93 protein-coding genes, 1 tRNA gene and 1 riboswitch (2 of these 95 cut by a window edge) are annotated in these 115,343 nt (G+C 39.1%); of the genes, 41 read left to right on the forward strand and 53 right to left on the reverse strand.

The window, feature by feature from the left end; all coding sequences use genetic code 11:
* Positions 1–582: the 3' portion of a glycoside hydrolase family 125 protein gene (locus tag GD597_RS09965; protein ID WP_171607701.1), read on the forward strand. It extends 840 nt beyond the left edge of the window; only the last 582 of its 1,422 coding nucleotides appear in the window; its start codon lies off the left edge, out of view; its stop codon occupies positions 580–582.
* Positions 583–684: 102 nt separating this feature from the next.
* On the opposite strand, the gene GD597_RS09970 is transcribed toward GD597_RS09965, so the two are convergent.
* Positions 685–1,359 carry a beta/alpha barrel domain-containing protein gene (locus tag GD597_RS09970; RefSeq protein WP_171607702.1) on the reverse strand — a complete coding sequence of 225 codons (675 nt, stop codon included), beginning with the start codon at positions 1,357–1,359 and terminating at the stop codon, positions 685–687.
* A complete protein-coding gene (locus GD597_RS09975; RefSeq protein WP_235954255.1) occupies positions 1,346–2,398 on the reverse strand; it encodes a sugar kinase in 1,053 nt (350 codons plus the stop codon). The genes GD597_RS09970 and GD597_RS09975 overlap by 14 nt, the downstream gene beginning before the upstream one ends.
* 372 nt (positions 2,399–2,770) lie before the next feature.
* Between GD597_RS09975 and GD597_RS09980 the strand changes: the two genes are divergently transcribed.
* From GD597_RS09980 to GD597_RS10000, 5 genes are all read left to right on the forward strand, one after another.
* Positions 2,771–3,715, forward strand: coding sequence for a formylglycine-generating enzyme family protein (locus tag GD597_RS09980; protein ID WP_171607703.1), 945 nt, complete (start codon positions 2,771–2,773; stop codon positions 3,713–3,715).
* Between the two features lie 45 nt (positions 3,716–3,760).
* Positions 3,761–5,098: a Gfo/Idh/MocA family protein gene (locus tag GD597_RS09985; RefSeq protein ID WP_171607704.1), complete on the forward strand. Its 1,338-nt coding sequence runs from the start codon at positions 3,761–3,763 to the stop codon at positions 5,096–5,098.
* Between the two features lie 267 nt (positions 5,099–5,365).
* On the forward strand, positions 5,366–7,099 hold the full coding sequence (locus GD597_RS09990; protein WP_171607705.1) for an amidohydrolase: 1,734 nt from the start codon (positions 5,366–5,368) through the stop codon (positions 7,097–7,099).
* 183 nt (positions 7,100–7,282) lie between these two features.
* Complete coding sequence (locus GD597_RS09995) at positions 7,283–8,602, forward strand: aspartate kinase (RefSeq protein WP_171607706.1); 1,320 nt, start codon at positions 7,283–7,285, stop codon at positions 8,600–8,602.
* A 250-nt stretch (positions 8,603–8,852) separates the two neighbouring features.
* Positions 8,853–9,857 (forward strand): glycosyltransferase family 2 protein, encoded by a 1,005-nt coding sequence (locus GD597_RS10000; RefSeq protein ID WP_171607707.1) that lies wholly within the window; start codon positions 8,853–8,855, stop codon positions 9,855–9,857.
* Between the two features lie 91 nt (positions 9,858–9,948).
* Here the strand turns inward: GD597_RS10000 and GD597_RS10005 are convergent, their stop codons facing one another.
* Positions 9,949–11,334, reverse strand: a complete 1,386-nt coding sequence (locus GD597_RS10005; protein WP_171607708.1) for a phenylacetate--CoA ligase family protein — start codon at positions 11,332–11,334, stop codon at positions 9,949–9,951.
* 112 nt (positions 11,335–11,446) lie between these two features.
* Between GD597_RS10005 and GD597_RS10010 the strand changes: the two genes are divergently transcribed.
* The gene (locus GD597_RS10010) at positions 11,447–11,623 is read left to right on the forward strand and encodes a DUF6728 family protein (RefSeq protein ID WP_171607709.1); all 177 of its coding nucleotides are present in this window, start codon (positions 11,447–11,449) and stop codon (positions 11,621–11,623) included.
* 120 nt (positions 11,624–11,743) lie between these two features.
* Here GD597_RS10010 and GD597_RS10015 read toward each other — a convergent pair whose 3' ends face one another.
* The 4 genes from GD597_RS10015 to proS all read right to left on the reverse strand — a co-directional run bounded on the left by GD597_RS10015 (position 11,744) and on the right by proS (position 15,993).
* On the reverse strand, positions 11,744–13,360 hold the full coding sequence (locus tag GD597_RS10015) for a L,D-transpeptidase family protein (RefSeq protein WP_171607710.1): 1,617 nt from the start codon (positions 13,358–13,360) through the stop codon (positions 11,744–11,746).
* 131 nt (positions 13,361–13,491) lie between these two features.
* On the reverse strand, positions 13,492–13,692 hold the full coding sequence (locus tag GD597_RS10020) for a hypothetical protein (RefSeq protein WP_171607711.1): 201 nt from the start codon (positions 13,690–13,692) through the stop codon (positions 13,492–13,494).
* Positions 13,693–13,999: 307 nt separating this feature from the next.
* Positions 14,000–14,470: a DUF2752 domain-containing protein gene (locus tag GD597_RS22200; RefSeq protein ID WP_171607712.1), complete on the reverse strand. Its 471-nt coding sequence runs from the start codon at positions 14,468–14,470 to the stop codon at positions 14,000–14,002.
* Positions 14,471–14,517: 47 nt separating this feature from the next.
* Positions 14,518–15,993 carry a proline--tRNA ligase gene (proS, locus tag GD597_RS10030; protein WP_171607713.1) on the reverse strand — a complete coding sequence of 492 codons (1,476 nt, stop codon included), beginning with the start codon at positions 15,991–15,993 and terminating at the stop codon, positions 14,518–14,520.
* Positions 15,994–16,252: 259 nt separating this feature from the next.
* Here proS and GD597_RS10035 point away from each other — a divergent pair, with 259 nt between their 5' ends.
* A complete protein-coding gene (locus GD597_RS10035) occupies positions 16,253–16,915 on the forward strand; it encodes a hypothetical protein (RefSeq protein ID WP_171607714.1) in 663 nt (220 codons plus the stop codon).
* Positions 16,916–16,996: 81 nt separating this feature from the next.
* A complete protein-coding gene (locus GD597_RS10040) occupies positions 16,997–18,529 on the forward strand; it encodes an OmpP1/FadL family transporter (protein ID WP_171607715.1) in 1,533 nt (510 codons plus the stop codon).
* A 91-nt stretch (positions 18,530–18,620) separates the two neighbouring features.
* On the opposite strand, the gene GD597_RS10045 is transcribed toward GD597_RS10040, so the two are convergent.
* Positions 18,621–19,223, reverse strand: a complete 603-nt coding sequence (locus tag GD597_RS10045; protein WP_171607716.1) for a hypothetical protein — start codon at positions 19,221–19,223, stop codon at positions 18,621–18,623.
* Between the two features lie 354 nt (positions 19,224–19,577).
* Between GD597_RS10045 and GD597_RS10050 the strand changes: the two genes are divergently transcribed.
* Positions 19,578–19,946 (forward strand): hypothetical protein, encoded by a 369-nt coding sequence (locus GD597_RS10050; RefSeq protein ID WP_171607717.1) that lies wholly within the window; start codon positions 19,578–19,580, stop codon positions 19,944–19,946.
* A 136-nt stretch (positions 19,947–20,082) separates the two neighbouring features.
* Here the strand turns inward: GD597_RS10050 and GD597_RS10055 are convergent, their stop codons facing one another.
* Both GD597_RS10055 and GD597_RS10060 read right to left on the reverse strand, forming a co-directional pair.
* Complete coding sequence (locus GD597_RS10055; RefSeq protein ID WP_171607718.1) at positions 20,083–21,672, reverse strand: S41 family peptidase; 1,590 nt, start codon at positions 21,670–21,672, stop codon at positions 20,083–20,085.
* A gap of 365 nt (positions 21,673–22,037) precedes the next feature.
* On the reverse strand, positions 22,038–24,422 hold the full coding sequence (locus GD597_RS10060; RefSeq protein ID WP_171607719.1) for a TonB-dependent receptor: 2,385 nt from the start codon (positions 24,420–24,422) through the stop codon (positions 22,038–22,040).
* 65 nt (positions 24,423–24,487) lie between these two features.
* Positions 24,488–24,588: riboswitch (TPP riboswitch) on the reverse strand.
* 203 nt (positions 24,589–24,791) lie between these two features.
* Here GD597_RS10060 and GD597_RS10065 point away from each other — a divergent pair.
* The 4 genes from GD597_RS10065 to der all read left to right on the forward strand — a co-directional run bounded on the left by GD597_RS10065 (position 24,792) and on the right by der (position 28,068).
* Positions 24,792–25,514, forward strand: a complete 723-nt coding sequence (locus GD597_RS10065; RefSeq protein WP_171607720.1) for a head GIN domain-containing protein — start codon at positions 24,792–24,794, stop codon at positions 25,512–25,514.
* Between the two features lie 59 nt (positions 25,515–25,573).
* Positions 25,574–25,645 (forward strand) — tRNA-Met (locus GD597_RS10070).
* 157 nt (positions 25,646–25,802) lie between these two features.
* Positions 25,803–26,672, forward strand: a complete 870-nt coding sequence (gene era / locus GD597_RS10075) for a GTPase Era (RefSeq protein ID WP_171607721.1) — start codon at positions 25,803–25,805, stop codon at positions 26,670–26,672.
* 76 nt (positions 26,673–26,748) lie between these two features.
* Complete coding sequence (der, locus tag GD597_RS10080) at positions 26,749–28,068, forward strand: ribosome biogenesis GTPase Der (RefSeq protein WP_171607722.1); 1,320 nt, start codon at positions 26,749–26,751, stop codon at positions 28,066–28,068.
* 200 nt (positions 28,069–28,268) lie between these two features.
* On the opposite strand, the gene GD597_RS10085 is transcribed toward der, so the two are convergent.
* The 3 genes from GD597_RS10085 to GD597_RS10095 form a co-directional block, all read right to left on the reverse strand.
* Entirely contained in the window at positions 28,269–29,021 is a 753-nt protein-coding gene (locus tag GD597_RS10085) for a L,D-transpeptidase family protein (RefSeq protein WP_235954256.1), read from the reverse strand.
* Positions 29,022–29,166: 145 nt separating this feature from the next.
* Positions 29,167–30,297, reverse strand: a complete 1,131-nt coding sequence (gene hppD / locus GD597_RS10090) for a 4-hydroxyphenylpyruvate dioxygenase (RefSeq protein ID WP_171607723.1) — start codon at positions 30,295–30,297, stop codon at positions 29,167–29,169.
* A 210-nt stretch (positions 30,298–30,507) separates the two neighbouring features.
* On the reverse strand, positions 30,508–30,684 hold the full coding sequence (locus GD597_RS10095; RefSeq protein WP_171607724.1) for a hypothetical protein: 177 nt from the start codon (positions 30,682–30,684) through the stop codon (positions 30,508–30,510).
* On the opposite strand from GD597_RS10095, the gene GD597_RS10100 reads away from it, so the two are divergent.
* From GD597_RS10100 to GD597_RS10130, 7 genes are all read left to right on the forward strand, one after another.
* Complete coding sequence (locus GD597_RS10100) at positions 30,671–31,789, forward strand: 5-(carboxyamino)imidazole ribonucleotide synthase (RefSeq protein WP_171607725.1); 1,119 nt, start codon at positions 30,671–30,673, stop codon at positions 31,787–31,789. The two genes, GD597_RS10095 and GD597_RS10100, sit on opposite strands and share 14 nt — an antisense overlap.
* Before the next feature lie 37 nt (positions 31,790–31,826).
* On the forward strand, positions 31,827–32,357 hold the full coding sequence (gene purE / locus GD597_RS10105) for a 5-(carboxyamino)imidazole ribonucleotide mutase (protein ID WP_171607726.1): 531 nt from the start codon (positions 31,827–31,829) through the stop codon (positions 32,355–32,357).
* Positions 32,358–32,590: 233 nt separating this feature from the next.
* Complete coding sequence (locus tag GD597_RS10110; RefSeq protein WP_171607727.1) at positions 32,591–33,232, forward strand: peptidylprolyl isomerase; 642 nt, start codon at positions 32,591–32,593, stop codon at positions 33,230–33,232.
* Between the two features lie 232 nt (positions 33,233–33,464).
* Entirely contained in the window at positions 33,465–34,616 is a 1,152-nt protein-coding gene (locus GD597_RS10115) for a choice-of-anchor V domain-containing protein (protein ID WP_171607728.1), read from the forward strand.
* 315 nt (positions 34,617–34,931) lie between these two features.
* The gene (locus tag GD597_RS10120) at positions 34,932–35,798 is read left to right on the forward strand and encodes a choice-of-anchor V domain-containing protein (RefSeq protein WP_171607729.1); all 867 of its coding nucleotides are present in this window, start codon (positions 34,932–34,934) and stop codon (positions 35,796–35,798) included.
* Positions 35,799–36,157: 359 nt separating this feature from the next.
* Positions 36,158–37,069 carry a sugar phosphate isomerase/epimerase family protein gene (locus GD597_RS10125; protein ID WP_216368557.1) on the forward strand — a complete coding sequence of 304 codons (912 nt, stop codon included), beginning with the start codon at positions 36,158–36,160 and terminating at the stop codon, positions 37,067–37,069.
* Positions 37,070–37,372: 303 nt separating this feature from the next.
* The gene (locus tag GD597_RS10130; RefSeq protein WP_171607730.1) at positions 37,373–38,623 is read left to right on the forward strand and encodes an alkaline phosphatase family protein; all 1,251 of its coding nucleotides are present in this window, start codon (positions 37,373–37,375) and stop codon (positions 38,621–38,623) included.
* A gap of 66 nt (positions 38,624–38,689) precedes the next feature.
* Here GD597_RS10130 and GD597_RS10135 read toward each other — a convergent pair whose 3' ends face one another.
* The 3 genes from GD597_RS10135 to GD597_RS10145 all read right to left on the reverse strand — a co-directional run bounded on the left by GD597_RS10135 (position 38,690) and on the right by GD597_RS10145 (position 42,706).
* Positions 38,690–40,501 carry a serine hydrolase gene (locus GD597_RS10135; protein WP_171607731.1) on the reverse strand — a complete coding sequence of 604 codons (1,812 nt, stop codon included), beginning with the start codon at positions 40,499–40,501 and terminating at the stop codon, positions 38,690–38,692.
* Between the two features lie 191 nt (positions 40,502–40,692).
* Positions 40,693–41,346, reverse strand: a complete 654-nt coding sequence (locus GD597_RS10140) for a M15 family metallopeptidase (RefSeq protein WP_171607732.1) — start codon at positions 41,344–41,346, stop codon at positions 40,693–40,695.
* A 124-nt stretch (positions 41,347–41,470) separates the two neighbouring features.
* Positions 41,471–42,706, reverse strand: coding sequence for a trans-sulfuration enzyme family protein (locus GD597_RS10145; protein WP_171607733.1), 1,236 nt, complete (start codon positions 42,704–42,706; stop codon positions 41,471–41,473).
* 375 nt (positions 42,707–43,081) lie between these two features.
* Here GD597_RS10145 and GD597_RS10150 point away from each other — a divergent pair, with 375 nt between their 5' ends.
* Positions 43,082–44,626: an AAA family ATPase gene (locus GD597_RS10150; protein ID WP_171607734.1), complete on the forward strand. Its 1,545-nt coding sequence runs from the start codon at positions 43,082–43,084 to the stop codon at positions 44,624–44,626.
* Positions 44,627–44,929: 303 nt separating this feature from the next.
* Here GD597_RS10150 and GD597_RS10155 read toward each other — a convergent pair whose 3' ends face one another.
* Both GD597_RS10155 and murB read right to left on the reverse strand, forming a co-directional pair.
* Positions 44,930–45,790, reverse strand: a complete 861-nt coding sequence (locus GD597_RS10155; RefSeq protein WP_171607735.1) for a hypothetical protein — start codon at positions 45,788–45,790, stop codon at positions 44,930–44,932.
* 56 nt (positions 45,791–45,846) lie between these two features.
* Entirely contained in the window at positions 45,847–46,863 is a 1,017-nt protein-coding gene (murB, locus tag GD597_RS10160) for a UDP-N-acetylmuramate dehydrogenase (RefSeq protein ID WP_171607736.1), read from the reverse strand.
* Positions 46,864–46,881: 18 nt separating this feature from the next.
* Here murB and GD597_RS10165 point away from each other — a divergent pair, with 18 nt between their 5' ends.
* From GD597_RS10165 to GD597_RS10175, 3 genes are all read left to right on the forward strand, one after another.
* Entirely contained in the window at positions 46,882–47,544 is a 663-nt protein-coding gene (locus GD597_RS10165) for an NAD(P)H-binding protein (protein ID WP_171607737.1), read from the forward strand.
* Between the two features lie 385 nt (positions 47,545–47,929).
* Positions 47,930–50,431 (forward strand): cation-translocating P-type ATPase, encoded by a 2,502-nt coding sequence (locus GD597_RS10170; protein WP_171607738.1) that lies wholly within the window; start codon positions 47,930–47,932, stop codon positions 50,429–50,431.
* A 239-nt stretch (positions 50,432–50,670) separates the two neighbouring features.
* Positions 50,671–51,504 carry a metallophosphoesterase family protein gene (locus GD597_RS10175; protein ID WP_171607739.1) on the forward strand — a complete coding sequence of 278 codons (834 nt, stop codon included), beginning with the start codon at positions 50,671–50,673 and terminating at the stop codon, positions 51,502–51,504.
* 142 nt (positions 51,505–51,646) lie between these two features.
* Here the strand turns inward: GD597_RS10175 and GD597_RS10180 are convergent, their stop codons facing one another.
* Positions 51,647–52,558, reverse strand: a complete 912-nt coding sequence (locus GD597_RS10180) for a prohibitin family protein (protein ID WP_171607740.1) — start codon at positions 52,556–52,558, stop codon at positions 51,647–51,649.
* 186 nt (positions 52,559–52,744) lie between these two features.
* On the opposite strand from GD597_RS10180, the gene GD597_RS10185 reads away from it, so the two are divergent.
* Positions 52,745–53,320, forward strand: coding sequence for a 1-acyl-sn-glycerol-3-phosphate acyltransferase (locus GD597_RS10185; protein WP_171607741.1), 576 nt, complete (start codon positions 52,745–52,747; stop codon positions 53,318–53,320).
* 3 nt (positions 53,321–53,323) lie between these two features.
* On the opposite strand, the gene GD597_RS10190 is transcribed toward GD597_RS10185, so the two are convergent.
* From GD597_RS10190 to GD597_RS10200, 3 genes are all read right to left on the reverse strand, one after another.
* Positions 53,324–54,118, reverse strand: coding sequence for an NIPSNAP family protein (locus GD597_RS10190; RefSeq protein ID WP_171607742.1), 795 nt, complete (start codon positions 54,116–54,118; stop codon positions 53,324–53,326).
* Between the two features lie 181 nt (positions 54,119–54,299).
* The gene (locus GD597_RS10195; protein WP_171607743.1) at positions 54,300–54,932 is read right to left on the reverse strand and encodes a hypothetical protein; all 633 of its coding nucleotides are present in this window, start codon (positions 54,930–54,932) and stop codon (positions 54,300–54,302) included.
* A gap of 165 nt (positions 54,933–55,097) precedes the next feature.
* Positions 55,098–56,336: a cation:proton antiporter gene (locus GD597_RS10200; RefSeq protein ID WP_171607744.1), complete on the reverse strand. Its 1,239-nt coding sequence runs from the start codon at positions 56,334–56,336 to the stop codon at positions 55,098–55,100.
* 256 nt (positions 56,337–56,592) lie between these two features.
* Here GD597_RS10200 and GD597_RS10205 point away from each other — a divergent pair, with 256 nt between their 5' ends.
* Entirely contained in the window at positions 56,593–56,745 is a 153-nt protein-coding gene (locus GD597_RS10205) for a hypothetical protein (RefSeq protein WP_171607745.1), read from the forward strand.
* A gap of 261 nt (positions 56,746–57,006) precedes the next feature.
* Here the strand turns inward: GD597_RS10205 and lnt are convergent, their stop codons facing one another.
* The 21 genes from lnt to GD597_RS10310 form a co-directional block, all read right to left on the reverse strand.
* The gene (gene lnt / locus GD597_RS10210) at positions 57,007–58,524 is read right to left on the reverse strand and encodes an apolipoprotein N-acyltransferase (RefSeq protein ID WP_171607746.1); all 1,518 of its coding nucleotides are present in this window, start codon (positions 58,522–58,524) and stop codon (positions 57,007–57,009) included.
* 143 nt (positions 58,525–58,667) lie between these two features.
* Positions 58,668–59,795 carry a T9SS type A sorting domain-containing protein gene (locus GD597_RS10215; protein WP_171607747.1) on the reverse strand — a complete coding sequence of 376 codons (1,128 nt, stop codon included), beginning with the start codon at positions 59,793–59,795 and terminating at the stop codon, positions 58,668–58,670.
* 126 nt (positions 59,796–59,921) lie between these two features.
* Complete coding sequence (locus GD597_RS10220; protein WP_171607748.1) at positions 59,922–60,806, reverse strand: SMP-30/gluconolactonase/LRE family protein; 885 nt, start codon at positions 60,804–60,806, stop codon at positions 59,922–59,924.
* 122 nt (positions 60,807–60,928) lie between these two features.
* Positions 60,929–62,149: an enolase C-terminal domain-like protein gene (locus GD597_RS10225; protein WP_171607749.1), complete on the reverse strand. Its 1,221-nt coding sequence runs from the start codon at positions 62,147–62,149 to the stop codon at positions 60,929–60,931.
* A 73-nt stretch (positions 62,150–62,222) separates the two neighbouring features.
* The gene (locus tag GD597_RS10230) at positions 62,223–62,981 is read right to left on the reverse strand and encodes a glucose 1-dehydrogenase (protein WP_171607750.1); all 759 of its coding nucleotides are present in this window, start codon (positions 62,979–62,981) and stop codon (positions 62,223–62,225) included.
* Positions 62,974–64,032 carry a hypothetical protein gene (locus GD597_RS10235; protein ID WP_171607751.1) on the reverse strand — a complete coding sequence of 353 codons (1,059 nt, stop codon included), beginning with the start codon at positions 64,030–64,032 and terminating at the stop codon, positions 62,974–62,976. Before GD597_RS10235 ends, GD597_RS10230 begins: the two co-directional genes overlap by 8 nt.
* 101 nt (positions 64,033–64,133) lie before the next feature.
* Complete coding sequence (locus GD597_RS10240) at positions 64,134–65,348, reverse strand: DUF4185 domain-containing protein (protein ID WP_171607752.1); 1,215 nt, start codon at positions 65,346–65,348, stop codon at positions 64,134–64,136.
* 152 nt (positions 65,349–65,500) lie between these two features.
* A complete protein-coding gene (locus GD597_RS10245) occupies positions 65,501–66,982 on the reverse strand; it encodes a sialate O-acetylesterase (protein WP_171607753.1) in 1,482 nt (493 codons plus the stop codon).
* Complete coding sequence (locus GD597_RS10250; protein ID WP_171607754.1) at positions 66,982–68,217, reverse strand: DUF4185 domain-containing protein; 1,236 nt, start codon at positions 68,215–68,217, stop codon at positions 66,982–66,984. Before GD597_RS10250 ends, GD597_RS10245 begins: the two co-directional genes overlap by 1 nt.
* A gap of 28 nt (positions 68,218–68,245) precedes the next feature.
* Positions 68,246–69,448 (reverse strand): DUF4185 domain-containing protein, encoded by a 1,203-nt coding sequence (locus GD597_RS10255; RefSeq protein ID WP_171607755.1) that lies wholly within the window; start codon positions 69,446–69,448, stop codon positions 68,246–68,248.
* A 49-nt stretch (positions 69,449–69,497) separates the two neighbouring features.
* On the reverse strand, positions 69,498–70,295 hold the full coding sequence (locus GD597_RS10260; RefSeq protein WP_171607756.1) for a lipocalin-like domain-containing protein: 798 nt from the start codon (positions 70,293–70,295) through the stop codon (positions 69,498–69,500).
* Positions 70,296–70,454: 159 nt separating this feature from the next.
* Entirely contained in the window at positions 70,455–71,834 is a 1,380-nt protein-coding gene (locus GD597_RS10265) for a sugar porter family MFS transporter (RefSeq protein WP_216368558.1), read from the reverse strand.
* Between the two features lie 5 nt (positions 71,835–71,839).
* Positions 71,840–73,615 carry a class I mannose-6-phosphate isomerase gene (locus GD597_RS10270; RefSeq protein ID WP_171607758.1) on the reverse strand — a complete coding sequence of 592 codons (1,776 nt, stop codon included), beginning with the start codon at positions 73,613–73,615 and terminating at the stop codon, positions 71,840–71,842.
* 14 nt (positions 73,616–73,629) lie between these two features.
* On the reverse strand, positions 73,630–74,574 hold the full coding sequence (locus GD597_RS10275) for an ROK family protein (protein ID WP_216368559.1): 945 nt from the start codon (positions 74,572–74,574) through the stop codon (positions 73,630–73,632).
* A 204-nt stretch (positions 74,575–74,778) separates the two neighbouring features.
* Positions 74,779–76,260: a RagB/SusD family nutrient uptake outer membrane protein gene (locus tag GD597_RS10280; protein ID WP_171607759.1), complete on the reverse strand. Its 1,482-nt coding sequence runs from the start codon at positions 76,258–76,260 to the stop codon at positions 74,779–74,781.
* Between the two features lie 14 nt (positions 76,261–76,274).
* Complete coding sequence (locus GD597_RS10285) at positions 76,275–79,385, reverse strand: SusC/RagA family TonB-linked outer membrane protein (protein ID WP_171607760.1); 3,111 nt, start codon at positions 79,383–79,385, stop codon at positions 76,275–76,277.
* A gap of 213 nt (positions 79,386–79,598) precedes the next feature.
* Entirely contained in the window at positions 79,599–80,339 is a 741-nt protein-coding gene (locus tag GD597_RS10290; protein ID WP_171607761.1) for a GntR family transcriptional regulator, read from the reverse strand.
* 331 nt (positions 80,340–80,670) lie between these two features.
* Positions 80,671–81,783 (reverse strand): sensor histidine kinase, encoded by a 1,113-nt coding sequence (locus GD597_RS10295; RefSeq protein WP_171607762.1) that lies wholly within the window; start codon positions 81,781–81,783, stop codon positions 80,671–80,673.
* Between the two features lie 4 nt (positions 81,784–81,787).
* Entirely contained in the window at positions 81,788–83,974 is a 2,187-nt protein-coding gene (locus tag GD597_RS10300; RefSeq protein WP_171607763.1) for a sensor histidine kinase, read from the reverse strand.
* Between the two features lie 43 nt (positions 83,975–84,017).
* On the reverse strand, positions 84,018–84,659 hold the full coding sequence (locus GD597_RS10305; protein WP_171607764.1) for a methyltransferase family protein: 642 nt from the start codon (positions 84,657–84,659) through the stop codon (positions 84,018–84,020).
* Positions 84,656–85,405, reverse strand: a complete 750-nt coding sequence (locus GD597_RS10310) for a hypothetical protein (RefSeq protein ID WP_171607765.1) — start codon at positions 85,403–85,405, stop codon at positions 84,656–84,658. The genes GD597_RS10305 and GD597_RS10310 overlap by 4 nt, the downstream gene beginning before the upstream one ends.
* Positions 85,406–85,552: 147 nt before the next feature.
* Between GD597_RS10310 and GD597_RS10315 the strand changes: the two genes are divergently transcribed.
* Both GD597_RS10315 and trxA read left to right on the forward strand, forming a co-directional pair.
* Positions 85,553–86,008 carry a response regulator gene (locus GD597_RS10315; RefSeq protein WP_171607766.1) on the forward strand — a complete coding sequence of 152 codons (456 nt, stop codon included), beginning with the start codon at positions 85,553–85,555 and terminating at the stop codon, positions 86,006–86,008.
* Between the two features lie 151 nt (positions 86,009–86,159).
* Positions 86,160–86,477, forward strand: coding sequence for a thioredoxin (gene trxA, locus GD597_RS10320; RefSeq protein WP_171607767.1), 318 nt, complete (start codon positions 86,160–86,162; stop codon positions 86,475–86,477).
* Between the two features lie 289 nt (positions 86,478–86,766).
* On the opposite strand, the gene GD597_RS10325 is transcribed toward trxA, so the two are convergent.
* Positions 86,767–88,173 (reverse strand): sulfatase-like hydrolase/transferase, encoded by a 1,407-nt coding sequence (locus GD597_RS10325; protein ID WP_171607768.1) that lies wholly within the window; start codon positions 88,171–88,173, stop codon positions 86,767–86,769.
* 245 nt (positions 88,174–88,418) lie between these two features.
* Between GD597_RS10325 and GD597_RS10330 the strand changes: the two genes are divergently transcribed.
* From GD597_RS10330 to GD597_RS10350, 5 genes are all read left to right on the forward strand, one after another.
* Positions 88,419–89,681 (forward strand): NupC/NupG family nucleoside CNT transporter, encoded by a 1,263-nt coding sequence (locus tag GD597_RS10330; protein ID WP_171607769.1) that lies wholly within the window; start codon positions 88,419–88,421, stop codon positions 89,679–89,681.
* A gap of 279 nt (positions 89,682–89,960) precedes the next feature.
* Entirely contained in the window at positions 89,961–91,139 is a 1,179-nt protein-coding gene (mqnE, locus tag GD597_RS10335) for an aminofutalosine synthase MqnE (protein WP_235954257.1), read from the forward strand.
* A 205-nt stretch (positions 91,140–91,344) separates the two neighbouring features.
* Complete coding sequence (locus tag GD597_RS10340; RefSeq protein ID WP_171607770.1) at positions 91,345–91,521, forward strand: hypothetical protein; 177 nt, start codon at positions 91,345–91,347, stop codon at positions 91,519–91,521.
* A 281-nt stretch (positions 91,522–91,802) separates the two neighbouring features.
* A complete protein-coding gene (locus GD597_RS10345; protein WP_171607771.1) occupies positions 91,803–92,681 on the forward strand; it encodes an energy transducer TonB in 879 nt (292 codons plus the stop codon).
* 18 nt (positions 92,682–92,699) lie between these two features.
* Positions 92,700–94,004, forward strand: a complete 1,305-nt coding sequence (locus GD597_RS10350) for a bifunctional folylpolyglutamate synthase/dihydrofolate synthase (protein ID WP_171607772.1) — start codon at positions 92,700–92,702, stop codon at positions 94,002–94,004.
* A gap of 146 nt (positions 94,005–94,150) precedes the next feature.
* Here the strand turns inward: GD597_RS10350 and GD597_RS10355 are convergent, their stop codons facing one another.
* From GD597_RS10355 to GD597_RS10375, 5 genes are all read right to left on the reverse strand, one after another.
* Positions 94,151–95,440: an acetyl-CoA hydrolase/transferase family protein gene (locus tag GD597_RS10355; RefSeq protein WP_171607773.1), complete on the reverse strand. Its 1,290-nt coding sequence runs from the start codon at positions 95,438–95,440 to the stop codon at positions 94,151–94,153.
* 103 nt (positions 95,441–95,543) lie between these two features.
* On the reverse strand, positions 95,544–96,620 hold the full coding sequence (locus tag GD597_RS10360) for a dipeptidase (RefSeq protein WP_171607774.1): 1,077 nt from the start codon (positions 96,618–96,620) through the stop codon (positions 95,544–95,546).
* A 122-nt stretch (positions 96,621–96,742) separates the two neighbouring features.
* Positions 96,743–97,846 carry a D-TA family PLP-dependent enzyme gene (locus tag GD597_RS10365; protein ID WP_216368560.1) on the reverse strand — a complete coding sequence of 368 codons (1,104 nt, stop codon included), beginning with the start codon at positions 97,844–97,846 and terminating at the stop codon, positions 96,743–96,745.
* A gap of 141 nt (positions 97,847–97,987) precedes the next feature.
* Complete coding sequence (locus GD597_RS10370) at positions 97,988–98,449, reverse strand: RidA family protein (RefSeq protein ID WP_171607775.1); 462 nt, start codon at positions 98,447–98,449, stop codon at positions 97,988–97,990.
* A gap of 17 nt (positions 98,450–98,466) precedes the next feature.
* The gene (locus GD597_RS10375) at positions 98,467–99,780 is read right to left on the reverse strand and encodes a gluconate:H+ symporter (RefSeq protein WP_171607776.1); all 1,314 of its coding nucleotides are present in this window, start codon (positions 99,778–99,780) and stop codon (positions 98,467–98,469) included.
* Positions 99,781–99,938: 158 nt separating this feature from the next.
* Here GD597_RS10375 and GD597_RS10380 point away from each other — a divergent pair, with 158 nt between their 5' ends.
* The 3 genes from GD597_RS10380 (at position 99,939) to GD597_RS10390 (ending at position 102,713) form a co-directional block, all read left to right on the forward strand.
* A complete protein-coding gene (locus GD597_RS10380) occupies positions 99,939–100,874 on the forward strand; it encodes a hydrogen peroxide-inducible genes activator (protein WP_171607777.1) in 936 nt (311 codons plus the stop codon).
* Between the two features lie 411 nt (positions 100,875–101,285).
* Entirely contained in the window at positions 101,286–102,392 is a 1,107-nt protein-coding gene (locus GD597_RS10385; RefSeq protein WP_171607778.1) for a hypothetical protein, read from the forward strand.
* Positions 102,393–102,413: 21 nt separating this feature from the next.
* A complete protein-coding gene (locus GD597_RS10390) occupies positions 102,414–102,713 on the forward strand; it encodes a hypothetical protein (protein WP_171607779.1) in 300 nt (99 codons plus the stop codon).
* A 51-nt stretch (positions 102,714–102,764) separates the two neighbouring features.
* Here GD597_RS10390 and GD597_RS10395 read toward each other — a convergent pair whose 3' ends face one another.
* The 3 genes from GD597_RS10395 to GD597_RS10405 form a co-directional block, all read right to left on the reverse strand.
* Positions 102,765–103,874: a UDP-galactopyranose mutase gene (locus GD597_RS10395; RefSeq protein ID WP_171607780.1), complete on the reverse strand. Its 1,110-nt coding sequence runs from the start codon at positions 103,872–103,874 to the stop codon at positions 102,765–102,767.
* Between the two features lie 97 nt (positions 103,875–103,971).
* Positions 103,972–104,700 (reverse strand): sugar transferase, encoded by a 729-nt coding sequence (locus tag GD597_RS10400; RefSeq protein ID WP_171607781.1) that lies wholly within the window; start codon positions 104,698–104,700, stop codon positions 103,972–103,974.
* A gap of 437 nt (positions 104,701–105,137) precedes the next feature.
* Positions 105,138–105,749, reverse strand: a complete 612-nt coding sequence (locus GD597_RS10405; RefSeq protein WP_171607782.1) for a DUF3347 domain-containing protein — start codon at positions 105,747–105,749, stop codon at positions 105,138–105,140.
* A 342-nt stretch (positions 105,750–106,091) separates the two neighbouring features.
* On the opposite strand from GD597_RS10405, the gene GD597_RS10410 reads away from it, so the two are divergent.
* A complete protein-coding gene (locus tag GD597_RS10410) occupies positions 106,092–107,363 on the forward strand; it encodes a sterol desaturase family protein (protein ID WP_171607783.1) in 1,272 nt (423 codons plus the stop codon).
* A gap of 188 nt (positions 107,364–107,551) precedes the next feature.
* On the opposite strand, the gene GD597_RS10415 is transcribed toward GD597_RS10410, so the two are convergent.
* Positions 107,552–108,250 carry a c-type cytochrome domain-containing protein gene (locus GD597_RS10415; RefSeq protein WP_171607784.1) on the reverse strand — a complete coding sequence of 233 codons (699 nt, stop codon included), beginning with the start codon at positions 108,248–108,250 and terminating at the stop codon, positions 107,552–107,554.
* Between the two features lie 363 nt (positions 108,251–108,613).
* Between GD597_RS10415 and GD597_RS10420 the strand changes: the two genes are divergently transcribed.
* From GD597_RS10420 to GD597_RS10430, 3 genes are all read left to right on the forward strand, one after another.
* Positions 108,614–109,366 carry a sulfite exporter TauE/SafE family protein gene (locus GD597_RS10420; RefSeq protein ID WP_171607785.1) on the forward strand — a complete coding sequence of 251 codons (753 nt, stop codon included), beginning with the start codon at positions 108,614–108,616 and terminating at the stop codon, positions 109,364–109,366.
* 450 nt (positions 109,367–109,816) lie between these two features.
* Entirely contained in the window at positions 109,817–114,640 is a 4,824-nt protein-coding gene (locus GD597_RS10425) for a PKD domain-containing protein (RefSeq protein WP_171607786.1), read from the forward strand.
* A 259-nt stretch (positions 114,641–114,899) separates the two neighbouring features.
* Positions 114,900–115,343: the 5' end (the start) of a hybrid sensor histidine kinase/response regulator gene (locus tag GD597_RS10430; RefSeq protein ID WP_171607787.1), read on the forward strand. The gene runs 1,467 nt beyond the window's last position; 444 of the gene's 1,911 nt are visible here — the first part of the coding sequence; the start codon lies at positions 114,900–114,902; its stop codon lies beyond the right edge, outside the window.

Below are 115,343 nucleotides of genomic sequence, written 5' to 3' on the forward strand. Positions count from 1 at the left end.
CTTACCTATATAACACGTATTGGCAACGGAAAATTATTTGATGCAGCATTTACCAAAGAAACCTTTGATTTAAGCGAGCAGATAAAAACGGCATTGGTAGCCCATGGTGTTATTACACACAAAACCTATGGCAATATGTTTGCCTACGAGGTAAATGGATATGGCAGTTATAATTTGATGGACGATGCCAATGTACCCTCCTTACTTTCTTTGCCTTATTTAGATGCAGTGGATAAAACAGATAAAACATATCAAAATTCAAGAAAATATGTATTGTCTCCCGAAAATCCTTTTTTCTATAAAGGCACGGCCGGGGAAGGTATTGGCGGGCCACATGCAGGTGCTGATATGATTTGGCCGCTAAGTATTATTATGCGCGGACTAACATCGGATAATGATGCAGAAATAAAATCATGTCTGGATATGCTGCAAAAAAACCATGGCGGCACCGGTTTTATGCATGAGAGTTTTCATAAAAATGATTCTACCAATTTTACACGCAAATGGTTTGCCTGGGCCAATACTATTTTTGGCGAATTTATTTGGAAAGTGTACCGGGAAAAGCCACACCTGTTGCGCTAAATAAATGGGTATTTTACTGCTGCCATTTAATCAAACCCCCGAAGTGTGCGACGCAAGTAAAGCCCCAAATTTAATCAGCAGCCGGGCCAACAATGGTTTAAATTATTTTATTTCGCTTCTTACTTCGGCAATAAGCGCCAAAGCTTTTTGGGTTTCACTAAACAACTCATCGTATAGTTCATGTTCCAATATTTGTGTACTGATGAGCTTGCTACCCATACCAACGGCGCAAACACCCGAGTTAAACCATGAAGCCAGGTTATCTTTATTAACTGATACCCCGCCTGTGGGCATAAATAATTGTCCTGGAAATAATTCTTTAACAGCACTTATAAATGCCGGCCCCAAAATATTGGCAGGAAATATTTTAATAAGCGATGCGCCCAACTCCTGCGCACGGTAAATTTCAGATGGCGTCATACAACCAGGCACCCAGGCCAGGCCTGCACTGCTTACTAAAGCAGCCACATCTGGTTGTACAATTGGTGCAACAATAAAATCGGCACCCGCAGCTATAAAATCTCTGGCCTGATCTACAGATTTAATGGTACCAATACCCAGGTACAAATTTGGTGCTTCTGCAGCCAGTGTATCCTTTAACAAGCGGAAATTTTCCAGGGCAGCAACACCTCTGTTGGTATATTCAATTACCCTTATTCCGGCTTTGTACAAAGTGCCAATTATTTCTAAACTTACTTTTACGCTATCTGTATAAAAAAGTGGCAGCATACCCTGCTGTATAATGGCTTCGGTTATAATGGTTTTATTTATGCGCATATGCTAATTTAAACTGTTCTATATCATTAATGGTTTTATTGGTAAAATCGCCTTCGGTAAACAACTTGCTAAAAGCAGCAGCAGTGGCAAAATCAAGCGTTTCCTGATAGGTTTTTGCATAATACAGTCCATAAATTACACCAGCCATAAAGCAGTCTCCGCTACCTACCTGATCAATAATTGTAGAGGTGTTATAGGTAATAGATTCATGTAAGTTATTACCCGATTGAAGGGTAGTAAAATAAGACAATCCTTCGTTATTGGTAAAGCGAAAAGTATTTGCTACAACTTCTACATTGGGAAACATAGCTTGCATTTTATTACCTGTATCCAGCGCCTGTAATATATAATCGGCCTTAGCGGCATTTGCCGATAATGGATTATTAAATGCAATGCCAAGCATTTTTTCAGCAGCCCAAATATTACCCATTACCACATGGCAATACTGTAATAAATCGGGCATTATATCAATAGGCGCAACACCATATTGCCAAAGTTTTGCACGGTAATTTAAGTCAACCGAAATAGTGATACCTTTTTGCCTTGCCGCCTGCAGCGCATCTTTGCAAATAGCTGCAGTATTTGTGCTTATTGCAGGTGCAATAGCACTAAAATTAAACCACCCTACTCCATCAAAAATTTTATCCCAATCTATTGTTCCAGCTTTTATCCCCGCAAAAGAAGAGTTACTTCTGTCGTAAATAACACCAGCATTTTTTAGGTCTTTCCCCTTGGGTAAAAAATACAATCCCAGTTTATCGCCTGCATAAATAATGGTGCCGGTATCTACCCCTTTTTTTTCAAGCATTGCTGCTATTTGTTTAACCATTAAATTATCAGGCACTACCGTACAATAAGCAACCGGCGTTTGCCACAAAGCAAGTGCTACCGCTACATTGGCCTCTGCGCCACCTACATAAAATGGCAGTTGCTTTTGTTGTAGCCACTCGCCTTCCACATCAGGACAAATGCGCAAAAGCAACTCTCCAAACGATAATATTTTACCCTTAGACTCCATTTTAAACTTAGCATCCGCCATAATACAAAATTAGTTTTACTTATGAAAATCAATAGAGTTGCAAAGTGCCAATATACTACATAAAAACAGATGAAGATTACAAAAATTAGGTGCCAGACTTTTGTACAAAAAGAGGCTTTACTTGCGTCGCACTCTTGTGCTTTCTGAACATAATGCAGCAAGAATCAATATATCGTAAATACACCTCTTACATGCATTTTACTTGTTATATGACAGCCAAAAAATCACGAAACAAAAAAATTACTGTAAAATCGACACTAAAAACTGCGCAATTTTTGTGCAACTTTTTTATTAGCAAAATTATAAGCAAATTACCGGCAGAAAACGCACATAATATTTCACATAGTAGCGATTTATTAGTAAGTTCGACGCATGAAAAAATTGATTTTTATTCCGCTCTTTTTAATCCTTGCTTTTTGTGGTTTTGCACAAAAAGAATTTACAAAATATACCAGTGTTATCCCGGGCTCAAAAGTAAGTTTCACTATGGTGCCAATACCTGCTGGCAGCTTTGAAATGGGAAGTCCGGCCACCGATAAAACTGCAAAAAAGGATGAAAAACCCCAACAAACCATAACCCTGTCTGCATTTTGGATGTGCGAACACGAAGTTACTTTTGATGAGTTCCAGCTTTTCTATGAAGATGCAACCATTCCGGTAAATTCTGAGGAAGTAGATGCAGTTACCAGGCCCACACCACAATATATAGATTTTAGTATGGGTATGGGTAAGCAGGGCGGCTTTCCCGTAAATAGCATGAGCCAGTATACTGCAATCATGTATTGCAAATGGCTCTATAGTAAAACCGGTGTATTCTATCGCCTACCCACCGAAGCAGAATGGGGATATGCTTGCAGAGCCGGTAGCAAAGACATGTTTTATTTTGGCAACGATAGCAGCAAACTGGGAGATTATGCCTGGTTTGTAGATAATGGGCAGGAAAAATTTCATAAAGTGATGCAGAAAAAACCAAATCAATGGGGCTTATACGATATGATGGGCAATCTAAGCGAGTGGACCTTGGACCAATATGACAATGATTACCTAACAAAAATCGCTGCCAATGCCAAAGATCCATTAATGTCCCCCGGGCCAAAATACCCAAGATCAATACGCGGAGGATGCTATGAAGACCCTGCTATTAATTTAAGGAGCGCTGCAAGAAACAAATCAATACCTTACATGAATCGCAGAGATCCCCAGGTACCCAAAAGTAAATGGTGGTTAACCGATGCTGGTACTGTGGGTTTTAGAATTGTTAGTCCGGTACAACAACCCACCGCAGCAGAAGCCGCTGCTTTTTATAGTAAATATTAACCAATAGATATTTTAACAATTTTATAAATACACAAATTTTCTAACATGCAAGCCAACAAAAATTCTTCCAGAAGAGACTTCGTTAAGCAAACCGGTATGATTGCCGGTGGTATATTGGCAGCGCCTTTAATTTCTGGCGCCAACTTTTTTTCAGGATCATCTGACGCCATTAAAGTAGCTATAGTAGGCTGCGGTGGTCGTGGTACCGGTGCTGCCATGCAGGCCATGCTTAGTAAGCAAAATGTAAAACTGGTTGCAATGGCTGATGCCTTTCGCGACAGGTTAGACGATTGTTATAAGCAATTAACAGCTGATGACATTTCTGACTGGAGCGGTACAGCCGGAAGTATAAAAGATAAAATCACAGTTACTGAAGCCACAAAATTTGTTGGTTTCGATGCTTACAAAAAAGCAATTGCCCTGGCTGATGTAGTAATTCTAACCACACCTCCAGGTTTTCGCCCCATACATTTTGAAGAAGCCATAAACCAGGGTAAACATGTGTTTATGGAAAAGCCGGTTGCAACAGATCCCGTAGGCATCAGAAAAGTATTAGAGGCCGCAGAAAAAGCAAAACAAAAGAAATTAAACGTAGTAGTTGGCTTACAAAGAAGGTATCAGAATTCCTATCGCGAAATGTATCAACGCAAGGACATGATAGGAGATATCGTTTCTGCACAAGCCTGGTGGAATAACGATGGTGTTTGGGTAAGACCTCGTGTAGCAGGACAAACCGAAATGGAATACCAAATGCGTAACTGGTATTATTTTAACTGGCTTTGCGGCGATCATATCAACGAACAACATATTCACAATATTGATGTAGTTAACTGGTTTAAAGGTGGCTATCCTGTAAAAGCCCAGGGCATGGGTGGCAGACAGGTGCGCAAGGGGAAAGAATACGGTGAAATATTTGATCACCACTATGTTGAATTTACCTATGCTGATGGCTCTATCTTAAATAGCCAATGCCGCCATATTCCGGGCACTATGAGTAAAGTGGATGAACTCTTAGTTGGTACAAAAGGTAGTATACAATGTGGTGCCGCCACCATTTTAGATAGCAAAGGCAACCCATTATACCAATACAACAAGAAAAATGAAAATAATCCCTACCAAACAGAACATGATGAACTGTTTGCAGCTATCGCAAAAGGTGAATATAAATTTGCCGATGCTGAAAGAGGCGCCAAAAGCACTATGACTTCTATTTTAGGTCGTTTGGCCACTTATAGCGGACTAGTAGTTGAGTGGGATAAAGCTATCAACCTTAATTTAAACCTGCAACCAAGTGCCTACACCTGGGATACTTTACCACAATTACTGCCAAATGCTGATGGATTCTATCCTGTAGCAATTCCAGGAGTAACCAAGTTTGTATAGTATAATAAATGTAATAAGCATAAATAGCCGGGATTATTCCTGGCTATTTTGTTTTATTTCGGTTCTACATCTTATTGGGAATGAAACTTTTTGGGCCAGGCAACAAAGCATTTTTGCTGCTTTACTTGCGTCGCACACTTGTGCTGCAACAAATCATTGAGCTTTAAACAGCCAATACAATCTACCCTAAATACAAGACAATTAGCTTTCTGTTGTTTTTTTATCCTGAGTAAAGTAATTCTCAATACTTTTAAAAAAAACAAGGATATGTCTTCTACTATAAAAATTGCACTTAGCCTGTTATTTTTTTTACTGAGTATAAAAACACAGGCCCAGGAAACAACGCCAATAAACAGCAATGAAAAAATACTGTTTAATGCAAAAATCTTTACTGCCAATACTAAAATGCCCTATGCAGAAGCAGTAGCCATCAAAGGAAATTTGATAGTAGCAATCGGCAATTTTAATGAAGTAAAAAATGCGCTTAGCAACAAAGCCAGTTTAATAAACATGAATGGTCAGTGCATTTTACCAGGTTTTATTGATAGCCATAATCATGCCCTTCAGGGTGGAGATGGATTGCTGCATGCTAACTTGTACGACAGTGCCGTAACCATAGAAGCATTAGAGCAATACGCAACAAAAGTAACCAATGATGGCAGTGGCATGTTCGATGGCTTTCTAATTATCGAAGGTATTAATATTGGCACCTGGTCTCATATTGATGAACTCAACAACACATTTAATGCAGCAGGTTATGCCGCCAAACCAATACTATTACGCGGCAGCGATGGCCATACTATTTGGGCCAATAATTTCCTGTTGCAAAAAGCGGGTATTACTACTAATTTCATCAGTCAGTTACCGCTGGAAACAAAAAAATATTATGGCATTAACCCTAATAATGCGCCTAATGGTTTTATTGCAGATAGCGGCATAGATAAACTAAACGCCATTTTACCCGAAATACAAACAGATTGGGTAACCGCTGGTTCAAAAGCAATGGAATACCTTAATAGTAACGGCATTACCGCATTTCTTGACCCCGCCTGCGGCTCAACAGATGCAACGGAGAATGAAATGTTGCAGGCTTATCAGAAACTATCTGCAACTAAGCAGCTTACAACACATGTGACTGCCGTAGTTGTGGCAGATGCCAATGGCAATGCAGCTAAACAAATAGCCAATTTAAAAAAGCTACAACTACAATACAACAATACCCGGAACCTGCGTGTACTTGGCTTTAAAATTTTTGCTGATGGAGTAATTGAATATCCCACACAAACTGCGGCATTATCTAAACCATATACCAATTCGGGGTCGAATGGTGCATTAATGGTAGATCCGCTTAAATTTAACCAGTTTGTTACGGCGGCCGATAAAGCCAATTTGCTGGTGCATGTACACGCTATTGGTGATCTTGCTGTAACTGATGCGCTGAATGGTTTTGCAGCTGCAAGAAAAATAAACGGCAACAGCCATATACCGCATACCATTACCCATATACAAATTGCCCAACCAACTGATTTTACCCGCTTTAAACAACTAGGCGTTTTGGCATCGCTTCAACTGCTGTGGGCCTTGGGAGATATTACTACTATTGATATTGTACAACCCTATATTGCCCCTGAACTGTATAAATGGCAATATCCAGCACGCTCACTTTTACAATCTGGTGCTACTATTTGCGGCGCCAGTGATTGGCCCGTAACCTCTGCCAATCCCTTTATTGCCATTTATGACGCAGAAACAAGATTGGGACTGAAAGGCGTTTTAGATTCAACCCAGGCTATGCCAAGGATTGACATGTTGTATGCCTATACTATTAATGCTGCCAGGGCTTTACAAATGGATAAACAAATTGGCTCACTTGAGCCGGGAAAAATGGCAGATCTTATTTTGCTTGACAGGGATATTTTTACCATTAGTCCGGAAGCGATGCAGCAAACAAAAGTACAGTGGACCATGTTTGAGGGTCGGATTGTTTATCAACAACAATAAAGGAAGATAACGCCCCCCCCCCGCAAATACTTTTGTTGCCATAAAAACGGAACGTACAAGTGAGTGACACAAGCGGCGATGCCCAATGCTTTGCTGCCGGCATAAAAAATGTATATGCCATTTTGAGTTGCACACTATACATTTGCACCTCAAAAATTATTATTAAAAATTGGGGAGGGGGTTATGAAAGTTATGAAATTTGGCGGTACCAGTGTTGGTAAGCCGGAACGTATGCGCCAGGTAGCGCAGTTAATTACCAGTGGCAACGAGCCTACTATTGTTGTATTAAGTGCTTTAAGCGGCACCACCAATGCACTGGTAAATATTAGTGATAGTATTGCCAACGGAGACAGGGCAGCAGCCAAACGAAAGATTGATGAGCTGGAAGCACATTACAGAAATTTTGTGCTTGATTTGGTACAATCTGCCTCTGCACGTGAACAGGCCAATGCCATTGTTACAGAGCATTTTGAATTTCTTACCATTATTTTAAAAATATCTTTTAGCGAAGCTTTGAATAAAGATATTCTGGCGCAGGGTGAGTTAATGAGCACCAAATTATTCTCTATTTATCTGGAAGAAAATGGTGTTGACCATTTACATATACCGGCACTTGAATTTATGAGCATAGACCATAATGAAGAGCCTCAAATTGGTAGCATTAAAGTAAAACTTAGCCAGTTATTGCAACAAAACAGTAATAAAAAACTGTTTGTAACCCAGGGCTATATTTGCCGCAATGTTAAAGGCGAAGTAGACAACCTTAAACGCGGTGGAAGTGATTATACCGCATCTTTGGTGGCAGCAGCCATTAATGCTACTGTATGTGAAATATGGACCGATATTGACGGCATGCACAATAACGACCCACGCATTGTAGATAAAACCGTTGCCGTAGAACAACTTAGTTTTGATGAGGCTGCGGAACTGGCTTATTTTGGTGCTAAAATTTTACATCCTACCTGTATTTGGCCTGCACAAATGTATAATGTGCCGGTAAAGTTGTTAAACACCATGCAGCCCGAAGCCAAAGGCACTACCATTGAACAAAATGCCAATAGTGTGGGTGTAAAAGCTGTAGCCGCAAAAGATGGCATTATTGCCATAAAAATAAAAAGCAGCCGAATGCTGCTGGCTTATGGCTTTCTTAGAAAAATATTTGAAGTGTTTGAAAAATACCGCACTTCTATTGATATGATTACCACCTCTGAAGTGGCCGTTTCTGTTACCATAGATACAGATCTTCACCTGGATGAAATAATAAAAGAATTGGAGCCTTTTGGCAGTGTTGAAGTAGATAAAGAACAAACCATTATTTCAATAGTTGGTAACGAAATTGCGCAAACACCCGATGTTTTAAAAAATGTATTTAATGCCATTAGTACCATTCCTGTGCGGATGGTTAGCTATGGTGGCAGCCATCATAATATTTCCTTGTTAATACCTGCGGCCAATAAAAAAGAGGCATTGCAGCTAATTAATACAGGCGTATTTGGTTTGTAAAAAATGGATTATTCTGGCAAGCCCGGTAACAGTTATGTTTGCCGGGCTTTTTTTTTTTGAGCCAAACTATTTATTTCTATGATGCTTTACTTGCGTCGCACACTTGTACGGTTGGTAATGCTATGCAGCAAAAGAATATCCCGGGGCCAAACCATTATGTGTTACAATAATATTATAATTTTAACCATAGGGTACATAGTAAGTAATTATTATTTACTTGTGCAGCATTACAACCACCAATCTTTTATCAATGCAAAAACCATTTGTAAGCGTTATCATTCCAGTATACAATGAAGTGCGTTATATTGATGAAATGGTAGCATCGGTAATTGGGCAACAGCACGATAGTTTTAACCTGGAGCTATTAATTGTAGACGGTGGCAGTACAGATGGCACCACGGCCAAAATAGAAACACTGGCCCAAAATAATACGCTGATACGCGTAATACATAATAGCAAAAAAATTTCCCCGGCAGCTTTTAACTTGGGCATACAACATGCCAAAGGCAACTATATAGCCATTTTGGGTGCACATAGTAAATACGACAAAGATTATCTTGCTATTTGTCTGGAAGAAGCTATTACACACCATTGCGCAGGCTGCAGCGGAAAAATTGTGGTGGCCAAAAATGATGCGGACATTCAAAGCGTATTAATTTATTATATGCTTACCAGCAGCTTTGGTGTAAGCAGCAAATCTTACCGCACAGCAAAAGAAGGCATCAGCGAGCAATGCCCCTACCCTGTTTTTGAAAAATCTATTTTCAATGAAGTAGGATGGTATAATGAGCAATTGGTACGTAACCAGGATAATGATATGAACTACCGTATTATGCAGGCCGGGCACAAGCTATATTATACGCATAAAGTATCGGCCTATTATTACCCAAAACAAACTATAAAGGGATTGTTTGATTATGCCAAACTTACGGGGAAATGGAACGCGGTAAGTTTGCAATTAAATCCCGGTTCAATGGGTTTAAGGCATGTGGTGCCGTTTATTTTTTGCTCTGGTTTATTGGGTTTGCTTTTGGGTACACTGGCTACTGCATTTTTAATGCCTCAAATAATGGTGTACTTTTTATGGCCCCTGCTTTTTATAATCGGTCTTCACTTAAGTTGTGGATTGGTGGTAGCTATTAGTGCCTTTACCAACACCAAAAAAGCCATCCTTTTTGTATTGCCCTTTTTGTTTTTTTCTTTCCATTTTTTATATGGTTATGGCACTTTGCATAAACTGGTAACCGGCAAATAAAAATAGCTGCCATAGGTTATGTTGTACAAGTGTGCGACGCAAGTAAAGCTGCTGCTTTTACCATTGCAGGGCCAACAATTAAAACCCTGACTTAATAGAGTTTAGATATAACAGCCTTGTATTTTCCATTGGGTTGAAGCGGAATGGTATCTACTACATCAAATGCAATATTTACATCGCCCAACTGGCTTTGAATTCTTTGTTGCATCAAATCCATATCCAATCTGGAAATAATGCCATCGGCCACTAGCTTTATAGTTATCTGTTGCAGTGATTCCTGTATTACCTGCGCCTGTTTGATGGTAGTTAACCCATTAAAAACACTGTGAAAACGTACCATTTGCCGGCCATCTGTGCCCACAATTACATCTTCTGACCTGCCAGTAATTTCCTGCACTACGGGCATTTGTCTGCCACAAGTACAGGTTTTATCACTCAATATAATATCATCCCCAATTTTATACCGGATAAGTGGTTGATCTACATTTAAAAAGCCGGTACAATAAACGGCGCCAGCTACCCCAAATGGAACGGGTTGTAATTGCTCGTCCAACACTTCTATCAAACCGGCATCGGGGCTAATATGCAGGCTGCCAGCTTCACACTCGCTTATTAAACCACAGGCTTCAACACCGCTCCAGCCATCGTAGGTTTTACAACCATACACCTGTTTAAAAAGCTCTCGCATTTGCGGGGTAAGTTTTTCGCTGGAGGTAATAACGGCTTTTAAAGCAGGCGCATTTAATTGTTGCTCCTGAATATGCCGGGCCAGAAAATAATTGCTCATGGCATAGCCAGTCATATATTCAATATGGTATTTATGCATGCCTTCTACATAGTTGGCAGCAGTATCTGCGTTTATATGATACGCTGAAAAATATACCTGTTTTTCAAAATAATTATAGCGGTAAAATGGCGCAATTGCATTAGCGTTGGGAACAATTCTTCTGCCACCAATCATACCCCTTGGAATGGTACTGCCAACACCAGCCCAAACCCTAACCCTTTGCTCGAATAAAGCAAACCAGCGCTGATGCATGGCATGAGACAATAAAATTTGTATCGGCGTACCCGTACTGCCACTGCTGGCAAAAAAAGATCCATTGGGTTCTCTTTGTACCGATAGCAATGCTGTTGTACCATTTTGCCTTAATTGCTCTTTGGTTAGTATGGGCAATAAGCCAATTGTATCCGGTGTAATGTTGGCCAGCTGGCTGCGTTGAATACCTGCTGCCAAAAAAGATTTTGTATAATATGGCACCGTATCAAAAGCATGTAACAGCATGCGTTGCAATGCTTCCTGTTGGTAGGCTTTCCATAAGTCAGTCGTATAGGATTCCCGTTCACGTGCTGCAATAAAATGTTCGGTAAAAACACCACCTAAGCGGCGTTGTTTCCATTGCCAGCCAAAAGCAGTAACCAGCAGGTTTTGCATCCATACCGGCGAATGTTGATATATGGTTTCACTTAACCCCATAATGCAAACAAGATACGAGCAAGTGTAATAACCACAAAAACTTAAGCCTTTTTCTTCTACAGGCTATGAACATAAATGAAAGAAGCTTGTTACTTTTATATAAAATTTACTTATGGGAATCTGGCGCCAGATAGCTGAATATCTCTACATAAAAAAACGCGATCCAAACGATGAGCGTACCCAATGGATGAAATACATGCATGGCATGAACCGAATTTCATTGCTTATGTTTTTAGTTGCCCTGGTTGTGATGCTGGTAAAGCTGGTAATTTTGCCAATGTTTAAATAATTAAGCTGGCAAAAATTATTAATGGTTAAAACTATTTTGACCTAAGCGTTATTGCACGCATGTAGCTTTACTTGCCACGCTCGGTTCAGGGTTCTGTTCATTATTCAGCAGGTATACATTTTATTTTTCCATCATCATTCCAATCAGCCTGCTATCCCGGTTGTACACATCTTTTCTGAAATTCAATTGCCCTTTTCTGTCTACCCAGGCCGTAAAATAGGCAATAAAAACGGGCATGGTTTGGGTAAGGGTTACATATTTTTCCTTACCACTATTCATGGCGGCTACTATCTTATCGGTATTCCAGCTACTATCATTGCTCAATAAATATTCAGCTAATTTTTGCGGTTGGGCCAGGCGAATGCATCCATGGCTAAATGCCCGGTTGGTTTCTCCAAACAAAGATTTGGAAGGGGTATCATGTAAATAAATATCAAAACTGTTTGGAAATAAAAACTTCACCAATCCCAATGAATTATTGACACCGGGCTTTTGCCTCACCCCATTGCCATTCCATTCCATATTATGATTTGCGAGGTAGTTAGGATTGCGTTTAATTCCCGGTAATACTTCCTTTTTAAGAATACTTCCAGGCACATTCCAATAAGGGCTAAACACAATGTATTTTATGTTTCCATTAAAAATAACTGTTTTATTTGTGGCAGTTCCTACTACCACATTCATACTCCATAGCAAGCTGTCATTAGCAATTACATGCAATTTGTATTCTGGAATGTTTATCAATAAATAATCTCCTTTCAATGCAACGGGCACCCAACGGCTACGCTCCATATTTATCATCAGTTGCTGTATCCGCTTCTCAACGGATACTTTTAGCTCTGCTAACATGGCTGGGCCAATCACTGCATCCTGTTGTTCACCCATTCTTCCCTGAAAATGTAAAACACCGGTTGCTAAGGCAGTATCAAAAATATTACTACCATTATCATTTTTTAAATCTCCGGTTAAAAACAACTCTTTTCGTATGGCAACAATGGCCACACTCGTGTCACCGGTTTTATATACTTTCTTGTCGACAACTATTACCGGAAAGCCCCCCTTAGCCTCAATAGCTTTGTACTTAGCCAGGGCAGATTTTAACAGGTTATATTGGCGGTAAACCGGAGCGTTGGTTAACAGTGTTTCATCTTTTAATAAACTATCCAGCAACTGTCCGTATGCAACCTTTTTTCTGGGTAAATACCAATTTAACTCATTGGTAGTTTTCTCATCCAATCCACCCCAAACATTTTTAGCATACATAAAATATTGGGCAGTAAGCATCAGTTCATTGGTTATTAATGGCTGGTTGGTGCTATCTAAGCCTTCATTTTGCATAAGACCTGTAAATGCATCTTTATATAAAACGGTATCTGGCAATCCCTCCAATGATAGATTAAGTAGCCTGTTATACAGGTTTTGAGATTGTTCTAATAAACCATTGTTATCGTACCAGGCAAAAGAATAATTACGATCAGTGTAAAAACGGGATACTTCCTTTTTATAAGGCAACATCAGGGGAAATTGCAAAAAGAACTGTTGCACTGCGGTACTATCAAAATGCAGGTTGGTAATTTTACTAAAGTTGCCCGGGATGCTAATATCTATATTATGGTTACGGGGTAAACTATCTTTGTCCTGTATTGCAGATTGGCTATTTATATAATTACAGTTCTGTGTGCAACATGCAATAAACAGTAGAATAAGCGGCACAAGAATGCTGGTTAAATTTTTCAAGTTTTCTTTTAAAGATAAACGTAACCAGGCACAAAAAAAAGACCTCTTTAAAAGAGGCCTCTTTAGTTTAAATTAAGTTGGGTTAACCTGCAAAAATACTCACTCAAAAGCTGAGCATGTTACAAGGTTTATTACAGATATGATTCAAGATATTTCTTCCTTGAGAATCTCTGTGTAGTTTTCATGTTTCTTTGGATGTTCCATAAATCAGCTGCACTGAATACAGATTTTTCATCAACATTAATAGCTACTGTTTCTTTTACTTCAGATACCAATTCACTTAATTCTGCTCCATCTAAAATAATAATGGGTTCTTTAACATTGCTTTTCATCGTGTCTAATTTTAATCTTAAAAATCTTTATCAGGCAAGCGTTACGATGAAGTAACATAGTCGTTAGGGGCTGTTAAACAGCTGAATTTACTGAGTTTGATTATTCTCTGGTTTAGCGCTGCAAAGATAAGAAGGATATTATATTACTTAATGAATAAAATGTTAATATAACAGTACTTATACAATTTAAGGCAATGGTTTTAGGATAAAAACATTGTAAATATCACAATCATTGTCCACAGCTTTCCCTGCAACAACACCCATTTTACACAGTTGCTATTAATACCATTCTAAATAAAATGTAACCCTATCCGGGGCAAAAATTTGTAAAAGGGTAAACAGGTATATTACGTAAAACGCCAAATAACAATAACGTAAACACAAAAAATAGTATAAACTGCTTTTTATAAACTATAGAGCCAATTTGCCTTTTTTGAAAATAATTTATACATACAAGAATATACAGATAAACAACAAATGGTATGGAAATGACCACTATAAAATTTTGCTGCAGGGCGAGCAAAAAATTGCCATGTAATAAGGATAAAAATGCACGTTGTGCTCCACAACCCGGACAATAAAACCCTGTAATCTGGTGAAAAGTACAAGCAGGAAAAAACTGTTGATATGTAGGATAAAAGAAGTAATACAATACCCATAAAAAAACAAATACTACTAAAATAAGTAAAGGCTCATTGTGCTTTTTCGTATTAGTCGATGCTGGGTCTTTTACCATTATAAATAGAATAGCATAAATATAAATCTTTATAAAGAACATAAAAAAACTCCGGGAAATTAACCCGGAGTTTTAATCTATTGTGTTGTTTAATAAGCTCTTGCAAATAAAACCCTTTGTGTTGAAGGATTACCCGTTAGTATACAAGTGCCTTCTTCCTGTGGATTATCTAATGGAATACACCGGATAGTAGCTTTTGACAACTCTTTAATCTTCTCCTCTGTTTCGCCTGTGCCATCCCAATGGGCTGATACAAAACCAGCTTTTCCATCCAGTATGGCCATAAATTCTTCCCAAGAATCTGCTTTGGTAATATGGTCTTGCTGGAACTTTTTGGCCTTATTGTAAATACTTACCTGAATATCGTCCAGTAAATCCTTAATATAACTGCTTAAGCCTTCTACCGGCACAGTCATTTTCTCTTTTGTATCCCTGCGGGCTACTTCTACCAGATTTTTCTCCAAATCTCTTGCTCCAATGGCAACACGCACCGGAACGCCTTTCATCTCATATTCAGCAAATTTCCAGCCTGGCCTGGCATGTTCTGAGTTATCATACTTAACCGAAATACCCATTGCCCTTAACTCTTTAGCCAATACATTGGCTTTTTCTGATATCATGGCTAATTGCTCATCGCCCTTATAAATGGGTACAATTACCACTTGCAAAGGAGCTACCTTAGGCGGTAATACCAAACCATCATCATCACTGTGTGCCATTACCAATGCACCTATTAAGCGGGTGCTAGCGCCCCAGCTGGTAGCCCAAACATATTCCAGTTTGTTTTCTTTATCACTAAACTTTACATCAAATGCTTTGGCAAAATTTTGACCAAGAAAATGCGATGTGCCCGCCTGCAAAGCTTTACCATCCTGCATTAATGCTTCAATACAGTAGGTGTCTACCGCACCTGCAAAACGTTCATTGGCCGATTTTACTCCCCGTACAACGGGCATTGCCATATAATTTTCGGCAAAGTTGGCATAGATATCAAGCATTTGTCTGGTTTCGGCAATAGCTTCATCGGCAGTAGCATGGGCGGTATGGCCTTCCTGCCAAAGAAATTCAGCCGTACGCAGGAATAAACGGGTACGCATTTCCCAGCGAACCACATTGGCCCATTGGTTAATTAGTAATGGTAAATCGCGGTAAGATTGTATCCATGTTTTAAAAGTGCTCCAAATAATGGTTTCTGAAGTGGGACGTACAATTAATTCCTCCTCCAGTTTGGCATCGGGGTCTACCACTACGCCACCTCCATTGGGGTCATTCATCAGACGGTAATGGGTTACTACCGCACACTCTTTGGCAAAACCTTCTACGTGCGCAGCCTCTTTACTTAAAAAACTCTTGGGTATAAATAAGGGAAAATAAGCATTTACGTGCCCTGTATCCTTAAACATTTTATCCAATGTATCACGCATTATTTCCCATAAAGCAAAACCATGTGGCTTAATTACCATACAGCCTCGAACAGCTGTATAGTCTGCCAAACCAGATTTAAGCACTATATCATTGTACCATTGAGAATAATCCTGCTCCCTTGATGTTATTTCTTTTGCCATATTTTATGTTTCAACTAATAATGTTAATCTGCTGCATTTTTGGTGCAGTACAAGTGTGCGACGCAAGTAAAGCTGCTACATGTTGAACTGCCTGGCTAATAAAAGGAAAGAAACCCCAACAATCGTTAGTTTTAGAGTAACCTTAACAAGTAGCCATTTTTTTGTTGTTCGTACCAACGTAACTTTATTGCAACAAAGTTGCGCTGTTAAAGCGGAGCAAAAGTAATAACTTCACACTATAAACATTAAAACCATTTGTATGAAAAATATTATTATGGCTGTAACCATACTGGCAATAGCAGGCAGCAGTTGCTCTAGTGCGTACAAAGCCACTCGTACACCGGATGATGTTTATTATTCACCCGCCCCTGCTGCCAAACCTGGTGAGGATGACAGGTATGATGATTATACCAGCAGCAACGATGAAAATTATTTGCGCATGAAAGTTCGCAACCGCTACCAATGGGATGGCTTGGATGATTATAGTTACTGGAACGATAGCCGATATGATTTTGGGTATGGCTGCACCCCTTCCCGCTCAGTTTTATTAAACCCTTATAACCCTTATTGGGCAGGCAATTTTATGGGCTATTATTATACGCCATGGGGTAATTTTTACAGTCCGTTTTATACCATTGTGTATTATAAAAACCCAAGGGTATATTATGGCAATACCAGCAAAACAAACCTAACGGCCTACCGTAACCGCAATTATAATAACAATAATTTTGGCAATTTACTTAAGCAGGCTTTTAACAGCAGTAATAATACTACCAATAACAACAATAACAGTTTAAATCCTACCAGAAGCTTTAGCTCAGGTTCAACACAAAGTAATAGTGCCGGTGGCCGCAGTGGTGGTTATAATAGCAGTGGCAGCAGCAGCGGCAGCACCAGGGCTCCCCGTGGTGGTGGTAAATAATTAATTGCATTTGTATACCATATTTTTTTGCATAGCAGCAGTATAAACTGCATAGCTAATGGCATATCCAAATAAGAATGTATGAAGAAATTGCTTGCCCTTTGTATCGTTTTACATAGTATGATTTTTATGGTAAAAGCACAGGTGCCCGATGATGCTTTGCGCACTGCCTGGTTTATACCCGGCGGTACGGCACGTAATCAGGCAATTGGTGGTGCCATGGGCTCCTTAGGTGGCGATATTACCGCCAATAATGTAAACCCAGCCGGTATTGGCTTGTACAAAACAAAAGAATTGGTATTATCCCCTGGTTTTATGTTAAATAACAATAAATACAATTACAGAGGCACCAATAATAACCTGAATAAAAATGCATTTGCTTATGGCGCTAGCGGTATTATCCTGGGTTCACCAAGCCCCTACCGGGGCAGCTGGACCAGCTCTGCATTTTCTGTTTCTATAAATCAGCTGGCCAGTTATAATAACCATATTAGTTATAAGGGTTTAAACAATACCAGTTCTTATTCTGAACAATATCTTGAGGAATTAATACGCGATGGTGCCAGCCCCATTGCTGCAGAACAGAATTATATTTTTGGCTCTTCTCTGGCTTACAGAACCTATTTGGTAGATACTGTAAATGCCAATGGCCAATTAATTGGTTATAAAAGTCTGGTGCCATTAGGTACCGGTATTACCCAACAGGTAGATGCTACTACCAGGGGCGGTTATCATGAACTTTCTTTTGCTTTTGCAGGTAATTTGCAGGATAAACTTTATTTGGGTACCAGCATTAATATACCAATTATAAGCTATACCCGTAACCTAACTTATACCGAAACCGATGCCACAGATAACCCTGATAACAATTTTGAATCCTCGGTTTTTAATGAGTATACCAGTTCTAATGGGTTTGGGTTAAATGTAAAAATGGGCATCATTTATAAGCCTACCAATAATTTCAGGTTGGGTTTTGCATTTCATACCCCTTCTTTTATTGGGTTTAGGGATAAAATACGCGCCGATATGACCACCAATACCGAGGCCTATGCCGGTATTGTTAGCGAAAGCAGCGATAACCTTAACAGTGGCGATCCCGGACAACGGGACTATTCACAAATTACTCCCTGGCGGGTAATGGGCAGTGCCAGTTTTGTTTTGCACGAAGTAGCCGATACCCGCCTGCAACGTGGTTTTATTACTGCCGATCTTGAATATGTAAATTATAAAGGGGCCCGTTTTTCGGCTTCTAATACCGAGGACCCAATTGCCAATAATTATTATACTTCTTTGAATAACCTGGTGAAAGAATATTATAAAGGCGCCGTAAATGTGCGACTGGGCGGCGAACTAAAATTCGATCCTATTGCCGTAAGGCTGGGCGCTTCTTATTATGGCAGCCCTTATAGTGATAAGGCGCTAAAAGCCAGTCGCTTAATGCTTGCCGGTGGTCTTGGCTATCGTAACCATGGCTTTATATTAGACCTAACCTATTCCCACAGCATAAATAAAGATGTAAACTTTCCCTACCGCTTAAACGATAAGCCAAACACATTTGCCAGCTGGAATAATAACCGGGGTAATGTGATACTAACGCTTGGCTTTAAAATTTAGTTTTAGGTAGCCGGCTGTAGTAACACAGTGCAGCTTTACTTGTGTCACTCACTTGTACGGTTTGATACTTTGGGCAGCAGTTTAAACCCAATTATTTACTTGTAATTGAATCTATTGCTTTAATTGTATTAGTATAATTATGCTGCAGCATAACCAATGGCTGCTGGGCTGGCTTATTTTGTTGCTGATATTTTTCAATAAGTGGCAAGGTTACTATCAGTTTTAAAACAGTATGCAAGTCAGTAAGAGTATTTTCTTTTGCATCTAAGTCCTCCATTAAAACAGAAAGGTCATTTGAATGCTGTTCAAATGCCTGTTTACTTTTTTGCAGCAATAATTTTATTTTTTGTTTTAATAAAGAATCAGTTATGGTAGAATCCATCCATTTGGCGGTGCTGTAATAATCATCATTTTTGGCAAAGAAATCGGTGTACAATGCCAACGTATCTCTTTTAATCCTTCTTGTATCGCTTATTTGCTTTTCCAACGCCGAAAGTGATGCCGATTTTTTTACCTCCTCATCATACAAAGCATTAATTATATTGCCATCACTTCTTTTGGAAAAAATAAGTTCCCCGCTACTTTGATTATTGGGTTGCAAAGCTTCGGGTATAGCATTTTTATCGGGTGGTGGCTGGTGCATATTGCAGGAAACGCAAACTAATAAAACACCTAACGGCAATGTCATTTTCATATAAAATATTTATGCTGAAAATTATTGCTTTTTAAAAATGACAGTTTGTTAATATTTATACATCATATGCTACAATTTACCGGTACGGCCTGCTTCGACTTAGCTGGACCCAGAACTACATAATTTATTGAACATAGCCTTGGATTATATGCTTTTGACATATATTTATATGCTATTCACATATAATTATTTGTGAATGACTAAATATTTAATGTTACAGACTAAAAATTATATGTGTAAGACTAAAACTTTTACGTTAATGACGTAAACCTATATGTGAATGACTAATAATTATATGTCATTCACATATAATTATATGCTACAAACATATAATTTTGGGGGAAATATACCATCATGCTTTCCGGAAAAAAATACCTTGAGGCCGATAAGCAAGCCTACCCACATGTGGGCAATATGCTTCAGCAATTTTTAGTGACCAATAAACTTTCAAAAGCGGCAGTTGCCAAAAAGCTACAGGTTACCGCACCGGTTGTAAGTGCCTATTTAAAAAACCGGTCTATGCAGGTGGGGGTATTATGGAATGTGTCCTTAGCAGTTGAACATAATTTTATGGCCGATTTGGCAGATGCGTTCCCCGCAACATTGAATGGCGGTCTTAACACAAGTTGGAAACAACAACTTGCTGCCAAAGACCAACGCATTGCAGAACTGGAAAAAGAACTGGCTATTTATAAAAGCATTGTTATTTCAAGAAATGGATAACCTTATTTGCTAGAACCCCCTATTGGCGATTATCCCGCAATTCCAATATTCACCCACTGCTGCCATACACCCCGAACGATGAACGGATTGCGACGCAAGCGGCGATGCCATGGTTGTTGTAGCTGGTATTACACTGCTATTTAAATGCCTGCATGGCCTTGGCAAGCATGGGATCGGTTTGGTTGCTTACCTCGTAATAACCCTCTGCACGCCATATTTGCCGGGCCATTAAGGTGGGCATTTTTTGCAATAATTCTGACTTGGCTAAGGCTGACAAATGGCTTAGGTTAATGGTATCTTTTGTAGCAAAACTGTTTAATTGCTGCCATTCATTCTCGCCGGGTTTAAATGCTTCAGATAGCTGTTTGGGGGTTTTTACGCCGGTAAAGGCGCTTTTGTTTTGCATATAATACTGGTATATAAAATTGTTGAGCGTATTTTTTATATACAGTTGCAGTATTTCTTTTGGTTGCGAGGTAGTGTCAAAAGGCACAAAAACATCAGGGGTTATACCGCCGCCGCCATACACTGTTTTGCCGCCCTTTGTTTTAAAGGCAGGCCCCTTGGGTAATGCTGTATCGCCATGTACCACTTCCCCATCGTGAAAGCGTTGCATTAACTCGTCTTCGTAATTTTCAAGTCCCTTGTTATAAGGTTTTTGAATATTGCGGCCAATGGGTGTATAGTAACGGGCAATGGTTAGCCTTAGGGCACCGCCATCGCTTAAGGGGTATTGCTGTTGTACCAGTCCCTTACCAAAAGTGCGCCGACCAATGATGGTAGCCCTGTCCCAATCCTGCAGGGCACCGCTTAAAATTTCGCTGGCGCTGGCACTGGTTTCGTCAACCAATACCACCAGTTTGCCGGTTTCAAAAACACCTTCTTTGCTGCAACGGTATTCTATTTTGGGTGCTTTATTGCCCTGGGTGTATACAATCATTTTATCGTTATCTAAAAACTCGTCGGCAATATTTACGGCCTGTTGCAACACGCCGCCGCCATTGCCCCTTAAATCAAGCACTAACTGCAGTAAACCGCTGCCCTGTAGCTTTTCCATGGCGGCCATAAACTCGGGGTAAGTGGTTTCAGAGAATTTGTTGATATGTATAAAACCGGTAACCGAATCCATCATATAAGCCGCATCAACTGAGGGAAGTGGAATAATACCCCTGTCAATCTTTATGCGCTGTTGCTTATTATTTCTTAAAACGGTAACACTTACATTGCTGCCACCTGGGCCTCGCAATAGTTTTTTAATATCATCAGGCATAATATGTTTACCGGCAACGGAGGCAGTATCGTTTACTTTTATCAGTTTATCGCCCACCTGCACACCGGCTTTAAAAGAGGGGCCATCGGGTATTACATTTACTATATTTACTGTATCGTCAAAAATTTGAAACTCAACGCCAATGCCCATAAAATTGCCCTGCATATCTTCATTTACTTCCTGTATTTCTACAGGTGGAATATAAATGGAGTGTGGGTCTAAATGCGCCAGCATGGTATTAATGGCGGTTTCTTTAAGGCTGTCTACTGATACGGAATCAACATATCTGTTTTCAATAAGGGTAAGCACTTCCTGTAGCGAATTATTGCGGGTATTAGACATAAAACCCTCTCCGCCGCTGGTATCTTCTTTTAACTGATAACCCAATGCCATTCCAATAGCCAGTACCACTGCAAACAATAAAGGCAACCAAACCTGTAATTTTTTATTCACCATAATACATTACTTAATAAACGTAAAACACGAATATCTGCAATAAAGTTGAAGCCGTAAAAATACAAATGGCAATGGTATCCAAAATGTTATAAACGGACGATTAATACATAATTATGGGCCCGTCAGGCGGAACAGGAATGAAGCTTTACTTGCGTCGCACTCTTGTACGTTCAAAGCTTTATTGGGCTGTTAGCTGTTAGCCTTTAGCTCTTAGCCAACAGCCGATACCTATTATACAGCACAAGTGTGCGACGCAAGTACAGTTAAGGTAAATTCCTGCAGACTGGCCAATAATATACCCTTTTAAACAAAAAAGCAGTAAAAGAACCAGGGCCCTTTTACTGCTTAGGTATGTATTTGGCTTTTTAGAATTTTATATTAACCGTTGCCATAAAGTTGGTACCTGCCATAGGATAATAATAATTATCGTTTATTAGCTGGCCACCATAATAATAAGGGTAGGTATAGCCATTAGGCGCATACATTTTGTTAAACAGGTTGTTTACCTGCACAATAAAATCCCACTGTTTAAAAACGATATTTTTTAGTGAGTATACGCACCTGATATCCTGCACCAGATAGCTGTTTAACTGGCGGGCACTGTTTTGGGTATTATCCATATACTGGCGGCCAACATATTTACCCATAACACTAATTTCTGCATTTTTACAAGGGGTTATATTTAAGGCAGCGCCACCAATAACAGCCGGTGCAAACGCTATATTGGTATTGGAATGGGCAACAGTTTTTTGTATATAGTCTTCATCATAATTATCTATATACTCGTTAAAAGCTTTTATTTTATTACTGCTAAGCGTAAGGTTGGCGGTAGCGTTAATCCATTTGGCAAATACCACACCGCCCTGTAACTCAATACCAGTGCGGTAGCTGCTGGGCACATTAATACGGGTATAACTTCCTACATCGTTTATTTTACCGGTTAATACCAGCTGGTTATTATAATTCATAAAATAAAAGGTAGCTGCCCAGTTATAAGTGGCTGTTTTTTTATCTATACCCAATTCCACATCGTGCAGGGTTTCAAATTTGGGTTGCTCTGATAAGGCTGCCTGAAAATCATCGCGGTTGGGTTCGCGGTGGGCCAACGCATAACTCGCATATAAATGCCAGCCATTTTTATAATAACTAATACCTGCTTTGGGGTTAAAAAAGTTAAAGCTGCGTTTTATGGCAAGATCGGCATTACCCTCAAAACCCTGCATATCATGCACTACCCGCCTGTATTGTAAATCGCCAAAAACATTCCATTGTGTGGATAGCTGGCGCAGCCATTTGGCATAGAAATTCACATCCGTTTTGGTAGCCGGGTAGCGATAATATTCATAGTCTTTTGGTATACCTGCATTTGCCCAAATAATCTGGCCATAATGTTTGCCCTCATACGTACTCCAGCTGCCGCCAAAAGTAATTTCATCCACAAGGTGCTTGTATTGCAAGGAAAATGTTTGTCCGTAAAAATAATTACTTAGCCATCTTTGCCTAACCAAATCGGTGGCGGTGAGTGTATCATTATTAATTACGTAATTACCCAGTCCATATTTGGCAAAATCCTGTTCAGCTTTGTACTCTTCGTAATACCCCTTACCTCGGGTAAGAAAGCTAGCTATATTTAGTTTAAGCCGGTTATTAAGTACCTGGTTAAAGAAAAGCTGGTAATGATCCTGCTGATAATTATCTGTTTGGTTATTATAAGGTTCACCGGCTTTTTCGGTTCCTGCTGCATTATAGGTTCTGTTGGTAGTTAACAAAGCTTCGGGCAAACCATACCAGGATTGATATGTTTTCTCTTTCCCCGAAAAAACATTCAGCCTGATGGAAGTGTTTTTACTGGTATAGGCTGGTGAAAAATAAAAAGAATGCAGGTTGCTGGCAGCACGGTCTACATAACCATCACTGGTAATGCGGCTTACCCTTGCATCGATGGTAAAATGGTTGTTTAACAAGCCGCTACCTACTTTGATGGTATTTTTAAACGTGTTAAATGAGCCAGCACCATTATTGCTTTCGGCATAAGGTAGTTCATTAAACTCATTGGTACTCATGTTAATGGTAGCCCCAAATGCGCCTGAGCCATTGGTAGAAGTACCCACGCCGCGTTGCACCTGAATAGAATTTACTGAGGAAGCAAAATCGGGCAAATCAACAAAATAGGTGGAATGACTTTCGGCATCATTATAAGGAATGCCGTTTAGGGTTACATTAATACGGGTAGCATCGGTACCACGTATTCGTATTCCTGTATAACCAATACCATTGCCCGCATCTGAATTAACTACCACCGAAGGAGTTTGGTTTAACAGAAATGGAATATCCTGGCCTGTATTTAGTTTGGCGAGCTGTTGTTTGGTGATATCGGTTTTAGTAAATGGCGCTTTATCCGATGCCCTGATAGATTTTACTTCCAGCGGCTCTAACAAAAAGGGAGAAGCCGATAACACCAGTTGAAAATTAGTATTGGCCGTGGCGGTAAAAGATTGTTCTTTAGCCGCAAGTCCAATATATTGTACCTGTACAATACAATTGGCGCCAGTAAGAATATTGGTAAATTCAAAATGCCCATCCTTGCCAGTGGCAATGGAGTTTTGTTTTTTACCATTCACCTGTAAGGTAACGGTAGCGCCATCCAGCGGTTGTTGTTGTTCATTTAAAACGGTACCCGTAATGGTTACCTGTGCAAAAACGGTTGCAGCCATAAGTATGGCAGCCATTGTTCCCAAAAGCTTTTTCATTTGCTTGATTTTTTGTTCAATAAATAAAATGGGAACAGGAATAAATGCTAGTGGATAGGAATCATATAAAGATGATGCACCTTCCCTTCGCAGGCATTACCCTGTTCAGGTTCTACGGGTGTGATCTCAGCCTTGTACCTGGTACAAAGCACCCCGGGATAACTACAAAAGAAATGGCATTTTGCTCAATTTACTTGCTACAGTACAAGTGTGCGACGCAAGGGAAGCAATATACCTGCACTATAGATTGGCCAATAACAAAAAACAATTTCTTTTTAGCTAATACTGCAAAGTAAACGCAGAAATTTGAAATTGGTTGTAACTTTTTATTTTTGACAGCGTTACATAACTATAAAATACCTGACTATTATGCAAAAAATTATATGGAGTATTTGTTTATTGCTACTTATTACCAATGTACAGGCACAAACCCCAAACCTGGTGTACGATGCCAATGCGCAGGTTAGAAATGTGGGCAACTTTTCTGGCGTATCTGTAGGTAGTGGTATAAAATTATACCTGTCGCAAGGTAGCACCCAGGCCGTAGCAGTAAGTGCAGAAGATGCCGGGTATACCGATAAAATTATTACCGAGGTGAAAGATGGCATACTAAAAATTCGCGTAGAAAGTAAAATGTGGAATAACTGGAACTGGGGCAATAAAAAATTAAAAGCCTATGTTACCGTAACCAATATCAACTTTTTAGGCGCTTCCGGCGGGTCTATTGCCGAAGTTGCTGACGAAATTAAAGTAAATGATATAAAAGTAGATGCCAGCGGAGGCAGCATTATAAAAGGCAAATTTACCGGTAATAATATGCAGATAGATTTAAGCGGCGGCAGTATTGCAAAACTGGATGGCAGTTTGGAAAAGCTAGATATATCGGCCAGTGGAGGCAGTATTTTTAAAGATTATAGTTTGGTAGTAAATTATTTAACGGTAGATGCCAGTGGCGGTTCGATTATTAATGCCAGCATTAGCAAAGAATTAAAAGCCAGTGCCAGCGGCGGTTCGATTATTAATTACAAAGGCGCAGGGGTAATAACCAGTGTAGATGCCAGTGGCGGATCGATTATTAAGAAAAAAGATTAAAAACAATTGAATTAAGTTTGGCTCGTAAGCGAAACTCCCCTACTTTTGCAGTCCAAAATCGCGAAGTAGAGCAGCGGTAGCTCGTCGGGCTCATAACCCGAAGGTCGGAGGTTCGAACCCTCCCTTCGCAACTAAGAAGCCTCATACGAGGCTTTTTTCTTTTAAAGAATACAATAATTTTGGGCCCGGCATTTAGTAGTAGATATTAAGCTTCCCTTGCGTCGCACACTTGTACTGCCATAATGCTATTAAGCAAATAAGTACAACACAAAAAACAATACACCAATTTTGAAAACCGGCTTTGTAAATATTTTTGGCAAACCCAACGCAGGAAAAAGCACTTTATTAAATGCTTTGCTGGGCGAGAAACTGGCTATTGTTTCGCATAAAGTACAAACTACCCGCCACCGCATCAAGGGTTTTTTAAACGAACCCGGCAAATACCAGGTTATTTTTTCTGATACGCCAGGCATTATTACCCCCCGTTATAAGCTGCAGGAGAAAATGATGCTCTCAGTAAAAAGTGCATTGGAAGATGCCGATGTAGCCATTTTACTGGCCGACGCCACCGAAGGACCCGAAGAAAACAACCTGCTGTTTAGTTCCTTAAAATTAAAAGTGCCCACTATTGTGGTGCTGAACAAAACCGATAAAATTGGCCTAAAAAGAATTACTGCTGCAGAAGAATTTTACCAGCAACAGCCCTATTGCAAAAAGCTAGTAACCATTTCAGCACTCGAAAAACAAAACCTGGATACATTATTACAGGCCATTTTAGCATTTTTACCCGAAGGCGAACCTTTTTACCCCGAAGACGACCTGACTGACCTTTCTACCAAATTTTTTGTGGGGGAAATGGTAAGGGAAAAAATCTATGAATTGTTTGGCGATGAAATTCCCTACCACACCGCAGTAATTGTAAATGAGTTTAAAGAAAAAGACACATTAACCAAAATACAGGCCGATATTATAGTACAGCGTGAAAGCCAAAAAGGTATTTTATTGGGCGAGGGCGGACAAATGATAAAAAAACTGGGCACCATGGCCCGTACAGATATAGAACAATTTTTACAGCAAAAAGTATTTCTGCAGCTATTTATAAAAGTTAAGCCCAAATGGAGGGATAATGATATGCAGCTGAAAGAATACGGTTATTAATAAGCAGTACCTTTAGTACAGGCAGTATTAATAACCTTTGATCACTTTATAAATTTCCCTTGCGGAGTTAACAGATATGAGTTTTACAGTAGCAATAGTAGGCAGGCCAAACGTGGGTAAAAGTACTTTATTCAACCGCTTGCTGGAACAACGCAAAGCCATTGTAGATGATATAAGTGGCGTAACAAGAGACCGCCAGTATGGAGTTACCGACTGGAATGGCAAAACCTTTAACGTAATTGATACCGGTGGTTTTGTACCTGATACAGAAGATATTTTTGAAACAGAAATTCGTAAACAGGTAAGAATCGCCATTGATGAAGCAGATGCTTTAATTTTTATGACAGATGCCGCCATTGGTATTACAGAATTGGATGAAAGCATGGTTACCCTGCTGCGCCGTAGTGATAAGCCGGTTTACCTTGCCGTAAACAAAGTAGATAATAACCAGCGTTTATTTGATGCATCAGAGTTTTACAGCATGGGGTTTGAACATATTTATTTTATCAGCAGTATGACGGGTAGCGGCACCGGCGAAATATTAGATGCCATTACCAGCCTGATACCAGAAATGGATAAACCTGAAGATGAAGAAACAAAGGAAGGTGCATTACCCAAATTTGCTATTATTGGTCAGCCGAATGTTGGTAAATCTTCCTTATTAAATGCCCTGATTGGCGAAGAGCGCACCATTGTAAGTAATATTGCCGGTACTACCAGGGACAGTATTCATACACATTATAACCTGTTTAATAAAGAGTTTATTTTAATTGATACTGCAGGTTTAAGAAAAAAAACCAAGGAAAAAGAAGACCTGGAATTTTATTCTGTAATCCGTGCTATTCGCGCCATGGATGAAGCGGATGTATGTATTTTATTAATTGACGCCAGCAAAGGCATCACCGCACAGGATGTAAATATTTTTTCACTGGCTGCCAGAAAAGGAAAGGGCATTCTGGTATTGGTAAATAAATGGGACCTTGTTGAAAAAACTACCAATACCGCCCGTGATTATGAAAAACAGTTAAAAACAAAACTGGCACCATTTACTGATGTGCCGGTAATTTTTATATCAGTAAAAGAAAAAACCAGGATTTTTAAAGTTATAGAAACGGCTTTGCAGGTGTACGATAGCCGCCATATAAAAATTACTACCAGCAAATTAAACGAGGTGATGTTAAAGGCAGTAGAAGCCTATCATGCACCTGTTGTTCGTGGGCATCCTTTAAAAATTAAATATGTAGTGCAATTGCCTACAGCAGTACCTTCCTTTGCTTTCTTTTGTAATTACCCCGAGGATGTAAAGCCTGCCTACCGCAATTACCTTGAAAACCAGTTGCGCAGCAACTTTGCATTAAGTGGTGTACCCATTCGTATTTTCTTTAGAAAGAAATAAATTGACATATCACAATTTACCAGCCCGGCGAATCATTTTGGTTTAGCCGGTTTTTTTGTTGCTGCTCATGGGCAGGCGGATAGCAGTGGATACCCCGCTGAAGGGTTGTGCGTTTGGGCTGTGGCGGAGTAGTAATAGATAGCCGCAGCTACAGCTGCATGACACACTGCATTTGACTGCCCCTATAAATTAATTACAAATTACATTACCAGATAATCGCCCTTGCTATTAACGGCTATAATGGGTAATTTTTTCTCTTTTTGGAAAATATCAAAAGCCACTTTTAGCTGTGCGGCAAATTTTTGAACAGCAGGATTGTCTTTGGCAATTTTGTTTAAATATTCTACGCTTTCGGGGTTATTGTACCGCACCGGGAAAATATGCACAGGAATAAAATCCTGTCCGCTGCTGCGGGCACCTGCTGCCAATAAATATACTTCTTCAATCTGTGTATCGGTAATGGGGATGCAGCCTACCGTAACACAACTACCATGAATATAAATGCCGCTACCGGGCCTGAGGGAATCGCTGAGTATTTTATCGCTTTCGTTAGGATAATTCAGTTTGAGAGACAGATGGAAATCGCTGCGTGGATTAAATTCATTTATATAGTAAAAGCCTTCGGGCACCTGGTAATCGCCTTCCATACGTTTTGGCCCCAAAGTGCCTGCCAAAGCGCATACTTTATAGGTTTTAAATAATTTATATTCTTCTTTATCGCCATTACGCACCCATACTTCCAGCTGGCTATCATATTTAAAAGACCGTAGGTACATTTGTTTGGGAGGCCATTGCAATCCGGCTTTTTCAAATTGCTTTTGAAGTGTATCCTGTTTGGTTTTTATAGCCATTGATACATTTGGGTAACTGCGCTGCATATCTAAAAAAGAATTTTGCGCCATTCCCAAAAAGCTTAATAAAACAACCAATACCAGTAAACCCATTTTTTTCATGGTGGCGAAATTATTCAATTAAATGTTTCTCCCTAAAAAATTAACTACAAACTTGTATACACCCTACTATAACGGCAATAAACGTATAAAAATATAAAAGCCACCGGTTATTATACCAATGGCTTTTACTTTGATACAAATTTTATTAAAGATTGCCCCTTAATGCCTGCTCCCTTTCAATGGCCTCAAACAAGGCTTTAAAATTGCCCTTTCCAAAACTTTTAGCACCCTTACGCTGAATAATTTCAAAAAACAAGGTAGGCCTGTCCTCTACCGGTTTGGTAAAAATTTGCAGCAGGTATCCTTCATTATCCCTGTCTACCAAAACCCCCAATTCTTTTAGAGCGGCAATATCTTCGTCTATATGCCCTACTCTTTCAATCAATTCATCATAATAAGTAGTTGGTACTTTTAAAAACTCAATACCGCGGCTTTCCAGGGCAGTTACCGTTTCAATAATATTATCGGTAGCCAATGCCACATGCTGGCAACCCTCGCCATCATAATAATCAAGGTATTCTTCTACCTGAGATTTCTTTTTACCCTCTGCCGGTTCGTTTATGGGGAACTTTACAAAGCCGCTTCCGGCGCTCATTACCTTGCTCATCAGTGCAGAATATTCTGTAGAAATATCCTTATCATCAAAACTTAGGATATTGGTAAACCCCATCACCTGTTCATAAAAGCCCACCCATTTATTCATTTGGTTCCAGCCTACATTACCCACACAATGGTCAACATATAATAAACCGGTGGAGGATGGATTATAATTTGAGGTCCATTCCCGATACCCCGGTAAAAAAACACCATTGTAATTACCGCGTTCAACAAAAATATGCACGGTATCACCATAAGTATGTATACCACTTACCACAACAGTTCCATTGTCATCTTGCATGGTAACAGGCTCCATATAACTTATTGCGCCGCGGGCCGTAGTTTCCTGCCAGGCACTGGTAGCATCATCAACCCTTAGTGCCAGCACTTTAACACCATCTCCATGTTTATAAACATGATCAGCTATCAAATTACCCGCCCTTAATGGTGTGGTAAATACAAAAGTTAATTTGTGTTGGCGTACTGCATAACTGGCACGGTCTTTAACACCCGTTTCCGGCCCCGCATAGGCAAGGCTTTGAAAACCAAAAGCTGTTTTATAAAAATGGGCCGCCTGTTTGGCGTTGCCAACATAAAACTCTACATAATCGGTACCCTGCAATGGAAGAAAATCATGGGTATTACGCTCCTCTTGTATAATTGATACGGCATGTTGCATATAAATAGTATTTTTTTTGAACCAAACGATTAAACAATACCTGGCTTTACTTGCGTCGCACTCTTGTACTTTAGCACAACATGCAGCAAAAAGCAGGGAAATAAAAGTTAAAAACACGTTTAGATGCTTTCTAAACGCTTTATGATTTAAATGAAAAAATTAAGAATACACAATACTTAAACTAATTGGAAAACCAATATCAGCAAGAGCTTAGTGAGATAACATAGCCAGCGCTTCCATCAACAAAGAATAGTTGATACGCTTATCATTAAACACTTTATGGGGATAATCAGGATGCATAGAAGAACAAAAATATAAAATTCCGCTATCAAATGCGGTACAGAATTTATCTTCGCTGCTTATACTCCAGTTTATGAAAGTTGGCATACTTGGTGGCGGACAGTTAGGAAGAATGTTATTACAGGCAGCTGCAAATTATGTAGTTGAGACTTATGTGCTTGAAAACGATGACCAATGCCCTGCAGCACATCTTTGCCATCACTTTGTAAAAGGTAATATTACTGATTTTGAAACCGTATACAATTTCGGGAAAGGATTAGACGCCATAACCATTGAAATAGAAGCAGTGAATATAGACGCACTGGAAAAACTGGAAAATGAAGGCGTAAAAGTGTACCCAAAACCAGCCGCCATACGCATTATAAAGAATAAAATACACCAGAAAGAGTTTTATAAAACCAACGAAATTCCCTCTCCTGCTTTTGTAATTACGCAAAACCAGCAACAATTACAGCAGCAAACTCATTTTTTACCCGCTGTACATAAACTGGCCGAAGGTGGTTATGATGGTAAAGGGGTTCAAATTATTAAAGCAGCAGCGGATATTGAAAAGGGCTTCGATGCCCCTTCGGTGCTGGAAAAAATGGTACGCATTAAAAAAGAAATTGCCATGATTGTGGCCATGAACGATAAGGGCGATATACGTTTTTTCCCCACAGCCGAAATGGTTTTCGATCCGGTTTTAAATTTATTGGATTACCAAATTAGTCCGGCACAATTACCCCAACAAGCCACGTGGAAAGCCGAAGCCATTGCCATTAAACTGGTAAAAGCATTAAACAGTCCGGGTTTATTTGCCATAGAAATGTTTTTAGACGAAAACAATGATATTCTGGTAAACGAAACCGCACCGCGAGTGCATAATAGCGGCCACCACACCATTGAAGCCAATTATTGCAGCCAGTACGATATGCTTTGGCGCATAATGCTCAATTATCCATTGGGGAATACGGATGCTATTTTGCCTGCATCTATTGTAAACTTAATTGGCGCCGCCAATTATACCGGTGAAGCCATTTATGATGGATTAGATGAGGTATTAAAAATGGACAATGTTTTTGTGCATTTGTATGGCAAAAAACAAACCAAACCGGGCAGAAAAATGGGCCATGTAACCATTATCAGCAAAGACATTCAAGACCTTACCTATAAGGCCAATAAAATAAAACATACACTTAAAGTAATAGCATAACAACAACTATCTAACGGCTACTGTTAAAACAACACATATGAACGAAGTACAAAACACAAAACCAATAGTAGGTATTATCATGGGCAGCGATAGCGATTTACCCATCATGCAGGCAGCAGCAGATGTACTTACCGGTTTTGGAATTTCCTTTGAATTAACAGTAGTTTCGGCCCACCGTACACCTTTGCGTATGGTACAGTATGCCAATTCAGCCAAAAAAAGAGGCCTGAAAATAATCATTGCCGGGGCCGGCGGTGCAGCACATTTGCCGGGTATGGTTGCTTCCATCACCAGCTTACCTGTAATTGGCGTACCTATAAAATCTTCCAACTCCATCGATGGGTGGGATTCTGTATTATCCATACTGCAAATGCCCAATGGCATTCCTGTTGCCACAGTTGCCTTAAATGGCGCCAAAAATGCCGGTATACTGGCCGCCAGTTTTATTGGAGCTTTCGACGATACAATTGGCAAGAAAGTAGAAGCTTTTAAACAAACACTTGAAAACGAAGTGTTGGCAAAAGTGAGTAAATTAAAAACCGATGGCTGGCAAAACCAGTTCGATTAAATCATTTGGTGTTTTGGGGCCAGGTGATGGTACTTGTAGCAGCTTTACTTGCGTCGCACACTTGTACCGCAGTATCATGTTGCAGCAATAAACAGCCTTAAACAATACCTGTATTATGCGTGAGGGATAGCAGCGGAAAGCCCGCAGCCATGAGGCCACGAATGGCGAGGACTTGCAGCGAATAGCCCGGCCCATAGGGCACGCCATTATTTTTAATAAAAATCTATCCAAATATGAAATATTTAGTATTGCTGTTGCTGGTAATATTTTGCTCGTTTTGCGCAAATGCTCAGTCGGTAAAAGACTCTGCTAAAATTTTAAAAATGCAGGCGCCAGATAGTTTTCAGGTTCAGTTTAATACCACACAAGGTGCATTTATTTTAGAAGTATATAAAGCCTGGAGCCCAAAGGCAGCCGACAGACTTTTTCAACTGGTACAAACAGGACAATACCAAGGGAATTATGTGTTTAGGGCTACAGATAAATATGTGCAGTTTGGTATTGGCCAGCGAAAAGATTTTAATGGATTCTGGGAGAAACATGGCATTACTGATGAGCCTGTTTTACATAGCAATATGGATAGTATAGTTTCTTTTGCGACTGGCGGCGCAAATAACCGAACAGCGCAAATATTTATAAACATGCAAAACAACACCAAACTGGATACCATCTCATTCAGAGGCGTGAAGGGTTTTCCGCCGGTAGGTAAAATAATTGCAGGCATGGAAAATATTAGAAAATTCAACAAACAATATGGAGATGAAATTGCTTTTAAACACCAGGATTCCATTTTGGCAAAAGGCAATGAATATCTGATAAAAAATTTTCCCGGGTTGGACATTATAACCGATGCTATTATTTTAAAAAAGCCCTGATTTTTATTATGAATTAAGTCGCTTACACAATCCAGAAATACTATCCCGGCGAATCCCAAAAATCATATTATATTTTTTGCCAATACCATTTATTTCTCCCATTTCTGCTTTTTAGCATCGGCTCAGTGGCAGTTATTGTCATTTCAGTAATATTCTTTACCCATTCAGCGTAGCTTAACATTGGGTTTAGGAGTTATAGTATATTTTTACTTTACTCAATAATAACAACAATATGAAAAGAATATTTACTAAAATAAGGTTAGCAAAAGTTTCAAAAAGTAAAATTACCTATATCCTTTTTTCATTTTCCCTAATTACAGCAGGGCTTGTAAGTTTATCAAATACCAGTGGGCCTGCGCTGGCAAGTAATCTTGTAACAGGGGCACCGTTTAACAGTGGCAATACCTGTTCTAAAAGCGGTTGCCATAGCGGCGGTAGCTTTGGTGGTGCAATTGTAACAGAATTGGTAGATGCATCCAGCAATGTGGTTACTTCTTATAGCCCGGGTGCCAGTTATACATTTAGAATTACATTTAGTAAAACCTCTGGTACACCACAATATGGTTTTCAGGTTACAGCTGCCACCACCGCAAATGTAAATGTAAACAAATGGGGTACTTTACCTGCAGGAACACACAACAAGCTTTCATCCTCTCATAATTATGTTGAACAATCAAAACGTTTAACTACCAATGTAATATCTATTCCCTGGACAGCGCCTACTGCAGGCACCGGTTCTGTAAAATTTTATACTGCTGGCAATCTGGTAAATGCCAATGGCAATGAATCAGGTGATCAGCCGGTTAGTACCAACCTAACTGTTACAGAAACTGTATTACCGGTTAAATTATTATATTTTAATGGTAGTATTGTCAACGGAAAAGCTACCCTTAAATGGGCCACTGCACAGGAAATTAATAACAAAGAATTTATTCTGGAAAAAAGCAGCAATGGAGTAGATTACTCTACCATTGCTACCATTGCAGGCAAAGGCGTAAACAATAATGGTGCTTCTTATAGCTTTACCGATGTTTCGTTTGCCAATAAAGGCTTATACAGGTTAAAACAAATTGACCTCGACGGTAAAACAAGTGTATTTAGCGTTGTGGAACTTAAAAATGCTGTTGCAGGAGATTACAAAATTACCATGTATGCACATGCAGGCAGTTCTTCTATCATGTTCTATAATGGTTTACAAAGTCAAAAAATCAATATTAGGGTTGCTGATTTAAGCGGAAAGCAATTATACAATTATAACGCTACTGCCAACAATGGAGAAAATATTATTCAGTTGCCTTCTAATATTTCAAAAGGTATTATGCTTATTACCATTACCACAGAAGATGGTATTAGAACCAATGCTAAAATTGGCATAATGAATTAAGAAAATAAATATTTAAAATTTAATATAACTACCATTAAACTAAAAGCTTGCTTTTATATCTCACCGAGCAAGCTTTTAGTTTAATATCCTGAGAAAATTACCAGCACTACAATTTCAATTCCTTAAATTTTTTATTTCTTACCGGGTAATGTAGTTGTTTAATTACTAACAACTGCGTTGCATTAAAGCATATTGCTTTATCGGTAATTGCGTGTTTACACGTAACTGTAGTCTATTTTTTCTCATCATAAAAACCAAACAAACATGTTAAAACAATTACCCAGGTCAATCGCAAATTTTGTGAAAAACAAAAGAATGGCAACCGTTTCATTATCTGTTGTTGCTATAATTGGAATTGCCCTTTTTTCCAGTTACAAAGCCGGACCCGCAAAAAACAATACGCTGGTAACCGGAGCACCGTTTAACTCAGGCCAAACCTGTGCAAAAGCAGGCTGTCATGGTGGTGGTAACTTTGGTGGTACCATAACTACCCAGTTAATTGACACATTAACCAAAAAACCTGTTACATCTTATACAGCAGGCAAAATTTATTGGTTGAGTATTTCCATGAAAAAAACAACTGGTAAACCTAAATATGGCTTCCAAACAACTGCAGCCAATGCAGCAGGTGGAAATGTAAATGCATGGGGCGTTGCACCAGCAAAAACACATAACACACTAAAATCTGGCCATAACTATTTTGAGCAATCTACTGCACTTAAATCTGGCACCATCAATATTCCATGGACAGGCCCAGCAGCCGGTACTGGTGCAATTACTTTCTACACTTCAGGCAATATTGTAAATGGCGATGGCAGCACAAGTGGCGACCAACCGGTTAATACAACATTAACTGTTACCCAGGCACCAGTTGCAGGCATTGCCGCTGTTACAGCAACTGAGGCAAAAGCTGATGTTGTTGGCAAACCAGTGTACAAACTACAGTTACACAGCCAGGATGGCTTGCCTTACATTATGTTTAGCAATGGTGGTAAACAACAAAAAGTTATGATTACTTATACTGATATTCAGGGTAATCCAATTTCTACAGGTACCACATTAGCTAATCAGGGTGATAATATCTGGCCTATTAATGCCGGCAAAGCCAAAGGATTTATGATTGTAAATGTAGTTACCGCAGATGGTGCAAGAACTTCATTAAAAGTTGTTCTTAACAAATAATCATTATTACATTCTTATTAAAGCCATCACCAAAAGTGATGGCTTTTTTTGTACATTTTTCGTTGTATACTTATCAGAAAATCTATTTGGTTTACACTGCAATTTATCATGCAACCCTTTTTTAAGCTGCAACAGTTGCAGCAGCACAAGAGTGCGACGCAAGTAACGCTGAAGTATACACTTTGCCGGGCTCCTATTTTTAAAAAAAAGCATTGAGTAAGTATTTTTACAATTACCATCTACCCTTTGTATATTCATTTAGCTATTAAGGCCAATAATTAGCATTGTTTAATTTTATTGCATTATAACAAAGCAACACTTAAAACGCAGCTGCATATTATTCTTATACCACAACTATTATGAACAGAAAACAGTTTATACAAACCTCCGCCACTGCCATGGCAGCAATGATAACAGGCTCATCATTTGGGTTTAGCAAGAAAACCCCACTGTTGTCTTTTTCCACGTTGGGTTGCCCCGATTGGACTTTTGAAAAAATTATTCAATTTGCAGCCGCCAATGAATTTAAAGGCATAGAAATTCGGGGTATTCAAAGAGAACTGGATCTTAATAAATGTAATACCTTTAATACGGCTGAGAAAATAAAGCAATCCATGTTGTTGTTGCGTGAAAACAATTTGAGTATTGTAAACCTGGGCGCATCGGCCACCATGCATTTTCCCATTGGGGCTGAAAGAACAAAAAATATCGACGACGGCAAACGATTTATTGATCTAGCCAACACGCTACAATGCCCATACATTAGGGTTTTCCCCAATAATTTACCAAAAGACCAGGATAAAAAAATAACCCTGGATTTAATTGCGGCCGGATTAACCGAGCTGGGTAATTATGCGGCCAATACAAACGTTACCGTATTAATGGAAACACATGGCGACCTGGTGTACACTGCCGACATTGTGTATGTAATGCAACAGGTTAATCATGCGCATGTGGGTTTGGTTTGGGATATGGTAAATATGTGGTCTATAACTGGCGAAGACCCTGCAATGGTATTCCCGCAACTTCAAAAACATATCAGGCATACGCATATAAAAGACATGGTTCGTAATAACGGCAAAGACCAATATACTTTTTTAGGCAAAGGCGAAACGCCCATTTTTAAAGCCATTGACCTGCTTCACAAAAACCATTATAAAGGCTATTATAGCTTTGAATGGGAAAAATTATGGCACCCCGAAATTGCCGAGCCTGAATTAGCCATTGCAGATTATGCCAGCACCATGAAAGCGCATTTTAAGGGTAAATAATAGTTGAGCCAAACATGGTAATGCAAATGGGCATCCGTTGCGTCGCACTCTTGTGCTGCTGGATACTTTTTTCGGCTTTTACAACAGCCATTTAATAAGGAATAATTATTACGGCCTATCCTCATTGGATTGCAGAAAAAAATAAGTGGTTTGCTGCTACATAGCCTATCAGCACAAGTGTGCGACGCAAGTAAATCCAACTATTGTACTGCAGCCTGGTACCAAATTGGTATTTATTAAATTGTTATGCATGCTTTTACCACAGGCAAAGGCATAATTTTGTTGACAACTAAAGTTGATATTATGCGTTGGTTGTTTATTATTTATTGCAGTTGTTTAATAACTGGTGGTTATGCACAAGATACCAGCCAACATATTGTGCCGGGCAGGTTTAACAGCCCAAATCAACAACAAAAGCCTTATGTTATACTTATTTCGGCGGATGGCTTTCGCTACGATTTTGCAAAAAAATATAATGCAACCAACTTATTTGCATTAAGTCAGCAAGGTGTATCAGCGGCATCTATGCAACCATCTTTCCCTTCACTTACCTTTCCCAATCATTACAGTATTATTACCGGTATGTACCCCAGCCATCATGGGCTGGTAAACAACTCTTTTTATGATGAAACCCGTAAAGAGCGGTATAACATGAACAATAAAAAGGCTGTGGCAGACAGCAGCTGGTATGGCGGCACACCTTTATGGGTACTTGCGGAACAGCAGCAAATGCTGAGCGCCAGTTTCTATTGGGTAGCATCAGAAACAGCCATACAAGGGGTTAAGCCTACCTACTATTATGTGTACAACGATTCTATAGCCATGAACGACAGGATTGCGATCGTAAAAAACTGGCTGCAATTACCCGAGGATAAAAGGCCGCATTTAATAACTTTTTACTTCCCTCAGGTAGATCATGAAGCGCATACTTATGGACCCGAATCCATAGAAACAGCGGCAGCAGTGAAACTGGTGGATGATGCCATAGGGAAATTGGTAGCAATTACAAATGAGCTGCACATAGCCGTGAATTTTATTTTTGTATCAGACCATGGCATGACGGCAGTAGACACTTTGCATACCATCCCCATGCCTGCCAGTATTGATACCAGTAAATTTATTGTACCCCGGGGTGATGTGCTGGTACAACTATATGCAAAAGACAAAAATGATATAAACGCTACTTATACTGCCTTGCAAAAAGAAGCAAAAGATTATGATGTTTACCTTAGCACAGCTATGCCGGAACGCTGGCATTATAGTAAATCAGACGACCGCTATAACCGCTTAGGTGATATTATATTAATACCACGTTTACCAAAGGTTTTTAGCTTTAATAATAAGCCGCCATCACCCGGTAAACATGGGTTTGACCCTGCTTTGACAGATATGCATGCCAGCTTTTTGGCATGGGGCCCCCAGTTTAAAACTAATATAACCATCCCAACATTTGAGAATGTGCATGTATACCCAATGGTAGCCAGTTTACTTGGCTTGCAATATGATACCACCATTGATGGTAAATCATCTGTTTTAGCACCGATTTTAAAATAAAAACATCTACAAAAAATAAGGCCGGATGCAATTGCATCCGGCCTTATTGTATAAATAATTAGCAGTTTATTTTTTGCGCTTTGCATTAAATGTGCCATTTGGCTGCACAAATGAAAGTTCAGTGGTCTCATTTTTGTCATTTACAATAAACAACACATAATACCCCTCAGCCACTTTTATGGCAAACTTATTTTTCTCTACGGGTACCAGCTCATACTCGGGCTGGCCGGGCACCAAAACATATAAAGTATTATCCCCTTTTATGTAGGTTTTTACCACTGCACCGCCCAATTCATATTCACCAACATACACCTGCAGTTCTTCTTTGGTAATGGCTTTGGGTTTTGCTTTCTTATCAAATGTAATTGGTTTTACACCCGGCTCCAGTGCTAACTGAATGCCATTGATTTCACCTGCCTTATTCATTAAGAATTGTGGTTTAAGCTGGTCAACATCACTGGTATCTATCCCCTCTTTTTTATCTTTTTCGTATACTTCAAAAATATCGTATGCAAAAGGTTTTAACCACCAGGTATGTAATGGCAACAACAAAAACAAAGAGTCTCTTTCATTAACTATCTCAAAAGTGCCAAAGGCATCGTTATGGTAAAGCCCTGCATAATCCTTTAATGCATGGGTAGGTAGTATTACAGGTTTTTTGGCGGTAGTGTCTTTTACTGCACCTGCGGTAGCTTTTTGCTTATCAGCAAGCCCTTTTAAATAGGTTTCCCAATCAGTTTTTCTAACATTCAGCATCCTGTCTGCAATAATATTTCTTACCACCGAAGGGATAGATGAACCATTTTGATTGGTAAGTACAATAATACCTACACTATCGCTGGGGAAAAAACAGGTATTGGCTGAGAAGCCATCAATATTACCACCATGTTCAACTCGTAAATGCCCTTTATAGGAAGACTGCATCCAGCCAAAACCATAAGTACTAAAAAATAAATCCGGATTCTCTTTTCCCGGTAACCCTGCACCTACAACCATTTGTGGGCTCATTGCTTCTGCCACAAAGCCAGAAGGTAATATTTCAGTTCCTTTAAATTTACCGCCATTAATCCAGGTAATTACCCAGTTAGCCATTTCGTTTACACTACTGTTAATGGCACCGGCCGCTTCCATGGCCTGAATATGAAAATAATCGGTTTTATAAATAATGCTGTCTTTCTTTACATCATATCCTAAAGCAGCATCACTATCCAAAGCCATGCTATCAACTGAGAAATTACTGCGCACCATTCCCAATGGAGCAAATAATTGCTGTTTTACATTTTGCTCCCAGCTTTTATGGGTAAGTTTTTCAGCAACAACCCCCTGTACCATAAACATAAAATTATTGTACTGCCATTTTTCGCGAACCCCATAAGTGGGTTCCATATACTTAATTCTTTGTATCAGGCTATCTGCTGAGTTAGAGCCAAACATGTACCAGGAATAGTCGTAACGTGGCAACCCTGTTCTATGACTCATCAGGTCTCTTAATTTGATGGTATTATTCATTTCATCGTTATAAAACTTAAGTTCAGGCAAATAATCCCTAACAGGTTTATCATAATCCACCTTACCGTCTTTATTCAGTAAGCCCAGAATAGAACTGGTAAAGGCTTTTGTGCAAGAGCCAATCGCAAACAGCGTATTAGCCGTTACAGGTAATTTCTTATCAATATCCCTGTAGCCAAAACCGTTGGCATACACCACTTTATCTTTTTCAACCACAGCTACTGCAAAACCTGCTGCTTTCCAGTCTTTCAATACACGGGCAAAAGCGGTATCAAGTCCCTCAAAACGCTTATCGGTAGCAGCTTTTTGTTTTTGGGCAATACTGCCAAGTGTTAAACAACATAACACCAATACACTAAACTTTCTCATTTGGTTATTTTTAAATATTTATTTCTTGTAATACCGGCTTTCAGATCAGGATGGCATCGCCTCTTGCGTCGCAATCACTTGATCGTTCCGGTTGCATGGCGGCAAATTTTAACTGCCATTTCTATACATAGATAGGTTATCGGTAGCTACAGGGCAACTTATATTACACCAAAGGCAAATTTTATGGATAACTACTTAATTCTGCTAAAAGGAATATTTCCAATTCGATAATGTTGCCAGTCTTTAAAATCAAAATGCCACCATTCATACTCATATACAGCAAACCCGTCTGCTTCCATATACTGGCGCAACAAATCCCGCAATTGGCGTTGTTCTGTTGTGCCACCGGTATAGTTGGGATAGGAACGTTCGCTCATTTCATCATACACACCGGTCATGGTAACTTCTTTGCCAGTGGCAAGGTTGTATAGGCTAAGGTCTACCGCACAACCGCGGTTATGGCGTGAGCCTTTGGCAGGATTGGCCACAAATTTTTTATTTTCGGCGGAGGTATTATCCCAGAATAGTTTGGTTACACTCCAGGGCCGGTAGCCATCAAACACCAGTAAGCCATAGCCTTTTTGGTGCAGTTTTGCATTAATGCGTACCAGGGCTTCTGCAGCTGGTTGTTGCAAAAATGCCCTGGCTTCTTTGTAAACAGGTTTGCCTACCAGGTTATTACTGGTAGCATATCGTATATCAAGATGTATACTGCTATCCAGTTTGGTAAGTTCTACCAAATGAGTGGTATAAAACTCGCCGGTTTCTTTAGGTGGTTGAACAGCACAACTAAACAAACAAGAACAACCGATTAATACAAGTAGGAGGATGGTGATTTTTTTCATGAGAAAGATATAAATATTTAGCGATTTTACCATTGCCATTTTAGCTGCCACAAAGGAGGAACCCCGAACCGAGCGTGGCAAGAGCAGCTGCCATTGGCTATACTGCTGGTTACCAAAAAATGTATTATACCACCGCATGTAGGGCCTGCTCAAGATCAGCAAGAATATCTTCTATATTTTCCATTCCAACACTCATTCTAACAAGCCCATCGGTAATACCAAAACGCAAACGTTCTTCCCTTGTTACGCCATAATGTGTCATTGATGCTGGATGAGAGATAAGCGTATCAACCGTACCCAGCGATACTGCACGTACACACATTTGCAGGGCATCAATAAATTGTTTACCAGCCTGCAAACCACCTTTTAATTCAAAACTGGTCATGGCACCGGGATGCCGCATTTGCTTTTTGGCGGTAGTATAATCAGGGTGCGAAGGAAGTCCGTTATAATTTATATTCCCCACCGCCGGATGGGTTGACAAAAACGCCACTACCGCCTCGGCATTGGCACAATGTCTTTGCATACGAATTTCTAGTGTTTTCATGCCAAGCGTTAACAAAAACGCATCAAAAGGATTGCTGTTGCCGCCCAATAAGCGGTGCCATTTGGTGGCTTTGGTATGCATAAATTCCAAATCGCGGCCCAGTAATACCCCGCCAATAGCGGTACCATGGCCATTTAAAAATTTGGTGGTACTATGAAACACAAAATCTACCGGGTATTTAAATGGCTGCTGCAGATAGGGCGTAGCAAAAGTATTATCAACAGATACAATGATATTTCGTGCTTTGGCCATCACCGCCACTGCTTCTATATCCACACACTGTATGGTAGGATTGGCCGGCGTTTCAATATGCACCAATTTAATTTCGGGATGCTGGTTAAAAGCCTCTTCTACTTTATTAATGTCACGCATATCTGCAATAACAGGCTGAATATTATTTTGGGCAAGTACCTTATGTAATAATTCATGCGTGCCACCGTAAAGGGAATAATGCGATAAGATTTTATCACCGGCAGCCAGATTACTTAAAAACAAAGTAGTCATAGCCGCCTGTCCGCTGGCGTGTAATAAGGCTTTTAGCTGTAAAGGATTACCATCGGCGCCTGTAATATTAAAGGCTTCCAGTGCGGCAATGGTGTCTTCTGCCACAGTAAAACTTGGGTTACCCCACCGTGAATATATATACCCTTCCTCAGTGCCTGCAAAGCGCTGCATACCCTGATCGGCTGTATCGAATGTAAAGGTAGAACTGGCGTAAATTGGCGACAAATGGGCATTTTCTGCAAAGCTTTTATTACCTGCATGAATGGCTACAGAACTAATGCCCTTAAATAACGGTGATTTTTTTGCCATAAGAATAGTTTATACAATATTGTAGGTAAAAAAGAATACCAAATGTAACAGAAAACCGGCAAGTAATTGGGCAAGCAGGGTGGCGATATCATTTTATAACCACTATCTGCTTGCGGAAGAAGGAAAAAGAAACAAATACAGGATCGGCCTATTGCCAGGGCAAAGGGAAACCAGTATTTTCGTTACACAGCCAATAAGATATAACCGGCATATTCAAGACTATTTAAGGTGTGCTGAACTATCCTTACACCAAATTGTATTTAAATAGCAGCAAAGAATAACACACCTTTTACAAATCTGCCTATACATTCGCAATATACCTGTACATTGGGTTGAATGTTAGCAAAAGCATTATCATTTAATAAGAAAGGAAATATGAACATACCAAATATAAAAACACTCGGAGAGCTAAAAGCAAGTGGGTATCAGCCCATGTCGGTTAAAGATGAGATCAGAAAAAACCTGATTAAAAAAATACAGCAAAAAGAAACCACATTTCCCGGTATTATCGGTTACGAGGATTCAGTTATTCCCGATACAGAAAGGGCCTTATTGAGCAGACATAATATTTTATTCCTGGGTTTACGCGGACAAGCCAAAACCCGTATGGCCCGCCAGATGACCGAATTACTGGATGAATACATACCTTTTGTAGCCGGGAGTGAAATAAATGACGATCCCATAGCGCCACTAAGCAAATATGCCAAAGACTTTATTGCTGCACATGGAGACGACACCCCTATACATTGGCTTCACCGAAGCGAACGCTATGGGGAAAAACTGGCCACACCCGATGTAAGTGTGGCCGATTTGATTGGCGATATAGATCCTATAAAAGCCGCAAACCTGCGTTTAAGTTTTGCGGATGAGCAGGTAATACATTATGGCATTATACCACGTAGCAACCGCTCTATTTTTGTAATAAATGAAATACCCGATTTACAGGCCCGCATACAGGTTGCATTATTTAATATTTTAGAAGAAGGCGATATTCAAATTCGCGGTTTTAAGTTACGCATGCCTCTAGATATTATGTTTGTTTTTACCGCCAACCCGGAAGATTATACCAACCGAGGCAGTATTGTAACGCCTTTGAAAGACCGTATTCAAAGCCAGATACTTACCCACTATCCAAAGGATATTGACACTTCGCTCTCTATTACTGAGCAGGAAGCCAATATTAACGCAGAACAAGAGCAAAAAGTAAGCATTAGCGATTTGATAAAAAGATTAATTGAACAGGTAGCATTTGAAGCACGTACCAATGAATATGTAGATAAAAAAAGTGGTGTTAGTGCCCGTTTAACCATTGCTGCTTTTGAAAATGCAGTTAGCAGTGCCGAGCGCCGTGCTTTGGTAAATAATGAAACACATACGCAGGTTTGGATAAGCGATCTGGCCGGCATTATCCCCTCTATTACCGGTAAAATTGAGTTGGTGTACGAAGGTGAACAGGAAGGCCCCTATCAGGTGGCGGTAAACCTAGTTGACAAAGCTATTCGCACCCAATTTTTACAGTATTTCCCCAATCCAGAAGTACAGAAAAAGAGAAAGCCTACCGGCAAACCATCGCAGCAACAAAAAGAACTGGATGGCCCTTACAAAACCATTACCAGCTGGTTTGATAAAGGCAATCATCTTGACATTTTAAATGACATGAAAGATGCCGAAAAAATGGTTGCCCTGTATAAAGTAGATGGCCTCTACAGTATTGTAAAAAAGCTGTTTCCTATGGCCAATGAAAAAGAAAGTGCCTTACTAATGGAGTTTGTTTTGCATGGCCTGAGTGCTTACTCGCTTATTAGTAAAAAAATTATTGATGGCACTATTCAGTTTAAGGATTTAATTGGCAGCATGATGAACCTTGGGCCATTAACCATGGACGAAGAAGATGAATTTAACGAAGACGATTTTAGATAATCAGGATTACATTATTAATAACTAAAGGTTTGTAGCCGGTAAATACAATGTATGAAGCCTGCTGCAAACCTTTTTGCAGCTGCACTTGCCACGCTCGGTTCAAGGTTCCTCTTTTATGGCAGCAATAAAAAACAAATATTACTATTTCTTATTAAAGTTGGGTGCAAAATATATGGGTTTGCGCTTGTTAATACCCGCTAAAACAAAAGCTGCTTAGCATTACCAACCGCACAAGAGTGCGACGCAAGTAAAGCCAAATAGAAAGAATTTGCCGGGTACATAATTGCAATATGCTTTTAAAAATTACTTAATAAGCAAACCAACTTTAAGTCCGTAAGTTAAAGAAAGGCCGGGGCTAATACCTAACCGTTGATTTACATAATTATATCCACCGGAATCATAATAAACATCATACCCATAATTTCCTTTCTTATTATCGGCACCATAACCTAGTCCCCAATAAACATCTACCAGCATTTTTTCTCCAAAAACCCATTGTTTGCCAACCTCTAACTGTAAAGCGCCAAAACTAACATGCTGCTTTTCTACCGAATAATCGCTGTTGCCTTTCCAAATAATTCTGTTCTCGCTATAATTACCCAAATACACTACTGGTTTTACATAAGCTCCTTGCATTATATGTGTAAACCTGGTTTTTCCAAACAAAAAATCGGGTAGTTTATTAAACTTATAACCAGCAGAAGCAAAAAGCCCGAATTGATTTTTATGCACGGTTCTATAGGTGTTGTCGAAATATTCAAGCAATTGGCTTTTGCCCAATCCAATAATACCCAACGATAATTCGTAGCTTTTACCCACACCGGTGCTTTTCTCAAAACTAAACTGGGAATAGCCCAACAACGGACTTAAAAAATCGAGTTTAATGGCTTTGCGTTGCTGGCCGGCGTAGTTGGCAGTATCTTTTATATCAACAGTAAATCTATCTACATATCCATTGGCATAAACAATAGAAATTACCAGGTTTTTATCAATGGCATAAATAGGGCCATCGGGGTTGTCTGCCATTTTATACCAAATCTCCATAGTGCCCACCTGTATTACTTTGCCCACAATGGGTGGCCCATTGCGTTTTATAATCTGGTCTTGTGCATGCAATGCCTGCAACAGGAAAAGCGCAATACAAAGGGCAAAGAGCTGTTTCATAATTTTATTTTTTTTGACAACTGCTTTAAAATAAGCGTTGCACCTGATGGGTAATTCTATACAATATTTACTTCCCGTTCCAACGTTACGCCAAATTTATTGTAAACACTTTCTATAATTTTAGTGGATAGGGTATAAATATCACTTCCTTTTGCAGTGCCATAATTTACCAACACTAAGGCTTGTTGTGCATGGCATCCGGCATCGCCTTCGCGGTAACCTTTCCAGCCACATTGCTCAATTAACCAACCGGCAGCCAGCTTGGTTTCCTCCAAACCAACGGGATAACCAACTATGGCCGGAAACCTTTCCTTTAATGGCAGAAATACGGTATTGGGAATTGTTGGGTTTTTAAAAAAACTACCGGCATTTCCAATTACAGCCGGGTTAGGTAGTTTGCTGCTGCGGATATTAATTACCGCCTGCGAAATAGCGGAAATAGACAACTGTTGTACGCCCATTTTCTCCAGTTCCTGTTCAATGGCGCCGTAGCTGGTATTGTATCGGGGTTCTTTACGCAAACGAAAAGTTACGCTCACAATTACAAATTGATTTTTTAAATGCTGTTTAAATACACTTTCCCTATAACCAAACCTGCAATCAGCAGCGTTAAAAGCAACCAGCGTTTTATCCTTTATATGATAGCCTTCCAGAGAATAAAACACATCTTTTATCTCTACACCATAAGCACCAATATTTTGCATGGGTGATGCACCCACATTCCCAGGAATCAAACTCAGGTTTTCCACACCTGCAAAACCATGTTGAATACAGTATTGCACAAAGCCGTGCCAGTTTTCGCCGGCAAAAGCTTTTACATAATAATATTCATCATCTTCCGCTTCCAGCGAAATGCCCTTTATATCGTTTTTTATTACCAGTGCATTCACCTCTTTTGTAAACAAAATATTACTCCCACCGCCCAATACCAGTGTTGGCATATTGTCATAAGTTTCTAGAGATAGCAGCTGCTCCAAATCAGCTAAACCAGAAAACGATGAGAAATACCTGGCTTTTGATTCAATACCAAATGTATTATAGGGGCGTAATGAAATATTTTCCTGAATTTGCATAAGCGAAAATACTAAAATATGAAAGCACAAACGGCAGTAGTAATTGGCGCCACCGGTTTAATAGGTGGCTTTGTGGCAGAGCAGTTGTTGCAAGACAGCCATTTTTCTATTGTGCGACTGTTAGTGCGCAAACCCATTAGCCTGCAGCATCCCAAACTACAGGTTTGTATAACAGACTTTAATAACCTTGCCGATTTTGCCACTCAAATGGGCAAAGGCGATACTATTTTTTGTTGCGTAGGCACTACCCAACAAAAAGTAAAAGGCGATAGTGCTGCTTATAGAAAAGTAGATGTTGATATACCGCTAAATGCCGCCAGTATTGGTGTTGCGGCAGGTTTTACAAAATTTATGCTGGTATCATCTGTAGGGGCCAGTACTGGTTCGGGCAATTTTTATTTGCAATTAAAAGGCGAAGTAGAAGAAAAATTACAGGCATTTGCATTTTCTGTAATTGGTATTTTTCAACCTTCTATGTTATTGGGGCCGCGTAAAGAAAGCAGAAAGGGCGAAGCCATTGGCAAACTATTGGCGAAAGTAATTTCACCGTTATTATTGGGCTCGTTGGGCAAATACAAACCTATTGAAGCAAAACAAGTAGCCAAAGCCATGGTGCATGCGGCTGTAACTGCTGCACCCGGCTTACGGTTTTACCAATACCCAGATTTAATAAAAGTATAAGGTATAAATGGCTGTTATGCTGCGTTACTTGTTGCAGTACAAGAGTGCGACGCAAGTAAAGTTGACTGGTCAATTACAGCCGGGATACAAAGAGGAAAAAACATCATACTTTTTTGGGCCAGACAAATGATTAAAAATGAGGCTGTACTTGCGTCGCACTCTTGTACCCCAGTAACTACATTCGGCTTTTACAGCCACGGTAACCAACTTTAAGCAATCCCAATTTACGTTAAGATATTAGCTTTAAATTAATGCTTGCGCCACCTAAATTAACCTGAAAAGCAAGGCATTGTTAGTGTACCTTTGCACAAGTTTGTTTTATACTATACAATTAAAACAACACACCTTAATTACACCTTGAAAACCTATAAATAACCAGTTTTCTATGCCAACTTCCACCATTAGTTTCACCGGCTTATCAAACGAAGAAGTAAATAGTTCCCGGGAAAAATTTGGCAGCAATGCCATCACCTCAGCAAAAGAACATACGATACTGCACGATATACTGGGTATTTTAAAAGAACCCATGATTTTATTATTACTCCTTGCGGCCACCATTTATTTTATAAGTGGTAAATATGGAGATGGCATTTTTATGCTGGTGGCCATAGTATTAATAGCGGCAATTTCTCTATACCAGGATAATAAAAGCCGCAATGCATTGGCTGCATTAAAAACACTTACTGAGCCTGATTGTAAAGTAATTCGCAACAGTGAAATAATCAGCATTAAAACCGAAGAGCTGGTACCCGGCGATTTGATGATGATTGAAGAAGGCAGCCCGGTACCTGCGGATGGCATCATAAAACAAGCCAATGATTTTTCGGTTAACGAATCTATACTTACCGGCGAATCTATGGCCGTTAACAAATCTGAAAACAGCGAAGAAAAAGCTGTATTTCAGGCTACAACAGTAGTAAGCGGTTTGGCAATTTGCGAGGTTACCGCCACGGGCAACAATACCCGCTTAGCAGCTATAGGCAAAAGCATTGAAGCTATAAAGGAAGAAGACACTCCACTACAAATACAAATAGAAAATTTTGTAAAGAAAATGGTGGTAATTGGAGTGGTTGTTTTTTTAATTGTATGGGCAATTAATTATTTTAATTCAGGTAGCATGCTGGATAGCTTACTAAAAGCCTTAACCCTCGCTATGAGTATTATACCCGAAGAAATACCTGTAACATTTACCACTTTTATGGCGCTGGGTGCCTGGCGTTTGATGAAGATGGGTATTATAGTAAAGCAAACAAAAACAGTTGAAGCATTGGGCAGCGCTACGGTTATTTGTACTGATAAAACCGGCACCATTACTGAAAACCGAATGGAATTGGCCCGTTTTTATTCATTACCGGATAATACAATTAGCAAGTATAGTGATGGCTTAAATGATATGGAAAAAGAACTGATTCGTTTTGCCATGTGGTCAAGCGAACCCATACCTTTTGACCCAATGGAACTGGCTATACATGAGGCCTATAAACAAACAGCACCAACAGATGAAAGGCCATTGTATAAAATGGTGCATGAGTACCCATTATCTGGCAAGCCACCCATGATGACCCATGTATTTGAAAATGCATCAGGCAACCGAATAATGGCTGCCAAAGGAGCCCCTGAAGCTATTATAGCAGTTTGTACTTTAGACGATACCCAAAAGAAAAATATATTACTGGCAGTACAAACCATGGCAGCAGAAGGCTTTAGGGTATTGGGGGTGGGCACAACCACCATGCAGGGCGATGCCTACCCTGCCACGCAGCAGGAACTAACATTTGATTTTAAAGGGTTGGTTGCCTTTTACGATCCGCCAAAGAAAAATATTGCTGCGGTATTTCAATCTTTTTACCAGGCCGGCATAAAGGTTAAAATAATTACCGGCGACAATGCTGCCACTACCACCACCATTGCCAAACAAGTGGGTTTTGAGGGTGCAGATAACCATTGCGATGGTGAAACCATTATGCAATTAGAGGGTGAAGCACTCAACAAAAAAGTAGCGGCCACCAGCATTTTTACCCGCATGTTCCCCGAAGCCAAATTAAAGGTGATTAATGCCCTTAAAGACAGCAAAGAAATTGTGGCGATGACAGGCGATGGGGTTAATGATGGACCGGCTTTAAAAGCCGCCCATATTGGTATTGCAATGGGCAAAAAAGGATCTGACCTGGCAAAAAGGGCCAGCTCACTAATTTTAATGGATGATGATTTGTCAAGCATGGTGGATGCGGTGGCAATGGGCCGAAAAATATATACGAATATCAAGAAAGCGATACAGTATGTTATTTCTATCCATATTCCTATAGTGTTAACCGTGTTTTTACCATTGGCGCTGGGCTGGGTATACCCGAATATATTTACACCGGTACATGTAATTTTTATGGAAATGATTATGGGCCCTACCTGCTCTATCATATACGAGAACGAACCAATGGAAAGCAATACCATGCAGCAAGCTCCAAGGCCGTTTACTACTACATTTTTTAAATTAAAAGAGCTTATCACCAGTATTATACAGGGGCTGGGAATAACCCTTGGCACATTGGGTGTTTATCAACTCTCGGTGTATTTGCAATACGATGAAAACACTACCCGCACCATGGTATTTGTTACACTGATTACTGCGAATATTTTTTTAACCCTGGTAAACCGTTCATTTTACTACTCAATGGTTACTACGGCCAGATATAAAAATAATTTGATACTGGTAATCATCGCCGCCACTATTGCATTATCGGCTGTTCTTCTATTTATTCCGGTGTGTAGCAGGTTCTTTCAGTTTGAGCCTTTGCAGCTGAACCAATTTGTGATTTGTATTGCTACGGGTTTTATATCAGTAACATGGTATGAAATAGTTAAGTGGATAAAACGCAATAAAAAGGCCTAAACCTTGCTATAAAAAAATGATTTATTGGCTGTTTGCAGCTGCTTCATTTGCTACAGTACAAGTGTGCGAAGCAAGGGATGCCCATTATAGTCACCAGCGCTAGGCCCAAAACATTCTTACTCTGTAAATTAATTGCATAGTGTTAGATGCTGCTTTTGATGAACACTTCCAAGAGATAGCTAAGACTTAACAATCAGGTGATAATTGTTTTGTTACTTAGTGTTATAAAAAATACGCTTATGTCTTTTACCAGAAGATCTTTTTTATTGAATGGTATTAAAACCATTGTAGCCATAGGTGCGGCCAATACTATACAATCTTTTAGAGCAGGCGCTTTTGCGCTGCCACCGGCCAACAAAATTCAAATGCGTTTTGCCATTGCCAGCGATGGGCATTATGGCCAGCCTAATACCCCTTTTGAGGCACAGCACCTGGAAATGGTAAATTGGCTAAACGCAGAAAAGCAACACCGTGGTTTAGATTTTACCATGATTAACGGAGATATTTTTCATAACGAAACGGCCAACCTGCCATTGGTAAAAGCAAACTGGGACAAACTTACCATGCCTTATCATGTTTCGCATGGCAACCATGATATGATTGATGAAGCCGCCTGGTTAGCAACCTGGCAAACGCCCTGGCATTACACATTTGAGCATAAAGACAATGCTTTTTTGGTATTGAATACAGCAGATGATAAGGGCAATTATATTAGTCCCGATGCAGCCTATACCAGGGAACAACTTACCCAATTGGCTGGCAAAAAAAAGCTATTTGTGTTTATGCATATTACCCCTTTTAACTGGACCAAAGGTGGCCTGCCCTGCCCCGATATTGTAGCTTTATTTAACAAGCAAGAAAACCTGAAAGCGGTGTTTCATGGCCACGACCATAATATGGATGATGTAAAAGAAAATGAAGGCAAATTTTATTTTTTTGATGCCCATATTGGTGGTAGCTGGGGCACAGATTATCGCGGCTATCGTATTGTAGAAATACTAAAAAACGGCACTATACTTACCTACCAAACCAACCCGGCGAACGCCAGCATGGTGAACAGCAAAACACTTTAAAGTTTTTTAATCCATTTTGTTTGCCGCATATTTTAGCTGGCAGGCGTAACAGTGTTCGCCGTTATTAAAGGTGTTGAGGATTGATTGCAGGGCACAAAAAAACAACCCCGAAAGGTTGCTTTTTATTCTAGTTATTAGCAAATTACTTATTGTCTTTGGTATCTAAAATTACCGGTGTACTGCCCTTGCCCATAACAATAATTTTGGCGTTGGCAGATTGTGCCAAAGCTAATTGGGCTTTAATACTTTCGTACTGCAACTGCTTATCGGTAAGGCTTTCGCTGATAATGCGCTGGTAATCGGCAATACCTTGTGCTTCTACCCTTTTGCGTTCGGCTTCCTGTTTTTCTTTGGCCAGTACAAACTGCATTTTTTGTGCATCCTGCTCAGCATTTATTTTTTGTTCTATGGTAGCTTTTACACTTTCGGGAAGTGCTATATTTCTTACCAGTAATTGCTCTAAAAATAAACCACGGGAAGCAAAATCCTTTTCAATGGTTTTAAAAATGCGTTGCTGAAATTCATCCCTTTTGGTAGAATACAAAGCCACGGCATCGTAATAAACGGCATTGTCTCTAATACGGGTACGTGTAATGGGGCGTACAATTTTATCTTCATAGTCCACACCTGTTTCTCTTAACAGCTTTGGCGCATCAGTGGTTACAACATGATACAATACGGAAAGATCGATGGTTACTTCCAGTCCATCTGCAGTTAATACCCGAATGGCATCGTCTCCGCTTTTCATTCCCTCGTCGTGTACACCACTCATGGTATAATTCTGGGTTCTAACATCCAGCTTTTCTACCTCCAATAAAGGGTTAATAAAGTTAAGTCCACTGGTAAGCACATCGGTTTGTACTTTACCAAATAGTTTTTTTACCCCTACCTGTCCTGCTTCTACCTGAACCACGCAGGAGGTAAGTACACCAATAACAATCATAATAACACCTACAATTTTGGTGGGGCCAACAAAACGTCTCAGGTCATCATTGCTGCGGCCAAGGCTTATGCCTACAATAAACACAATGAAGCCAATAATAATAAGTAACATTTTAGTTTGTATTTAAGCAATAAAACTACACATTAAATGCTGAGTGCAGGTTTCTATTTATCATTGTTTATTACCATTGGCAACATTTAAAAACAGGTATTCCAACCAAGCAAAACATATTAAATAAAATAGGATTACACTATATAGGGTTTATTTGTTTTATTTGTGGTTTACCAACTGCCTGCCATGTTTAGACGTTTTGTTTTATTTATAAATAAAATTACCGGCTGGAAAACCGATGATAATATTCCACCGGAAATTAAACGCTGCATAATTATTGCCGCGCCGCATACCAGCAACTGGGATTTTTGGTATATGATTGCTTCCTTTAGCATTTATCGTTTAAGAATAAGGTATACCATTAAAAAGGAATGGATGCAGTTTCCCTTTAGCCTTATTACCAAACCACTGGGTGGCATTGCCATAGATCGCAGCCCCAAACAGGCCAATGCGCAACGTATAAGCCATACCGAAGCCATGATTAAACTATTTACCGAACAGGATGAATTGATTGTGGTAGTTACCCCAGAAGGCACCCGCAGCCGCCGGGAACACTGGCATACCGGTTTTTATCATATTGCCAAAAATGCAGGCGTACCCATTTGCCTGGGTTATGTTGATTATGCCAAAAAAATTGCTGGTATTGGTAAAACCATCTACCCTACAGAAATGCAAAAAGACATGAAGGAAATCATGTCTTTTTACCAGTCCATGCATGCTAAATTTCCAGAGAAATTTAGTGTGGATATTGATTATGTGTAGATATTAAAAATCAGAATAGGCAGTTGGCCTTAAAAACACCATATCATTTTTAGATACATTGTGTTGATATTCTGGCTTTGCAGATAATGTTTTCCAATAAGCATCATCACCAAAAGTTTTCCAATGTGCATCTCTGTCGGCCATATTTTCAAAACAGGTCATATACATTAAATTGGGCATTTTACTGCCAGCAATTACGGAGCTATAAAAAGCAGCATTAAAATTAAGGCGCTTAAACAAGCCAACTTCATCACCGTCGTTAAACATCTTAACCTTATTGGCAAAAATTTTCTCGCTGGTACTTTCATAGCTGCGCAACTCATATACTCTTTCACTGTTGGGGCTTTTTAATTGTGGTACCTGCATTTTGGGCGCTAAGGGAAATGCATACAATACTATATTTTCTTTTCTACTAAAAGCCGGACTGGTATAAGGCGCATTAATGTAAGCCTCACCTGCGCTTTGATAAGCAGCATCTGCATCCAGTTTTTCCTGTTGGGTAGCTAATTCCTGTAAAGAACTTATGGTTTGAAATACATAAATTCTTTTATCAGCCGATGTATCGTTGGCCCATGAGGTAAACACCCCCAATTTGGTATAGCCCATTTTATGCAGGGCCGGCAAATAGGCATTTTGCAGGTATTGTTCAATAAGCTGCTGCTGTTGTGCAGTAGCAAAATGATAAACCGTTAAAGAATAATATTCCCTTTTTTCTTTCCCTGCAAATGCACAAAACTGCACTAACACAAAAGCTATTAAAAATGCAGTTTTTAATACAAAAGGCAATCGCTTTTTCATACAATCATTTTATTTATAATGAGGCATAAAGCTATAACAAAGCAAGTGTATATGCGTAAAAGCAGTAGAAAGTTTTTAGCCAGGCTGTAAATAGTGTTTTAGGCTTTACTTGCGTCGCACTCTTGTACTGCAACAATGGTGGCGGCAAATACAATGTATCTGTTTATTCTGGCATTTTTTATCAATTCTCTTTTACAAATTTTATATTTTCAAAAGGCATAAAATAATTGGGCAGGCAGGTTATTGTATTACCGTTAATGGTTAAATCAATGCCTTTAAAACTTACCTGTTCCAATAAAGGACTTAGCGACATTTCGAAATGGTTGTTTTTATTATCGGCATCTTTTATCAGCGTTAACACATCTGGGTATAAGGGATGTTGCAGGTAAACCTTTGTAATACCCACCGTATCAAAAACTGCCAGGCCCTGTTTATTGGTATAATAAACATTTCGCGTTTCCCCGGAAAAAGCTATACAACTAATATGCTCATTTAAATAGGCATTGGGATGCACTACCTGAATACTAAACTGTTTGCCTTGTACTGATTGCTTGTTAACAATAAAATCCTTGCCCGCCACTTTGTTGGCCTTTAAAATTATGGTATTGTTTTGTTGGGTAAAAGTGCCAGCCGATGTTCTGTCAACTGCACCATAACTGTACATAAATCTAAAACTACCATCGCCGTTAAACTCAAATGCAGCAGCCATTTCGGGTATGCCTGTTAAACTATATACACCTGTAATTTGCTGTGCATGCAACAGGCTGTTACCTGTACCAATGCACACAAGTAATATGACTATTTTATACAACATGTAAAGGCTTTAAACATTATTTTACAGTAGCAGCCTTGCTGCATTTATATTCAAAAGTACAAGTGTGCGACGCAAGTAAAGCAACATATTTATTCTTTTGCCGGGCTAATAAAAAAAGTATTTCATGCATAATATTTTCCATAAATAGCACCCAAAATCAGATTATTATTTGCTATAAATACGTCTGGCCACTTTACCCACCGTTAACCCCTGCACTACAATAGAAAACAAGACTACCCCATAGGTTATAAACACCAGCATTTCTTTTGGTGCTTCATTTGCCAGCGAGAGGGCCATGGCTATTGATAGTCCGCCCCTTAGTCCGCCCCATGTCATAATAAGCAGGGTTTTATTATCTATGTTTATCCGCCGCTTAAACAGTTGAAATGGCATTTGTAGTGAAATATACCGGGCAATTACTACAGCGGGAATTATAAAGAGCGCTATCCAAAAATATACTGCTTTAAATTCCAGCGTTAACACCCGCAAGCCAATCATTACAAATAATAAAGCATTCATTAATACATCTAACAAATGCCAGAATTGGTCAATATTATCTTTTGTTCTATCGCTCATAGCCTCATTTTTAGAATGATGGCCCGTCATTAATCCCGCTACTACCACAGCCAAAGGACCAGAAACATGTATTGAATCAGCCAATACATAGCCACCCATTACAATAGCAAGCGTAATAAGCAATTCGGTTTCGTAATGATCAATGCTTTTTAACAAATAATAAATAGCAGCACCCAATACCAGGCCTAAAACCAAACCACCGCCAACTTCCTCCAATAATAACACACCTATATCTGCCGCTGAAGTATTTTCTATGCCATTATTATATATTGACAAAAGGGTTAAAAAAAGCACTACGCCTATCCCATCGTTAAAAAGCGATTCGCCTACAATATTTATTTCAGCTTTTTCGGGTACGTTAGCTTTGGTTAAAATTCCCAACACGGCAATAGGATCTGTTGGTGAAACCAGCGCACCAAACAATAAACAATAAATAAAAGCTACAGGAAATTGCAATAAAATACACACCCCATATAATATGCCCGCCATAAAAAACGTAGATAGTAAGGTACTGATAACGGCAAAAAGCAGAATTGATTTCCGGTTTTCTTTAAGTGCATCAAAATTGGTATGCATGGCACCGGCAAACAATAAAAAGCATAGCATTACATCTAATACCACCGTGCTAAAATCTACCAGATCTACTGCTTTTTTAATATGGTTAAAAATAGCCGGACTAATAAAACCAACCACAAACAAACAAAGAGAAAAAATAATAGCAATCAACATTAAGCCGATGGTAGAAGGCAGTTTTAGGAAACGCACATTCAGATAGGCAAAAATGGCCGAGATGCAAATAAGGAAGGTAATTATATAAAAAAGATCCATTTAACTAGGTTTTTCCAAATATAAGCGTAAAAAATGCCCCTCAAGGGGGTGATTTTGATGAAAACCGGGTATTCCGCGTGATAAATCACGCACTCCGTGATTTATCACGCCCATTTTCCCGTGATAAATCACGCGGTTTTGCGTGATAAATCACGTTGTTTGGTATTTGGGAACCATTTACTTTTGACTTGTTAATAAGCAGCCACTTATTAATGCCGTTACTAAATTTTGAGAACACTTTTTTCAACCTTGTTGTATGGAAACAGAAACCTTATCAAACGTCGGTCTTATTTTAACAGGCATTGCAATATTTGCCATCGGTTTAACTGCTGGCGCTATTGCAATGTCTTACTTTATCAGAATGGTAGATAGCACCGACTTTAAAAAAATATTGAACGACGAGTTCTAGATACATTATGGTTTTTCTTAAGATTGAACAGCCCTGGCATTTTTATGCCGGGGTTTATTGTTTGTAGCTACTAGTAATATTTTTTTGTAGCCGGGCAATTAAACCAATATGCATCTTTACTTGCGTCGCACACTTGTACTTTCTGAAAATGATTTGGCTTTTAGCCTGCAGCCGCCAGGTATTCTACGGCACAAGTGTGCGACGCAAGTAAAGCCAAATGCCTAATCATTAGCCGGGTAACAAATGCATTTATTGGCTGTTTTACATTGGCTTTTTTATACGACCGTACACCAACAACAACAAAACATAAAGCAGACTGCCGTATACAAAAAGCAGTGGCTGGTTGGTATAAATAGCATTGTAATTATTTGGCTGCACTTGTACCGTTTGTACATAAGGTTCAGTATTAGCTTGTTGAAAACCTATTTCGCCCGAAGCCTGTATGAGGCCGCAAATACCATTATTACTGTTTACCACCAGGTCTTTACGGTTTTCTACTGCCCGCAGGCGGGCATTGTAAAAATGTAGTCCAACTATATAAGTATTGCTAAACCAGCCATCATTACTTAGGTTTAGCAAAAATTCGGCGCCGTTATTAACCCTGTTTTGGGCTACGGCGGGCACGGTAGCTTCGTTACAAATAATAATGCCGGCCTTACCATAGGGCGTAGATAATGGAAGATGGTATTGTTGCCCCGGCTGCACCTCAAAACCATTGCTGCTTAAAAATGGTAATAACACACCGGTAAGTGGTTTTTCTATAAGAGATAACAGGTATTGTTTATCGTAACGGCCCGCCATTTGGCCATCAGGCAAAAAGCAATAAGCCGAATTAAAAACGGTATTACTATCAATGGCTGTATTAATACCCATGATATGCGTAACATGGGCTGGGGAGGTAATACGCAATACTTCATTCACCAGGTCGTCGTTGGGGCTGTAAGTCCACGGTATGGCTGATTCTGACCATAACACCATATCTGGTTTTAATGCAACAGCCTTTTTATTCAAATCCAGTAATCGCTGCACCAGTTGATTACCATTGGCTTCATTCCATTGAATATCGGGGGGTATATTTTCTGCCAGTATGGCCACCGTAAAAGCCTTACCCGGTTGCAGATTTTGTTCAAAGTTTTGTTGCAGTAAAAAGCCTGCAAGCAGGTATAACGGAATTAGAGCCAATACCATTAATGTATTTTTCCATTGTTTTCTGGCAATAAAAAAAGACAGTAAAATATTTACCAGCACTACCACAAAACTCAGCACATAAATGCCAAAAAATGCAGCAGGCTGTATGGCATATGTATTTTTAAGCAACATTCCTCCGGCATGAAAATCGAACCAGGGAAAACCGGCAGAGAATTGCATTAATGCCCATTCGCTTAATACAAAAACTGCGGCCACCCCGATACCACTAAGAGAAACTGCAAAAACACTATTGGATTTTAGGGGTACCAGCCGGCAGCATAATAATGTAACCCCCATCCATAACCCAAAAAGTAAACAGGATAAAACATATGCAAACAACCCATACCAGGTACTGCTTCCTGTAAATCGTTCAGCTCCTGGTATCATCCAATAAAAAGCAAACAAGGTAATTACCAATCCAACTGTATAACCGGCAAAGAAAGATTGCTTTGCAGTGCTGAAATTCACCACTAAAAATAGCGGCACAAAACAATACCATGCCAGGTATACATTCATTTGTGTAAACGCCAAACAAATTAATATACCCGATAACAATAATAGTGGCCATTTATATTTTGGCAAAATATTCATGTAAAAAAATATAGATATACAAAACTATTAGTGTGGTTTAAATATACAACACTATCGGGCCAACAAGTATAAAAAACTAACTGACATACCTGTTAAAAACAAAACACCCGGCATGCCGGGTGTTTAGCCTAACAAGTAAATTATTATTGTACCATTAGTTTTAATGTTTCGTCAATTGCATCGCCTTTTACATGCAATATATACATACCTGGTGCAGGCATTTGCTTTAAGCCCAGCGTATATGTTCCATTAGCGGCCACTTGCATGGTTTCGTTATAAACGGTTTTGCCATTTAATGCACTTAACACCAAACTTATTTTACCAGCAGTAACATCGTTAATACTTACACGAACAGCATCTTTTACCGGGTTTTGCACAAGATTTACTTTAGATAAACCTTGTACCAGCATACGTAAAGATTTTACCTCAGAATTTCTGGACTTTCCATCCATATCGGTTTGTTTAATGCGATAGAAATTGGTACCATTGGCTGGTGCAATATCTACTGCGCTGTATGCGGTTGGTGTGGAGGTGTTACCGCTGCCCTTTACTTTTGCAACTGAAGTCCAACTTACCCCATCGGTACTGCGTTCAATATCAAATTGCGCATTATTTTGTTCGGATGCTGTTACCCATTCAATTTTCACCTTATTGCCATCGGGTTTAACGGTAAACTGTGCCAGCTGTATGGGCAATAAAGAACCGGTAATAAGCGATGGCAATGTTTTGCTAACGGGATAATTAGCCGCATCTACCCTAAAATAATACGTAGTACCCGATTGTAAATTGGCTGTTGGCTTTATTACATATTCATACTCGGTTTCTTTGTTTTTGGCTACTGTTTGTGCAGGCAATTTTTCTGTAGCCAGAATCATTTTACCTGCTACAAAAGTGAGTCCTTCGGCAGTAAGTTGATCTGTAGTAGCCTGTAAATCAGTTACATTGGTACTGGTGCCTGCCAATACAAAAGCATTGGTACCAACAGTTAATTTAATAGTATCCCAATGTGCACCGGGTAAATTACTCGAGTCCTCAAACAAAGCGCCATCCAGCAAACCACCAGCATTTGCCGGATCATTATACAAAACTATACGCAGCCTTAATGTTTCCGTTGGACTGGTAATGGTTGGTGTAACATTTTGAGCTGCCATCCAGGTGGCAGTGGTTTGAGAACCATCATCCTTGCGCCAGCGCCAGCTGCCCTGTGTGGTAAAGGCATACATATTGCTCCAGGCAATGGTAAGCAAAATAATAAGTGTAATTTTTTTCATAATAAACGTTTGTTGAAATGAAGATATATAGTTATAAAGAGAAATACCATTTTTTAGCCGGGCTGCCCTTTTTTATGGCATCACCGCTTGCGTCGCACTCTTGTACTGCAGGTTATAATGCAGCACTTAAACATCATAATTTTTAAAACATGCCAATGGCAAACCGGCAACCTTCATATCCATTCTGCTAATATGCCATCTGCCCAGGTTTGCTGCAAACAATTGCTTTGCGCCCTTACCCCCAAATGCAATATTGGTGGGGTTGCTTAAAGTATGCGCTTCCCAATCGTAAGATAATACACTAAGATCCTTTTTTGTATTGGCTATATAAATACAGTTGGGTGCATAGCAGGAAATATACAGGTTTTCCTCACAGTCAAAGGCAATACCATCGGGGCAGCTTTGTAATAGTTTTACATATTCTTCCCGTTCGCCAGCCGTACCATCTGCATTAATATTTATACGCTCTACTCCGGGTAACCAGGTGCATACCACATATAGGTATTCTTCATTTTTTGACAATGCCATACCGTTGGCAAAATTAAACGGGCCTTTATGCCAAACCACTCCTGTACCATCCTGATTAAAGCAAAATATTTTACCATTAATTTGCCTGAAAGCACCACTATCAGACACATATAGTTTACCCTTACTATCAAATACAGCGTAGTTGGGAATACTTAACTGATCTTCACCGGCACCAGTTGTAAAAATTTCCAGCTGTAAGGTAGCCAATACCAGTTTCCAAATACATTTGTTTTTCAAATCGCAAATGGCCAACCAACTGCAATCGGGCGAAAATGCAATACCTAAAACAAAACCACCTGTATTGGCAACTTCTTTTATCACTGCACCATCTTCGCTGATCATATAAATTTGTCCGGCTTCTCCACCGGCCCAAACAGTGCCATTGGGATGCACTGCCACACATTCGGGATGATCGAGCCCATCTGCAAAAATTGTTATATTTTCTACCGCTATATCCATATACTCGTTTAAATAATTTTTCAATTATACAATTAGGCCATTTTTATCCAATTGTATTTTTTGATGCTATTTTGCTACTGTACAAGTGTGCGACGCAAGTAAAGTTTAATAATGTTACCATTGCCTGGCCCACACAATGAATTTTGTTATTGCTTTAATTTGGCCCAGTTTCGCTCTGGCAACACGCTAAACCAATCTGGCCTTTCCGGGTCGCGGTCGTACTGATAACCACCTACTTCTTTATAATATTCCTCGTATTGTTTTAGTTTGTCTCTATCCAGTTCTACACCCAAGCCTGGACCGGTGGGTACAGCAATAGCACCATTTACATATTGCATTTTACCGCCTTTGATAATATCGTCGGTAACATGATGATAATGTGCATCGGCGGCAAAAGATAAGTTGGGAATGGCCGCACCTAAATGTAACATGGTAGCCAGTTGAATACCCAATTCGCCGGAGCTGTGCACGGCCACACCAATCTGGAATTTTTCGCATACCACACTTGCTTTCCATGCTTGTCTTAGTCCGCCCCAAAAAGTAGTGTCGAGCAAGATTACATCAATGGCATTGGTGCGGATGCAGGCAGCTAGCTGCTCAAAGTTTACCACTACGGTATTGGTAGAAGTTGGTATTTTAACCATATCTCTTACCCTGCGCATGCCTTCCATGCCCCAGGTAGGATCTTCAAAATAATCGTTGGGCAAATGTTCTATGGCTTTACCAATGCGGATAGATTCTTCCACACTCCAGGCAGCATTGGGATCGATTCTAACCTTATGCTTTGGGAATGCGGCCGACAAGGCTTTAAATACTTCCACCTCATGATCGGGATGAAAAACACCGGCTTTTAATTTATGCGAGGTAAACCCATATTGTTCTACCAGCTCTTTAGCATGGGCCACAATTTCTTCGGCAGTTTCCTCGCCACCAATACCAGTTTGTTCATTTTTATACCGGAAAAAAATATAGGAGGCAAATGGCACAGTTTCGCGAAGGGCGCCGCCCAATAAATCGCAGGCACGCATACCTGTTTTTTTGCCGATGATATCAATACAGGCGAATTCTATAGCGGCATGCAACTGGGTACGGTTATTATACAATGAAGCAGTGGGGTTACAAATTTTCCAGTATAGCGATTCCAGTTGCATGGGATCGTGGCCTATTAAATATTTATTGAGGGCACGAAATGCATTTTCGGCAGACTCTCCGCCGCCGCCCATTTCACCAAGACCGGTTATACCCTCATCTGTTTCTACTTCTACAATAGTACGCACAAAACGCCCCCAGTGGCAACCATTGGAATGCCTTATTGGGGCATGCAATGGCATGGCTACCGTTGTTGCTTTTATGTTTGTTATTTTCATAAAATGAAATAGTTTATTTGATTGTTTTAGAATACAACATATGCTTACTTATTTCAACATTTGATTTTACTATTTATTCTGTGTCCCGTTTACTACCGGCAATGGTAATACCCAACCCGCCATCAATACGAATAGCCTGACCAGTGATAAAACCTGCTTTACTGCTACATAAGAAACTAATTAGTTCGGCCACTTCTTCTGGTTTACCAATACGGCCCGCCGGATGCATATCAATACATTCCTGCATTACTGCTTCCGGGTTGGGTGATAATGCAATGGCATCGCGTAGCATGGGTGTATCAATTGTTCCCGGGCAAACAGCTACACAACGAATATGCGGCGCATAGTCTACAGCAATACTTCTGGTAAGCCCCAGCAATGCAGTTTTAGCCGTTGTATAAGCAGCTACATTTTGCTGACTAACAAATGCCTGTACACTACTTACATTTATTATTACCCCACTCCCCTTTTGCTGCATATAAGGTATTGCATGTTTAGCACATAGGTACTGGCTTTTGAGATTTACATTCATTACCAGATCCCATTCTTCTTCGGCTGTTTCTGTAACGTTGCCATAGCGCTGTATACCGGCATTGTTTATCAGCACATCAATACTACCATAACGGTGATGGATGTTAACCATGGCCTGTTTGATATCATTGCTATTGGCAATATCGCAATGCATAAACAACCATTTATCGTTTATGATACCGCTTGCATCTGCGGTAATATCCAATACGGCCACATTAGCCCCCGCAGCATAAAAAAGGTGGGCACATGCCAAACCTATTCCCTTGGCACCACCTGTTATTATGATGGTTTTATTAGTCATGTTGATTAAATAAAAAGTTACCTATTTTAAATTGTTTGGCAGTTTGCATTTCTACCAATATCAATTCATTATTTTCCAAAAGCAATTTTTCAACCCCCAAAAAACCTTGTGGTGGCTGAAAAAGGAAATTACCATATTCACGCAATACTTTTTCGCCAGCATCAATCCAGGATACTGTTGGCTGCCCAAAAACTTGCAAATGATTATTTGCAATGATTTGCTGAAAAGGTTGATGCAAACCGGTATTACCAAATTCTAGTCCGCGGTATTGCAAATGGCCCTGCTCAAAATGTTGCCATAGATTAATCCAGGGGTATTGTTTACGGGGCCATATATAGCCCATTATTAGGTTTTGCTCCGGATTGTACGCTGTAAGCCAGCCAAATTCATCCTGCGGGTTTACAATAAATGAAAAAACAGAATTAAATGGCTGCTGTGGCTGGCGCAAATCAAAGGCTTCTTCATTTTCAGGCAATGCAATAGTTGGCCAGTGTACGGTATTTGATAAAGGGTCATTTGCATGCATATAGGAAAACCCTTCTGTGGCGTTGCATTGAATAACGGTTTCTTTATCTAAAAAGGGAGCACCAATAGTAGGATGCTGCACCATCTGATATAAGCGGCCCAATGTTTTTATATTGGTAATTATTTCTGATACATGACAAACAGCTTCGTTGGCATTCATTTCAATTTTACGAAAAACATGCAGGCCCTCTAAGGGTGCCGTTGTATCCATTGTAATTACACGTGGATTATTGGTCTCGTAATTTTGCCAGTTTATATTGGCTGGCTGACCATGATTGGGCATGCCTGCTTTTATTTCTCCGGGGGATGCTTCGCCCCACCTGCCGGCACAAATAAAATGACCCTGATATACCGCACCAGCTTTGTTTTGAGCCGGCATTTGATCCTTTGTAAAACGAAAGGATAATGGATTTACCGGATTGCTGAGCAAATGAAAATCGGTAATGGCACCACCATGCAAATCTACCTGCAGCATGGCTATACTGTTTTGTAGTTGAATGCTATTATGGATGATGTAGGCTGTCAAAATGTTGTTTTTTTTTTGGTTTTGCCGCATTATGTACCTACAGTACAAGAGTGCGACGCAACGGATGTTTAATATGTGTTATTGAGCAGGGCTCATAATGGTTAATATTTTACTGAAATAAATCTTGGCCTTAAATGATAAGGATGTTTAACAATATCATCTAAGAAATCGAATGAATTTACGTTATAGCTAATCAGCAATTCGCCGGGCTTGGATAAGCTGGGATGCGCTTTGGCATTGTACGTGTAAAAGTCAAGATCGTCGTAGGTTTCTGGTGTATCCCATACTTTTTTGGCGGGTTGAAATGGCCCCCATGGTGTAGCACCTGCAGCCACCACAACAGAAGTGGCCGATGTTTTTAACTGGTAAGCAGCAATTACCCGGCCATCGGGCATAAAGCTTACACTCATTTCGTTGGAAATATTATCGGTTAATGCAGCGCAGCTATGCATATCGGTATTCCAGCCCATTCCATCCCAAAAACGCCAGGCGGTAAAATCTTCAAATGCATTATCGGGCACCCTTGCTACCAGCAACTCTTTGCTTAATCCGCGAACCCCATATACATACACATAACCATCGGGCTTTGGTGCACCTGCACCTTTGGTGTTTGGCAATACACAAATGCCAAAAACGGTTTTGCCCTTTGCATCGGTGAAAAACAAAGGCGTATCAAATTGTTGTTGATTGGCAAATGGTGGGCGGCTGCCTTTTGGCAAGGCAATTAACGACACGCCAATATCTTCAAACGGATAAATACTACCCGGAATATTTCTAATAAGGTAGGCAAAAATGTACAGGGTACTATCCATTGCATGATTAAGAAAACCATCTCCCAGCCAGTAATAATTACCCGGTTGTGCTTTTGCCGTATGCGGCTCGAACATTGAAATGGGTTTACCGGTACTATCTTTGCGCCAATGATAGGTTATTTTATTGGGGTTGGGTTCATCGCCTGTAAAGTAGGCAATAGAATTATTCATCATTTGCCAGGCACCATTCAGGGTATCGGCCTGGGTATCAATATTACCCAATATGCAATCGCTAAACCAAAACATGGTTTCAGAATTGGCATTTAGCTGCCCCGGTTTATCAACACCATTAAGCGAAGTGCAATAAATACCGTCGGCCCCAATCCAGCCTGTATCGTGGCGCAGCATTTCACTCCATGCAGCCACAGGTTTTGTAACCAGCCTGGATGCGCTGTATTCGTCATAACCACCAGCTGCAGTTGCTTCCTCACTGTGTTGTGCATTTTGCGTACAACCAGCCATTATAGCAACAACCAGTACATAAAATCCAACATTCGTTTTCATATGCAATCGTTTTTCAAAATACATTTTATTGGCCAGGCTTTTGGTTATGTATACAGCATCCTTGCGTCGCACACTGCAACTTCCGCCTTACTATTGTGCTTTAATACAAAAAGTCCTATATCATAATCCAAACCGGTTGTATAAATTTGTTTTTACCAATTATCTGTTCTAAAAGGTACAGCCGGCAAACCATCTGTATTACCAAAATTGGTAACAGGATAATTGGTATATGCATAACGTACGGCTACAGGTTTCTTTACTTTTTCACTGGTTAATACCACCTGATTGTTAACTATTTTTGCATCCGCATAATAAAACTTCTTATCCTCACCCGCTATATAAAAATGGCGAGGTGCGGCTGCATCATTTGTTTGTAAACCAGCACCTATACTACCAGCTTCAAAGGAAACCTTAACCGTAGCACCAGATACTGAATAACCTTTAAATACAGGACCCAGGAATTGAACATTTTTTACATGATAGGTTTTGGATAAGGCATTCCAGGCCAGTCTTTCCCCTACTTCCTTTTTTTGCCGCGGATGAATATCAGCAGGATCTGCTATATCCATGGTAACCACCATACCTGTATTTTTCACTTTCAGCACATCCTTCTGTGCATCCCTGAATAAAGCATAGTTATAGGCGGTAGAATCGTTTAATTGCCAGTTATAGGGCGCTACCTGTACATAATAAAAAGGCAAATCGCCCTGGTTAAATAATGAACGCCAGTTACCAATCATAGCGCCGCATAAACGTGCATAGATATCCTGGTTATCCTTATTACTTTCGCCCTGGTACCACAAAAAACCTTTTAATGATATATTTCTTAATGGATAAATCATGGAGTTATACAGCAAGGTTGGTCGAGTAAGTTTTTCAAAAGTTACCACAGAATCAAGTGGTTCTCTTGCAGCGGCACTGGTATCGTAAGCATACAATATTTTATTTAGTGCTTCATCCGCAGCCAGGGTTTCACGGCTTGTCCAGGCCTGACAGGTAGTAGCGCCAATTGATGAAGTAATTAACCCCACAGGAACATGCAGACGGTTCATTAATTCGCGGCCAAAATAATATGCCACTGCACTAAAGTCTTTTGCGTTATCTGGGGTACAAATTTTCCAATCGCCTTTGCATCTTTCAACAGGCATTTTCTTAAAGTCTGACTTAATATCCCATAAGCGAATTTGCGGATAATTTGCAGCCGCTATTTCCTTTTCATAATCCATTACACCCTGAAGCCAGGGTAAAAATGGTTTTAATTCCATATCCATATTTGATTGGCCACTGCATAGCCAAACTTCGCCAATTAATACATCCGACAACACCTGTTTTTCTGTATTGGTATAAACTTCAATAGTATGTGGTGTATAATTATTTTCTGCTACTGCAGGCACTTCAATTGAAACCTGCCAATTACCATCTGCGCCAGCTTTGGCAGTATACAGTTTTTTACTCCAGTCGGGTTTAATGTGTATTTCAGTTCCCATGGTGGCGGTACCCCAATAAATCATTGGTTTGGCCTGCTGAATAACCATACTGCTTTGCAAACCATTTCCCAACTGTAAGCCAGTTTGAGCCTGCAGAAAAAGTGCAGGCATTAAAAACAACAGGAAACTTACCAGATACTTTTTCATTATGGCAATAATTTAAGTTTTATAAATCTTGGTCGGTATAAATCGGGATACAGTTTTATTTCATTAAAAAAATCAAATGAATTAACATTATAACTAATCAGCAATTCGCCAGGCTTTGAAAAGCAAGGGAATGCTTTTGCATTGTAAGCAAATACGTTTTTGGATATTTTTTTCACATCGCTGCAATTCCATATGTTTATCACTTTTCCAAATGGGCCATAAGGCGTTTTGCCTAAGCGTAAGCCAACATAATCGCTAATTCCATTTACCTGAAATACCATAGCATAACGCCCATCCGGCAAGGGAGATACGCTTAATTCATTGGAAGCACTATCTGTAATATTTGCTACGGTATTAATATCCGCACTCCATGCCTTGCCATCAAAAAAGCGCCACTCGTTAAATTGTTTAAATGCCTTTGGGGTAACTCTTGCAACCATTACATTTTTTGCTTTACCACGCATGCCATACACATATATATAACCATCCGGATTTGGTGCACCTGCGGCTTTGGTATTTACAAATATGCCCGCCCCAAATGAGGCATAATCATTCGCTGAATCAGAAGTGCCTTTTATATAAAAAGGTGTTTGTGTTTGGGTAAATTCTTTAAAAGGAGGTTTGCTTCCTTTGGGTATTTCAATCAGCACATTACCTACATCTGTAAATCCCCAGTCGGTTGTACCTGTATTACGAATAGTATAGGCAAATGCAAATAAACTACTGTCTAATTCGGTATTTACAAAACCATCGCCCAACCAAAAAATATCCCCCTTTATGGTTGAAGGCAAATTAGGGGAAAAGATGGTAGCAGGTTGATTGCTTTCGTCTTTGGCAAATTCAAAAGAAATATTGCCTGGGCTGGGTGTATTGCCTTTTAAAATGGCCACAGAATTACGCACCATGCTAAAACCAGGCTGCAGGGAATCCTGTACAATATCTCCAATCATAGTATCGCCAAAAAGGAATAGTGTTTTAGCTGTATCATTACTTACGAAGGTATCTACGCCATTCAATGGAATGGCAAAAATGCCATCGCCCCCAAACCATCCATGTTCCCGTTTAAATAGGGCTGTCCATTCAGGTGCCTCGCTAACAGTGAATTTTAGCGAATCAAGGTTATTGGCAATATCTGTTTGGGAAGGTGAGTTTGTATTGCATGCAGCAAAAAATAACAGGCCAACAAGACCAGCTATTTTGAATAAGCCATTTTGTATACAATACTTTTTTTGCATAGTAGCGCCTATGTTGATATTTTATTATTTATTGTAAAGTGAGCCTTAAAAAGCGCGGACGATAAAAATTATTGTGATTATTAACATCGTTCCAGAAATCAAAGGAACCCACATTATAGCTAATCAGCATTTCGCCAGGTTTTGATAAGCTGGGATGCACTTTGGCATTATAAACAATAAAATTCTTTCCTTCCTTTTGTTCTGTGCATTCCCAAATTTTAATGATGGGGCCAAAGGGGCCATAAGGAGTTGTAGACAATCTTAAGCCCACTGCTGTACCAATACCATCAGTTTGAAAAACCATGGCATAGCGGCCATCAGGTAAAGGTGTTACACTTAATTCGTTAGATGCACGATCTGCAATAGTGGCAGATTTTAAAATATCAGTTTGCCAGGTAGTCCCATCCCAATATCTCCATTTGGAAAAATCTTCGAAATTGCCTGGTTTTACCCTTGACACCATCACTTTTTTATTATCACCACCAACACCATATACATATACATATCCATCTGGGTTAATAGCGCCGGCATCTTTGGTATTTGGGAAAATAGCAGACCCGAAAGAAATATAATTATTGGGATATTTTGCGGTATTATCTACCGCATAAATGGGCGCATCAACTTGCTGTTGATTGGTATAGGGTGGTTTACTGCCCTTTGGTAAAATAATTAAAGCATTACCCACCTGTTGAAAAAGAAAAGCATTATCTGCCGTATCTCTTACCCTATAGCAAAAAATATAGGTTTTATCGTTTAGGGAATGATTTACAAAACCATCGCCCAGCCAATAATAATCGCCCTCTTTGGCATTGGGCGTATTGGGAACAAAAAAAGAACCTTCATTTCTGCTGGCAGTTTTTTTCCAGGTGAACTTTATATTTTCTTCAATGGGTTCGAAGCCTTTTAATAATGCCACAGAATTATGCACCATAATAAAACCGGGTTTGGGCCGATCGTTTACGATATCACCCAACATGGTATCGCTAAAAAGTATGGTTGTTTCGATGCTGCTATCAGCTTTATCTACTCCATTGGAAGGAACGGCAAAAATGCCATCGGCACCAAACCAGCCTGATGTACGGTTTAGCAAATTTGTCCACTCCGGGGCAGGAGCGATGGTATATTTTAATGTGGTAATATCGGTATTGGTAACTATTGCATGTTTGGCACCACTACAGGAAAATAAGCCAGCGGCTGCAATTATGTATAGCCAGTTTGTGTTTTTTTTCATTGAAAAATTTTTAGTTATGCGCAATTAAAATTTCATCCAAGTTCTTGATTTAATACGCATCATAAGTATACTTAAATAACTCCTCTTCCCCTAATCCAAATACTGAAAGATCGAGGGTTATTTCCAGTACCATTCTATCTTTCGTTAGAGAAATCACTTTATATACTTCAGTTGTTACGTTGGCCGGATTAAATATGGAATAATAGGTTCTTGTGAAGGTTTTTTCATCTTCACTTAATGTCCATTTAGAGAAAATATTAAACCCGTCAAACAGGCAACCTGAAGCTCCATAATTTACACTCATGGTACTATCGCGGTTAAAGGTCCAAATATCATCCTTACCACATTCCTGCAGGCTTTCTTCGGGTGGAGTGGCCGTTTCCCATAAGTTGGAACTGATTTTCCAGGGATGCGATGCAATAATTTGGGCACCTGAAGCAATAGTATTCACTGTTAAGTCTTTTTCGGCCGCTTTACCTTTTGCATCTTCTATCCTGTAATTAAAGCCAACCAGTTTATCCACCTCATTATCCTGAAGGGTATAGCTAAAGGGATATTCAAAGGTATTTTGTCCATCGGCGATGGTAGTTACTTTTAATATTCCATTGGTGCCCCAGCTACTATCTATTTTGAGGTTAATTGTTTTGGAAATATAAAAATTCTTTACACCATTTTGAACTGTACCGGATAATACAGTAGATACATTAAAGCCTGATTTACCACTTACATTTTCTGGCGTAAGTTTTAAAACAGGTAAATCAGTTTCGGGCTTGTCCTTTTTACAGCCAAAGAACAATACTGAAGTGCAAAGTGAAACTGCAGTAAGAATGATTAAAGACTTTTTCATTTTCGTTAGATTTATCGCTACTATTTTTGATGACAGTTGCGTTTATTAAAAGATGTTATTCCCCGGCATTGGCTGTTAACAGCTGCTATACTTGTTGCCGTACAAGTGTGCGACGCAAGTAAAGCCTGATAAGCGCTATAAGGACGGGTACATAATTTTTTATTTATTGTTTACAGATGCTTCATGTGCCTTCCAGAAATCCTGAATTTCCTCTAATGTTTTCTCCTTTGTTTCAGGTACCATTTTCCAAACAAACAAGAATGCGCCAATAGCCATCAGCATATAAATCCAGAAGGTAAATGCATTGCCTATGGAACCCATTAAAATGGGGAATGTTTGAGATACGAGAAATACTGCTGACCACAACACAAAAACGGCAACAGACATGGCGGTACCCCTTGCTTTGGTTGGAAAAATTTCGGCAATTACCACAAATGTTAAAGGGCCTAATGAGGTAGCAAAACAAGCGATATAACCCAGGATAGCGATTAGTACCAGATAGCCTTTTTGCATTTCGAAGTAAAATGCGGAACCTACCGCCAGTAGGCATATGGCCATACCTGCAATACCGATTAATAATAAGGCTTTACGGCCCAGTTTATCTACATACCTGATAGCCACCAGTGTAAACGCTACATTGATGATACCCACCAATACTGTTTGCATTAATGCGGAGTTGGAACCATCGCCGGTAGATTTAAAAATTTCAGGTGCGTAATACATTATGGCATTGATACCGGTAACCTGCGAAAAAATGGCCAACACCACACCGATAAATAAGGCGCGCCTTAAGCCTGGTTTCATCATTTCGGCCAGTGTGAGTGAGGTATCATCGGCAAGGGAGGCGTTGATTTCTGCGAGCTCCTGATTGGCTTTTTCCTGTCCGTTTATTTTGGTAAGGATATCCAGTGCTTCTTCATTTCTTTTTTGTTTGGCCAACCAGCGGGGGCTTTCGGGAACAGTGAATAACAAGAGTACAAAAATGACTGATGGAATTAAGCCGGAGCCAAACATATACCGCCAGCCGGTGGTGATATTCCATGCTTCGTTATACATGCCTGCAATGCCTGCGTTTACAAAGTAAATGAGGAGAATACCCGTTACCACACCCAGCTGAAAAACGGCAATTAATTTACCACGTATATCAGCCGGTGCCATTTCGGAAATATACATAGGAGATAGCATGGAAGCAATACCGATGCCCATACCACCAATTAACCGAAATACAACAAAAAAAGTAAGATTAGGTGGCATTGCCGTACCTACTGATGAAATGGCAAATAATAATGCTGAAAGCATTAGTACTTTTTTACGGCCAACTATATCGCTTAATTTACCGGCATACATGGCGCCTGCCACACAACCCAGTAAGGCACAGGATGCCACCCAACCCGTCATAGCATCCGATAGGGCATAATAGGTTTTCATAAACCCAATTGCACCGGCTATTACAGCAGTATCGTAGCCAAATAATAATCCACCTACTGCTGCTACCAAAGTAGCTTTATAAATGTACCAGTTACTTCTGTTTTGTTGCATGCTTTTTAGTTTATACGTAGATTTTCTAATTTTTCTGTTCGTACAGATGCCTTCATGGTGGCGCATTCTGTACCTATACTTTCACCATAAGGGGTGATGGTATATTCCCCAACATGGGCAGGTACAATAAAAGTTTCTGCATAATGAATGATAAAGGGAGCAAATGCATTGGTTGGACTTTCTACCACCGCCTCCCTGCCTTCAATTAGGTTAAGGATATTTACACCACCCTGTGTATTGTGAGTTACTTTTTTGGTAAACCAGGTGCGGGTGGTTTCAATAAATGAATCTGCATCCAAACCGGTTTGCTCCTCTCTCCAGCCATCGCCACTGCCAACAGGTTTAACCAGATTTAGAATATGTTCTTTGGTCCAGGAAGTAGTACGGTTCCACTGAATAACATTTTTACCATGTTCCAATGAAATGGGGCGAGGCTTACCATCTAAACCCATGCGGCCCCAATCCCATAGTTTAAAAGTGAAAATATATGGCGTGGCACTTATCTCCAATACCACGGTATTAGCACCGGAACAATGCACGGTACCAGATGGTATAGACACATGGTCGTGCTTTTTAACCTGCCATTTTTGTACGTACTTTTCTGCATCAAACTGTTCGCCATTATTTTGAACAGCTTCCAGTTCGGCAATCATTTGTTCTGGCACAATGTTCTCCTGTATACCCAGGTAAACAAAGGCCTCATCCTTGGCATCCAGAAAATAATAGCTTTCATCCTGGGTATATGCCATCCCAAATTTGTCTTTAATGTATTGTTTTAAAGGATGCACCTGCAAGCTTAAATTGCCGCCTTCCATGGTATCGAGAAAATCGAAACGTATGGGGAACTCATCACCAAAAAAATCATATACTTCTTTCCCCAGTAAGGCTGCAGGTTGAAAAAACACCAGGTTTACAGATGGCATTTCCATTACTTCATTTTGGAAGCGGAGTAGCAAACTATTTTCTTCGGGCACACAATCAAAACCCCAGGCAAAATTTTGTTCACTTCTGTCTAAATCACAAACCTCTTTTAGCCATTGGCCACCCCATGGACCCGGATCGAAAAAAGGAACTACCCTGAATGGAGTAGCAATTAACTGTGCCATAGCATCTTTAAATGCAGCCGCATCTATCATTTTAGGGTTTTCCTCTATGGTAGTATCCAGAAAAAAATTGATATTGTTATACTGTTGTTTTTTATGCTTATCGCATACACGCCAGTCTACAAAATAGGCATGTTTGTATTTATAGGAAAACGCATCGGTTTTATTATTCCTACCAATATTGGCTACTTTATTTCTTCTAAAGCGCAGCTGAATTTCCCAGCGGGGCATATCAGCATATACCATTATATCTGCTGCCGGACAAAGTACCGTTGCACCGGTACCTATTACAATAATCAGCCCTTCTTTAATACTATTTATTTTATCTGCACAGGCAGCCAGTTTTACAGTATCAAAATAATCACCCATCTCCAGTGAAGTGATAATACCAAACACGGGATCATCGGTAACAAATGGCTGCACCATGGTGGCAATGGCTATTTCATCCTTCAGGGCAGCGGTTGATTCTATCAGAATTACCGGTTGTAATTCTTTTCTTAGATGGGCAATAAGCTCTTTGGTATATACACCATGGTAACATTCCACCGCACAAATAACTTTTGACTTATGCGTGTTTTGAATTGCCAATTTTAGTTGACCAAGCACCGCATCCCAGCCGGCATAGCAATGATGCCCCTGTATTTCAACTTCCGGAAATTTATCGTAATTCGATTTCATTAATCTTTTTACATTTATTCATTTGTTACCAGATAGCCTGCACCCAATAAAGCCGCAGCATCAGGGTAGCTGGCTGATTCAATTTTTACTTTACCCCAGGGCGTCCATGCATGTGCATCGGTTTTTTGTTGCAGGTAAGGAATAATATAACTGCTGCTGGCCATAATGCCACCCGATACCAATACCATTTCAGGATCATACGCATGAATAAGGTTTATAGCACAGGCTGCCCAAACATCCAGACTTTCGTCGCGCATTTGCTTAGCTAAAAAATCTTCTTCATTAGCCAGTCTGAAAATGGATTCAAAATCAATTAAACATTCATTGGCCAATGTGCTGGCAGCAAATGCGGGATGTGCTTTTACTTTTGCACCGATACTCCAGGTAGCGGCTTCTGTTTCTACACAACCTGTATTACCGCAGTTACAAACAGTTCCTTTATAATTTATTACGCTATGGCCACCCAAAATACCAGCGGTAAAATGTTTGCCTCTTAATAATTTACCTTCTATAACGGCCGAGCTTCCAACACCTGTACCCAGGGTGATTAATACCACATTATCCACGGCTTTAGCCTTACCAAATTTCCATTCGCCAATTAAGGCAGTACGGGCATCGTTTTCTATTGCCAGCGTTAATCCCAGGGCGTTGGTACACCAGCTTTCAAAATCAATACCCGGTGCATCGCCAAATTTTTTATCTATGGAAAGAATGCGTTTTTGCACACTGTCTACAATGCCCGGCACAGCCATACCCACACCTGCAATATCTGTTACCGTTAAATTTTGTTGTGCCAGTAATGCTTGTATGGCGGCCGCAACAAAGGGAAGGCGCTCCTGCAAACCATTGCCAGAATGGGCATCAATGGCAGTTCCGGCCAATATAGTATTGCCCTGTACCAGACCAATTTTTATTTTGGTACCACCCAAGTCAATAGCGATTGCAGGTTTGTTAATCATTGTTTTTATTTGTTACCCAACTGTTTGTTTATTGCTCATCACCGCTTGCGTCGCACTCTTGTACTTTGGGTACTTTGAGCAGCCAACAACAGGCATTTATTTTTATAATCTACCCTTTTTTTTGCTGATAGCATTACCTACGTACAAGTGTGCGACGCAAGTAAAGCTGCTTATAGCATGTCAGCTGGGCTACAAATACCTGTATTAATACCCGGTATTTTGTATCAGGTTTGGATTTAAATCAATTTCGCGCTGTGGAATGGGAAACAGATAATGCTTTGTTTGCGGCACAACGCCCGGCTTGGCAATCGGCACCAAAGTTTCCAGTTTTTTGGTGCGTGCCAGATCGAACCAGCGCTGCCCTTCGGCAACAAATTCCTGGCGACGTTCTTTTAATACAGCATCGCGAAATTCATCTTTTGACAGATTGCTATAATCTGGTAAAATATTCTGGTAAATAGTGCCATTAAAACGGGCACGTTTACGCACCATATTGATGTAAGTATAAGCATCGGCAGTATTACCAATTTCGTTGCTGGCTTCTGCATACATTAACAATACATCGGAGTAACGCATTATCGGATAATCGTTTGAACTACCATTTCCCTTGGGCTCTGCTGCACGATCCCAATATTTTTGAACATATGGCTTGATGGTTTTTATTGATCCATCGGGGTTATGAATGGTGGTAATAAAAGTTGCTTCGCGTCTTCTGTCGCTGGGATCGTAACTATCATATAAATTTTGCGTAGGTACCTGCCAGCCTTGTGCATTTTCTACCCCTTCCACACTTAGATCGGAAGGTAATAAACGCACCAGAAACTGGCCAGCCTCCCAAAAAATGATGGCGCCGTTGGCATCGCCAAAACCTACTGAAAAAATGGCTTCTTTACCGCCACGGCTGGAGAGTTTAAATACATCGGCATAATCATCCCAAAGAGCATATTCATTTAAATCAATTACTTCTTTGCATTTGTCGGCACAAAAATCGTATTGACCAAGGGTTAGGTATACTTTGGCCAGCATGGCTTTAGCAGCACCCTTTGTAGCACGGCCTCGGCCATTACCCGGCGGGTAATTTAAAGGTAGTTCCTGTGCATCAGACAGGTCCTGTATTATTTGGTTATAAATTTCATCAGGAGTGGCAATGGTGGGTAATAATGGTTCTGACTCTTTTAGCAAAAGGGGAATACTGCCAAACATACGCACCATATCAAAATATAACATACCCCTTAAATATTTGGCTTCGTTAACCAGCCTTGTTCTTAAAACCGGATCCATTTGTATACCCGGAATTCTTTCTATGGCAATATTGGCAATAGTGATGGCTTTATAATGCTTATCCCATATTTCCTGTAACCCATAGTTGGTTGGGCCATAGGTAAAAGTGGCGGTTTGATCGTAATAAGGGGAAAATATTTCCTGGTTATTAAACTCATCTGAGGCCAAACCTGCAGTTACCCAGAAAGAATTAAGGTAAACGCCGGCAAATGTTCCATAGCTAATTGAATTAAGCCAGGAATAAATTGCATTTACGGCAGCCACGGCATCGCTTTCTGTTTTATAAAAATTGGTAACTGCTACCAGGTTTTTTGGATCTTCTGTTAGAAATTTCTTACAGGATGTGGCGCCCATGCCCAACATTATGATGAGCAATACAATTCTTGTGAATACTGTTTTTTTCATGATACTATGTTTTATCAGAATCCTGCGTTGATTCCTATGGTGTAAGTTGTGGTTTGAGGATAGCCGCCCAGGTCAATTCCTATTAATGTGGTGCTTTGTCCATATGTATTGGCTTCAGGATCGTAGCCAGTGTATTTGGTATGCGTCCATAAATTGGTGGCGCCGGCATATAATTTCAGGTTTTGAATACCTGTTTTTTTCAAGATGGAATAAGGTAACCGATAAGCCAGCGTTACATTTTTAAGGCGTATATAAGAAGCGTCTTCTACAATATTGGAGGAGAATACACCAACATCCAAACTACCGCTTGATAATGCACGGGGATATTTGTTACTTGGGTTTTCAGGTGTCCAGCGATTTAAGCCGGCCTCTGCCAGTACATTATTTTGACCTGTGAAATTCTGCAGATCAAACGTATTGTAATTGGCTAGCTTATTACCCTGAGATCCCTGGAAGAAAAAACTAAAATCAAGGTTCTGGAAAGAAATGGTATTGTTTAAACCCCAGGTAAAATCGGGTTGTGCAGAACCTAATAAAGTTCTGTCATCGCTGGTAATTTTTCCATCCCCATTTATATCCCTGTACTTTCTATCTCCTGCTTTTGCCCTTGATGCAGGGTTAGAGGATGTTTGCTCCTGCCCTACCAATACCGGGCTGCTTGCTGCTTCCGCATCAGATTGGAAAATACCATCGAAAATGTATCCGTAAAAAGTACCAATCGATTCACCCTTTCTTAAAATAATACCGCCAAACAAAGGAATATCGGTACTTGAATTAAGATTGGTTATCTCATTTTTATTTATTGAAATATTGATGGATGTATTCCAACGCACAACACCTGTTGTGTTAATGGTTTTTATATCAAAATCAAAGCCTTTGTTTTCAATATTACCAATATTCAGCAGGGTAGATGTAAAACCACTGGTAGTTGGTATTGGCGTGGATAATAACAGGTCAACCGTTTTCTTATGATAATAATCTGCTGTAATGGTAACCCTGTTTTTGAACATACTAAGGTCTAAGCCAATATCCAGCTGCTTTGTTGTCTCCCATTTAAGGTTTTTGTTTACATAACTTAATGGTTCACGGCCGGCATAAGGCTCACTACCTTGTGAACTATTAAACACGCCCTCACCATAAGGGCCAACCAATGCCAATGATTGATAAGGTGCAATGGCTTGATTACCTATTGCGCCATAACTGGCTCTTAGCTTTAAATCAGAAATAAATTTAACAGGCTCCATAAATTTCTCCTTAGATACCCGCCAGGCAAAAGCACCACTAGGGAAATAGCCATATTTATTGCCTTCTGCAAATTTGGATGAGCCATCCGATCTGCCGGTTAAGGTAAACAGGTATTTATCCTGTACTGTATAATTTACCCTGCCCAAAAAAGAAACCAGGCTCCATTGAGATTCGTTGTTAAAAGGCTTTTGCGGATTTAATGCTGCTGCCAAACTATGGTATCCAGTTCTGTCATCTGGAAAATCAAAAGCATAAGCAAACAAACTTTCATTCTGAAATTGCTGTACGGTAAAGCCGCCTAATACCGTTAATGCATTTCCATTCTTAGCTTGATGCGTATAGGTAAGGGTATTTTCATTTAGCCAGGTCATACCCTGCACAGTTCCTATACTTGCCTCTCCCTTACTGGCCTGCGCCCTTTTAAGATAATAAGGCGCATAAGAATTTTCTTTTGAAGAAAATGCATCAATACCAAAACTGGTTTTAAACTCCAGCCCTTCCAGCAATTTATATTTTGCATACATATTACCCAGAAAGCGGGAAGAAACGGAATAGGAATTGTATTTATTTACTTCTGCAACAGGGTTACCCAATACTTTACCCCTGTCGTTTTCGAAGGTATACCCTCCGGTTACTGTTGAATCGTAAACAGGTAAAATTGGGTTAAACAATAAGGCATCTGTAACCACACCTGGTACAATGGTACCCGCATTGGTTAATACACCGTTAGATGTTACACGGGCATAGGTTATGCTGGTACCTACGGTTAATCTTTTACTTACTTCTCTATCCAGGTTAGATCGAAATGAATATCTTTTAAAATCAGAACTTTGAATAATACCGTCCTGGGTAAAATAAGATCCGGTGATAGAATATTTTGTTTTTTCATCGCCACCAGAAAAACTTAGCTGATAATTAGCCATTGGGGCTGTACGTAAAACCGCGTCCTGCCAATCTGTTCCTTCTCCCAGGTTTTTTGGGTTAACGTATACGGGGGTTTGATTGGCATTTATTTTGGCATCGTTTACCAGATTGGCAAATTGAGCGGCATTTAACACTTCTACCTTATTGGCAATGGTTTGTACACCATAATAGCTATCAAGTGTAACAGTTCCTTTACCGGTACGACCTCTTTTGGTAGTTATAATCACAACCCCATTGGCGCCTCTTGATCCATAAATGGCAGTAGCAGATGCGTCCTTCAATATTTCAATAGATTCAATATCATTGGGGTTGATAGCAGATAATGGACCAATGCGCGGGCCTAGTGTTACTCCAGTGGACATGTCGCCACCATCGCTGCTAATTAACATGCCATCAACTACATATAAAGGTTCATTACCTGCATTTATAGAAGTGGTACCGCGAATACGGATAGAGGTTTCTGCGCCTGGTTTGCCCGATAAGGTAGTAACCTGTACACCTGCTGCCCTGCCCTGCAATGCCTGGTCGAAACTGGTAGCAGGTACGGCTTTTAATTCATCGGCCTTTACTGATACTACAGACCCAGTAAGATCACTTTTTTTAACGGTTCCATAGCCCACTACAACCACCTGCGAAAGCTCATTCTTTTCGGGTTGCAAGGTTATTTCTACCGTACTTTTATTTTTTAGGGCAATTTCCTGCTTAATATAACCCACATAGGATAAAACAAGCGTGGCAGCATCACTGGCAACCGTAATTGAAAAATTGCCATTTTCGTTGGTAGTAGTAGCTGTATTAGTGCCCTTAATTTGCACGGTAACACCTGCCAAACCTGTACCCGTTTCTGCGGTAACTTTACCGGTTATTTTCTTACCATTTTGCGCAATAGCCCATGTGGAGAAAAAGATGGCAAAACAAACTAATGCCAACAACTTAATAAGATGTAGTTTTTTCATTGCAAGAATCGATTTAAAGAATGGCTTATATAATCACTTAGTATAAATACAAATACGTGTTAACCCGTCATTAGAACAATAGGCATCTTCACTTGCGTCGCACTCTTCAGCTTTTGGCTCAATATGCAGCATCAGCGTAGCGCTTTCCAGTACGCACCAAAGTTCAAATGTTCATACATAATAAAAGCAAATGCTTTCTGTAAAACAAAACGTTTATCCCCTTTCTATATCAATGGTATAAGTAAATCTATCGGCCCTGTAATAGCCCAAATTATATTCTATCAACCTTTCACCGGGGTCGAAAACCACTCGTTTACGAAATAGTATCGGGTCGCCCACTGCTACTTTTAGCACTTCGGATAATTCATCATCGGCCAATATGGCGCTAATACCCTCTCTGGAAATAACTGCTGTTGTATGATGTTCGTTTTCCAGCATTTCGTATAAAGGCTTGGAAAAATCTTCATCGCCTGTTAAACCAACCCTTGGATGGAAATAAGAAATAAAATATACAATTGGCTCCGAAGCCACGCCCCTAACTCTTTCCAGCTTTAAAATTTTGGTTTTCTTATCTATTTTAAATACTTTACTTAGCTCTGCATCAGCTACTTCCCAGCTTATTTTAAGGCTGTAGTTTTTAAATTTTACACCTTTCTCATCCATTTCGTGGGTAAAGCTCGACCATTTATTTAGCTTGGTGGTGATGTTGTTACTGGCTACTTTGGTACCAACTCCTTTTTTACGAACAAGCAATCTTTCGTATACTAATTTATTGGTGGCCTGCCTTACCGTATTTCTAGATATGCCCAGCTTTTTGGCAAGATCAACTTCGTTGGGTAGCAGTTTACCGTTTTGGTATTCGGGCTGCTCAATTAATTTTCTTAATAAATCTTCTACCTGATAATGTAGTGGTAATACGCTGCTATGATCTATAATAAATGAATCTTGTTGCATACCCGGAATTTTGTTCATATGTTCATACATACCAAATATCGAATTTTATTTCAACATGCCAAATATATTTTTTACGGTCCCAGTTTATTATAAAAAACTGTCCGGTTTATTAAACAAATTGCAGCAAATGAGTACCGAAAAGGTTACTAAAAGCAGATAGTCGCAAATACTGCTGGTTGCCATAAAAAAAATTGGCAGACTGTTATGCCTGCCAATTAGCTGATATATTTTGCTGAATAGTATTACTGAACGTAGAAGTGTGCGACGCAAGTAAAGCCACATATTGGTCTTTAGCCGGGCTCAAAAAAACGAGAAATGCTTTAATATTAACTTAGCTATTTTCCTGATTTACTTGCTTGTTTACATAATTAGGTATATCCAGATAAAATGCTGTGCCGCCACCATAGGTAGAGTGCACTGAAATATCTCCACCAAGGCGGGTGAGGGCTTCTTTTACAATGTATAAGCCAATACCCAAACCATTTACCGTATGGTTGCTGCGGAAGAACATTTTAAAGATATTATTTAAATGCTGATCGAGAATGCCGATACCATTGTCCTCAATTTTTATAGATGCTTTATCCTCGTCAACTTTTACAGTGATTTCAATTTGCGGATTTGTTTCGGTTGGCTTTTGGTATTTTACCGCATTGGAAATAAGGTTATCGAGAATTACAGAGATGCGAAACTGATCATTTACAAATTCAACTGGTGTATCGATATCTAAAATATAATTAATATCGGGTCTCTGCATTTTAACCAGCTTAATACTTTCATCGAGCATGGTACGAAAATCGATGCTGGTAAATTCATCCTCTACACGTATACTTTTATAATATTCAATAATTTTTTGAATAAAAGTATCCATTTTGTTTACGCAGGTTTCAATCATGCCCAAATAGCCATTGGGATCTATTACCGATTTTTCCATGCTGGCCAGATTGAGTATACCCATTACAGAAGCCAGGGGTGAACGCAAATCGTGGGAAGTACTATACACAAAGCGATTGAGTTCATCGTTCATTTTTTGTAATTCTTCTACTTTGCGGTTTAACTTATCTCTGGTTATATAAATTTCATAGGCATTTTTAATAGCATTATCCAGCTCTATTTCATCCCATGGTTTCTTTATATAGCGATAAATTTCGCCTTCGTTAATAGCGTCTACAATAGCTTCGGCATCAGTATATCCTGTTAACAACATACGCACAGGATTTGGATGCGCTTTTCGGATAACCTGAAAAAACTCAACACCCGTTGAATGTGGCATGCGTTGATCGGCAATAATTACGTGTACATTTTCATCGGTTAGCACACCCATTCCTTCAGCAGCTGAGTTGGCCGTAAGTACTTTGTATTTGCGACGAAAAGTAGCCTGAAATGCAAGCAGGTTATTTGGTTCGTCATCGATATACAGCACACAGATTTTTTCGTCTATTCTCATGGAATTATTTTTGGGTAGAAATATCTTCTTTCTGGATATGAGGCAAAGTTATAATAAATTCAGTTCCCTTACCCGGTTCTGATTCTATTTCAATTTTACCATGATGTGATTGAATAATTTTAAATACTATGGCCATTCCTAAACCGGTACCCTCGCCCACTGCTTTGGTGGTAAAAAAGGGTTCGAATATTTTGGCTTTTACTTCCTCTGTCATACCCGTACCGGTATCTTTTATAGAAATTTGGATATAATTATTTTCTATATCTCTTGTTTCTACGGTAATACATTCATTCTCAGTTTTATCTTGTTTTGAAACAATAGCCTGCATGGCATTATTCAAAATGTTCATGAACACCTGGTTTAATTTTCCCGGATAACATTCAATCACCCCGTTTGCATTAAAATGCTTTTCTATTTTTAACCAAACAGGCATGCTGTTTCTTAATAATACAAAAGTAGAATCAAGCCCGTCGTGTACACTGGCCGATTTTAGTTCGCTTTCGTCTAACCTGCTAAAGGTTCTTAAACCGCGTACAATTTCTGCTGTTCTGTCCGCTCCATTTTCAATACCTTTTATTAACTGCTGAATTTCATTTTTGATAAAATCCAGGCCAATATTTTCCTGCTTGGAATAAATATCCTTTAAAGTTTTATTTACACTTTCCTTATCCTTTTTGTGCAAACTGTTATACTCGTCTATAATTTCAAAAAGGTCGTTAATATCTAATTGAAGGGGTTTTATATTAGATTTTACAAAGTTGATAGGATTATTTATTTCATGCGCTATACCTGCCGTTAATTGACCAAGGGAAGCCATCTTCTCTGCCTGTACCAATTGGGTTTGCGCATCCTGTAAATCCAATAGGGTTTGGCTTAACTGATTGTTGGTATTTTGTAATTCATCTGTACGTTTTGCCACTTTTTGCTCCAATACAATATTTTGTTCCTTGATAAGCTGCTCATTTTCTCTGGCTACAGATAGGGCATATACCTGCGATTCATCTTTCTCTTTGCGCAGCAAATTAATTTTGTCGGCAAGCGCAGTTGAAAGTAAGATAGCTTCAACTGATGAACCAATATATAATACATAAGTACTAAAGGATGTATATGGAATGATATTTAAATTTCTCAACGAAAAGACAATAATCCCAGCTAGAAAAAATACCCAGGCCACAAAATAAAAATAAGCAGGCTTATACCCTTTTCGGCCTATCATAAATGAAATGATAATCAATAATAGACCGGCAATAATTCCTGCATAATTCAGGATGGTATAACTTAACTCGTTATTACCAAAAACGCTGGCAAGTATAGCAATAAAATAGAACAGAATTACAGCTGCCAAAACATAAACAAGTCGTTTAAAATAAAAGCTTACACGCAAAAAATAAATAGTAAAAAGTATCCCTGTAATTCCAGCCAAACTTGTAGTTAATGGAAGTGCATATTCATTTATGACTGGGATATTAGGCCAAAAATATTTAAACCCATATCCTGATACCGTAGTTTGTGCAAAACCAAGGAAAAACAGGTATATGATATATAAAAAGTAGCTCTCATCCTTAGTAGAAATATATAGAAAGAAATTGTACAAAAGGAGTGATAAAATAATGCCGAAGTATAATCCAAAAAACAAATTTTCAAAATTAACAGTCTCATTTAATTCAGCCTTATCGCTAATAAACAATGGCAATAATATAGGATGGCTACTTTTGATTTTTATATAATATACCGATGTATCAGTCCCCGATAAATTCAATGGGAAAACAAAGGCTGGATTTGTAACAACCCTGCGTTTAAAATCAAACCTGTTGCCGCTGCTGCCCAATAGTTCAAGGCTATCGCCTTTTTTGATAAATAAAGAAATTTCAGAAATGTTGGAATACGGTAGGTTTAAATTAAGATCGGGAATATTATGCTGATTTGAAATAGAAAATTTAGCCCAAATAATCCCAGGCATAATATTTTGAAAGATGGTAATATCCTTATTATCGTTTACAAACTTGTCAACAAATACAATATCAGCGTTGGAATAGGTTTGCAGTGTATCATTAAATAAGTATATGTATTTTCCAATTGGTGCTGAACCAGAATGAGCATCAGGAATTAGCACTTTGTCTTTTGCCTGTATGTCTGTTATATGGAAAGAAAAAAATACAAATGTTATAAAAAATTTCAGGAGGTTATTCATTTTGAATGTTTCAATGATGATATGGATTTTTTTATATGGGCAATTACCAAATGAATGGTAATAACCGGTGTGTCCTTTTTTGATATGCCTTATACGCATCACCAAAATGCCCGGACAAAGCTTCTTCTTCCAGATTGATTCTAATATAATAAGCTATCCCCATTGCCGCAGTGGCCACAAATACAGTATATAGATTGTTAAGAAACAGCGGGCAGCCGATGATAGCAATAAATGCCCCGGAATAGCCGGGATGTCTTACAAACTTATATGGCCCCTTTTGAATAAGTTCATGCTTTTCATCAATATTTACTGTGGCTGTAAAATGCTTACCAAGAATATTTATAGAAACAACCCTTATTGTAATACCCGCAACAAGCATTATTAAACCAATAATGGTAACAATATTTATTTCAGATTTATTTTCTGTAACATAGGCCCATTCAGAAACTGCACTAAACACCGATAAAGAGCTACAAAACAAAATTATAAGTACAGATAATTTATCTTTCTGCTTATTAATTTGCATTTCACTGGCACTAAAACCAGGCTGGCTTAGCCAAAGAATAGCAGCAGCAACAGATAAAATAATTGTTTTGAAATGAAGAATAAGGTCTGATTTAAATAGTAATGGACCTATATTCAAAATAGCCACTGCAAATAAGGTAAATATTATTTTACTTCTCATGGATTCGGATTTTGGTACTTCATTTTAAATTCTATACCAGATACATTTTTCAAAGCTATATCGTGGTGCACAGTAACTTTCAAATCTTTAAACGGAGATTTCTCAATGGAAATATAGTCCAGATTTTCCCTCAGAAACAACATTTTCTGCCTTTCCCGCGGATGTGCCAATGGAAGGTTTTTTACATCATCCAAAAAAACGGCTGTTGCAAGCAAATCCAGCTTTGGATAATAAAAAGTGCCATTATTCCCCACTTCGGTAAATACCCTGCTCCCAATCCACTGGTTAAATCTAACAGTATTGGGAGAGCAAAGTGAAAATAAAGAAGCCAAACCTATCTGTTCTGCAATTACCACTGAAACCTTGGAAGGAAATAAGCTACCAATACCCAAACCGGCTACTTCTATAGAGTTCCATAAGCCACACAATTCACCTGTACCTTCTAATGAAAAACCCCGGATATAATCATAAATTCTTGGTTCAACCTGACCAATTGCTTTTTCTATGGGTAACGGAGTTATACCATCTGCTGCATGAATACGGGCACCACCATATAATTTTTTACCATCCAAAGTTTCTACTACAACCACAAAAACTGCTTTGCTGTTTATCCATTCGCTGTTTGAGGAGGTAACTTTTTTTATTCCATGGTTTTCCAGCACCTTTTTGTGACCATCAATAAATCGCAAACAAGTTTCAATATCATCAGTCGCTCTAAAGGCTCTAATTCTGATTTCGGTTATCATGGATATTTCTGGATTCTGGTTTGGATTTTCAGACTTTCATAAATGCAATTAACTAAACTTTCAGCAAAAGTTAATAAAAAAAACTACTATTTAAAGAAATTCCTATATGTTTATTTAAATTGCAGTAACAATATTCAAATAATATCAATGATCACTGTTCTCTATATCGATGATGAACCACAAAATCTAATTTCTTTTAAAGCTTCTTTCCGGAGAGATTTTACCATCTTTACTGCAGAATCAGCCGAAGATGCAAGAAAAATACTCGATGAAAATAAGGAAATCACCATCATTTTAAGCGACCAAAGAATGCCCAATATCACCGGCATTGAATTCTTTGAATCAATTCTTGAATTATACCCCGACCCCATAAGAATCCTAATTACTGGCTATACCGATATATCTGCTGTGGTAGATGCCATTAACCGGGGGCAAGTATATAAATACCTTACAAAACCATGGAATGAAGATGATATAAAAAACTCTATCCTGAAAGCAAATGAAGTATACCGGTTACGCAAAGACAATAAAGAACTTACTGATAAGTTAATGCACCTTAACGAAAAACTGGAATTTTTGGCAAGGCAAAACCTGCTTTCATAGTTTTTTTATTAAATCGCTGCCCAGCTGTCAGTTTTTTCAGGTAGTTGCGTCATACTACTGTAAGCATTCAAGACATTAATACATTAAAATACAATTTGGGTATAAATTTGCTTTACAAATACAATAACATTAAAAAAATAAACTCAACATTATGGCATTAGAATTCACAGATGCAAATTTCCAGACAGATGTGCTGGATAGCGATAAATTAACAGTAATCGATTTTTGGGCAGAATGGTGTGGCCCTTGCCGTGCTATAGGACCAGTTATCGAAGAGTTATCAAAAGAATATAGCGGTAAAGTAAATGTTGGTAAAGTAAATGTAGACCATAATCCATCTGTTAGTGTTAATTATGGCATTACTTCCATACCAGCTATCTTATTTATAAAAGGTGGCAAAGTGGTAGATAAACAAATCGGCGCAGTTCCTAAATCTGTTTTAGATAAAAAAATTCAGGCACATTTATAGTATAAACAGCCAAAAAATAAAAAAACTCCTGCATAGGAGTTTTTTTATGCCCTATTACCATCTTTTGTTTCCATCATTAAATTGCATTAACCCAAAATTGGTAGTATACATTTGGGGGACCAGGCGATTTAATATAATAGCCTCATCCGTTGCGTCGCACACTTGTGCTACAGGTTATACATCAGCTTTTTACAGCCAAATCAATCAAATCATTCAATCCAGGCCAATCAATTGAAAATAAAAAAGCCGCTCAACAATACGTTGAACGGCTTTACCATTGGTAGTACTATTATTTTCCGTTTAATCTGTCGCTTAAAATTTTGCTATAAGATTTTTTTATAGATTTTTCAGTTGATGTAAGCTGATTATTAGGTATTGGATTTAACTCAGAAGGATCTAACCTGATATTATAAAATCCACCACCATTTACTGAGTCGTATAATTTGTAAGTGTAATCCCAAATAAAACTGATATTTGGCTCTCTTTGATAATCTCTGGGCCAGTAGCAATAAGAATTAGTTCTTTGTTTTCTGGCCGAAATAGCACTTTTCATATTATCATAAAAAGTAACACCATCTAATGTACCCCATGTAGTTGGTTTTGATACTTTGGCAATTTCAGCAAAAGTGGGTAAAAAGTCAGTCATATCAACCAAAGAAGTGTCTTCTACATTTGGTGCTACCAAAGCAGGGCTATACACAAACAAGGGAACTCTTAAGTTCTTTTCAATAGTAGAACCCTTACCACCTTGTACCGTTTGACCTTTATACTGAGAAGACAAACGCTTATTGGTACCATTATCACTGGTAAAAATAATGATGGTATTATTCATTAACCCAGCCTGCTGTACCTTGGTAATAATTTTACCTATTGTTTTATCAATATAGGACACCATATCGCCTAAGTACTTAGGATCGGCACGGGCAACATCATCTACAGCTGGGTTCCAGCTTGCAAAATCGGGGTTATCTGGTGTAGGCGACCATGGCTTTTGAATAAGACTATTAGAATAAGCAAGGAAAAAAGGTTTGTTTCTATTGCTATCAATAAAAGCACTGGCATAATCAAAAAATAAATCTTCAGAATATTTACCTTCTACAAAAGCGTCAGATAAATATTGGCCATTTTCATACAAATAAGGGTTTTTATATCTGCGGGTAAACTGGTCATTACCATTGTTGGCATCTGGATTAAAAGGCATAAATACCCTGTATTTATCAAAACCATGGTTTCTGATAGAGGTATCGCCACCATCAAATTGCCATTTACCTACAAAACATGTTTGGTAGTTTGCATCGTGCAATAAGTTACCAATTGATTTTTCAGTTGGAGGTAAAAAGCCAAATTCTACCCAATTTCTAAAACAATATTTTCCGGTAAAAAGGGCCAGTCTGGACGGTGGGCCATCAGGATGTGGAGAAAACCTGGAAAAACGCATACCGTTGGCTACCATAAAATCCAGATTAGGGGTGGTATAGGTCTCCCCACCTGTAGAAGCTGGAATTTCATAGCCAAAATCATCGGCCATAATTAAAATAATGTTTGGCGTAGAAGACCTTTTAGCTGAACTCAGGTCAGCTGAAGCATCAGCTGTAACCGCTTTTTTCTCTAAAGATTTTGAACAGGAAGTAAACACCAACAATACAGAAAGAAATAATGCGGCGTTTAGGGTTAGTTTGTAAAATGTAGACTTCATTATTAAAATGATTATTTATGTAAAAATACTCAAAGGCCCCGCACGGCAGATGGGCATTCTATTAAATAAAAATTAAATTGAAATACGATAATTTAAAACACATTAAAGCTTATAAATCAATTAATTATAATCAATTCTTAAGTAAAATCCTGACCCATTTCAACACCTTTTTTTTCATTTATAACATTCAATACGATTATTATTTAACTTCATCGCTTTGCATAATACGTTAACCAAAAACTGCTATGGAACGATTTCAGGGACTTATTGGCGTGGTATTAATTCTTGGCCTGGCCTGGCTGGTATCTAATAATAAAAAGAAAATCAACTACCGGTTAGTAGCAAGTGGCATTGGCTTACAGGTACTTATTGCTGTACTTATTTTTAAAGTGCCATTTGTACAGGACTTTTTTCAAGGCTTGGGTAAAGTAATGGAAAAAATAGAAATTTTTGCCCGGCAGGGTGCCTCCTTTGTATATGGCGGCATTATTACCCAACAGCCAGATGGCACCACTGCAAACTATATAGGTGGCGGTTTTGTGTTTGCCTTTAATGTTACTGCAACTATTATCCTTGTTTGTGCACTGGTAGCCATATTTTATCATTATGGTATTATGCAAAGGGTAGTTTCGGTAATTGCTAAAGCCATGAATTTCATTATGCGGGTTAGCGGTGCCGAGGCGCTTAGCAATGTGGCCAGCGCATTTGTGGGTCAGGTAGAAGCACAGGTAATGATACGCCCCTATTTAAAGGGCATGACCAAAAGCGAATTACTCGCCAGCATGAGTGGTAGCCTGGCATGTATTGCAGGTGGCATTTTAGTAGTTTATGCCAATATGGGTGCACAGGCAGGTTTAAACCTGGCCCCAAAACTTATTACAGCCAGTTTAATGGCTGCACCCGGCGCTTTGGTAATTTCTAAAATTGTTTTCCCCGAAACAGAAGAAAGCCAAACCATGGGCAAGGTTAAACTGGAAGTTAAAAGCAATTATGCCAATGTAATTGACGCAGTTTCGCATGGCGCCGGCGATGGTTTTAAAATTGCCATGAATGTAATTGCCATGTTAATTGGTTTTATCGCAGTAATTGCCACGCTTGATTATTTACTTACTGCTATTGGCCACTTAATACACCTTCCTTTCGATCTTACCTTGAACTGGATTTTTGGTAAAATATTTTACCCTTTTGCATGGGCAATGGGAGTGCCTTCTCAGGATGTTGGTAATGCGGCCACATTATTGGGTCAAAAACTTACTGTTAACGAGTTTGTGGCGTTTAATAACTTAACCAATAAATCTGTTCCCATTCTTACTGAAAAAGGCCTGCTTATCATTAGTATTGCCATTTGCGGTTTTGCAAATTTCAGTAGTGTGGGTATGCAAATTGGCGGTATTGGAGAACTGGCACCTGAACGCCGTAAAGACCTGGCACAGCTGGGCCTTAAAGCATTGTTCTGTGGTACATTAGCATCTTACTTGTCTGCAGCCATTGCCGGTATATTGATGTAAATATTTTGGTAGCCGGCTTTAACTTAAACATGAGGCTTTACTTGCCACGCTCGGTTCAGGGTTCTGATCAGGTGGCAGCACATAAGCAATAAGTGCTTTATTATTCACCAACTGGTTTTTTGCTGCTATATATTCCTGTGTACAAGTGTGCGACGCAAGCGGTGCTACATTAAAATACATCTGTTTGGCCAAAAAATATCACAAAGCCTTCACTAATACGAAGGCTTTTGTTTGTGGTATATAAAAGCGTTAATACCTTTGCACCATTAATTACAATACATGCACACGATGATTACCGGAATAGAAGCAATAGTGGATGCCGTAACAGACATTGAATTAAAACATATTGGCCAAAAAGTATTAGCGAATGAACGCATAAGTTTTAAGGAAGGCGTTATTTTATTTGAGAAAGGCTCACTGGGTTATTTAGGCGCACTGGCCAATTGGGTAAGAGAACAAAAGCACGGAAACATCACCTATTTTAACCGCAACTTTCACATAGAACCTACGAATGTATGTGTGTTTAGCTGTGCATTTTGCGCGTATAGCCGCCTGTATGCACACAGGGAAGAAGGCTGGGAACTTAGCACACAACAAATGCTGGATATTGTAAAAAGCTACGATGGGAAACCTGTAACAGAAGTGCATATTGTGGGCGGCGTACATCCTAAACTTAATATGGAGTTTTTTATGGATGTGATGAAACAAATAAAAGCCCACAGACCTGATTTACATATTAAAGGTTACACTGCAGTAGAGCTGGATTATATGTTTAGAAAAGCCAAACTTAGTGCTGAAGAAGGGTTAACTATGTTAAAAGCTGCCGGGCTTGACTCTTTACCCGGTGGTGGTGCTGAGATTTTTCACCCTGAAATACGGGAGAAAATTTGTGCAGATAAAGTAGATGCAGATGGCTGGCTGAATATACACCGTACCGCACATTTACTGGGCATGCATAGTAATGCTACCATGTTATACGGCCATATAGAAAGTTACGAACACCGCATAGACCATATGGACAGGCTTAGAACCCTGCAGGATGAAACAGGTGGTTTCAACACTTTTATTCCGCTTAAGTTTCGCAATATGGATAATGATATGAGCCATGTACCTGAAAGCACTATTATTGAGGATATGCGTCTGTATGCAGTAGCCCGCTTGTACATGGATAACTTTCCACACCTGAAAGCTTACTGGCCAATGCTGGGTAGAAAAAATGCCCAACTTACATTGAGCTTTGGTGTAAATGATTTGGATGGCACCATTGATGATACCACAAAAATTTACTCTATGGCTGGCAGCGAAGAACAAAACCCAAGCCTTTCTACAGCTGAATTGGTTGCGCTGATAAAACAGGTAAAAAGAGAACCAGTAGAAAGAGACACCCTGTACAACGAAATAAAAAATTATGCTGATATAAGCCAAACCGAAATGGAAATAAACCCATTATACAATTAGCTTAATACACTTTACTTAAAAAAGCCATCCCGATATGCAGGATGGCTTTTTTATGATGCACCTTTTATAAGTTTAATGGCCAGAACAAAATAGGTAATGTTATGGTTTGTGAGGCATCTCTTTTTATAGAATGAATTTGCTCGTTTTATAAAAAACAACTCAATACTATTGGCTCAGGTACCGGCCAACGAACGCAACAGCCATCTTGAAAAACAAACTGGCGAAAGAAGGTATAATTCTCCTTAAAAATGCAACTGGTCAGAATGGCCATGCCCAACTGCGCTCTATTCAAACCACATCAGGCATTCCATTTCCTGATGTTGAGGCAATTAATTGTGTGGCGGCGCTGGAATGCATTGTATCACCATCAACGAGCCATTAGTACACTTACACAATTTTGTTAAAACACATCCGTTATCAAAAAAATTTATGTAATGCACAGCTGTTAGCATCTTTATAACAGTTTGTATCGCTAATCAAAAATACATTTGTAAGGTATTAATACATTTTTGGTAGCAGGCTACAGGTGGTTAATGCGGCTTTACTTGCCACGCTCGGTTCAGGGTTCATCCTTTGTGGCAGCATAAAACAGCAGTAAGCAAATGTGGTTATACAACAAAAGCAGGTGTAAAACCAATCACCAAAAACAAACAAAGGCACAACATGACCAACTATAAACAATTACATCAGCATTTTGAAAGACAAAAAAATATCAAAGCATTTGGTATTACTGTGTTTATTATGGCTGGCTTATTTATGGTACTATTCTTAGTAAGCTGGACCATTCCAGTGGCACAGCCACCCTTAGTGGATGAAGGCATAGAAGTTAACCTGGGCAATAGTGATCAGGGTTTTGGCGATATTCCTCCACAAATACCCGGAGAACTTTCTGCCGAACCAGAAACCGCTGTAAATGCACCAGCCACCACACAAGCTGCTGCTGAAACCAATTCCGAAGTTGCGGATAATAATGAACCGGATGCACCGGTTATAAAAACAGCAGCTAAGCCAGAAATAAAACCAAATGCAAAAGCAAAAGAAAATACCACGGCAACAAAACCAACCAATAAACCGGTAGTAGTTACAGAACCAAAACCGGCTAAACCAAAAGCGGTATATGCAGGGGGCAAAAACCCCAACACTGGCGGTAATAATGCTGATAGTTATAATAATGCTACCAATCAGGGCATTGCCGGTGGCAAAGGCGATCAGGGTAAACCAAATGGCAACCCCAACTCAGATAGTTATACCGGCAATGGGGGTACAGGTAATGGCGGCATTAATATTGTTAGTGGCCTTGAAGGTCGTAAAATAAGCAGCAGTGCCCGCTTTGAAGACACTTACAAATATGGAGGCAAAGTTGTAGTGAATATAACAGTAGATGAAAATGGGAATGTGATAAGCCAAAGTTTAAAACAGCCAAGCCCTTTTCCTGACATCAATAAAATTGCTTTAAAAAGAGCTTCCCAGTTAAAGTTTAGCAAGGGTGCCGAAACACAAAGCGGCTCGGTAGTAATAAAATTTGAGAGCCCGAAAGGATAATCTTTTTATCTTGGCTGCATGACTTACGAGGAAACCATTGCCTATCTCTATAATGCTTTACCTATGTTTAGCCGCATAGGTGCGGCTGCCTATAAAAAAGACCTGACCAATACATTACTGCTTTGCGAAGCCCTGGGCAATCCACAAAACCATTTCAGGAGTATACATATTGCCGGCACCAATGGCAAAGGCAGTACCAGCCATATGCTGGCTGCAGTATTACAAACAGCAGGATATAAAACCGGATTATACACTTCCCCACATTTAAAAGATTTTAGGGAGAGAATAAAAATTAACGGTGCTATGTGCAGCAAGCAGTTTGTAATTGAGTTTGTTGAAAAAATTCAACCACTTATTGCCACCGTACAACCTTCTTTTTTTGAGATAACGGTAGCCATGGCTTTTAGCTGGTTTGCGCAGGAAAAGATAGATATTGCCATTATTGAAGTGGGCCTTGGCGGCAGGCTAGACAGCACCAATATTATACAACCACTCTTAAGTATTATTACCAATATTGGCTGGGACCATATGAATATGCTGGGCGACAGTTTAGAAAAAATTGCTGCTGAAAAAGCAGGCATTATAAAACCTAACACGCCTGTAATAATTGGTGAATATTTACCAGAAACCAAACCGGTATTTAGCAATGTGGCAGCCAGCAATAATGCACCACTAATTTTTGCCAGTGAATTGTTTTATGTTAGCGATTGGCAATACCAACACCATAAACTGGAAATCACCATTACAAATGTGCATACCAATGAGCATGTAAATTATCAGCTTGATTTGCCGGGGGTATACCAAACAAAAAATATTATTGCAGTTATTACAGCCATTCAGCAATTACAACAATTGGGTTATAGTATTTCGCACGAACAGGTGTTTAAAGGTGTAGGTCAAACCAAACAGCTTACGGGTTTACATGGGCGCTGGGAGTTGATAAACCAACACCCAACTGTTATATTGGATGTGGCGCATAATGTGGATGGCATTAAGCAAATTACCGCCCAGCTTGAATTAAGCAATTACCATGCATTACATATTGTGATAGGCATGGTAAAAGACAAAGAAATTGATGCTGTACTGGCATTGCTGCCAATAACAGCGCATTATTATTTTACCAAAGCCCAAATACCCCGTGCTTTAGACGAAATTACGCTGCAGGAAAAAGCAGCCAGCTACCTGCTTAAGGGCAATGCATTTGCAGATGTAAATACTGCTCTTGAGGCCGCAATTACGCAGGCGCATAAGGATGATTTGATTTTGGTTTGTGGCAGCGTTTTTTTAGTAGGCGAAGTAAATAATCTTGTTTTGGGCAATTAGTTTGTTGCCTGTTTGTAATAAAACCAGTATGGCATAAAATAAAAATACTATGCAGTTGTAAAAGCTGCATAGTATTACCTATAGCACAAGAGTGCGACGCAAGTAAAGCCTAATATATAAACTACACTTTGGCTAAAAAACTGCGGTTAAGAAAATCTTTTAAATCTTTCGAAGCAGGCTTTTTCGAGCATTTCCCTATCATCGGGGTGGGCTATATTAACAAGAGCCCTGGCACGCTGGTGCAGGTTTTTGCCAAATAAATAGGCCACACCATACTCAGTTACCACATAGTGCATATGCGCCCTTGTAGTAACCACGCCTGCACCAGGCTTTAAAGTAGGCACCAAACGCGATACGCCTTTGGTTGTTCTTGAAGGAATGGCGATGATGGGTTTACCACCTTCGCTTAATGCGGCACCCCGCATAAAGTCCATTTGCCCACCCACACCAGAGTATTGCAATGTGCCAATAGAATCGGCACAAACCTGACCGGTTAAATCTATTTCAATAGCACTGTTAATGGAAATAACTTTATTGTTACGGCGAATTACATGCGGATCGTTTACATAATCAATATCCAAAAAAGCAAATGCCGGATTATCATCTATATAATCGTATAATTTTTTAGACCCTAATGCAAAGGATGTAACACATTTATTGGGATGGATTTTTTTATACCGGTTATTGATGACTTCTTTTTCCATTAATTGAATAATACCGTCTGAGCACATTTCGGTATGTACACCAAGGTCTTTATGGTTGAGCAGGCAACCCAACACCGCATCCGGGATGGCGCCGATACCCATTTGAAGCGTACTTTTATCCTCAATTAGTTCGGCAATATATTCGCCTATGCGTTTCTCGTTGGGTCCAACTTTTTCGCTAAAACTGGTTTCGTGCATGGGGTCTTCACAGTATACTGCTGCGTCAAACCTGCTAAAGTGAATCAATCCATCACCATGGGTTCTTGGAGCATTAGGGTTTACCTGGGCTATAATTTTTCTGGCAGTATTTACAGCACTACGGGCAATATCAACTGAGGCACCCAGGGAACAATAGCCATGCTCATCTGGCGTACTTACATGTACTATTGCAACATCAATGGGTAAAATATTTCTTTTAAACAATTCCGGTATTTCACTTAAAAATACAGGCACATAATCTGCATACCCGTCTTTTACAGCATTACGCACACTGGCAGAAACGAATAAAGAATTAATATAAAAGTTCTCGCTAAATTCTGGCTTATCTACATATACATCTCCATATACCGTAATAGAAACAATTTCTACATTCTTTAGCCGATAGGCTTCTTTAGCAAGATTTTTTAATAGATAAGTAGGTGTGTGTGCACTTCCCTGAATAAATAACCGATAGTCTGATTGAACAATGGATAAGGCTTCTTCCGGGCTTACGTATGTAATATTGGCTTTCATAAACTATTTTTTACAAAGCTAAAAGCGTCAACTATTTTATAATATGACATTAATCATTGATATAGCTAATTAAAATAATTTATTATATGCATTTTGCTTTCAACTACGCATCGGGCAGCGCTCTATGTAAAAAACGCAACCAGTTACCATGCATTATATTTTCAATATCTGCTACCGTATATCCCCTTTTGGCAAGTTTTTCAGGAATACCGGCCAGGTCGGCAATGGTGTCAAGATCATAGGGGCTTTGTTCCCTGCCATAACCTCCATCCAAATCGGTACCCATGCCCACATGAAGAGTATTCCCTGCCAACTGGCATATATGGTCTAAATGGTCAAGTATCTTATCAATTGTACAATCCATTTGTTCGGGCAATGATTTGCCCCTTATCCAATCCGGCACAATCATCCAGGCATCAAATGCAGCACCTATCACCGCATTACGCTCAATTAACACTTTTATCATATCATCGCTAAATTGTCTGTTATGATTTACCAGCGAACGGCAGTTATTATGACTGGCCCATACATGGCCCTTAAACAAATCCATCGCATCCCAAAAAGCATCATCGCATAAATGGGTAGCATCCAATATCATATTCAGGCTATCCATTTCTTTTAATAAATCCCGACCCATGGCATTTAGGTGGCCGGTAGCATCTGTACCATTTGCATAACGCCCCGGGCCATAATGTGCCGGACCAAGCGCTCTTAAGCCATAGCCATAAGCCGTATGTAAATAATCGAGATTAATCAGTGAGTCGGCACCTTCCAGGCTTAATATATATCCAATGGGCTTTTTATCGTTAGGCGTACCATCGTGCCACAAAGCTATATGCGCATCAAGGGCTTTGGTATTCGCAATCATTACCATTTCACCAGCCTGTTCCATGGCTTTATACCATGCCAGTTGTGCCTGTGTTTGGGCCCAGGCCTGCGCAGCGCTATGCCAACCCGGTAATGGATTATCAGGTGCAACAAAACGGGCAATTTGGGTGGCTACCACCAGGCCTATTTCGCCTTTACGCAGTTCTGGTAAAGCTACGGTGCCCTTCGCCCTGTCTGCTTTATCAGTTAGTCCTTTTTCTCTTTCACGAATTGCATATACGGGTAATGTAATGTCACGGTTCCATTCCATGGCATTCATACTAAGGTCTAAATGAGCATCAATTGTAAACATGATATAGATATTGGTCAATAAAAAACGAAATACTTAATTATTATTTGGGGCCCGGCAGCAAACCAAGTATAAGCTTTACTTGCGTCGCACTCTTCAGGTTCCTGATCGCTATTCAGCCATTTTTAAATGGTAATTTTTCTGTCACGGGCAACTACTTTCCATGTGGTGGTGGCCAATCCCTTTTCTATCACTACAGCAGTTTCATATAAAGCAACCGTAGGGCAAATATGTAAGGGAACGCCATACAAAACATCCCCAACCTGATATTTGGTAGCATCAGGCACTTTAGCAACCAAGTGCTCCTCACTTTGCCCGATGGGCGTTACTTCAGGAGCATTTAAAAAATACACCCTTGGCATGGGGTTTTCTGCGGCGACGGATTTATGTCCCAAATCAGTAGTGATACTAGTTTGATCAATAATAGATACCACCCTTGTAATAACCAGTGCAGCATATTCAAATGGTTCATCGGGCATGGTATGTTTATACCCCCAATCCCAAAAAACAAAAGTGCCGGGACTACATTCAACCCCTGCCCTATCCGCATGCATGGGAAAGGTTGGAGATCCACCAGCCACAATGGTTAAAGGTGGTTCACCTTCTTTATTTATGGCCTCTGCAACATCAATAATAGTTGCAAATGCATTATCCGCATGCTGTTGCCTGTCTGCTACATTGGTATCTCTAATATGGCCGTCGTAACCATGCAAACCGGTTAAATGTACATTAGGTAATGACTGTATTTGTTGACAAAGTGCTGTTGCATCAGTTGGTTTAATACCTGTTCGGTTCATGCCTGTATTTAGGTCAACAAAAACAGATAAAACCATTTTATTTTCGCCTGCCATAGCTGATAATAAAGTGGCTGTTGCCAGATTATCTACCAAACAGGAAAAATGAGTTTGTGGATAGGCGGATATTAAAGCAAAAAGCCGGGCTGCTTTGGCTGCAGTTGGCTGATAAGCCAGCAATACATCAGGAGCATGTAGAAGCCCCAGCATTTCTGCCTCTGCAATGGTAGCGCATTTATATTTTGTAATGCCTGCATCCAATAACATTTGGCATACTTCTGAAATTTTATTGGTTTTTACATGGGGCCTAAGTTTATCTGTTTGCTGGTGCACCATTTGTAATAAGTGGGCAATATTAGTCTGTACCCTTTGCTTGTAAACGACCAATGCGGGTGAATCTATTGTGGCTATATTTTCAATTTGGTACCAGTCCATTATATGTAATTTTAAAGTGTGCAAATTACCTAAAAGGCAATGGTATCTGCAATTTGTATTTACGGCTGCCATACCAACGGAACCCTGAACCGAGCGTGGCAAGTAAAGCCGCATGATTAATCAACTGCCGGCTACATAATTTTAAAAAATCTCAAACATGGCTTCTATTTCTACCGGAATATTACCCGGCAAGGAGCCCATACCTACCGCACTTCTTACGCCAACGCCATTATCGGTACCCCAAACTTTTGCAAACAACTCGCTACAGCCATTGATGATATAGGGATGCTGTTCAAAACCGGCATCGCAATTAACCATGCCCAACACTTTAATTACCCTTTTAATTTTATTGAGAGAACCCAAATTCGCCTTGATGGTAGCCAAAATGGATAAGCCAACCTGTTGCGCAGCCAGTTTACCGGCTTCTTTATCCATATCAACCCCTATGCGGCCAACTATCATGGTACCATCTGTTTTTAAAGTACCATGGCCCGATACATAACAATGATTGCCATCAATAAGCAGTGGCTTGTATACACCCATGGGAGTAGCGGCAGGGGGTAATTCCAGTTGCAGGGCTTCAAATCTTTCGTCCGGTGTCATAAAAATTATATTGGTTATTAAATAAAATAGCTCAGTATAAATACGGCAATAATGCCTACGACGGAAACGATGGTTTCCATAATGCTCCAGGTTTTAATAGTGTCTTTAAACGATAGGTTAAAGTATTCTTTAAACAGCCAGAAGCCGGGGTCGTTTACATGAGAGAACATGAGGCTGCCTGCACCTGTGGCTAGCACCATAAGATTGGGGTTTACCCCTGTCGCCGCAATTAATGGCGCTACAATACCTGCTGCTGTTAAACCAGCCACAGTGGCCGAGCCCAAACAAACCCTGATGATAGCTGCAATACTCCAGGCTGCCAGCAAAGGGTGAATTTGCATGCCCTGCAAAATGCCTGCAATCTGATTGCTGATACCGGTATCGGTAAGTACCTGCTTTAAGGCACCTGCACCGCCAATAATCAGGATAATCATGGCAATATCCTTTACAGCATCAGTTAAGGAACCCATTATCGCAACTACAGATTTGCCTCTGTTGATGCCCAGTGTATAAATGGCTACGATAATGGTAATGGTTAATGCAAAGATTGGGTCGCTGATGGCTATTAAAGTATTCACAATAACATTGGGCGTTAATGCCATTAACTTGATAATAGTGCCTACAGCAATTAATATAACTGGCAGAAATGCAGTAAATAAGCTGGTAAACAATCCCGGCAATTCATGCTCAGGAATTTCTTTACCTGCAAATGCAGCCAGCGGCTGCGATTTAAATTGCTTTAGTGTTGACCCAAAAATAGGTCCGGCAATAACGATAGCAGGTATGGCCACAATAAACCCATACAGCATGGTTAAACCAAGATCGGCATGGTATTGTGATACCAGCGCTAATGGTGATGGGTGCGGCGGCAAATACCCATGTGTTACCGACAAAGCGGCCAGCATGGGCAACCCAACATATACTGCCGGTAATTTATATTTGGCAGAAATGGTAATGATTAGTGGCACCATTAACACAAAACCTACATTATAAAACAAGGGAATACCGATTATAAATGCGGTTAATACCAGTGCCCAAATCAGGTATTTTTGGCCAAAAGCCTTCATTAAGCCATCGGCTATTTTTTGGGCGGCACCACTTTCGGCCACCAGTTTACCCAACATGGCGCCCAGACCAAGAATAATTACCACAGAACCCAATAAATCGCCAATGCCTTTTTGCAGCGAAGCCGCGATGGCAGGCACTTGCATGCCATTAAATAAAGCAATTAAAATAGCAACTATTATAAAAGATAAAAACGCATTTAACCTGGCCCAGGTAATTAATAGAACCAATAAAACAATGCCAAGCAATAGTATAATCAGCGACATAGCAAGTGTGTGAAATTTAAAGATAAACAAAAAAGCCATCTGCAAATTTTCAATGCCTTTTATTTTACCCCCGGGAAATAAAGAACACCCAACAGCCATTTACCATTACCATAGCCTAATTGATTAATTTTACATTTCAATAGACAAAAACTATAAGTATGACTTTTGTACAGCTGGAATATATTGTAGCCCTGGATAGTTGCCGCCATTTTGCGCAGGCTGCCACCCAATGTTTTATTACGCAGCCTACCTTAAGTATGCAAATACAAAAACTGGAAGAAGAACTGGGCGTAAAAATATTCGACAGAAGCAAACAGCCCGTACTGCCCACCATTGCCGGCATGGAAATAATTGAACAAGCCCGTAAAATACTGGCAGAAAGAGATGTATTAACGGAAAACATTGCCGCCAAAAAAGACATTATAAATGGCGAATTAAGAGTAGGTGTAATACCCACCATAGCGCCATATTTGCTGCCATTGTGCATCCCAACTTTTGCCAAAAAATACCCACAGGTAAAATTGATTGTAAATGAGTTTACCACCGGGCATATTATTACCAAGCTAAAAGAAGGAAAAATTGATGTTGGGCTCTTAGTTACGCCACTACAGGAGCCGGGCATACAGGAGCATGTATTGTTTTACGAAGAATTGGTGGCCTATGTATCCCGCAAAAATATGGCCTATAAAAAAACATATTTATTAGATAAGGATATAGACCCCAATAAGCTTTGGTTATTGGAAGAAGGTCACTGCTTCCGGTCGCAGATTGTAAATTTATGCGAGCTGAGAAAATCAAGCCTGGAAGGCAGCCATTTTGAATACGAAGCCGGCAGCCTGGAAACATTACGCCGCATGGTAGATATGAACGATGGCATCACCATTTTACCCGAACTGGCCACTTATGATATGACACCCAGACAAAAAATGCAATTACGCAACTTCAAAAAGCCCATACCGGTGCGTGAAGTAAGTGTAATAACCCACCGCCATTTTGTAAAAAAACGACTGGTAGAAATGTTTAAGCAATCAATTGTTGATTCCCTGCCCCAAAAAGTAAAACTTAATAAAAACGCCAATCTTATCAATATATAATGCATGGTGGGCCTAGCTGTAGGTTATAATGGCATCGCCGCTTGCGTCGCACTCTTGTGCGGTTAGTTGCTTTGTGCAACTTTTAGATGCCATAGGTTTTTATCTTCACCCTAAAATAGATTCAGGACCTATTTTTGTGAGCAATTGGAATTACAAGAAACAGTTACTTCAAATTCACCATAATCCCAACATTTCAAGTTGTAGATCATTATATAACCAAACCCTACAAGAGTGCGACGCAAGTATAGCCCAAATATTATGGATATTGCCCGGCTACCATTAATAATTGCATTTGCTTGCATGATAGCGATTTATTTAAGCCTGAATTAAAATACGTTTTTAAAAAGTAAAAACACAAATGTTAACGGATTTTTATAAAACATTGTTCTTTTGTAAGAATAGATTTGTGAGATGAAAAGACACTTGTTGTTATTGGTGCTGTTGTTTGCTGCCGGTTTTTTGCATGCGCAGGATATAACAGGTATTTGGCGGGGGTATTTTAACTCGGGTTATGGTTATTACAAGCAACAATATAAATATGAAATTCAAATAAACCAGCTGGCCAATAAAGCTGCTCAAAAAAGTATACAGGGCGTAACATACTCGTACCACACTACCGTTTTTTATGGAAAAGCCACTCTTCAGGGAATTTATGATGCTAAGAACAAAAGCCTGACTTTTAATGAATTAAAACTGGTAGAACTAAAAATATCTGATAAAAGTGAGCCATGTTTAATGAGTTGCTATCTTGATTACAGCAAGGAAGATAAAACCGAAATTTTAAGGGGAACTTTTATAAGTGTAAACGAAAAAAGTAAAAAAGATTGCGGCTCGGGTTATGTTTACCTGGAAAAAGTAACTGAATCTGATTTTGAAAAAGAAGATTTTCTGGTGAAGAAAAAACCTTTGGTAAAACCCCCTGTTACCATTTTACCAAAAGACAATAACCCTATTGTACAAAAAAAGCAAGTACCAGAAAAGAAACCTGAAGTGGGAATTAATCAAAAGAAAACAGTTACAGCCCCACCTGTAAATCCAAGACAAACCGGTGTTGATACAATTGCCATTAAAAAACCATTTGTACCCAAGCCGGCAGAAGAAGATCGAATTAATAAAGAACTTACCAAAAAAATACTGCCGGTACCTGAAGTGATTAAAACGAGGGATAATCCACTTATTAAAAGTATTATTACCAATTCTTCGGATATATTGATTCAACTATATGATAATGGGGAAATTGATGGCGATACCATAACCGTATTTGACAATAATGAAATTATTGTGAATAAAAAGGGACTAACGAAACAGCCCATTACCATTAATTTAACTTCTGACATTCAAAATGCACATCACGAAATTGTAATGGTGGCTAATAACCTTGGAACTATTGCACCTAATACGGCTTTGATGATAATTACCACCGGAAATAAAAGGTATGAATTATTTATATCATCTGATGAAAGAAAAAATGCCAGGGTAATTATTGATTTTAAAATGCCGGGAAAAGACACAAAATAAGTAACCAATAAAAACACAATAATGGGATTTTTTAAAAAACTTTTGGGCAGCGGGAATAATGGTGGTAAAATGGGTGATTTATTACAGCAGCTCACTACAGATTTATCGCTTGATACAAATCAGGCAAATGAAATAAAAGTACTTTTTAAAAGTTTTAAAGAACAAAGGGCTGGCATAAAATCGGCGGGTGGAGAAAGGTCGCAAATACTTGCTGCAAGGCAGGCCATGACAGAAAAGATGATTAACTTGCTTTCGCCCCAACAGCAGGATATTTTTAAACAGAATGCGGGTAAATACGATTCGTTTTTACAACAATCTTAAATAAAAAAGGCACTATGACTAGAATGGTGCCTTTTTTATTTTTAACTGGATTTATTCTTTTTCTGTGATACCTAGACCTTCCAGAATGGAAGTTGCAAAATTCATGGCTCTGCCTATTGCCTGGTCCATATCATAATAACGATATTCACCTAATCTTCCGCAAATTAATACCTTGTCCAGGGTTTCAGATTCGGCTTTATATTTTTCGTAAAGCGATTTGTTTATTTTATCAGGAAAAGGATATTCATACTGATTTGGAGATTCTGGTGTAAATGGTGTTTCATGAGTTAACAAAGTGCCATTTACATTTTTCTTGTCATCAGCATGCATCAAATGTTTCCATTCAATGGTACGGATTCTTGGGTCTTCAGGGCTATTATAGTTTACCTGAATATATGGCTGATATTCTTGGGTATCAGTTAAATGTTCAACCCTGCGTTGTTGACCACGGTATTTTAATTTACCAAATTTGTAGTCAAAGAATTCATCAATGGGACCTGTAAAAATAAGTAGTTTATTAGCTACCACTTCTTCCTTATGCTGCAGGTAATCATATTCAAGATGCATTTTTATACCTTCTACCATATTGCGCATCATTTCGGTATATCCATTTCTTGGCAGGGCGTTCCATTTATGATTAGGCGTAAGCGTGTTTACATTTGATTTGTTTATGGTAATTCTTGTGGCAAGTTCTTTATCAAGATCAACACATTTTACACCCCATTGCTTTTCGGTATAGCCTTTTATAAACAACTCATAGAGCTGAACAGGCATTTTTGCCAAACAGGCTTCCTCAAAATTTTGTGGTTCGCCCTGAAACAAATTCCATTCTTTACCTGCAATTTTTTCAATATAGGAATGTTGCACCGGCCAGTTAAGGTACTCTCCGTTTACCTTAGACATTAATACAGAACTCCAGTCGTAAAATTCAGAAAATCTATTTACGAATTTCCATATTTTCTCAGAGCCGCATCTAAAATAATGTGGCCCATATTTATGAATCATAGCACCGCTTTCTTCGTGCTTATAATCGTAAATATTTCCTGCAATATGGTCCTTTCTGTCAAGGATAACAACGTCTTGTCCATGATCAGTTAAGATTCTTCCAATAGTACTTCCTGTTAAGCCTGAGCCAACAATTACATAGTCTGCTTTAATCATAGTGGTTAGTAATAATAGTGTTAAAATTAAACACGCCTGACCTCAAAGAGGACAAGCGTGTAATATAATGTGTAAAAATTTAATGCAAGAATTGAAATTAATAAGCCCCATCGCCTGTAATTACCACAATTGGAGTTTTAATTAAGATTTTCATATCAAGAAATAAGCTGTAGTTCTCGATGTATTCTGTATCATGGGTAATCATAAATTCAGCGCTGGTATTATTAACACGATCTCTGATTTGCCATAATCCGGTAATCCCCGGACGAACCAAACATCGGATTTCTCTGAATTCAGGCAAATGCTTTAACATAAATGGAACAAGTGGTCTTGGGCCGATCATGCTCATATCGCCGATAAATACATTAAACAACTGAGGCAATTCATCTATACTTGTTTGGCGTATTATTTTGCCAATCCATGTAATACGAGAGTCGTTTTTAACTTTATGCAATATTCCCTTTTCCTGACCTGCCAAAGCTACTTCGTAATCAGTTTTTTTAACGCTCTGGTCGGTAACCATTGACCTGAATTTGAAACATCTGAAATGGTTTCCCCTATAACCAACTCTTTCGTTTGAATATAGAATGGGACCACGTGAGGTGAATTTTACAATAATTGCAACTGTGATTAAAACAGGTGCTAAAGAAATAATAAGTAAACCTGATGTAACGATGTCAAATAGTCTTTTAAGCCCTACCTGAATACTTTTTTTCTCCAAAGACTCTTCAATCAAACGCTTCTTTTCAGGATACGTTGATTCAAGATGAATGTGCAGAACAGATTCATTAATTCCAGTTGTTTTGTGAAGAAGGTTTACTTCCATAGATTATGTCGTTTTTAATTTGGTGCTTTCAGGATATGTTCCAAAGATAAGAGATTTGAAAATGCATTATGATTTTTTTAACACTGATTAGAAAATTTCAAATAGTTCACTCAAATTAGATAAACTGCTTGAATTTTTCAAAAAAAAATCAGTTATATCAAAACATTTATCAATGATTTGAAAAATTCGTTAGAAAAAAGACAAAAGAAAATCAATTTTTATTCCAATTTCTCAATTAAAAAAATATTAATAAAATTTAGTATTTATACAGTACATAACAAAAAAATGTATTTATAATAAATTTATTTACAACACTTTGCAAAAATATTATTCTAAAACTCCACCACTAATAGCATTTTTTTTTGAAACTTTTAGAAGTTAGAGGAAACAATATCATAACATAAAAAGTGAAAACAAGCACACTTTTCCAAGCTTGGTTAAGGCCTGAAATCAATTGAATCTTCTACACTACCGCAATTAAGCATAGCACTTTTATATATGGGATGCTTATTACCCAAATAAGGGTTAATTATTGCATTTGTATCTGAAATCCAGTAAGCTTCTTCTTTATCGTTAAAAGCCATTGGACATTTTTCGTGATAGATTACCCGCTGATCGTATCTAACTGTTTTAATTAGATTATATACATTTTCACTAATATCATAGAAAAAATGCCTTTTTAAAACTATTGTTTCAGCATTCGCCAGATTGATTGTTTCTGCAATAGTATTATTAGAAAAATCTGTTGCGGTTGCCAAAATTGTAGTATCGGCCATTAATGTTTCATAGTTAATTGCCTTTAAAGAGGCTTGAAACAATTTAGCTGAACCATTTATTTTAATAGTATCCCAGTTTACAAATGCATCTTTTAAGTCAAAATAGGCGTTAAGCATATTTGAAAAAGAATTATTAAACATATCACTATTTGTACTTTGTGTTAAAGCCTGTTGTTTAGGCTCACCAGGTTCATTTTCAGATTTGTTGAAAACCACTAAATAAACCGCCAAAATAACTATTGCAAATCCTATGATACCTAATCCTTTTTTCATGTAAAGTTTTAAACAAATTTACCAATTCTTCAATCAGGAAATATATTTTAAAAATTAAAATGAGTTGAGTTCGTGTTTCTGCATCTGCATATAATTAATCGTAAACCTGGCAAAAAGGATAACAGTTCTTGTAGATTATTTTAATTTTGTTTCAAAGCGTTAGGGATTGCAGCGGAAAGCCCGCAGCGCAGCGAGGACTTGCAGCGGAAAGCCCGACCTAAAGGGTAACGCCCAATATGCTTTTTATTTTCAGGTATTACTGTTAACTTATCATCCTGATTATAGTATATGCTTTTGCTAAAGCTGTACATTTGATTTTACTGATTGCAAAAATTGCCATTTATGGAAGCTTACGGAAAAATTTTATTGATTGCAATGCCCGCATTTTTATTGTTGGTGCTTTTTGAGAAATGGTATGGCTGGAGAAAGGGAATGGATACTGTTACCGGCATGGATATGATTAGCAGCCTTAGCAGTGGTATTACCAATGTAACAAAAGATGTTTTAGGAATCGGCATCACCATTTTATCGTATGAATGGCTGGTTAACCATATTGCAATTTACCATGTTGAAAACAGTTTACTTGTTTACAGTATTAGCTTTTTGGTGCTCGACTTTGCCGGTTATTGGGTACACCGGTTTGACCATAAAATAAATTTTTTGTGGAATAGCCATATTGTACACCATAGCAGTGAAGAATTTAATTTGGCCTGTGCATTAAGACAAAGTATTTCAGTTTTTGTACGCATATTTTCGTTTTTATTAATACCTGCAGCCTTATTGGGTGTACCGGCAAATGTAATTGCAGTAGTAGCCCCACTTCATTTATTTGCCCAATTCTGGTATCATACAAGGCATATAAATAAAATGGGCATTTTAGAGAAATTTTTGGTTACACCTTCTCATCATAGGGTTCACCATGCTATAAACCCGGAATATATAGATAAAAATATGGGCCAGATTTTTATTTTTTGGGATAAATTATTTGGCACATTTCAGGAAGAATTAGCGCATGTGCCACCAGTTTATGGCATTACCAGACCGGTACAAACATGGAACCCCATTAAAATTAATTTCCAGCATATGTGGTTATTAATTAAAGATGCATGGAGAACCAATTCCATAAAAGATAAACTACGCATTTGGTTTATGCCAACTGGCTGGCGACCAGCAGATGTTGCGCAAAAATATCCCGTACAAAAAATTGAGGACGTATACCACTTTAATAAGTATGCCACCTCACACACCAATAAATTGTATTACTGGGTTTGGGTACAAATGATAGCGTTATTATTAATCATCAGCTATTTATTTGCCAATATTGCTACAATTGGTACGCCGAACATGTTTTATTATGGTGCATTTATATTTGTTTATGTGTATTCGTTTACAGAATTAATGGATAAAAATACCAATGCAGTGTTGTACGAAATTGCGAAATGTATTTTAGGGCTGGCTATTATTATATATATGGGCGATTGGTTTGGAGCTAACAAGCTTTCCCCCATTATTACCATAGCATTGGCAACTTATTTTATTTTATCTATTGGTATAAGTATTTGGATATACTTTGTGGAATTTAAAACCCAGCACACGGTAGAAGCAATTGCCTAATAAAAATTGGGCAATAAAAAAGCCTGCTAATAGCAGGCCTTTTTATTGTTAATCATTAACTGATTGCTGACTTATTATATATACATTATTATGTACCGGGCTGACAGGTATCAACTCAACTTTACTTGCGTCGCACACTTGTACACTATTAACATTGCGCAACACGAAACAGCCAAATACATTTAAAACTAATTATTTGGAGCTCCGGCATTTACCCATTTTTCAATTTGGGTAATATTGCAATCACTCAACATAGGAGAACCTTGTGGCATTGGAGAATAACCAGGCGCATGGGTAATAGATCCAACCAAACGGCCATTTAAAGCTACTGTTTGAACACCTGAGTACACTGAAAGGTCAATACCGGCAGACGCATTTTTACCACTATGGCAACCAATACAATTATTTGTCATAATAGGCGCCACTCCTCCGCTATAGGTATATACAGATGTATCGCAGGCAGAACAATTAGTTGTATTTTTTGCACCTTGCCTTATCCATCTTCTTATCAAAGTTTCCTGCTCAGTGGTAAGTTTGGTATTACCTTTTGGAGGCATCTCACCTTCAGCAATTACTGTGTATACTTCGCTCTGCTGCGGGTGGTAGGGTACAATACCTTTCTTCATAATATTATTATACGAATCAAGTACATAACCTTCTTTATGCGATTTTGCATCATGACAGCCACTTTTGGCACAACTACTCTGGAAAATAGGTAACACTTCTCCTTCAAAACATACTGGCGGGGCTTTAGCATCCAGCAAATCCTGGGCTGCAATACTGTCCTGGTAAGCTTTTGTCTGGTTAATATCCGGTGAATTTACGGATCGTTGGCAGGCAAAAAACAGCAGTAATATAACTGCAAATAACAATGCTGATTTTTTCATATTCGTCGCGGTTTGGTTAAATAGTTGAGTGCCATTAAAAAAATGTGCTACACATAGCCATTCAGTTTAACAGCTGGTTTAATAACTTAACAATCAGGTTGTAATTGAGGAATATTAAAGGGTGGAAATACTAATAATTGAAGAACGTAATTTTTAACAAAAGAAAAATACACAACCTACTTACCCCGCATTTATTCCAGCTCAACACTGCTAAAACTTTGCTGAACCGGTATAGAATTTATCTGATATATATAATTAAACAGTAGCAGGTACTACATTCAACAATCAGTTATAATAATTTTTAATAATACCAAAACAAAAATTATTTTTTAGCAACTATCTTGCAACCTAATAAAATCTATAATGAGTATAACGGTATATATATTATTATTTTTTAGTGCTTTTATTGGCAGCGTAATAAACGCCATTGCCGGCGGGGGCAGTTTTTTTACTTTTCCCGCCTTAATATTTGCAGGTGTACCAATTTTAAATGCAAATGCCACCAGTACAGTAGCATTATGGCCAGGTGCTGTTTCCAGTGCTTTTACCTACCGCAAAAAACTACAAATAGACAAGAAAAAACTTATCACATTTGCCATAATTAGCCTGGTGGGCAGTATAGCAGGCACCGTACTTTTATTAATAACACCATCTGATATTTTAAAAAAAATTCTACCCTATTTAATGCTGATTGCCACCTTATTGCTGGCGTTTAAAAAACAACTGGCAGGCAATAAAACCATTGGTACCGCATCAGCTAATAATGCAGCTTTTATTAATATATTGCAATTTATAATTGCGGTATATGGAGGGTATTTTGGAGGTGGAATAGGCATATTAATGCTCGCTGCTTTTCACCTGATGGGTTTTACAGATTTGTTGCAAATGAATGCCTTAAAAACAGTATTGGCTGCCCTTATAAATGGGGCTGCTGTTGTATTATTTACTGTTACCCAACAAGTAATTTGGCCAGTAGCAGTAGTAATGTTGGTAGGTGGTATAATTGGCGGATATACCGGCGCCTTTATTGGCAGTAAAATATCGGCTGTGTTGTTAAACCGTTTTATTATTACCGTTGGAATTTTTCTCACCATCTGGTTTTTTACGCACCAATAAATATTACACAGTATCATTTTTATGGGCCCGGCTTTAGTATAAGCATTGGGCTATACTTGCGTCGCACACTGCAGGGTTTGGGTTATAACCCAGCTAAAAAATGCTATTAATTTCGCTTGCCCAATTTTTGTATTGCGTTAGGGATTGCAGCGTAAAGCCCACAGCACAGCGAGGACTTGTAGCGTAAAGCCCGGCCCTTTTGGGCAACGCCCTATTTCAAATGCAACATAGCAAATAAAATACACAAATGTAAATGGCTTAATATCAATATAATAGGCTATTTCTGTCGCTAATTTTTGTCATCGAATTTATACTACACAAATACCTTTTCGGCTACTACTATACTACTTATGTATTTATAACAACTTCGTGTAAGATTTTAAAGAAGCCCTGTAAAACCAGTAAACAACAACCGTTTACATGTTAACGGGTTAGAAAAAAATCACTAACATGACACCCTACCTATCGTATAAAAAACTATTGATATTTGCCTTTGCAATACTTTTTGCCGGCCTGGCAAATGCGCAACTAAAAGCTGGGTTTACTGCTGATAAAACTGCAGGATGTGCCCCCCTGATTGTGCATTTTCAGGATGTTTCTACTGGTAGCGCCACCAGCTATAAATGGGATCTTGGAAATGGTGTAGTAACCACCGCACAAAACCCTAATACAGTATATTTTAATCCCGGTAGTTATACAGTAAAACTGGTAATTACCAAAACTGGTGGTAAGGACAGCATTATAAAAACCGCCTACATAAATGTTTACGATAAACCGGCACCTGATTTTAGCATCTCCAACCCAACCGGATGTATACCATTAACAGTAAATTTCACCGACAAAAGTAAAGCTGGCGCCGGCACAATAAGTAATTGGTTTTGGGATTTTGGAGATGGTAATATAGCAAGTACTGCAAATACTTCACATGTGTATACAACATCGGGGAGCAATACTGTTGTGTTGCAGGTTACCAACAGCTTTGGTTGTAAAAATGAAATTACCAAACCGGCGGCTATTAATGCATCAGATGGCGTAACAGCCGATTTTAGTTATGTTAGTCCGGATGTGTGCAATTTTCCCTCACCAGTACAATTTACCAATAACTGTAAGGGAACAGGTGTTTTAAAATACAACTGGAATTTTGGAGATTCTACCAGCAGTACCCAAACATCACCATCGCATATATATAACAAGACAGGCACTTATTCAGTTAAGTTAACCGTAAGCAATGCCAATGGCTGTACCGATATTATCACCAAACAAATTACCATTTTACATGCGCAGGCATCATTTACCGCAGCAGATACTACCTGTTTAGGTACCAATGTTTTATTTACCAGTACAACAAATCCAAGTCCCGCCTCAGTTGTTTGGGATTTTGGTGACGGTTCAAGCGCAACTGCCGTAAATGGTAGCCATACTTATAATACTGTGGGCACATATCAGGTACTAATGGTAAGTAATTTTGCAGGTGGATGCTCAGATTCTGTAATCAAAAAAATTACTGTTGTATCGGGGCCGGTGGCTGCGTTTGGCGCTTTAGACTCAGTTAGCTGCGCTATTCCATTTAAAGCTACTTTTCAAAACAAATCAACCGGATCCGGCAACACCTATAAATGGGATTTTGGTGATGGAAAAACAGCATCAGGTGTAATACCACCAAATAATTATACGGCTTATGGCAGTTACAATGTAACACTTACAGCTACCAATAAATATGGCTGTACAGACACAAAAACCATAAACAATTGTGTTGTTCTTTCACCAATGACTATTACAGGTATTAGCGGTATTAACGACAAAAGAAAATGTATTCCATTAACCATTGACCCACAGGTAATGGTTAATGGCATTTACAGCATAACCAAATACAACTGGAATTTTGGAGATGGTGCCACTTCTACTTTGGCAAACCCTACACATATTTATACAAAAGAGGGTAATTATATTATTACTGTTACCATAGAAACTATTGACGGTTGTAGCGCAACTTATACTATGCCAGAGGCAATATCACTTGGTCATAGACCAACCGCTGATTTTACCGTAAGTGATACGGCAATATGTTATAACCAGTTTATTACTGCCACCAGTACCTCTACCAATGGCCCCATTGATTATTTACAATGGAATGGTATGGCAATTGAGCCCGGCAGTAATAGTTTCACCAAATTAAGATTCTCTGATACCGGTTATTTCTCAATAACCCTAAAAGCGTTTAATAATTTGTGTGCCGATACAATCACCAAAACCAATATTGTATATGTAAAAGGACCCAAAGCCAGGTTTAGTTTTACGCAAACTTGTATAAATAAAACTGATGTAGGTTTTACCGATAATTCTGTGGCTGGGTTAACCAGAATATGGGATTTTGGTGATGGTACAACTGATAATACCCTAACACCGTTACATTCATTTGATACTTCAGGTATTTATACAGTTACAATGCATTCCATTAACGGAACCTGTAATGATTCAACCACTTCAACTGTAAGGGTAATTAGCGATAAAGGTGCTATTGCAGTTTCTAAAACCGAATTTTGTCGCAATGAAAATATTAACCTGAATATATTAAATGTAGATGCTGCAAACTTCTCTGCCATCACCTGGAATATGGGTAATGGGGATATTTTTACCACCAGTTCTATTAATACTGCTTATACCTACACCAATTCTGGTGATTATAAAATAACTGCTATTTTGCTGGATAAAAATAATTGCAGCGACACCATAATTTTTTCAGATACGATACATGTATATGGTGGTGTGGCTAATTTTAAAACTTCGGTTACAGGCGCCTGCCAAAATAATAGTATTGATTTTTTAGACGCATCAGTAAACACCACAAAATATCCAATTGTATCTTGGTCATGGAATTTTGGTGATGGTAATACTCAAAAAAACACCACTCCAATTGTTAGTTTTTCCCATCAATATAAAGATACCGGCTACTTTAGTGCAAGCCTTGTAATAAAAGATGCATTTGGTTGCACTGACAGTATGGGTAAATCAAATCTTATTCTTATTACCAGACCTTATAGTGCTTTTAGTTTAAGTGATAGTATAGTTTGCCCCGGAAAAAATATTCAGTTTACTGATAATTCCACTGGCCGTAGCCTAAGCTATACATGGCATATGGGTGATGGCTACCAAATTTCCGGATATTCCAATCCAACTTATGGTTATACAATACCTGGCACCTACTCACCAGTACTCTCCATAAAAGATATCAATGGCTGTATGGATTCTGTACATGCTCCATTTAATGTAAAAGTTGCATTTCCTAAAATCAACTATTCAATCAGTGATTCATTTGCGGTTTGCCCACCATTAATGGTAAACTTTACCAACAGCTCTTCCTTATATAATACGCTAACCTGGGATTTTGGTGATGGCAGTTTTTCAAACCAATTATCACCAACACATTTATATACCTATCCCGGCATTTATAAAGCCAAACTGGTGATTAGCGGCAATGGTGTTTGTACAGATTCTCTTGTAAGAACCATTACCATTAAAGGGCCTACCGGGCAATTACAATACGATAGCTCAGCTGTTTGTTTGCCATTTGTTTCAACCATAAAAGTAAACTCCAAAAATGCAAGCGGCTATTATTGGGATTATGGTGATGGCACAACTGAATCAAATAATCTAAACGTGGTTAAACACAGTTATACCACTGGTGAATTTGTTCCCAAAATAATATTATCCGATATAGATGGCTGCAAAGTGCCTATTATTGGGAAAGACACCCTTAAGGTTTTTGACCTGAATACACAGTTTAAAGCTGACAGACTGGTAATTTGCGATTCTGGTGCCGTTTTATTTACCAATTTCTCAGCCACCAACGATAGTATTACCAAAACACAATGGAATATTAATAATAATTCAGTTTTAAATGGTATGGAAGTATACCATCAGTTTAATACTACCGGCACTTATAATATAACCATGACAACCACTACACTGCATGGCTGTAAAGACAGTATTAATTTTACCCAACCTATAAAAGTTGTAGCAAGTCCGGTTATAAGTATTAGTGCAAAAAGCGATTATTGTGTACAGGATTATTTTAATATAAATGGAAATGAAGATATAAAAGACACTTCTGCACTTGCATGGATATGGGATTTTAAAAACGGCATTACCAATACCAATAAAAAGGTAGATTCGATGGTATACCAAACTGCCGGCTTATATAAGGTTTCATTAACCGCCACCAACAGTAGTGGATGCGCCACCACTGTATATCAGGATGTAAATGCCAGGCCCTTGCCATTTCTTGATGCCGGGATAGATACAGTAATTTGCAGGTATACCAGTTATGCGCTTGCTCCAAGTTATATTGATGCCTACAATTGGAAATCTGATATTTCTATCAAGTGTGTAGATTGCAGAAATCCGGTGGTATCTCCAGATAGTACCAGATATTATTATTTGCTTGGTAAAGACCAATATGGTTGCAGGGCCACAGACTCTGTTAAAATTACGGTGGTACAACCTTCTTCCGTTTCTGTTTCAAGAAGTGATACCATTTGTTTGGGCCAGCAAATTAAATTTACAGCCAATGGTACCGATAATTATCAATGGTATCCCAGCTTATATCTTAGCAATGCCAATGCCGCCAACCCTGTTTGTAACCCTGGTAAAGACACTACCATGACCTATACCGTAATTGGCAGTGATTATAAAAAATGCTTTAGCGATACAGGAAAAATAAATGTAAAAGTATACCCCATTCCTGCAATCAATTTTGCAGAAAAGGAAATTACCATGCCAAGTGGTGGAAATATTCAATTAAAAGCGGTAACCTCCCCCGACGTTAAGTATTGGCGCTGGACACCACAATACGGTTTAAGCAATGCCCTAATTGCCAACCCGCTGGCTGCACCAAAAGCAACTACTACTTATACCTGTACCGCCACCAACGACGGAGGTTGTACCAGTTTAACCCAGTTAACTATTAATGTAGTTTGCGGCAATAACAATTATTTTATACCCAACACCTTCTCTCCTAATAACGATGGTGTAAACGATCAGTTTTATGTAAGGGGTAATGGCTTATTCAACATAAAAAGCTTTATGATTTTTAACAGGCTTGGTCAACAGGTTTATGCCATTCAAAACACCACCGCCAACAAAGCAAGTGATGGCTGGAACGGCACCTACAAAGGCTCACCAGTAGACCCTGATGTTTATATTTATATGATAGAAATTATTTGCGAAAACAATACAGTTATTCCTGTTAAGGGTAGTATTACCTTACTACGGTAGTATATTGCCGAAGTAAATTACAGGCGTACAAGTGTGCCACGCAAGAAAAGCTGACACAATAACCACTTGCCGGGCTCAATAAACTAATTATTGTGTACCCGGCAATTTTATTTCTATGGTGCCTGGTTGCGTCGCACACTTGTACTCTATAACAATATTGAGCAAAAAACAAGATGAAAATGTGGCAAATAGCATTTTTATTATTAGTTTTATTTAACTGTTATAACACAGCAAAAAAATCCGTACAATTTTAACCCTGATGACAATTGAAACGCCATATATCCTGCTTATTGTAAAAGAAGAGGCGAACCTCTTAGGTGTAAAAGATGCTGTGATAAAGGCAGAAAACAATAGCATTGTTTCGGCATTTCAACAATCGCAGGAAGCTTTATCAAAACTGGCAACGGCTAACTTTCATTGTATAATTGTAGACTATAATTTACCAGATGCCAACGGGCTTGATGTGGTAAAGCAAATTGTAAAAGCCAATGATCAGGTACCAGTAATTTTATTACTTCCGTTTGAGGATGAAGACATTGCTGATCTGGCTTATATGTATGGTGTTTACGAGGTTTTTAATATGGATGTAATTTCAAAACCTGTTTTCACCAATGCCATACGCTGGGCGTTAAAATATTATGATGCTACCTATAAAATTCAAAATTCAAAAAAAGCAGTAGCACAGGCATTAAAGGTAAAAGGC

The organism is Limnovirga soli (genome assembly GCF_013106755.1).
GTDB classification, from domain to species: domain Bacteria; phylum Bacteroidota; class Bacteroidia; order Chitinophagales; family Chitinophagaceae; genus Limnovirga; species Limnovirga soli.

Excerpts from the sequence above, each read along its gene's own strand:
- GD597_RS10165 (WP_171607737.1), top strand. The coding sequence starts at position 46,882 with ATGAAAGCACAAACGGCAGTAGTAATTGGCGCCACCGGTTTAATAGGT.
- GD597_RS10140 (WP_171607732.1), bottom strand. The coding sequence starts at position 41,346 with ATGAAAAAAATCACCATCCTCCTACTTGTATTAATCGGTTGTTCTTGT.
- GD597_RS10085 (WP_235954256.1), bottom strand. The coding sequence starts at position 29,021 with ATGAAAAAAATGGGTTTACTGGTATTGGTTGTTTTATTAAGCTTTTTG.
- GD597_RS10300 (WP_171607763.1), bottom strand. The coding sequence starts at position 83,974 with ATGAATAACCTCCTGAAATTTTTTATAACATTTGTATTTTTTTCTTTC.
- GD597_RS10380 (WP_171607777.1), top strand. The coding sequence starts at position 99,939 with ATGACTTTTGTACAGCTGGAATATATTGTAGCCCTGGATAGTTGCCGC.
- GD597_RS10000 (WP_171607707.1), top strand. The coding sequence starts at position 8,853 with ATGCAAAAACCATTTGTAAGCGTTATCATTCCAGTATACAATGAAGTG.
- GD597_RS10020 (WP_171607711.1), bottom strand. The coding sequence starts at position 13,692 with ATGAAAAGCAATGTTAAAGAACCCATTATTATTTTAGATGGAGCAGAA.
- GD597_RS10005 (WP_171607708.1), bottom strand. The coding sequence starts at position 11,334 with ATGGGGTTAAGTGAAACCATATATCAACATTCGCCGGTATGGATGCAA.
- GD597_RS09990 (WP_171607705.1), top strand. The coding sequence starts at position 5,366 with ATGTCTTCTACTATAAAAATTGCACTTAGCCTGTTATTTTTTTTACTG.
- GD597_RS10115 (WP_171607728.1), top strand. The coding sequence starts at position 33,465 with ATGAAAAGAATATTTACTAAAATAAGGTTAGCAAAAGTTTCAAAAAGT.
- GD597_RS10420 (WP_171607785.1), top strand. The coding sequence starts at position 108,614 with ATGAGTATAACGGTATATATATTATTATTTTTTAGTGCTTTTATTGGC.
- GD597_RS10185 (WP_171607741.1), top strand. The coding sequence starts at position 52,745 with ATGTTTAGACGTTTTGTTTTATTTATAAATAAAATTACCGGCTGGAAA.
- GD597_RS10170 (WP_171607738.1), top strand. The coding sequence starts at position 47,930 with ATGCCAACTTCCACCATTAGTTTCACCGGCTTATCAAACGAAGAAGTA.
- GD597_RS09970 (WP_171607702.1), bottom strand. The coding sequence starts at position 1,359 with ATGCGCATAAATAAAACCATTATAACCGAAGCCATTATACAGCAGGGT.
- GD597_RS10010 (WP_171607709.1), top strand. The coding sequence starts at position 11,447 with ATGGGAATCTGGCGCCAGATAGCTGAATATCTCTACATAAAAAAACGC.
- murB (WP_171607736.1), bottom strand. The coding sequence starts at position 46,863 with ATGCAAATTCAGGAAAATATTTCATTACGCCCCTATAATACATTTGGT.
- GD597_RS10250 (WP_171607754.1), bottom strand. The coding sequence starts at position 68,217 with ATGCAAAAAAAGTATTGTATACAAAATGGCTTATTCAAAATAGCTGGT.
- GD597_RS10400 (WP_171607781.1), bottom strand. The coding sequence starts at position 104,700 with ATGGAAGTAAACCTTCTTCACAAAACAACTGGAATTAATGAATCTGTT.
- GD597_RS10065 (WP_171607720.1), top strand. The coding sequence starts at position 24,792 with ATGCAAAAAATTATATGGAGTATTTGTTTATTGCTACTTATTACCAAT.
- GD597_RS10260 (WP_171607756.1), bottom strand. The coding sequence starts at position 70,295 with ATGAAAAAGTCTTTAATCATTCTTACTGCAGTTTCACTTTGCACTTCA.
- GD597_RS10365 (WP_216368560.1), bottom strand. The coding sequence starts at position 97,846 with ATGGACTGGTACCAAATTGAAAATATAGCCACAATAGATTCACCCGCA.
- der (WP_171607722.1), top strand. The coding sequence starts at position 26,749 with ATGAGTTTTACAGTAGCAATAGTAGGCAGGCCAAACGTGGGTAAAAGT.
- GD597_RS10215 (WP_171607747.1), bottom strand. The coding sequence starts at position 59,795 with ATGAAAAAAATTACACTTATTATTTTGCTTACCATTGCCTGGAGCAAT.
- GD597_RS10190 (WP_171607742.1), bottom strand. The coding sequence starts at position 54,118 with ATGAAAAAGCGATTGCCTTTTGTATTAAAAACTGCATTTTTAATAGCT.
- GD597_RS10375 (WP_171607776.1), bottom strand. The coding sequence starts at position 99,780 with ATGTCGCTGATTATACTATTGCTTGGCATTGTTTTATTGGTTCTATTA.
- GD597_RS10305 (WP_171607764.1), bottom strand. The coding sequence starts at position 84,659 with ATGAGAAGTAAAATAATATTTACCTTATTTGCAGTGGCTATTTTGAAT.
- GD597_RS10100 (WP_171607725.1), top strand. The coding sequence starts at position 30,671 with ATGAAAGTTGGCATACTTGGTGGCGGACAGTTAGGAAGAATGTTATTA.
- GD597_RS10295 (WP_171607762.1), bottom strand. The coding sequence starts at position 81,783 with ATGAGAATAGACGAAAAAATCTGTGTGCTGTATATCGATGACGAACCA.
- GD597_RS10130 (WP_171607730.1), top strand. The coding sequence starts at position 37,373 with ATGCGTTGGTTGTTTATTATTTATTGCAGTTGTTTAATAACTGGTGGT.
- GD597_RS10370 (WP_171607775.1), bottom strand. The coding sequence starts at position 98,449 with ATGACACCGGACGAAAGATTTGAAGCCCTGCAACTGGAATTACCCCCT.
- GD597_RS10285 (WP_171607760.1), bottom strand. The coding sequence starts at position 79,385 with ATGAAAAAACTACATCTTATTAAGTTGTTGGCATTAGTTTGTTTTGCC.
- GD597_RS10135 (WP_171607731.1), bottom strand. The coding sequence starts at position 40,501 with ATGAGAAAGTTTAGTGTATTGGTGTTATGTTGTTTAACACTTGGCAGT.
- GD597_RS10125 (WP_216368557.1), top strand. The coding sequence starts at position 36,158 with ATGAACAGAAAACAGTTTATACAAACCTCCGCCACTGCCATGGCAGCA.
- mqnE (WP_235954257.1), top strand. The coding sequence starts at position 89,961 with ATGCACACGATGATTACCGGAATAGAAGCAATAGTGGATGCCGTAACA.
- GD597_RS09985 (WP_171607704.1), top strand. The coding sequence starts at position 3,761 with ATGCAAGCCAACAAAAATTCTTCCAGAAGAGACTTCGTTAAGCAAACC.
- GD597_RS10350 (WP_171607772.1), top strand. The coding sequence starts at position 92,700 with ATGACTTACGAGGAAACCATTGCCTATCTCTATAATGCTTTACCTATG.
- GD597_RS10155 (WP_171607735.1), bottom strand. The coding sequence starts at position 45,790 with ATGAAACAGCTCTTTGCCCTTTGTATTGCGCTTTTCCTGTTGCAGGCA.
- GD597_RS10175 (WP_171607739.1), top strand. The coding sequence starts at position 50,671 with ATGTCTTTTACCAGAAGATCTTTTTTATTGAATGGTATTAAAACCATT.
- GD597_RS10390 (WP_171607779.1), top strand. The coding sequence starts at position 102,414 with ATGGGATTTTTTAAAAAACTTTTGGGCAGCGGGAATAATGGTGGTAAA.
- GD597_RS10280 (WP_171607759.1), bottom strand. The coding sequence starts at position 76,260 with ATGAAAAAAACAGTATTCACAAGAATTGTATTGCTCATCATAATGTTG.
- trxA (WP_171607767.1), top strand. The coding sequence starts at position 86,160 with ATGGCATTAGAATTCACAGATGCAAATTTCCAGACAGATGTGCTGGAT.
- GD597_RS10050 (WP_171607717.1), top strand. The coding sequence starts at position 19,578 with ATGCTTTCCGGAAAAAAATACCTTGAGGCCGATAAGCAAGCCTACCCA.
- GD597_RS10405 (WP_171607782.1), bottom strand. The coding sequence starts at position 105,749 with ATGAAAAAAGGATTAGGTATCATAGGATTTGCAATAGTTATTTTGGCG.
- GD597_RS10035 (WP_171607714.1), top strand. The coding sequence starts at position 16,253 with ATGAAAAATATTATTATGGCTGTAACCATACTGGCAATAGCAGGCAGC.
- GD597_RS10265 (WP_216368558.1), bottom strand. The coding sequence starts at position 71,834 with ATGCAACAAAACAGAAGTAACTGGTACATTTATAAAGCTACTTTGGTA.
- GD597_RS10110 (WP_171607727.1), top strand. The coding sequence starts at position 32,591 with ATGAAATATTTAGTATTGCTGTTGCTGGTAATATTTTGCTCGTTTTGC.
- GD597_RS10225 (WP_171607749.1), bottom strand. The coding sequence starts at position 62,149 with ATGAAAATAACAAACATAAAAGCAACAACGGTAGCCATGCCATTGCAT.
- GD597_RS10245 (WP_171607753.1), bottom strand. The coding sequence starts at position 66,982 with ATGAAAAAGTATCTGGTAAGTTTCCTGTTGTTTTTAATGCCTGCACTT.
- GD597_RS10095 (WP_171607724.1), bottom strand. The coding sequence starts at position 30,684 with ATGCCAACTTTCATAAACTGGAGTATAAGCAGCGAAGATAAATTCTGT.
- GD597_RS10200 (WP_171607744.1), bottom strand. The coding sequence starts at position 56,336 with ATGGATCTTTTTTATATAATTACCTTCCTTATTTGCATCTCGGCCATT.
- GD597_RS22200 (WP_171607712.1), bottom strand. The coding sequence starts at position 14,470 with ATGTTCTTTATAAAGATTTATATTTATGCTATTCTATTTATAATGGTA.
- GD597_RS10360 (WP_171607774.1), bottom strand. The coding sequence starts at position 96,620 with ATGTTTACAATTGATGCTCATTTAGACCTTAGTATGAATGCCATGGAA.
- GD597_RS10040 (WP_171607715.1), top strand. The coding sequence starts at position 16,997 with ATGAAGAAATTGCTTGCCCTTTGTATCGTTTTACATAGTATGATTTTT.
- GD597_RS10145 (WP_171607733.1), bottom strand. The coding sequence starts at position 42,706 with ATGGCAAAAAAATCACCGTTATTTAAGGGCATTAGTTCTGTAGCCATT.
- GD597_RS10045 (WP_171607716.1), bottom strand. The coding sequence starts at position 19,223 with ATGAAAATGACATTGCCGTTAGGTGTTTTATTAGTTTGCGTTTCCTGC.
- GD597_RS09975 (WP_235954255.1), bottom strand. The coding sequence starts at position 2,398 with ATGGCGGATGCTAAGTTTAAAATGGAGTCTAAGGGTAAAATATTATCG.
- GD597_RS10425 (WP_171607786.1), top strand. The coding sequence starts at position 109,817 with ATGACACCCTACCTATCGTATAAAAAACTATTGATATTTGCCTTTGCA.
- lnt (WP_171607746.1), bottom strand. The coding sequence starts at position 58,524 with ATGAATATTTTGCCAAAATATAAATGGCCACTATTATTGTTATCGGGT.
- GD597_RS10310 (WP_171607765.1), bottom strand. The coding sequence starts at position 85,405 with ATGATAACCGAAATCAGAATTAGAGCCTTTAGAGCGACTGATGATATT.
- GD597_RS10315 (WP_171607766.1), top strand. The coding sequence starts at position 85,553 with ATGATCACTGTTCTCTATATCGATGATGAACCACAAAATCTAATTTCT.
- GD597_RS10205 (WP_171607745.1), top strand. The coding sequence starts at position 56,593 with ATGGAAACAGAAACCTTATCAAACGTCGGTCTTATTTTAACAGGCATT.
- proS (WP_171607713.1), bottom strand. The coding sequence starts at position 15,993 with ATGGCAAAAGAAATAACATCAAGGGAGCAGGATTATTCTCAATGGTAC.
- GD597_RS09995 (WP_171607706.1), top strand. The coding sequence starts at position 7,283 with ATGAAAGTTATGAAATTTGGCGGTACCAGTGTTGGTAAGCCGGAACGT.
- GD597_RS10275 (WP_216368559.1), bottom strand. The coding sequence starts at position 74,574 with ATGATTAACAAACCTGCAATCGCTATTGACTTGGGTGGTACCAAAATA.
- GD597_RS10180 (WP_171607740.1), bottom strand. The coding sequence starts at position 52,558 with ATGTTACTTATTATTATTGGCTTCATTGTGTTTATTGTAGGCATAAGC.
- GD597_RS10255 (WP_171607755.1), bottom strand. The coding sequence starts at position 69,448 with ATGAAAAAAAACACAAACTGGCTATACATAATTGCAGCCGCTGGCTTA.
- purE (WP_171607726.1), top strand. The coding sequence starts at position 31,827 with ATGAACGAAGTACAAAACACAAAACCAATAGTAGGTATTATCATGGGC.
- GD597_RS10355 (WP_171607773.1), bottom strand. The coding sequence starts at position 95,440 with ATGAAAGCCAATATTACATACGTAAGCCCGGAAGAAGCCTTATCCATT.
- GD597_RS10345 (WP_171607771.1), top strand. The coding sequence starts at position 91,803 with ATGACCAACTATAAACAATTACATCAGCATTTTGAAAGACAAAAAAAT.
- GD597_RS10055 (WP_171607718.1), bottom strand. The coding sequence starts at position 21,672 with ATGGTGAATAAAAAATTACAGGTTTGGTTGCCTTTATTGTTTGCAGTG.
- GD597_RS10150 (WP_171607734.1), top strand. The coding sequence starts at position 43,082 with ATGAACATACCAAATATAAAAACACTCGGAGAGCTAAAAGCAAGTGGG.
- hppD (WP_171607723.1), bottom strand. The coding sequence starts at position 30,297 with ATGCAACATGCCGTATCAATTATACAAGAGGAGCGTAATACCCATGAT.
- GD597_RS09980 (WP_171607703.1), top strand. The coding sequence starts at position 2,771 with ATGAAAAAATTGATTTTTATTCCGCTCTTTTTAATCCTTGCTTTTTGT.
- GD597_RS10290 (WP_171607761.1), bottom strand. The coding sequence starts at position 80,339 with ATGCAACAAGATTCATTTATTATAGATCATAGCAGCGTATTACCACTA.
- GD597_RS10195 (WP_171607743.1), bottom strand. The coding sequence starts at position 54,932 with ATGTTGTATAAAATAGTCATATTACTTGTGTGCATTGGTACAGGTAAC.
- GD597_RS10330 (WP_171607769.1), top strand. The coding sequence starts at position 88,419 with ATGGAACGATTTCAGGGACTTATTGGCGTGGTATTAATTCTTGGCCTG.
- GD597_RS10325 (WP_171607768.1), bottom strand. The coding sequence starts at position 88,173 with ATGAAGTCTACATTTTACAAACTAACCCTAAACGCCGCATTATTTCTT.
- GD597_RS10385 (WP_171607778.1), top strand. The coding sequence starts at position 101,286 with ATGAAAAGACACTTGTTGTTATTGGTGCTGTTGTTTGCTGCCGGTTTT.
- GD597_RS10120 (WP_171607729.1), top strand. The coding sequence starts at position 34,932 with ATGGCAACCGTTTCATTATCTGTTGTTGCTATAATTGGAATTGCCCTT.
- GD597_RS10395 (WP_171607780.1), bottom strand. The coding sequence starts at position 103,874 with ATGATTAAAGCAGACTATGTAATTGTTGGCTCAGGCTTAACAGGAAGT.
- GD597_RS10410 (WP_171607783.1), top strand. The coding sequence starts at position 106,092 with ATGGAAGCTTACGGAAAAATTTTATTGATTGCAATGCCCGCATTTTTA.
- GD597_RS10060 (WP_171607719.1), bottom strand. The coding sequence starts at position 24,422 with ATGAAAAAGCTTTTGGGAACAATGGCTGCCATACTTATGGCTGCAACC.
- GD597_RS10230 (WP_171607750.1), bottom strand. The coding sequence starts at position 62,981 with ATGACTAATAAAACCATCATAATAACAGGTGGTGCCAAGGGAATAGGT.
- GD597_RS10415 (WP_171607784.1), bottom strand. The coding sequence starts at position 108,250 with ATGAAAAAATCAGCATTGTTATTTGCAGTTATATTACTGCTGTTTTTT.
- GD597_RS10240 (WP_171607752.1), bottom strand. The coding sequence starts at position 65,348 with ATGAAAACGAATGTTGGATTTTATGTACTGGTTGTTGCTATAATGGCT.
- GD597_RS10270 (WP_171607758.1), bottom strand. The coding sequence starts at position 73,615 with ATGAAATCGAATTACGATAAATTTCCGGAAGTTGAAATACAGGGGCAT.